Here is a 115343-nt window from a genome sequence, read left to right on the forward strand (position 1 = left end):
ATTATTAAATGCGAACTGACGAAAAGTCATGCCTTTTCCCTCCTAACAAAGAAAGGACATCCATAATCTTTTGATAAAAAGTTTGCCTACTTTCACCACAATAAATTTCGTTATATAGTTGACCATCTTTAATAAAAATTACTCGGCTGCAAAAGCTCGCTGCATACGGATCATGTGTAACTAACATCATCGTTGCTTTTTCTTCTTTATTTAGAGTATCCAGCATCTCCATTACATCATTTGAAGATTTAGAGTCCAAGTTCCCTGTTGGTTCATCTGCAAGTAATAATTGCGGCTTATGAACGATCGCACGAGCGATTGCTGTTCTTTGAGCTTGTCCCCCTGATATTTCAAATGTTCTTTTATTCAAGATATCTGTAATATTTAACTTCTCTGCAATCTCTTCCAATCGCTTGTTCATTTCTTGCACGGAAACACCATCTAAAGTCATCGGCAATACGATGTTTTCTTTTACAGTAAGTGTGCTAAGAAGATTAAATGATTGAAAAACAAATCCTAATTGTTTTCTGCGGAATAACGCTAAATCTTCTGATGATAATTGGAAAGGATTTGTGCCATTTATTAAAATTTCTCCCGATGATGGAGAATCAATAGTAGATACCATATTTAATAACGTTGTTTTTCCACTACCAGATGGCCCCATAATCCCTACAAATTCACCTTCTTGAATTGATAAATCAATATCAACTAATGCTTTATAAGGTACTTTCCCTTTATATACTTTACTAATACTTTTTGCATGTAAAATTCCCATGTATATTCTCCCTTCATTTGCACGTCTCATAACAGAGTGTAAATGAATTGTCTTACAGCTCATATTGATTCGTCTTTCATTTATCTTACACGCTTGTAAGATTTCTAAAAAAACTGATAATAAAACTATTTTCAAACTGAAATTAACGCATAACTATCTTATAATAATTGTATAGTAGCAGGAAATACAAAGTATATGAAACCTTTATTATATAAATGAGAAAAGACCGATTGCTTTATCGGTCTTTTACTACCCAACGTTATATTTTTATCCACTCAGATCTTCTCAATATATAATGATTACATATTTGATTTTCTATCCTCTGTTGGCTCTTATAAATAAACCCACATTTTTCAATAACTTTATTTGATGCTACATTGTTAATTAAAGCAATTGCGTTAAGGTGATCTACATTCGTTTTTCCAAACAAATAGTTAATCATTCCTTTAGTTGCTTTCGTTGCATAACCATTATTATGATATTCACTTGAAACTGCATACATAATTTCTCTATTTGGTAAAGGAAGTTCATCTTTAATACCCGTACAGCACCATCCAATAAATTCATTTGTGGTTTTCTTAAATATTCCTAGTTTTAATATGTGATCATCTATGTTAGTCGTAGTTCTCACTGCATGAAGAAACGCTTTATTTTCTGGTATTTCATAATTTACAACCCAATTAACCCTTTGTTCTTTTGCTGATTTCCAGTCTGGTAAAAACTTTTCTATTTCTGATTGATTGGATATGTTATAAATACTCTCTGCATCTTTGACCGTAAACTCTTGTAGGTATATATCTCCACAATCTATTTTAAATAACTTAGTGAATCTCTCTTCATCCATGTTAATCCCCCTTACTTACATTAAAGCTCCTTAATCTGCTTCGTAAGTTCCATAAACCGTTCATCCAGTGCTTTATATTCTTTGTCGTTAGAAGTTAAAAAGCTTAATTTCCCTAGTACTTCTTGTCTCTCTGTTTCTAACGTTAAACGTAGCTCTTCAATATCATCTCTTGTTTTCGTAGGTTCTTCTAGCTGCTTTTGTATCGTATTGTTTGAAAACACGAGTTTTGTGTTAGTTGTTTTCTCCAAAAAATATCGATCGTGAGATACAATTACTAATGTTCCGTTATACTCAGCTAATGTATTTTCAAGTTGTTCACGTGAAGGTAGATCCAAGTGATTCGTCGGTTCGTCTAAAATGAGTACATCTTTTTCATCTAAAATATAAGCCATTAGCTTACATTTTACTCTTTCTCCCATACTCATATGCTCAATCGACTCTTTCCATTGAGAAGCTTGGAACCCTAAATGTTTCATTAAATTTTGGACTTTTCCTCTTTCTTCAAACGTCTCTTTAAAAAATAAATTTTCTGGTGTTTTATCAAGCGGTAAATCAAAAACTTCTTGTGTTAAATAGCCGATGTTCGCAGATGGTGAAATCCATATTTCTCCTTCAGCAGTTTCCGTTCCCATAATCATCTTCAGTAATGTTGTTTTCCCACTACCGTTTGGTCCAACAATCGCAACTTTCTCACCGTGCTGAATTGTAAAATTAACGTTTTCAAATAATACTTTCCCATGAAAGTCTTTTTTTAATTGCTTCACTTCTAAAAAACGTTTTCCTACTTTTTTGTTCGCTTGAATAGAAAACTCAACTGAATACTCTTCTTTCACACGTTCTACTTTCGCTTTCTCCAGCTCTTTTTCAAGTCGTTTTCGTTTTGACTTCACTTGTGCATCCATTCGCTTCGCTTTTACACGATAGAATTCTTTCACACCTTCTTGTTTTGTAGACTGCGCGTGTGCCTTTTGTGACCATGAACTCAATTCTTTTATATGTGTTTCTACTTGTTCTATCTTTTTTTGTTGCTTTTCATATTCACGCTGCTGCGACTTTCTTTTTTGCTCACGTGCTTTCATGTAGCTCGTATAATTACCACTATGCTCAATTAATTTTTTGTCCTCAATTGACCATATTTTTGTTGCGACAACATCTAAAAAATATCGATCATGCGATACAACGATAACTGTACCTTTCATGTTTTTTATTTGTTTAATGAGAAATCCCGTACTGATCTCATCTAAATGATTTGTCGGTTCGTCTAATATTAAGACATTAGGATTTTCAGCAAATCCTTTTGCTAATCGAATTTTCAGCTTTTCACCACCACTTAAAGTATGAAAATCGTTCGTTGGCACGCCCCATTTTGCAAGAAGTTCTGCTTCTTTTGCAATTACATCATTACTAATAAAAGATTCTATTTCTTGCTCAACATATGCTGTTGTCATATTCATTTGCATCCATTCAACAGTACCTTTTGAAGGTTCAATCTTCCCATTTATTAATTGAAGTAACGTTGATTTACCAGCACCATTTTTACCGATTAATCCGATAACATCCCCTTGTTTTACTGTCACATTCATTTTCTCTAACAACATATTTTCTTTTATTTCAACATAAACATCATTTAATTTTAATAGTTCTTTCATAAATACCGATCCCTTTCATTAAGGGAGAATAAAAAATCCTCCCAAATAAATTTGGCAGGATTAGTCATTACATTATTTATACCCAAATAAGCTATTGCGCAATATAAATAGCAATACCGTTGTATGGAAATTGGGCAGACTAATCCTATTTTTTAGAAATTGAAATTTATTGAATTTCAACATTTAAAAATAAGATTAGTTAATCATCGTCCACCCATCATTCCTTTCCGTCGTTAATAACCATATTGTACCATACTAGTACTGTATGAGTAAATGCAATTATATGTGCTGTTAAAAAGATTGCTTTCTTTTAGGTTTATTTATCATTCCTTAACTTCATGTTGAATAAGCACAAGTTACATTGATTGTAATACGTCCTTTAGATTTCCCCAGTAGTAAACTTCTAAGCACTCTCTATTATATAAAGTGAAACTTTAATCAGTGGGGGTTTTCTTCATCCCCACTGATTATTAGTTGAACCAATCGGACTTTAATGGGCAGCCCGACCCCCACCTAATTTCTTTGCTTTCGCTGAATTTTGAGGTGGGGGTCTTACTGCCCATTAAAGCGGGATAAATTTTGTATAAAAACAAAATGTTATTCACTATCCAATAATCACTTATTGTTTTTCGATAAATTTTTATTGATTATTCCCTTGTAATAAGCTATTATATCTTTACAGAAAATATTAATGTAAGGATTGAATTTATGGACAGGACATTAAAAATCACAAAGTTAAATATGTTTTTAAGGATTTTTCTCGTCCCGATTATAGTAGGGATAATTGTTGGTATACTAACTAAATTGGGGCAAGGTATACTTCCTGGACATTGGAATTCATTAGCTAATCTAGGAAGCGTTTGGTTAGTTCCATCCTTTTTTGTGGCTAGCTTTAGTTATTCTAAGCGTACAGCTATACTTTCTGGTATCCTTGCACTACTCGGTATGGTATTAGGCTACTATGGTTATGCAATAGTTATTAAAAATGTAGCTCACTCTATTTATTTTATATCCGTATGGATTGTATGTGCATGTATAGGAGGAACTATCTTTGGAGTTGCAGGTTTTCTATGGAAAGATACTACGGATCCACTTCATAAATTCGGAAGCGCGCTTATTAGTGGCGTTTTTGTAACGGATGGACTTCACATTCTTTTAAATTTTGAAGACTATAGTCACATGTTACCTGTTGGATATACCGAAGTCATAGTCGGGATTATCTTGATTCTTGTATTAGAACGCTCTAATGCTAATCGAATTTCTTCTTTCTTAATGATGGTTCCTATCACTATTTTAGGATTAATTGGATATAAATTATTAAGTTTGTTTACTTAATTAAAATTCATGAAGCTAGCTCTTTCAAAGGGCGAGCTTTTTTCTTACAAAAAACTATTTAAATATTAATAAATTATTAAAAACCTCTCATTTAACAGCCTTATTTATTATTGTGTCATTACACATACTTACACGACCTTTTATTAGGATCATACCAGTCTTTTATATCATTTTATTTAATCCATATAAAGTAAGGCTAAAAAACTTATTTCAAAAGCTCTTTAGCCTGAGTCATTTTTACACATTTAAAATTTAATACGTACAACGGTACCTTTACCAACTTCTGAATGGATTTCTACACTATGTCCTAATTGCTTCGTAATTTCATGTACGAGATATAGCCCCATTCCAGTTGATTCTTTAAAATCTCTACCATTTTCTCCTGTAAAGAAAGGTTTAAACACTCTTGGTAAATCTTGCTTCGGTATTCCTACACCATTATCAGCAATTTCAAGTATAACATTATTACCTTCCTTACAAGCTTTCACTTTAATCTTCTCTCTACTACCAGATGAATATTTAATCGCATTCGATAGTATTTGTCCAATTAAAAATTGTAACCATTTCGCATCACTTTCTACTGTAATGTCCTTATCAATTTCAAGCTCTGGATATACAAAATTCCGGATAAAGAACCGTTTATGCTCATGTACCGAATCATTCACTATTTTATATAGTTGTACTCTTTCTACATAAAAATCTTGTGTAAATGCTTCTAAACGTGCGACATACAGAGCCATTTCTAATCCCTTTTTTAATCGATCAGTTTCCTCATTTATACTTTCAAAACGTGAATCTACTTCATCCTGTGTAATTAATTCTATTACAGATAAAGGTGTTTTCATTTGATGAATCCACTGATTCATAAAGGTTAGATGGTCATTATTTTTTCTCTCTTGCATTTGCAGCTGATTTTGATAATGTCGATATTGCACCTCAAGTAGTTCTTGAAGAGCAGCCGATACAGCTGCAAAATCAGATTTTTGAACAGATTCATCCAAAGATTGCATCGGGTTTGCTAAGCGTTCATAAAAAGAACGATGTGTAAAATAACGAAACATTAAATAACTTCCCATAAAGAAAACACCTAGAAACATTGCATATAACGCCGTTGTAATATGATTATGCCCATCAAACCAATATACGAGAAATATAGCTAGTAGTTGAATTATAGTAAAGCAAATAAGTGGTATATGATCACGTATAAACAACCTTATCATTTTTCTATACCAGTATCCCAAGTAATATGCAATCTATATCCAACACTACGAATCGTTTCAATCGCACCTTCTATATGTAACGTTTGTAACTTTTTACGCACACGTGTTGTATTTACACTTAATGTATTATCATCAACATAAGATTCGCTATCCCATAATTTATTTAACAACACTTCCCTACTCACAACACGCGGATAATTTTTCATTAATGTCTCTAATAAAATAGCTTCGTTTCTCGTTATATCAATCTCTTCGTTTCTAAGTTTCAATACAAGTCTTTCAGGATATAAACAAAGGCCTTGTTGCTCAATCATTCGCTCTTCTAGTTTCGGTGCATAATCTCCATATGCACGTCTTAAATGACTACGAATTTTCGCCACTACAACTTCATAATGAAAAGGCTTCGGAATAAAATCATCGCCACCGTTTTCTAACGCCATAACTTGATCCATCGTACCTTCACGAGCCGAAATGAATAGTATCGGACATGTAGAAACACCACGAATTTGACGACACCAAAAGTAACCATCAAAACTCGGTAAATTAATATCTAATAAAACTAACTCTGGTTGTTCATCTAAAAAAATGTCTAATACATTTTGAAAGTCCGATACAATAACTCCTTGATAACCATATTTCGCAACATATGTTGATAATAGTTCTGCAATTTTCATATCGTCTTCTACAATCATAATTTTGACCATTATTGAACTCCTTTTTAATCCACAATCTCAAATATACTTATATAAAATAAATACTACCTCTTTTCACAAAATCCGTAAATTAAAAAAGGATGCTTTTATACAAAAGTATCCTTTTTCGTCCCTTATCTATTTAATATGAAATTTACTAAAAGTAAATCCTAGTTTCTCCACATAATCCATCCCTAATTCCATACGCGCCGTTTTCAACGGATCCACAACTTGGCAAACTTTTAAATCACTGGCAGCTGATGTGTGCCACATGAAATGCTCTCTTCTTTCGGTGCAGTACCAATTACACCAATTATTTGATTAATCAGAATTTGCAGTTCGTTTGAAAACAAAACATGTTCATTATGTATTAAGACGATTTTTATTGTATTTTCATGTAGATATTCACCCATTACGCCAAGGTTCACCCCTGTAGTTAAAACACCTTGCTCTGCAATTTTTATCTTTTCAATCGTTACAGCTAATATGTCACCAGGTTCTGCACCACTGATATATACAGGTCCAGTCGTCGGATTAATTCGGTTTCAACCAAATTCCTGAAACGCAACATCTTCAGAGTCAATTTGATTCTCAAAGCAATCATATGTTCCAAATATAAGACGACTCCCAATTTCTACTTCCATATGTTGCTTTGAAATAAACTTTGATTAAACATACCTCACAGACTCGTAATTTATGGTAAACAAGAAGAATTCATTTTGAAAAAAGATTGATCAAAATGAATTCTTATCTAACAAATTTAAGTTTCTATACTATAAAAAGTTTGGTCATTTTCTATCTTTATTCTTCAACAAACGCGCCCTTTTCTTAAACAACATGCATCGTATTATAATTTAGACATAAAGACAAAACCCTAAATTACGAAGTGTCTTATAACTCTTTGGTGTGCTCATACACTACCGATTGATACGTTTCCGGATTAATTCTCAAGAATGTCGTGTAACCTCTCAGCAAACTCTTTATGATGCACTGTGTTATAGCCCACATGGTTTCCTGGAAACTCTGCGAATTCTGTTCCGAGGTGTTCTGCCAAGTTGAATGCGCAATGGTAAGGAAAAAATTCTCGTGAAATACTTCCACCGGCTGGACGTACCTGTATCGATGCAGGTTTTAATGAGTGCTTTAATGCATCGATGTTTAAAGTATAGCTGAGAATTCCCGGGATTTCATACTCAGTGAAATAAATCGAATTGCCGAGTAGTCGCTTTGTTAGCATATCCTTCGATAGTCCGGAATTGCTATCATCGATATTTGACAATAACTTCATGACCTCACTTTTATGATTCCCTTTAAGGTCTTCCATGAAATTTATAGCCTGCTTCAACTCATTTTCAGGTAAAAGTTGTAATAAAACCGGTTCGTGTGGGATTAGTAACTGTACCTGCCCAGGATGGCGTATACACAAATCAAGTCCGATGACAGCACCAGAACTACTTCCGAATATATAAGCCGGTTCATTGGTCAAATTGGCTAGCAGCCGGTGAGCGTCTTCACTATGTGTTTGCACATGGTAATCCTCAGTTTTATTGACGAGATTGCTACGGGAATGACCACGACGATCGTAAGTAACAACGGTATACCATTTAGCAAGATGGTCGGCAATATTATGGAACTTGTCGGCATCACCACCCCCACCATGAATCAAAAGAAGAATTGGACCCGAGCCACGCACCTCATAATAGATGCTTGCTCCAATTACTTGCAATGTTCCGTTTTTTACTATACTCATTTGTACATCTTTCCTTTCTTTTGTCATCTCCCTTAACATTACATGATTGGTGAATGATATAAAATGCAGGAAATAACTAAGAAACAAATTCACCATAAGAAAAAGCAATGTGTGGCTTTAAAATAAAGTTTGATTAAAAATATTGTGTTAAACCGTATTCTATGTTAAATAAAAAGAAACCATTTTGAAAAAAGTTTAATCCAAATGGTTTCTTATCCAGCAGGTTTCTGTTTTATAAAAAAGTTTGATCATATATTTACAATTCTTTGATTAAAGAGATACAGCATCGCAACTTTATTTCAAAACTACACCATACATGGTTTATTCTCTGATGACATCGCGTAAATAATATGGTCTTTATGAATTCGATACATAATACCTCTCCCTTTTATATTTATCTACTATTACTAATTAGCTTTTTTTATACAAGCTCCTCTTAAAATTAAATGTTATTTTTAAGTAAAAAAGCACGCAGATTGTTTTATAACATACACTCTTTACTATAACAGAAAGGTGGTATCACTATGCCCCTTATTCCATACAACGAAAGTGATGTTGATTTACTAGCTCGATTAATTCGTGCTGAAGCTGAAGGCGAAGGTCGCCAAGGTGAGGAGTTAGTTGGATGCGTTGTAGTAAACCGTGTATTTTGTGATTGCTTAGATTTTAAACAACTCCGTACCGTACGAGACGCTGTATATCAAAGCCCCGGCGGATTTGAAGCAGTACAATATGGATATTTTTATCAACGCGCTCGTGAATCAGAAAAAGAAATCGCACGAAAAGTTTTACAAGGTCAATGGCGCTGGCCTGCACGATGGGCTCTTTGGTATTTCCGTCCAGTTGGAGCTTGTCCACCTGAATGGTATAATCAGCCATTTGTAGGACAGTTTAAAAGCCATTGTTTTTATGAACCAAGTGGTGATGAATGTCCGAAAATGTATTCACGATAGTAAAATTTGCAACGCAAGTACTTAGAAATTTTGGTACTTACGTTGCTTTTAAATGTGTTTTAGAAATCTAATAGTGTGATGAATTTTTCTATGCCTACTACATGTATTAATAATGGTATACGAGGACCATTTGATTGATTCATAATGAGCTTATATATAATAGTGAATAATTGTTTTTGATTTTCTTTCATTATTTTTTTATTTTCATGATGACAAATCGTATATAATTGCTCCATTAAGTTAGAGTAATCTTTAATAGAACGAAGTATTTTACAAACTTCTACTAGCCATTCTTTCTGCCTTTCATCTAATGTGTAGTAAAACTCAGCATTTTTCTCCTGATTTACCGCGATTAATTTTTCAGATTGAAAGTTTCTTATCCAATACTCTGCGCGATTACTTATCACTCTCATTTCATCTAATGCATAACTCCTATCTATTTTCTTTAATATCCCCTGTAAAATAGTTGAATCAAAATTTAATAATGGTAACGTTCCTGCTACTTGATTAAATCTCGGATATTCTTTAAACTCGCTATCAACTATAGATAGTTTAATTGCATCAAATAAATCTTCATTTTTGAGCATTTTATTTTCATAACTATCTTTCAATCGTTCATATTCTGTATAATTGCGAATCACATCTTCATCCAACCCAATATGAAAAGCAGCGCCTGGTTTGTATTTTGCAAACATAAAGAGAATTACTTCTGGTATATACACTTTCAATAAATCGCTTGGTGTAATACTATTCCCTGAAGAGCTAGACATTTTTTCATGATTTCCTTTAATACCAATGAAATCGTAAGCAACGTAATGAGGCGCTTCACGATTGAATATTTTCCTTGCAATTTCTTTTGATACATTATAACTACCCGTTTCTGATGAATGATCTCTTCCACCCGGTTCAAAAATAACATCCTCTATCATCCATCTCATCGGCCAATCGATTTTCCAGTTTAGTTTCATTTTATTTGTATTTAATACGGATAATTCTTTTTCATTTCCGCATTCACATTCATACCGGACTGTTTTTAATACTTCATCAAAATATGTAATAGTTGTTGTATCTTTTCCACACCTCTCACAATATAATGCAGCTGGATAAAAATTGTTTCGCTCTTCTTCACTACACTCTCCAGTTTTAAAGTCCATTAAAATATCATATATTTCTTTTCGTTTATACAAAGCCTCTAAAATATTTTTGTTATACCTTCCGCTTCTATATTCATCATGTTGATAAATAAATTCTACTTCAATTCCAAATGCTTGAAGCGATTTTTCAAACTCTTTTTCAAAATGCTCCGCATACGAGTTATAACATCCATACGGATCTGGAATATCACAGTATGGCATACCAATATACTTCGCAAAAGAAGGATCAATATTTTGGGGAACTTTTCTAAACCTATCATAATCATCCCACGAAAATATAAAACGAGTCTTTTTCCCTAAATCTTGAAGTGCTCTTACTACGAAATAAGTCGTTACGATTTCACGAAAATTCCCAATATGAACAGAACCTGACGGACTAATTCCTGATGCACAAACAAACGTTTCTTTATTTGGATGTTTCCTAATTAATTCATGTGCTACTTCATACGCCCAATGCATATATTACTCACCTCGATTATTTTTTTGTTTTCGCATTTTCAGTTTTATGCAATAAAAAAACTCCCACCCCCAAGATTATTCATCTTGAGGACGAGAGTTGTTAGCTTCGCGGTACCACCTCAGTTTGTTAATATGTCACCATATTAACCTCTTCAGGTACGGCAAAATATGCTTATACCCTATCTCTATAACGGGAGAATCCGTCACACCATCCCTAAATAAATTAGTTCCTTGCGCAGCTCCAAGTCTTTTTTCGTTAAGATGTATACCGCTCTTTCTCAGCTACCAGAGCTCTCTGTACGTATTCTTTCTTAACTACTCTTCTCTTCCATGCCATTTTAAATATTAGTTTTTTAATATGATAATTTATAACACTTTTATTGTCAAACTTTTCCGAATTAAAAACATATAATTACCTAAAAAAATTCTTTATCGCTTCTAATTGAATTTTATGACTACACTCATCACAACAATATACCCCGTTTGGTTTCTCTTTAAATCGCTTATATTTTTCACTGCCTTCGTAAACACGAAATATATTCTTACAAGAAAAGCAAACAATCTCATAAAACATCATATGCATTTTCCTCTCCTTGTTTATACACTTTTTTAATCACTTGTGAGAAGGTCATTTTTCTACAGTATAAATTTTAATATCCTTTGACTAAAAGGTTTACCTCTATTCTTATCGAATTATATTAATATCTTATAACGCGAGGTGAACATCTTGTTCAGTAATATAGAATTAGTTTTAGATGCTAAAGCAAGTTTAGCTGAAGGACCATGTTGGAATGGAAAAAAGCAACTTTTATATTGGGTTGATATTATGGAGAGAAAATTATGCATATACAATCCTACCGCTAATACGAACCGAGTAATTGCTCTCAATCAACAAATTGGCTGTGTTGTTCCATATTTAGAGGATGTACTACTCTTAGCTATGGAAAAAGGCTTTTATTCTATTAATGTAAATACCGAAAAACTGACACATATTTTTGACCCTGAACCACATTTAATAGAAAATCGTTTCAATGATGGAAAATGTGATCCAGCTGGTCGTTTCTGGGCAGGTTCTACAGATACATACGGTATGAATGCTGCAGGTTCCTTGTATTGTTTACATCATAATTTAAGTGTAGAGAAAAAAGTTTCACATGTAAATACATCAAATGGAATTGCTTGGTCACCTGATCATACATACTTTTACTTTATAGATACACCTACTAAAAAAGTGGTTCGCTATCAATATAATATACGTACTGGAGACATTCATAATCCAAGTGATGTAATCATTTTCTCTGAAAATGATGGTCTACCTGATGGTATGACAATTGACGAAGAAGGTTGTTTATGGATTGCACATTGGGGAGGTTCAAAAATAACTAGATGGAATCCATCTACTGGAGAACAAATATTAAATATTCCAATTCCAGCTTTATATGTAACATCATGTACATTTGGAGGACCTAATTTAACAGATTTATATGTTACAACAGCCAGAACAAGAATGACGGATGACGAATTAAAAGAGTATCCACATGCTGGTGGTATTTTTCGAATTCAAACAAATATAAAAGGTTGTCCTACATATGAATTTTGCAATAAAAATATTGGAGTTGAAACAATGTGAACCGTATCGATTACATAAGACAAGAAGAAAAGAAATATCACGACCTTTGCTATGAACAATATAAACTATTTGAAATTGGCTCTTGGCTGTACAAACCGGTTAAAATAGTTATGGACTTGATGGATCACTTTGAAGGACAAAACAACTTGCAAGTACTTGATCTTGGCTCTGGCGTCGCTAGAAATAGCATTCCAATTGCACAAAAGTTAAGAAATACTAGCGGCACTGTTACATGTGTTGATTTACTTAATTCCGCTTTAACAAAGCTACAAACTTATAGCAAAGAACATGCTGTATTCGAGGTTATAAAAACAGAACAAGCAGCAATTGAAAACTATCATATTGACTCTAACGCTTATGATTATATCGTTGCAGTATCAAGTTTAGAACATGTCAAATCAGAAGAAGATTTTAAAAACGTACTTCATTCTATGAAAAAAGGGACAAAAAACGGCGGTATTAATTGTTTGATTATTAACTCTAACATACAAGAAATTGATTTAAAAACGAATGAAGAATTAGAAGCTTTAATTGAAATTAATCTTTCAACCGAAGAAATGATAAGTACTTTAAAAAGCATTTATAAAGAATGGAAAGAACTAAAAGTTGAAATAAAAGAATTAGCTTATGATATTATTCGAAATGAAAGACACATTCAATTAAAAACAAATGCTATAACGTTTGTAGTTCAAAAATAATCGTATAATAAAGATATGATTATTTCTCTCAGATTTATTTTTATTGCACGAAATTTGCAACTATAAATATTTATGAAACAAAAAATAAAAGAGCACTTGTTTCCGCAAGTGCTCTTTTTGGGGATTTTGAGATATCCTATTAAAGAAAGTTAAGGTTACTTAAAGTTAATAGGTACTTCTATTATATGCTTGTCCTTTTTATTTGTGCATAATCAATATATAAACATCTTTAATCATTCTTAATAACTTTTAATTATAGTTCTCTCTTACATTTTATCGTAAAAAAATTGATTGAAGGTTTATTTACCACGTTCTTATTTGGTTCATCAATTTCCGAAACTTGTACTAATCCATATTGATTAAAATCTCGTTTTATAGATTCAGAATCATAGAAGAACATTTTTACGCCTTCCATTATTTCATAATAGTCTTGCTCCAGCTGTTTTCCTTTTCCGTACATTGGGGCTTTTTGAGAAACAGTTGTAAAAACCATATATCCGCCTGGTTTTAACTGATTATAACAATCTTCAATAAATTTCTCTCTTTCCTGTTCATTCAACAAATGAAGAAGTGCATGACTAAATATCCCATCATACAGTTTGTTATTAAAAGGCATCTCATTTACCGAACCGTGATAGATACTAATATCTTCTAGTCCATTTTGCTTTGCTAAATCAATGGCTGTTTTTGAAATTTCAATACCTGTTACATTTATACCATTATCGATAAAAACCTTTGCATTTCTTCCATATCCAATACCTGGAATTAATATATCTTTAACGTTCTTTTCAAGAAAAAAATCTTTTGTCAAAATTGCAGATTCTGTAGATTCAAATCCCCACATCGTTTGTTTTTCGATAAAACTTGATTCCCAAAATTCCATTATGTATCTATCTCCTTATTTTCAATCCATTTTTAGTACCACATTAAAAACTTATAAATTTTAACGCTGCGTCTACCTATGCCAAATTAATTTTTTACCACATTCACTATAAGTCCATTGAATATAGCACAATTATAAGCCTATATCTATTATAATGATTGGTTTAAAATCCACCCTATTTTATTAATCCTTACATTTGTAGAAAAATAAAAAAGCCAATACTTCCGTTATAGTATTGGCTTTTTCTCACGAGAAATTATCTTTTTATATTGTACCGATCTAATACTTTTTCTAACATTTCTAAAGTTATTGGTTGTGCTTCTTTTATTAATTGATAACCAATACGACCATTCGGTTCCGCTGTAACTTGCTGTAAACTCTTTACATCATGGATTCCTTTTTCTCTTAATTGCATATATAGTTGTTGCTCCGACATTTTTGCCTGCATCAAATTCTCTTTTACAATCTCTCCGTTTTCAACAATTATAATGTTACTTCCATTTAGAAATTGTTCCACCTTCCTTGATTTCAATTCAAAGAAATGAATGATAAGTAGTATGCTTGCAAATATGATAGCCGCAAATATAGATGGGACTACTTTTCTACTTAATACAGGTTCCACAATAATACGGCCGATTGATACAACTATAATGATTTCAGCTCTTGTCATTTGGCTGACAGATGCACTACCTGTCATTTTCAAAACAATTATTCCAGTAAAAGTTAATATAATGCTTTCCAAAATTATATTCATAATAACCCAATCCTTTAATGGTGTATTTTACTATCATTCCCATTAAAGTTGTGTTTTACTTACCTATTAAGTTGTTAAACCCTTCAGACCATGATGGAAATAAAGGTATCCAACCATACTCTTTACGCGCCTTATTATTGGAAGCTCCTCTTTCCCAACTATCTTTCCCATCTTGAACTTTAGGCTTAGGTGCCCCTATCGCTGCTGCATATATTGGTAACCATTCTTTACTAGTTGCTGGATAATTATCTACAATATTTACGATTCCTGAAGGCCAATTAAGGGCTAGCATAGTAGCTCTTGCAGCATCTTCGACATGTATAAACGAGATTATCCCATCTGATGCAATAATCTCATGATTACGAACTTGATTTGCTATTAATCCGTTTTCCGCATACCATGTTCCTGGTCCATATAATGTGCCATAACGAAGTATTACCGATTCAGGTAACTCAGTAACAGCTTCTTCTAATTTCAATATGCCATTAACAGTGACTTGTCGAGGCATGGAAGCAGTAATATGTAGTGAATCTTTTTCAGTCGCAAATGTATCCCCTGGTTCATACGCCCATGAAATACTTTGAGCGATTATTTTCTGTACCCCTACATTTTTAGCTGCATCGACAAGGTTACGAGTGCCTTTTGTTCTAATTTTTGCATTATCCTCAAAATCCCATGAAGATAATGACGTTAATTGATGAATAACTACATCGGGATTTGTTTCTTCTAATACAGAAAATACAGCCTTTCTATTAAATACATCAGCTATTACTGGTATGGCACCAACCTTTTTCATTGCTTCTACTTGCGAAGTATTACGGATCATCGCAAAAACTGTATGCCCATTTTTTATTAACATTGGCAATAAAGAACGTCCTATTACACCCGTTGCACCTGCTACAAATATTTTCATATATGTTCCTCCTCATTTAGTAATCATAAATGTGACGAAACATTTGTAAGGTATGTGACAAATATTTTCTCATTTTTTTCGTTATTCATATGAAACATATACTTTTAATGGTTTAATTATCCCTAAACTCAATTCATCAAAGCATTGTATGAGTGAAGTATAATGTATTTCATGTTGAAAGATCTCTTCTATAAATGATGTTTTTCCTATTTCTTCAAAAAAACAATCTGCATGCTTTTGATAATCGTATCCATCACTTGATCCAATGATTTGCAATTCTTTCTGATAAAAGTTAGCAGTTAATGTTAGTTCTTCTATATTACCATCAGATAGTATACATATTTTACCATTAGTTTTAAGAGCTTTTTGCAAAGTATGGAACCCACTATTTGTAGCAGAACATTCGAAACCATAATTATATGTTTCTATTATTTTCTCTTCTGAATCATATATGTTTTTCGGACCAAACTTCTTTGCAAAATCTCTTCTATTTTTATTAGGCTCAACAACATCCACGTGCTCAATGCCTACATAGTATTTTAAGAAATAACAAGCGAGTAAACCAATAACTCCCATTCCAGTTATAAGTACTTTTTCATCCTGTCGCGGGTTTAGTTTCAATACTCCTTTAGCGGCATCACACGAAAGAATAGATAATAAAGCAACTTTAGGTTGTATAGAACAAGGCACTCGGATTACTTTATGCCCCTTAACTATCCCTATCGTTTCATGTCCATAAAAAGAAACTACTTTATCACCTACGTTTACATGTGTTACTTTATTACCAACTTGAATCACTTCACCATAACTTTCATATCCAGTTTTTCTTGGATAAAAAGGATTCGTTTCCGTAACATCGGATCCATTATACTGTGGTAACTCGGCCCCAATGCTTATCGCTCCTGCGATTGTTTTAACGATAATTTCATCGTCCTGTATGTCCTTAATTTCATTTATTTCCCACTTGAGTTGTTTAGGCCCTTTTACAATTAACTTATATTGTTCCATTTATATCCTCTCTTTTTATAAAGATGTTATAAGTAATATTGTTATCCATCTAGATTTCGACTAAATTTATTTACCTAATAGATGATAAATTACCCTTGCCCACGTTTATACCGTTAATGCTCCTGCACCTTTCTGTTCAGCGTCTAATACTTTAAGATTACTATTCTGATAACATTTTAAGAAAAGTCGTTGCCGCCCAAATGAAATACGCAAGTTGCGTAACGATATACATCGTAATTTCAAAACCTGTAAGCTTTCTTTCCTTTTTTATTTTCTTTAAATATCTATAAAAACAAAATGAACATAAAATCAGTAAAACAATAGACATTTGATATAGATTTTCCACTAAAAGAACTGCCATTTATTTCATCACCTTTCCAATAAAGTGAAACTTTAATCAGTGGGGGGTTGTTCATCCTCCACTGATTATCAGCCCTCACCAGTCGGCATTTAACGGGATAAAAAATATATAGTTCAAGCATATCATTTTAACGGAACTAATTAACGCAATTTTCAAATTAAATGAACTTCCTAAGTAAAAAAAGTAACTTTTTGGAAATGTTTCAATACAATATTATGTAATTCAATACGCTCTATATAATATTAGATTAGGTTTTCTTTTACTGTACATGCTTAGGAGGAAGTTTTACATGCAATTGATTCATAACATACAAAAAACGTTTAATAACCTATGTAACTACGATACGGTCAATTTAATACACGCTATTCAATCATTAAATATTTCACTTCATAAAATATCTCCTTTTATTACTTCACCAGTTAATCTTGAATACGGACGGAACGTTATCTATCAGTCTGAATTTGTAGAGATTTTAGTATTAAATTTCCCCAGCAAAGCAAAGACTTTTGTGCACGATCACGGAATATCTGTAGGATGTATACTAATAGTCAATGGTACGCTACAAAATATAACGTACGAAAATAATAGCGAGCGGATTGAAGAGTTTACAGAGGGAAATATTTTCACAGTAAAAAAAGATACTGTGCATAAAATGTATAATGCTACAGATTCGGCAGTAATAACTTTCCACGTATATTCCCCACCATTAAAAGATGTCCAAATATATGAATAGTCTTTAGAAGGAGGAAATATGCAAAATTTGAAAGATTACTATATAAAGAGCTTACAAGATGGTCGTAACGTTTGGCTCTATGGACAAAAAGTAGATGTAACTACAGACAAACATTTTGCAGGAACATTAAGTACCATTTCTAATTTATTTTCATTGTTTGATGATCCAATACGAAGAGATTCTGTGGGATATGTTAGCCCAAAAACGAAAGAATTTGTCCATACAGCCTTTTTAATTCCGAATTCCTATAACGAATTATTAATGAGGAGAACCGCTTTTGAAACGTGGAGTTATGCTACAGACGGTGTAATGAGTAGACTATCTGATTACGCAAGATCGAGACTTACCGGCTGGTACGTATCAAAATATTTTTATAAAAAATTCGATGTACCGTTTCCAGATAAAATTACATCTTATTATGAAGAAGCGAGAGATAATCACTTGTTCTTAAGCGTAGTTCAACGTGATCCACAAATAAATCGATCTACAGAATCAATGTTGAATACAAATGACTTAGGATTACTAAGAGTTACGAAGAAAACTTCTGACGGAATTTATTTAAGTGGTGCTAAAATGATCGGTACTGCTTCTCCTTATTCAAATGATTTATTAATCTATCCATTAGCAAAACTGACTGATACTCAAAAAGATTTAGCTCACTTTCTCATTGTGGCAGCCAATTCCCCTGGATTACATATGGTTTGTAGAGAACCATTTGCGAATACACATTCAATTACAGTTGATTCCCCTCTTAGCTCACAGTACGATGAAATGGATGCACTATTAATCTTTGATAATGTATTTGTACCATGGGAACGAGTCTTACTATATAACAACCCTGAAGCGTTATGGGCAATAAAGTCAGATGTAGCTTCTAGTAGTTTAGCTTATCACCAAGCAATTGTACGATTAATAGTAAAGCTAGAATTTATAACTGCAATTGCTTGTGAAATTGCTGAAGCGATCGGTGCTACTACTTATTTGCATGTTCAAGAGAAGCTTGGGGAATTAATTATGCAAATCGAAACAATTCGCGCACTTTTAATTGCTGCAGAAGTTGAAGGTACTACAAATGAAACGAAAACTTATTTGCCGAATTTTAAATATATCGAAACTGCAAGGAATCTTGGTTCCAAATATTATCCCCGTGCAATAGAAATTTTACAATTAATTGGAGCAGGTGGGTTCATTCAACTTCCTTCGAGCTCGAATGACTTCCAAAGTCCGATAGCTGATTTATTGAAAAAGTACTTTAAAGGAACGAATATAGATGCCGAACAACGCACAAAATTATTTAAGTTGACCTGGGATATCATTGGAAGTCCATTAGGATCTAGACACGAATTGTATGAAAGATTTTATGCCGGAGATCCAATACGAAATACAGCTACACAATATGTAAATTATGATAAAAATCATTTTAAAAAGATGCTAAGTAAATATTTACATTAATGAAAAAGAGCACTCTTTTCTAAGAGCGCTCTTAAAAAACATATAGTTATTCAGTTACATATATAGTTGCTCCGTCCACAACTGCTACTTTTCTCTGTAATGGTTTCATTTTATTCACCTTTAGTTTTCTTCTTATACATGATCCTTATCATATTTTCTCGTATAGACTTCCCCATTCTGAGTAACTAATTTTAATGCAATTTCACCACAAACTCCATGTGGTATTTCAAATTCACCTTGTGCATTTGAAATACTACGCATCTTACTTTCAATTGAATCTTCATAAATTTTCACATTAGTTATAGGTTCGTTATTTTGATCTACAATAATACCTCTTGAATACTTTGCAACTGCTATGCATTGATCTCTTTTTTTATATTTAGCCACAACCATTACACCAACTACTATAGCGCTACATACAAACAAGAGAATGATTTTTCGCCTCAAAACCAAACAAACCTCCTAATTCAAATTATTCTTTTCTAAACTGAAAATTAAACTGTCTTAATTGCTTGATTTCCCCAATTACTTTACGAATACCTTCTTCAATCTTATCTTCTTTTACATTCGAAACATTTAATTTTAATAGTTTTTCTTTAGGGAAATTCCTCATATAATTCTTATCAATAGTATCGACACTTATTTGCATGTCACCTAATTTTTGTATAAGTGTTTCTGTAACTATGTTTTTCTGCATTTCTAAACAGGTGTGTATTCCAAGTGTGTTTTGTCTATTATATGTAAATAATGATGAATTTTCATTTTGCACTTTTTCTAATGTTTCTGCTAGTTTTATTGATCTATTGTAGTAGGAAGAATTAATTTTACTTTTATGACGTTCAAACATACCGCTCTTTATATAAATTTCTAAAGCCGCTTGAGAAATCATCGGACTATCAATATCTAGTATTTTTTTGTATGTATAGAACGCATTTGCAATGGATGGTGGAATGACCGCAACTCCAACCCGTAAACCTGGAAAAATAATCTTCGAATAACTTTTCAAATATATGACATGACTACAATTATCCAAGCTATATAATGGATCTGCTTTTGAATCAGTTTCTAAATCTGCTAAATAATCATCTTCCACTATAAATACATTGTATTTCTTAGCCAATAGTGTGATTTTTTCTTTCTCATCTTTAGAATAAGACGTTCCAAGCGGATGATGATATCTCGGTATCGTATAGAAGAATTTTATTTTTCCGGTTTGAAATATTTGCTCCAATTCATTCAAATCGATACCTTCATTCGTACGTTTAATACCGATTACAGGAACTTTATTTATTTCTAGATAATCAATATATAGATGATATGTTGGTTGTTCAATTAATACCGTTTCATTTCCATTCGGAAATGGTATAGAAGTTAATATAGCAAGTGCCTGCTGAACACCTGATGTTATAAAAATATTTTCTTCTTTTGTAAAGACTTGATAATTTGCTAGTTGTTTTTGAATAACTGGTATTAAAGATGGTAAGCCTTTCGGCGTTCCATATACAAACAAATCATTTTTATACGTATCAATAGCCTTATTAATACAATGTTGAAAATCTAAATACGGAAAAACATCTGGATCTGGTGCTGAGGAGGCAAAATCAATTATCTCGTTATTTTCTATAGTACTCTCTGATTTTTTAACAACGTAGTATCCACTTTGAGGGACAGAATATATAATGTGACGCTTTTCTAATTCATGAAGAGCACGTATAACTGTTGCCTTATTACATTCATATTGCGTAACGAGTGACCGTATAGATGGTAATTTCTTTCCTTCTCTTATTTCTCCATTTTGAATCATATTTTCTATGTCGTTTAAAATATGTAAATACTTATACATCTTACACCTCCTTCAGCAATTTTATATTTAATTATATCGATTTTTCATTCATATAGCATTCATTCCTCAATTAGTTAATTTTCCGATCATCTATATCGTAAATCCCAATAGCATATGAATCATTTTCAATCCATTTCTTTACTGCTTCTGTTTTAAGTACCCCTTCAACTTCTTTTTCTATTTTCTGTCCAAGTTCTCTCGCCCCTACTTCATCATCGCTAATCTTAGTTTTTATATCAATGGTAACAGGTTGATTCTTTTTATAATTTATTTGCTGAATACCAACCCCTTCATATCCATTTTTTCTGAATACGCCATCAAATATCTGTCCAAAAACTAACTCCCATCTATGTTCTGCATTTACAATCTCCTTGTTTCTTTGAGATACATTTACTTTATAGGACATAACGCCTTGAATTTGCAATCTTTTATTAATTTCTTTTTTTATTTCGTTAGCATTTTCGCTATCAGCAATCTCTAAATCTACTATTCTTGCTTTTTCATCCCATATAGCAGCACTAAAAAAAGATTCCTGCTTTACCGCGGCTGTAGCAATATCCATCACTATAGACTCTTCACTTTTAGCATCTTCAATGTCATTCTCACAGGCACATAATAAAGCAAGTGGAAATAAAAATACAAGTAACTTCTTTCCCTTTCTCATGCAGCACCCCTCCATATATTTTCATTTACGATAAACTTTTTACTTTGACATATAAATACCTTCTTTAATTATTAAATTTAACATTATTTCACATTTACCCCACTTAACAAGGGAATTACAATTAATAAATAGAATATCTCTATGAATACATAAAAAGTGAGGGATATATAATGCAACATGTAAATACGATTGATATTAGTAATGTACTACAATTAGAAAAAACTCTTTCGTCTTTATTAAACAAAATGATTTCTTCAAAACTAGACCTTGAAAATTGGTTAAAAGAGCAGTCAAAAATGATTTGGGAAATCGAAGAACAATTAAGATCACATTATATCGCCTTTCAATGTAATACGGATGATGAAGAAATAAAAGATACTTTTGAACATGATCAACAATTTGTAAAGCCACTTTTAAAGCGGTACCAAAATTTATTGGATAATAAATATTTAGAGTCACCTTTTCGAATGGAATTAGATTCTAATCTATATGGTTTATTAGATGCAAAAATAAAAAATGCTCAAAAGTTATTTTGTGAGGACAATATCGAATTAGAAATAAAGGAAGACAAATTAGTCACAGAGTACTTTGAAATCACTGGAGGATTAAGTGCTATTTGGGCCGGAGAAGAAAAAACGATAACAGAATTACAATCGTATTTACAAGATTCGAATCGTGACATCCGTAAAAAGGCAAAAACCATTATTTCTGAACAATTTTTATCTGTTGAAAAAGAACTCCAAAACATATTAAATCAATTAATTGAAATTCGCCATCAAAAAGCAAAAAATATTCAACTAGAGAATTATCGCGATTATATGTTCAAAAAATACGAGCGTTTTGATTATTCAGCGATAGATTGCTATGAACTAGCTGAATCCATACGTAAGTATGTTGTGCCTCTTAAAGATAAAATATTACTAGAGAAAAAAGAGAAACTGCAAGTGGATACGCTTCGCCCGTGGGATGTATCAGCTGTAACTCCAGATCAAAAAGTACTTAAACCAATTGCAAATGAAAATGATTTAATTGAAAAGAGCACTCATATCTTTAATAAACTAGATGTTGAATTTTCAGCACTTTTAAACCGAATGTATAAACACAATTGTCTTGATTTAACAAGCCGCAAAGGAAAAGCAGCTGGTGGCTTTTGTGAGTACTTACCAGCTTCACAATTATCTTATATTTTTATGAACTTAAATTATACACAAGATGATATTGTCACTTTTATACATGAAATGGGGCATAGCATTCATAACGAACTCATAAAACCATTAAAATTACGACAGTATATAGAAATTCCAGCTGAAACAGCTGAGCTAGCCAGTATGACAATGGAGTTATTCTCGCTTAATTATTGGGATACCTTCTATACAGACAAAAAAGATTTAAAACAAGCAAAAATTAACTTCTTTAAAGATGTTATTTCATATTTACCTATTATGCTTATTGTCGATCAATTTCAACACTGGCTGTATGAAAATCCAAGTCATACTTCTGAAGAAAGAAATGAAAAATACTTACAACTTCAAAAACATTATCAGTCTAGCGTCATACATATTGATGGCTACGAAAACTGGATAGCAACGAGTTGGTTACCTGTACTCCATATTTTTGAAGTACCATTTTATTATATTGAATATGCGATCGCCCAACTTGGTGCATTACAAATGTATAAACAATATAAAGAGGATCCTAAGCAAGCACTAGAAAATTATAAAAAGGCATTATCACTAGGAAGCTCGCAATCTATAAAAGAAGTGTATGATGCAGCCGGTATTCGTTTTGATTTTTCTGGTGAAACAATTAAAGAATTAATGCTATTTGTAGAAAAAGAATTAGAATTACTTGAGCAATTATAAGAAGAAAGCTGCACCTATATTTTTGGTGTAGTTTTCTTCTTTATTTTATTAATCAGTTCTATGTACTGAGAATCTCCATATCCGATTGTAGGAAAAAGATGAAACAACTTCGTTAATAATTCTTGAGTTGATAAATCTTTATTTTTAGAAATGAATTTCATTACTGCATTATCTTCAGTTAACATTTCTAAAAATAAGTCTATAGCCTGATACATTACAGGTGGTACCTTATGAGAGGTCTTTTTATGGTTTACTAATACTTCATTGTATATAGAAGAATAATTCCCCAATTCAAGTTCAATTTGATTTACTTTAAATTCATCCTCTCTAAAGCTATTTAAGTATACCTTCCCTTCATAAGCAGACTGTTCAAGGTGAGAAAGTATGGTAAGTAAATTCATTTGGCAAAACATATCTTCACCAAACCATAGAACAATACATTTATACTTTTTCGTAAAAAGGTTTTCTAACGGATCTATAACCTTTTTTATATAACTTTCTACTGAACTGTTATGTCCTTTCGCTCTTGTTTTAATAAACTCTTCATTAAAAACTTGAGTAGTAGCCGAGTTCACACACATTGCCTCATTAAATGGTGCATAATCAGAATCACCCATTAGCTTTTCGTTTTTAAATTCTTCATACATAACTTGACCATTTAATATGTTAAGTACCTCTTTATCAAATAGCTCACTCTTCCTGTCTCGTAACTGTTCAACCTCTATTTTTCTAGAAATATTCATTTTAAACGCCCCTTCTTTATTTAAATTTAGTTTAACAAATGATTGAATAGGCATTTTGTTAAGTTGGTATTCTCTTGGATTCATTCCAAAAACATTTTTAAAACTTCTACTATAAGCCTCTTGGGAAGAGTAATCGTAATCCAATGCGACCTCAATTATCTTCCTACCATTCTTTAAATCTTCCGTAGATAAATACAACCTTCTAAGAAGAATATAACGTCTAATACTGAAACCCGTTACTTGATGAAATTTAAAAGAGCAATAATAAGGAGAATACCCCATGTAACGAGATAATTCATCTAATGAAAATCTCTTTTTTAAATTGCTCTCAATCCAATTAATCATCTGCTGTATATGTTCATTCATTTCCTTCACTCCTTATTTAAAAGTATAGGAGAAGTGCGTTTCTTTCTTTTGATATTTCTTGTGTTTTATAACATGAGCCTTTCTCTAAAGTCTTTATAATCTATATATAAGTATTAATTTTATATTTTTTCATCTATCTTATTTTGTCATACCTTCTATTCATTTTTCAATTTAGCGTTAATGAGTATGTTGGCAACACCTTACTAATTATTAAAGGTCAATTTACATCATATTTCATTTTAAAGGATTTCAAAAATTAAACACGAATTTTATAAAATAAAATTCTATTAATTCCCAAGTTAAAAAATTAAGGTTTGGAAAGGACGTTTCAATGAACAAGCTAGAAAAAGAAATACTTCAATTCATAAATGAACAGTATCCGTTGAATTTTATTAACATTAAGCCAATAACAAATGAGATGTATGAATGTCTTACAGAACAAGGTACATACTTCAGTAGAATTACAAACTACAAAACATATGAAGAACAGATAGAGGAAGTTTTATATACGAATTTTTTATATCAAAATGGTTTAGGTGTTCCACCAATAATCCCTTCATTACAAGGAAATTTTGTAGAAAAATTCCCATTAGAAAAGGAGATTTTTGCTGTATTATATAAAGCTGCTCCTGGTATACATTTACCAAGGTCTGAATGGAATTCTAATATATTTAAAAAACTTGGTAAACAAATCGGAAAATTACATCGTATATCTAAAAGCTTTGAAAAGATTAAACCAGTAAAACATATAAACGATTGGTATGAAAATGAAGAATATAATTTTCTTAAATACATCCCTAAAGAAGAAAATACAATAAGAGAAATTGCATCTGACGTTTTAACTTCCATAAAAGAGCTACCAAAATCCCCTTCAAATTACGGCTTAATACACGGAGATTTATGGTTAGAAAACATTTTAGTCGAAAATAATTCAAACTTAACAATGATAGATTTTCAAGACTGCGAAAAACATTTTTACATATTCGATTTAGCCGTTCCTATTTATAGTGCGATAGAATATTCATTCGCTGGAAATGGGAATATCGTTGACTATGAGTATTCTATTACAAAAGCACTATTTGAAGGCTACCAAGAGGAAAATGAGCTACCAAAAGAGATGATAGACAAGTTTCCATTATTTATTAAATTAAAGGAGATTTTTGAGTATAGCTTAATGCATATGTATTGGGATAAAGAAGACTTAACGGAGGAACACGTACGGATTATGAACCTTTATAGGATGAAGATCGAAAATGAGAATACCTATATCAATATTTAAGAATGCTGTTGTTTAACTGCAAGGAAACTTTGGTTAAACAACAGCATTTATTAATTAGCTGACAGCCTTTTTTATGACTTATAAATACTGATTCAATAATCTTTTCAAATACACTTCATTTTGCGGTGATACTTTTTCAGAAAATCTAGCTGCAATAATTATAGGAGCCCATTGAAAAACTTCATCTCTTGATAAGCCGGTACGACTGCAATATATATGTAAATACATCTCAGCTAATTCTACCGAAGATTGTGAGTACAACAAGTATGTTCGAAATACATCTGCGCGAATATCACCTGAACTAGCATCTACCCAATCTATAACTTTCACTTTCTCTTCCTTACTCAAAATCAAATTTTTTTGCTCATTAACACAAAGACCGATATAACGCTCTGCCTCATTTAAATTATTAAGCAGAAGATCACCAATGTTGTCCCCTTTTACATGTTCCATAATAATTGCCTGTCTATTTTGTATCTTTATTACTTCAAATACGTTTGGAACTGGCAGCCCGCATGAATACGCATATTTTTGTTTTTTTGCTTCCTTTATAGACTCTGTATCTGGGAGGTAATCTTTAAATAATTTTACAACCTTATCATCAGTTAAATAAATTTCTGCAGTATTCCCTTTTGCAATTGGATTACCTAAAACCACTTCATTTCTCCCCTTAACATAAATTAAAATAACACCTTATACTTCTCTTTAAATTCACTGTAACCCTAGCTAAAACCTTCTTCACGAATATACAAAAAACTTACCGCTTTTCATCCTTAAATAGAAAGCGGTAAGTTTAATTGTTTAGGAATATCAGAATGAAACTCTGATGTATGCACAATTGAAAATGTATATCCTTGCTCAATAAATGATACTTCATTACGTTTACATTCAAATGATACACTATTTTTCTTAAAGTTATTTTGGATTCGCTGTAAAAATGCGACGTCTGGTGTTCCAAAAGAAACGTGTACTTTCGGTGATAGAGCTTTCATCGCGATTGGAATCCAAGGTCGCTGCCACCAAGTTGCGACGACATAAGCAGTGCCACCAACTACAAAATTAAAAATATCCCCGTCTTCCATCGTTTTCATATTTAGATTTGATTTTAGCCATTCCGTAAAAACAGGTACACTTTTAACAGGAAGACCAATTTCCCTTACATATAAAATGTTTAAAGGTGACTGCGGTACTAATACATCTTCTTTAACATAACTATGCGCGATAATTTCGAGTAGATTTCCATCTCCGTCTTTAAAGTATAAATTGAATCGACCATCCTCTTCATCAATTATATGACCATCTTTCCATTTCACAATGAGTAATCCAGACTCCTCAAGCCATCTTGCTGTTTCATGAAATTTTGAATATGGGATTTCAAAAGCAAAATGTGCAGGTACAATTGGTTCATACACTTCTTGAAAACTAATTGTTGTATAAGGTGTTACTTCAAATTGAATGAAGGATGCTGTTTCTTTTTTTATTGGAAAAGATAATATGTCCTTATAAACTTGTTTTACCCCTTCTATGGAAACCGTTTGTAGTTTTATATCTGATATATGTGTAATCACTTTACATTCCCCCTCATTTCTTATTATCTATTCGTATTGTATTACACTTATAAACAGATAAAATCAAACGGAAGGATGGATTTTTCATATAGAAACTACAACTTTAGTATGAATATGTTAGCCCCAATTATTTTTTATTTCCGCTATAACAATTTCTTGTTTATCCCAGTGCAACATGTGTGTAGTATCAGGAATTACTTTTACTATACTGTCCGTTTTCTCTTTAAAAACATGTACTGTCTTATCTCTATAATCCGCCCAAACTTGTGGGACTGTAGCTCGAAGTAATACAATATTAGCCGGTAGCTTCTCATATATATCTATTGTTTCATCTTTATGCATACCTCTTATTATATTATTAGCTGTATTCCCCCTGGCATGCCACCATACTTTATTATCCATTTCGATCCCTAGATCCTTTACAGCAACTTCTAACAATGAAGACCACCTAGTATAAGCTTCTTTTTCACTTTTGAAAAATTCGTCCCAATTATTAAAAACGTATTCATCAAAGTCTTTTTCATAATAAGCAATTTCTTCTTCCAACGCTTCTTCTTGAAGCCTTTTTGTTTGATATCCACCATCAATAAGAATACTTCCTTGTACTTTTTCTGGATGATTTAACAAATAAAATAACGCTACAAAACTTCCCCATGAATGTGATAGAAAATAGAAGTGTTCGATTCTCAATTCATTTATTATTTCATTTAACCAATTTGCTAAATTTTGCATCTCATAATCTTCTGTTCTTTCAAATGGCGGGGTTTTACCGTGTCCAGGTGCATCAACGGAGATAAATCTATACTCTTCTTTTAATTCTTCAGCAATTTCTATAAAACTTAAACTCGTACTACCTAATCCATGTAAACAAAAGATAACGGGCTTGTCATTATTCCCCCATTCAGTAATATGTACATTTATTTTTTCATTGCTAATATAGTAACGTTTCAAAACATTTATCCTCCATATTTTGATTTTTTAATTTATACTTTATTTATTTCTATTATTTTCAAGTATTTCCTGTATTCTTTTCCACACAAAAAGCTGCTTTTCATTTAAAGAAAAGCAGCTTTTACACTAAAATATATTATAATTTAACAGCGATAATCATAAATCTTTTTGAATTCGTACGAATCCCTTTTTCAGAACTATTCGTTTCAATGAACTTTTGTAAAATAGTAAAATCTTCTTCCTCTTCTCCAAATCTAGGAATAATAGGCGTATGTTTTAATAAGAAAATGAGATCTTCAGACGTACTGTAATAATCAGTAACATCATATTCACGTACTTGCACGAGATCAAATCCTGCACTAATAAGTTCATCCATATACTTTTCTTTTAAAGTGCCATCTCGTTCATCTAAGCATTGTCCTCTGCCAAATGCTTCTTTCAGGTTTAATTTATCATTCTCACTTACTTGTTGCGTTAAGAAAAAAGCACCTCGTTTCATTACTTTCGCTAACTCAGATGCTATAAACGGTGCGTGACAACTTGAAGCGATATCAAAATGGGCATTCTGAAACGTTAACGCTTCAGAACCCATTTGAAGAAACTCAACATTTTGTACACCTGATTTTTTCAAGTTGGAATGTGCCGTTTCAATCATGCCGTTAGAATTATCAATTCCAATCAACAATTTAGCTGATGATGCTATGTTAAGTACATTTTCTCCTCCGCCTGTACCAACATCAAGTAAAATATGTGATGGTTTACACCTTTCTTTTACCTCACTATAAAAGTTCCATGTATCTCCTACAGTTTCACATTTTATTTTACTAAAATCCCATCCATTTAATCTTCCTACTTTATCATAGAAGCTTTTATACTCTAATTCGTTCATCTTATTATTTCCCCTTTGTAAAAATAAATTAAATATGTATAATAACCTACGACACTCCTTAATTATATATTATAAAATACAAATTATTAAAACAACATTTCCCTTCAAACTACAATAAGTTTACATAATATTTTTATGGTTTATCTTTATCTATATGTTCTAAATGCCCTCTTCCCCAACTACACATACTATCCAAAACAATACTGACTGTTTTTCCATGTTCAGTTAAGCTATATTCTACTTTAGGTGGTATTTCTTGATAAATTTCGCGTTTTATTAGTTGATCTTGCTCTAATTCACGTAATTGCTTTGCTAACGTCCCTTGAGATATATCTGGTATTAATCTCTTTAATTCACCAAAACGTTTCGTTCCATCTGTTAGCAAAATAAATAAAATGAGCGGCTTCCATTTCCCACCGATTATTTGTAATGTTGCTATTACCCCTTTTAACTTCGGTTCTTGTAAATCCATTTTTCTCACCTCTCCTCAGATATCATAAAGTGAAACTTTAATCAGTGGGGGTTTTGTTCATCCCACACTGATTATTAGTTGAACCAATCGGGCTTTTACGGGCAGTTGATCTCTTACCTAACTTCCTTGCATTTTCCTAACTTTGAGGTGAGAGTTTTACTGCCCGTTAATGCGGGATAAACAATATGTAGAAATTTTTCGTATTACTTATCCGCATAAATAGCAATTAGTACGAAATTTGCGACTATGTACATATAAAGTGCGTACTTTTCACTTGCTCCCTTTTAGCGAATAATAAAAGCATAGCACAGTTATATTCTAAAGTTTTTTATTAAAGGAGTGGCTAAAATATGTCTATTACTACATTAGAAAATAGCCGTATTGTTATCATTGGCGGGAGTTCTGGTATTGGATTAGCAACAGCAACTCAAGCAATTAAACAAGGCGCACATGTTATTATTGCCGGACGCTCGGAAGAAAAATTAAAAGTTGCTCGAGAAGTAATAAATAACAATCATCTTCAAACTTATATATTGGATAATCAAAATAAAGAGCAATTACAAAATTTTTTCAAGACAGTTGGGAACTTTGATCATTTATTCACACCGGGAGCCTCTTATACACTTGGACCAATTACCTCTACAGAGGAAATTGCTGAAAGTAGCTTCATCGGAAAGTTTTGGCCTCAATATTATGCCGTAAAATATGCAATTCCTTTTCTTTCAAACTCTGGATCGATCGTGTTAATGTCCGGTGCCTTTAGTCAAAGACCACTTAAAGGTGCGCCTGCTTATGGAGCTTGCAATGGTGCTATTGAAAGTTTAGGGAAGGCCTTAGCTGTGGAATTAGCTCCTATTAGAGTTAATGTGGTTTCTCCTGGAACAATACAAAGAGAAAATGAACAAAATGAAAATAGACTAGTTGCTTACGAAGCTTATAAATCTCTTTCACTTGTACAACGAGCTGGATATAATGATGAAATTGCACATACTGTCCTATATTTAATGCAAAATAGTTTTACTACGGGTAATGTATTATTTCCTGATGGAGGGTACACATATCATTAAATTATTTAAGACAAAAGCCCCTTATTACGGTGGCTTTTGTTGCTAATGTAAACATTGCTGAAATTTCCAAAAAGATGGTTGCATTTCTTTATTACCAACAGGTTGTTTTTTAGAAGATTCATTAAAGGAATCCATTATAATTCGCTCATTTTTTACATTTGCAAATAAAATTATGCTAGTAGTTGACGAATCAAATCAAGAAGTAATTTATCTTGATATTTATGGATAAGTTTATAAAGAAAAAAGGCATATAAATAATGCCTTTTTTCTTTATCTTCATTTAACTGGATAACAAACTTCTGTAACCCACTTATTAGGATCGGATTCCATCGCTGGGCTCACATGATAAATATTAAACATCGGGCCTGCTAATTTGTAACCCTCTGTCTCAATCCATTTTGCCGCAGCCTCATTTACAGCTGTCATCTGTTCATAACTTCCATTAACTGTTATAGAAGCTACATTAGTCGATTCCATATTTTTAAATGTAACGTCTTTTGTATTTTCGTGCTTACCTAGAATACTTAGCTGTATTTCTATATCTACATCATTTTCTTTGTATTCACGATCATGGAAAACCGCAATACTATAACTCGGTTGGGCAATACTAATATTTTTCATTTGAATTTCTTGCATTAATACACTCCATAAATCACCTTCGCAATTATACGATGGAATAATCTTTCTAACACTAGCTACAGTTCTTTCTGGAATTTCTTTTATTGAAACATGATAATTCATCTCAACAACATCCTCTCTCATCGTTTTCGTTGAGTCTTCGAGGAGACGTAATTGTTTTTGGAGGTTATTCATGTCTTCTTTAATTTGAGCACTACGATTTAAAAATTGCTCTTTTATGGTATCTATATTATCGCATTCTATTATTTCTTTGATGGTAGCAATATTAAACCCCATAGCTTTTAACGTTTGAATTTGATTTACTTTTTTTAATTGGTCTGCTGAATAAAATCGATATCCACTCTGCTCATCGACTTTTACTGGTTGTAGTAATTCCACTTTATCGTAGTGTCTCAACATTCGTATACTAATGGAAGATAGTTTTGAAAAATCCCCTATTTTAAACATGATTTCCTCCTATAAGTTACATCTACTTTGAAGCTCAACTTTATCTTAAACAATGACATTGTGTGAGGGTCAACTGTTTATAACGTTTGAATTATATTTCTTTAATTATTTACCCTTATACACTCTTCTGTCTTATACCTATAAAGATTGATAATAATCCGTTCACAGCTAATAAAATTACTATAATACTTGTAAGTAAACCTACATCTGCCGCAAATATTTTTATCGTACGCCATGGTGAGCTTGTACAATAAGTAAGAAGTGGGATGAAAATAATAGATAATAGTAGGAATAGAGTCCCTACGAATAACCAAGTTAATTTTTTTACAGTTTTCTTATGTTTATATTTTTTAATTAACATAATTGATGAAATGAAAAGCGCGAGTATAACTGTAGACATAACAATTTGTGTAAATGGTATGCTTTTATGGGGATCAACCGGTTCTTCTTCATTCAAAATATTAATAATCCCCTTTTTTAATACTGAAAGTGCTGGTTCTTCTAATACATGATTTTTATTTGTTAAAATCACACCACCCCAGCCACTTTTATTTAAAGTAAATATTTCTGTACGAGCATCGGGCGTTGATCCTGAATGCCAAATCATCGTTTCGCTTTCATTTATACTTGTTGTTCTTAATCCAAAACCATAGCTTTTTTCTGAATTTATGTTATAAAGTGGTGTAAGATAAAGGTCGATGTTTTCTTTCTTTAAAAATTGAGTATCTTCTTGTCGATTCAAAAACATAATAAATTGAATCATATCTTCCAAATTTGCGGTAATATAACCATACGGTGCCCCGGCATTATCATAGGACACTACACTTTTTCTTGGTATGCCAAACCATGACTGATAACCTGTTAAATAGCCTTTTTCATATGCAGTTTCTTTACTTGCTGCCGCACCATTCATATTTAATAGCTGAAAAACATGTTTTTCCATATATGAGGAATATGTATCATTTGTAATTTCCTCAATAAGTGCACCTAAAACAATATAATTCGCATTACTATATTGATATTTTTCTCCTGGTAGAGCAGTTAATTTTACATTTGAAAGTCTCATTACATTCTCTTTTAATGCTGTAGAACTTTTGGATTGCTTATCTGATATTAATAAGCCTTCATATGTGTTTATTCCGCTTGTATGAGTTAAAAGGTGTTGGATTGTTATAGATGAGGATATTTGAGAATCTTTTAGTTTAAACCAAGGAAGATGTTGTTGAACTGAATCCTCTAATTTTATCTTTTTGTCTTCTATTAATTTCACTATAGCTAAAGCTGTTAAAGATTTGCTTATTGATCCGATTGCAAATGGTGTTTTACTAGTTATTTTTTTTTCAGATTCCCCAGTAATCCCCCACGTTTTAGTGAAGAATACATCTTTATTATGTACAATTGCAACAGCAGCCCCTGGAATATTCTGTTCTTTTATAAATTTTTCAATATACTTATCTAAAGTAGCTTTAATATCTTGCTGAGCATATGATTTTGGATGAATGATACATAATACTATTACATTACAAAGAATATAGATTTGAAATAGTTTATAGATAGTTTTCTTCATTATACTTTAGATAGCTTTCTTTTTTTATAACTTACTAAGCTAATAAACACTACTACAGAGAGCATAAAGCTAATCATTATTAATAAAACGTTCCACCATTGATTCTCTGATATGCGATATAAAATATTATAATTAAATGTATTTTTGCTATTAGTTGAATTAAATGATTCAGTTAAAAATATTGAAAATGTAGTTTGCGAGATGAGGTAAGTAATAAATGCGATGAATATGCCACGTAAGATAAATGTGTTGAATTTTCCTTTTTCATTTTGAAGTTGTTTCATTTTAACTTGTAAATCAATTTCATTTATTTCTATAAAATCTTTAACAAATAATTGAGGGGTACCTAAATCATCTATACTGTCTTCACCATGTTCACGACACTCTTGAATATGTTCTAATATTTGTCGCTTAATATTTTCCCTTTCTTCTAAACTAATATCGTATTGCTTTAATTCCTTAAGTACGTCTCTTAAAAATTGCTTTTCTTTACCTATCAATTTATTCCTCATTTCAGAAGGTCTCCTTTCAAACCGCTTTTTAATAATGTTTGAATGTCCAATTGCAATTCTAACCACTCATTAATTTTCTTCTCAAGACGTATTTTCCCATTTTCATTAATTTCATAATAAATCCTTACTTTACCACTGTCTGTTACCTCTTGATAAGTATTAACCCACTCTTGATTTTTCAACTTAGTTAAAATAGGATAAATACTTCCTACTCCTTTCAATTTTAAATTGTTTATTTCAAGTTCTTTCATAATCTCATAACCATAACTTTTCTTTTTCGACAAAATAGATAATACACACATTTCTAAATGACCTTTAATTAAACTTGTTCTATCCATAGGATAAATTTAACAGAAATATATACTTCATTCAAGTATATATTTCTGTTAAATTTAAAAAATCAGACAATGCAAAATAGATTAACAAACAAAATATATCACTTACGAACCGTTTTCAACCTTAATTTTAGCTTTTATAATATAATAATTACATAATATATTATATCGTTTATCACTATTAGTTTTTTATCTCTCCTTCCATATTGCTTCTTTTCTTATCGAAAAATATTGTATGGAGGCATAAAAATACTAAAAGATCCAATTTCTTAATTTTGATATTAAGAAATTGGATCTTCTTTCATTACCTTCATTACCTTCATTACCTTTATTACCTTCATTACCTTGTATTAATTATACTGCGCTAATATATACATTATAAAGAATATATGTTTTATTAATTTATATTAATAAAATTTACTGATTACTCTCAAGACATTCATAAACCGCCATCATATCTCGTTTATCCAACTCACGTATGCGATTAAAAATTGGTATTTGTCCAACAGCTTCTGTTAATAAGCTTTCATTCACAACATCACTTGCTTTTCCAGTTAACCACGTTTGTACATCCACGCCCTCGACAACTTCTTTTAACCCTTCGTCATTAATACCACTTGCATTACAAGTTACACATGGAATTGTTAGTTTAAAGACACCATCATGTAGATTATCTTCGGTTATCACTTTCTTACCTTTACAAAATGGACATGGATTACTTTTTTTAATTTTATTAATTTGGGTAACTAATTTTTTGTATCCAAATGCTTCGTATACATACGTAAGTTTTTTATATTTACCATTTGTGAAATACTTATCTATAATGGTTTCTCTCGTTTCATAAACATTAGGGAAATCACAAACAGTTACTTGATTATTAACACTAATGGATTCGATATTTCCTTTTATTTCGCCCCAGAATGGTAAGACATTTTGTAACACCATTTCATAGTTTGAAAAGCTTGCTTGTTCTAATTCAAACATCTTCAGTGCAACTTGTGCTTTTCTTGGCAATAAAGAAATATCTTCCGTCAATACCATATCGCCACCAACAATAGACTTCAATTTAACAAGTGCCGGTAAATCACCAACTGTTTTCAATACTTTATTAATAGGCTGATTGATTATTTCACGAATATCTACGTTACCAAATTTAAGTGGTTTATGATGATTTAAAACCGTCCCCTCACAAATTGGACATTTCATCATTTTTTTTGAACTCTTAATTTCTTCTTTAATAGGTGCTTTTGAAATAACAATATATCCACCAATAATTGTATTAAACCCTACCCATGTTCTACGTGTCTTTCCTTTTTTATCATAAAATGATTTTTCAAAATATCCATACCAAAACGTATGCTTTTCTTCTTCTGACATATCATTATAGCTCTTTGACAAATCGTGACCAAGCTCATTTTTTATTTCTTCGAATAGAAATTCTATTTTTTCATGCTGATAAAATTTTAATACCTTCATGATTTCTGGATCGAATAGCCCATCCCAAAATGGAACACTTTTATCTTGAATGGCAATATCTTTATCAAAAACTTCAATTTGAAGACGTCCAGAACAAGATGGACAATGATTGTCCTGTGAATAGAAATCAAAACTTCTCGTATCTTTATTAATTGGATGAGCAGCTACAATATGATTAATTAATCCACCAAGCTCATATAAGAAACTATATTGACTATATAAATGTTTTTCAAGATCAATAGCAATAACAGGTGCGATTGTATCAGATTCATATTCACCATAAATTAACCTAGCCATTGATGATAAACTTTTTAAAATACCGCCCTTATAAACATTTTCGGCATTTTTAAAATAGTTAATATGATTTTCTTCTAAATAGTGAACTCCTTTTTTCTGCTTAAGCATTGAAGAGATATTTATTTTCTCTGTGCTATTCACATTACTTTTTTGACGATAGTAATCCTCATGATTAACAACATCCAAATGCTCTACAGATTCATTCTGCCTTTTTCCAAAATCAACTATATAATCAGAGCTTTCTAACATGTAACGATTATGCTCAATCATAATGATAGAAACTGATTCATCTTGCAGAATACCTCTAATACTATCGATAAATTGATTTAAAATATTTTGTGATAAACCTTTTGAAGGCTCATCAAAAATGAATAATGTATGTGGATTTCTAGTGTTTGCAAATAATTCCGAAACTAAATGAACACATTGAAACTCACCTGTCGATAATGTTTGTGTTTTTCTCTCTAATGTTAAATAGCCAAGTCCTAATTTAATTAGTAGGCTCAAACGTTTATAAGCGATATCTTCATTTGGAAGTTCATCAATAATATCCTCAATCGAGCGCTCAAAAATATCATCAATGTCTTCACTATACTTTGTTAGTTTCTTTTTAATATCTAGGAAAGTTGCTACAGTTGATCGACTTGTAATTGATTGATTTCGGTCTTGTCCCACCATAACTAATTTATCTTTTGGATATCTTTTCAAGAAATCTGTAGCTAGACATTCATTGACAAGTGTAGATTTCCCACATCCTGATTCTCCTGTAACCGTTACAAGCCTGTTTTTAGGAATTCGAAACTCCTCCATTTGGATATTACGGCAATATAAATCATAGAATGTATAATATTCTGTTGGTATTTCTTTATTTCGATCCCACAGTATTGACTTTGGTCTTGGTGATTCTTTCACAATTTTCCCGCCATATTTTCCGCTACCAGGTCCAAAGAACAATTGCTCATCAGTTGTATCTAGTACCGTATCTGAATGATCAATAAGCCAAATTTGATTTTTACGCCCTAATCGTTTAATCTCTTCCAAAATTTCCAATAATGTTTCATGATCAAGTCCAACTGAAATCTCATCAATAATAATTACAGCATTTTCACTTACTGCCATGAATTCAGCCAAATAAAGTCGTGTTAACTCTCCACCTGACAACGTACCCATAATTCGATTTAATGTTAAATAACCAATGTTCATATTAATAATATTTTGCAGTATATGCTGTTTTTCTTCACTAATATTTAATTCTTTTGCTAGTGAAAGAATAGATTCAACACTTAAATCATTAATATTTGAAATTGAATGTGGCTTGGCCAACAAATCAATTTCATGTTTTTCAATTTCTTCACTATAACGTTTTCCCTTACATTTTTTACACTCAACATTTTTTGTAGTACCACGTCCTTTACAACCAGTACACCAGCCTAATTGATTATTAAATGAAAAGACCTCTGGAGAAAGATTAAATACTTCAGCAAGTTTTTCCCGAACCTCTGTAAAAACACCAGTATGAGTACCAATCGTTGAACGCGGATTAGACGAAATCGATGATTTTCCTAGAAAAAGTACTAATGGCATTTCTTCCATCTTAATAGCACTAAAATTTGTTTCCATAATGTTAGGAAATAAATATTGATATTCAGCCTTTGGTAATAAAGAAACTAATCGTTTTTTTGACTCTTCACCAATTGTTTGGCAAAAAGTTGTTTTACCCGATCCAGATAACCCAGCAATTCCAAACGATTTATTAAACGGTATAGTTGCATCTAATTTATTTATGTTATTAGCAATTAATTGATTTACTTTCATATTAACCTCTATTCTTATTTATCCATAAAAGCATTTTTATAATATAATAATTACATAATGAATATTACCTATTATGTAATTATCCTCTCACTTCATGAATCTTACCCTTATATATTTCAAACCATTGTTGCCATTCATCTTTAGAAAATTCTTTCTCTTCTCCTTCTAAAACGCAAGAAAAAAGATTTAAACAAATATGCCAACCAGCTACATCTCTCGGTGTATGATCTGTTAATTCATGAATGTACTCTTTAAGAAGTAAAAGAGTACCATTTTCCTCTTTATGTATTTCAAATCGGACACGGTCTTTATCCCAAGTAAATTCAAGTACTGAGTTTAGTTGACACTCTAAAATATCAATATTTATGAATGAACCGTCCATCATGTCGAACTTTATTATTCCACCAGTTTTAAGGCTTTCAATCTGTAAATTGGACATCCATTTTTTCAGCTTACTGTTTTCTGTTAATACAGACCAAACTTCCTCTACCGTATATGGAAATTCACGTTCAAATTTTACAATATATCCATCAGTTAGTTTCCCAATTTCAGCTATCATTTTGATTGCCTCCTTATATAGAATATATGTTCTTATTTCATTTTACACGAATATAAATATAAAATAAATATTTATGTCAACGAAGTGTTAATTTAAAGCGAATGACGCTGAGAAAAACTTAAATATTTTCTAAATCGAGTTATATAGTATTGAAAATTAAATATAGATTTACGTACAAATAAAAAAGCCGCATTTGCGACTTATGAAATCATAGGATTAACTCCTTTTTTTGTTGAATGATTAGCGCTTAATCGCATCGACAATTAGCGATGGAAAACCAAGTTTATCGCCTTTATTTCTAGAATCATACCTTTTCAAACGGAAAATAACACCGTCGTTTGCATCCCATTCGTTGTAATAAAACCGACCATTTTCATCACAATATTCAAGTAAAACTACCTCGAATCCAGCAGTTTCAAACATTTTCGTTAATATTTTATAATTATGAACGATTTTATGACTTGCTGCTGGATGATCTTTCGGACCGGGGCCCCCTATTTGAACTATATTTTGATATGCCTCATCCTGAAAGAATGCATCAGGGACTCCGCACCGAATATGACCAGATGGTTTTAAAAATTCATAACAAATTTCAGCTGCTCTTACACCTTCTTCAAAAGTAAGGTGTTCCCATACATGCTCAGCTAAAATAGCTGAAATAGAGTTGTATTCAAATCTTTCTTCCCACGTAGCTTTATCTAGTAAATTAAGTTCATCTTCTTGCGTTTGAATCCAACCTGGATTATTATTAAACACTCCAGCTCCGACAACTACTTTAATTTCGTCTTGTTTTATTACCACCATTTTCACCTCTTGAATATTTTAATTCATTAATATATTCTATGTTTACTATTATGCTTCCTCCTTCAACAAATTTAGTAACATGAGTCCAGTACAATACCGAACTCATGCCCTAAAAACTCTCTAACGCAACAATCTGGCTAACTCTATAAAATTAGTTCATAATATACGATTTTTCTTACAGAAATATAGCACACCAAACATTAGCATAATACCAATTACGTAAAAAATTGTTGTTCCCCTCCCACCAGTATTAGGAATTACCCAGTTATTCTTCGCATTTTTCACTGTTATTTTTTGTGTCTTTACTGCTTCTGTAATTTCTATTTCTATTGAATCTCTAAGTAACATGTATCCGTTCGGTGCTTTTATTTCTTTAATCGTATACTTTCCAATTGCTAATTGGTTGGAAATCACCTTTCCTTTTTCATCCGTTATTAATCTACTAACTTCTTTCCCTTCTTTATCTAACACTTGAAATACAGCGCCTTTTAGCTTTAATTCACTATCCATATCATCAACTTTTTCAATTTCAAATTGCCCAGTCGGATCTGGCAATTTCTTATTTCCTATTTTAATTTCTACTACTGTATCTTTTTCTATTTTTACAGCTATTTTATCTTTTAATAATTCATAACCTTTAGGCGCCTCTATTTCCACTACGGTATAGTTTCCTATTGGTAAGTTTTTTGATATTACTTCTCCTTCTTCATTTGTTACTAGTTCTCCAACTACTTTTTTATTTGAATCTTCTATATGAAACTTTGCCCTTGCTAGTTTTTTATTTTTATCACTTATGTCTACTTTCACAAGCTTCATTTTCCCCATTGGATCTGGCAATTTCTTATTTCCTATTTTAATTTCTACTACTGCATCTTTTTCTATTTTTACAGTTATGTTATCTTTTAATAATTCGTAACCTTTAGGTGCTTCTACTTCCACTACGGTATAGTTTCCTATTGGTAAGTCTTTTGATATCGCTTCTCCTTCTTCATTTGTTACTAGTTCTCCAACTATTTTTCCTTTTGAATCTTCAATTTTAAACTTTGCTCCCTCCAATTTTTTATTATCATTATTACTATCAACCTTTTTTATTTTTACTTTTCCTGTACTAGGCTTGTTCCAATGTTTCCAGTTAAATTTGAAATTGTGAAACTCAAATCCACCAGTTTGTTGTACCGCACCGACAAATGCTTGTCCATTAATCGAACCGCCTTTTGTTTCTAATACAGCATTGGGAGCAAACACACTCCCAACAACACCATATCCTTCTGTTGTGATCTTTTTCGCATTAGGAAAAACCCAAATCATTTTACTGTATAGCTCAGTAAATGGTGAATTAGGAGAATAGGGTTGTGATGTGGGAATTATATCCGTAGCCCTTCCAATATTGTTCTTGTCATATAGAATAGCCCCATTTTTAAATGTAACCTCTATCGCATCCGAATACATTACAATAAAATCTTTGTCCTTAGCATTTGGTAAAAATACATCTCTTATATCTAAATTAATTTTTCCTGTCAATTCTGATGAAACATAAATATTAGGATTGTTTATATCTTTTCCGATTCCATGACTCATATTTGGAATTGGGGTATTCGTTTTATATTGACCTGCATTTTTACTGACTTGGTTCACTATATTGCGAAATTCATTAAATTTCGCGTCAATTTCTAGTTTTTCTTTATAAACGATACGATCATAAGAGGATTGTATGATGCGATCTGGATCACTCTCTTTTGTCATTACGACTATTCCGTTTTGAATGATAAAAGATTCTTCTCTTGATTTCTTAAATTTTCCAGACAATAACAAGGACGGATATCCCTCATCACCCCATTTTTCACCTACTATATTAGATGTTCCCGCTGCAGCACCTACAATTGTATACCCCGATGCATCCATATCACCTTGAACTGCAATTGCTCCTTCAATGTCGCCACCTATTGCTTTATGGTTACCAAAGACAACTGCATTATAACGCGATATATCACCTAGACCTTCTAAGTTTGTCGTGGATCCATATGCTTCTTGTGGTACATATACGACAAAACTTACACTTAACATTAACAAAACAATAAAATGAATACTTACCAGCTTTAATCGTAGCCTCAATTCCTTTGTTCCCACCTTTACCGTATTTTTTCTATAGTCGAATAAAATGACATGTTTATCAATGAGGATTTACTTCATTCCCTATATACCTTCTTTACTTATCTCTGAATTTCCAGTCCCAATGTCCATTAATGCAGGATAAATAAATACATTCTATCGAGTTAACCTTTTCTTATAAATTACGACTAGAAACACACATAACAATAGGATTGGAACTATTACAGTCCACTTATTAAATATAAATATCTCTGTAGTCATTTTTTGTTTTTCTTTCTCGTTTAACTCCATACGCACACCTCGAACTAGCAATCTATTGGTGTTTACTCCATAAGGCGTACACGTAATTAAAGTTGTATAATCTTTATTTTGTACAATTTGTAGATCATCCGTTTCGTGTGGTAACACTACTTTAATTTGATCTACTTTATAAGCAAGAACTTTGTCTAAAGAATGAATATAAAAAAGATCTCCTTTGCTCAACTTATCTAAATCTGTAAATAATTTTGCTGATGGTAAACCACGATGCCCTGTTAAAATAGTGTGCGTATTTTCTCCACCTACCGGGAGCGAAGAAAAATCTAAATGACCTATCCCGCGACTCAATACTTCCTCAGAGGTCCCTTGATAGATTGGCAGTTTTATATTAATTTTCGATATTTCAATATACCCCATTACATCTCCTAAATTTAACGCATCAGCATACGCTTGATAATTACTTTTTTTTTCAGAAAATGGATCTGTAAATGTTTTCGCAGAAGTTTGAACTTGTTTATTATATTCGGCTGCTTCTTTTTCCCTACGTTCGACTTCTTTCTTTTGTAATGCTTTAATCTTCTTATCGTAAGAGCTAATCTCAGAATAATGTGCACGGGTCGCCAACCAATTACTAATAGTAGGATATAAAAAAATACCTAATCCAAATAAAAAAATACCTCCCAAAACAAGATTTCGTTTCATATTTCCACCTCTGTATATGCTTAAATATCGAAAAGAGGGAAGCATTTTGCTTCTCCTCTTTTCATATGGTTACATGTTCCTAAAATCTTAATTTCTAACAAACTTTTTTCTAAAGAAAACAAATGCCGCTGTAAGCATTAAAGTAAGGCCTATTACAGTAAAAAGAGTCGTTCCTATACCACCCGTTACCGGAAGAATCCATCCACTTTTATTATTTTCTATCGTTAATTTAACCGTTTGATTATTTTCGCTAATCTTTACATCAATGGGGTCTTTTAATAATTGATAAGAAGCTTTTGTACCATCTTCTTTTGTATATGTTGGTGCTTTCGTTTCAAAAATTTGATAGTCTCCATATGGAATGTTAGACCATTTAATAACACCATTTTCATCTGATACACCTGTTACTTCTTTTCCTGCTACGACAACTATTTTTCCATTATTATCTTTAAGTACAAACTCTGCACCTTTTAATTTATTCTTATTAGCACTATCAATTTTTGTTAACTCAATTATTCCAGTTGTCGGAATAACAACTACAGGTTTAGATTCCTTTTCTCCAATTACATCATTTTTATTTGTAAAATGTATTTTTGCTGTATTTAAAATTTCCGAACCAGATGGTACTCCTTCTTTTACTTGGGATTTAATTTGCAAATGAAATTCGTTTTTACCATCTAATTTTGTGAAATCTTTTACTGTAGCTGTTACTTTTTGACCTTCTATAGCTACCTCAACAACGTTTGCATTTACTTCTGCTCCATCAATTTTCACGATTGGCTTTCCTTGAATCACTAAACGATTATCCAAAGTATCTGTTACCACATATTTTTTGTATTCCTTAATGTCTTCTGGAATTAATGTTTTAATATCATAATTATAATTAGTTAACGGATTTATTGGTAACGCTTCCAATTTTCCGTTAATTTTTTTATCAATTGTTGGTTCTTCATTGTTTTTCACTTCTATTTTAACTACTGTACCAGAAGTAATAGTTCCATCTTCATTAATTGTTCCGGAGTTCTTAACAAAAAACTCACGTTTAGTTGGATCTATTACATAGCCTTTCGGAGCTTTTGTTTCTTGGAAATAGTATTCTCCATACTCCAATCCTTGCACTCGGATATGGCCATTAGCATCTGTTGCTAACTCTTTTTTCACTTCTGTACCGTCTTTTTTAAATAAAGAGAATACTGCACCTGCTAATGCTTTTTCATTTACACCAGTTTTTATTAAATCCACTGCACCACGTTTAATCTCATTTTTGGGATACATGTGAACATCATAGTTTAGCACCTTACCCTCTTTATTCGTTAATGGGATATCCACTGTATACGTATTGGGATTTAGATTCACATGTGGAGGTCCTGCCACTTCTTTCACCTCATAACGTCCTAGCGGAAGATCTTTTAATACAGCTTGTCCGTTATCATCTGTTACTACTTGATTTGGAGTGGCTCCCATTACAGGTTTCACGTCTTCTTTTACGATTTTCCCATCGTTTGAAATTTTTTCAAAAGAAGCAACCCTTTTCACTTCAAACGTTACACCTTTTAATGGTTTCACATCTTTTGGCACCTCTTGATTTGCAGAACCGTCACCTTCTAGTCCCTGCGCTCCATCTTTTTCTTGTTCATACTTATGAATCGTTAAAGTACCTTTAGATGGTGAATCTGCCTTTACTAATACACTAGACCATGTAGAAAATGTTAAGAATAACACTAAAAGCACACTAAATATTTTTTTCATTTCTCTTATCCCCTTTACTACTTCTATCATTTTAAAAATTTCTTTATTACTATTACCTTCTTAAAAGCAATAGTGTGCCAAGTATCAGATTTAAACGAATAACATAAAACATAGTCGTCCAACAATCCATTGTTTACAATCACTTATTCACTTTTCTTATCTTCTATTATTACGTTGTCTCTCCACATGATATATGTAATTTTCTCCCCTAAATTACACGTATATCCCTATTTCAAGAATCATTACATTTGTTACATAATAGCTTTCACTACTAATTTCGACTAGTCACTTACTGTCAATCTATTCATTTCTCACTTCCTATCCCTATTTAAAATCCAATCTTAATCATTTTTTAATACATATAAGTAATAACCAACAAATAAGTGTGACGATTCATATTTTACGTTACTGTCCAAAACTATTACCTGTATATTCAAATAATATGTGCTATCCATGTTAAATTATGGTATTATTCTTAGAAGTTTATAACTTTTATTTATATTTTTTATTGATAAAGGTTTTCTGTATCTACTTATGAAAAAGGAATATATGTTTATTTAACTATTACGCATAACTGTAAGGAGGAAGAATATGACTAAAAAACTCAGTCTAGTTGAGATAGAGTACATTTGCAATATGTTTTTTCAATCTTTCGAAATTCCAGTTTGTTTTTTAGATTGTAACAAAAATATTCTTTTAGAATTTAAATCAAAAAATGATTCACATTCGTTATATACATCAAAAATAGAACAGTTACATATGCTTTTTCAGAGAAATGATACATATAATTCCCCCATCTTCAGAACTCACGAATATCTAGGGCACTTTATTTTAATTCACATAAAGAGCGATTATATGGTGAACGGTACTGTTATTATTGGGCCCTTGACACATGTAAATTTTTCTACAAGTAAAGCGGATAGTAACCTTAATTTTATTCCAAATTATAAAAGAACAAGAGACCATTATTTTTCATTGTCAGTCAAAGATCAAAATTTCTTTGTAAATATAGCGATATTGTTCTATAACATTCTCTATCAAAAAAATTCAGATGTAAGCACCTTTTCAAATAACAGTGACTCACTTCATATAAGTCATAGCAGCATCTTAAACGAAGATGTATATATTTCAATGCAAAAAGACGAATCCATTTATCATAATTTATATATAGAGCAGCAACTACTTAGTTCTATAGAAAACGGGGATAAAGAAACCGTACTCAAATATTATTACGAATTCCAACAAGAGACTCTTTCATCTTTATCTTCATTCCATCAATTAAGACGTCATAAAAACATTTGTATTTCATCCATCACGCTCGCTACTAGATATGCGATAAAAGGGGGACTTCCATCTGGGATTGCTTACAAAATTTATGATTTACATATTCAAAGAACAGAAGATTTAAAAGACAAAGAATCTGTTTGGGATTTATTAAAAAATGCTTTTTGTACCTTTGCAGACCGTGTAAAGGCACAAAAAACACAGCAACATTCACAGACTATTGCTATTTGCAAAAACTACATTTTTAAAAATATTTACAATCCAATATCTGTTAAACAACTTGCTAAATTTGCAAATGTGAATTCAGATTATTTATCTATATTATTTAAAAAAGAAGTCGGTATTTCATTAATTGAGTACATTCAACGTGAACGAATCGAAGAAGCAAAGAAATTATTAACTTTCACCACCTATCCTTTATCAGACATATGCGCTTCGCTTAATTTTAGCGATCAAAGTTATTTCACTAAAATTTTTAAAAAATTCACCAATGAAACACCTGGTAAATATCGAAAATCTCATGTTGTCATTTAGAGTGACACTTCCATTAAAACAAAGTGTTTTCAGTAACTTATCAATGGCAAATTAGAAGTACTCCTATATTCATGAGCTATAGGATTTATACTATTTTCAAATTAAAAAACACGTTACTATTCTTTTATTTTAATGAGAATAGTAACGTGTTTTATATGTAATATAGTTCTGTAGACAGAATAGTATCCAACTGCAAATTTTTATAAAAGCCAAATGTACCGCTTAACTATTAAAATCTTAATAAGTAAAAAATCCATATTTCGTTTTATTTACTTTCTACTTTATTTCTTTTGAATACTGAACTCTTTTCTTCAAACGAATGATCCCTACTATTATTTTTGTATCTTTCTAAATTTGCGAATCAAAGTGAGTACTGTACCTGCAATAATCATCAATATGCCGATTGCTGCACTGTTAGTTGTACTTACACCCGTCTTTGGCAGCTCCTTATATGTATATTCTTTTTTATCGGTATTACTGTTATTTGAGATATTATTGTTATTTTTCTTATTAGCAAGACCATTAGGTTTGCTAGTTTCTTTATCTTTCACTAATACTTTTTGTATCGTATTTACCTCATTACCCACGGAATCTCTTACACTATATATTATTTCATAAATACCGGCTTTATTTGTATCTATAGTTCCTTCATACGCTACTTTAGAAGTAAGGTCACCGTCCTCTTTATCAGTAGCTGATACCCCTACCAACGGATCAAATTGATCACCCTCAGTAATTGAAGTTGTAGCAGGTACTTTTAGTATTGGTTTATCATTTTTAACTTCTTCTCTAACTTTGACCGTTACAGTTTGCTTCGCCGTTACTTCATGATCTTTAGAATCTGTAACCGTGTACGTTAATACGTAAGTACCGGCTTTAGTTGTATCTACTTCACCATCAACTTTGATTTTAGAAGTGAGATCACCGTCTTCTTTATCGATAGCTAATACTTCTGCCATTGGAACAAATGAATCTCCTACATGAATTGTCGCTCCAACAGGCACTGTTAATTTAGGTTCTAAATCTGATGTTTCTCCATTTCCCTCTACAATTACAGTCTGTCTAGCCGTTGTATTTCTCCCTTGGGAATCAACGACCAAGTATTCCACAATGTATGTACCTGGTTTTGAAGTATCTACATCGCCTTTATGCTTTACTTTATTTGTTAAATCACCATCTTCTTTATCAACAGCTTTTACATTTCTCATTGGATCAAACGTATCACCTACACGTAGTGTAATTGTAAACGGCACAGTTAACTCTGGAGCTTGGTTTTCTGCTGTTTTTTCGTTTTCTTTCACCGTTCCTGTAATTTTTGCCGCATCAAAAGCATTTTGGACTGCTTGAACTTCAATTGAGTTCGCTCCATATTTATTGGTTGCCACTTTAAGGCATGCCAATCTCAATTCAGAGAAATTAGAAGTCATATTTAATTCATCATTATTTGCATAATAGAAAATATCAAACATTTTATCTTCACCAATACCATTTACATTTACACCGTTATGAGTACCACCTTGTGCCATTAAATACGCAACTTTATTAATAATACTTGAGTTAAAATGAACGCCTCCATAATCCTCTCCATTTAAATCATTATATTTACTATAATCATCAGGATACGGTAGTCCTTCTGAAAAATTAATTGCAGTTGGATTTTTCATATTACGAAAAGTCGATCCAGTTTGTTCTCCTATTGTCCAGTTAAATTCCCCATTATTTATGTATTTCTCTATAGCCGTTCCCATAATATCCGATAATGCCTCGTTAATTGCCCCAGATTCTCCTGAAAATTCAAGGTTAGATTCACTTGATGTAACTGCATGTGTAAATTCATGACCCGCTATATCGAATGCTTTTACCATAGGATCTCCATATAAAAGCATACTAATGTTATTAATATTAGTACTAAATGCATTCTCCCAATTTTCAGGATCATTTGTTCCTCCAGAATCCCATGCATGTACAACTGAAACTACTTTTTTTCCTTTATTATCAAAACTATTACGCTTATATTTTTCTTTATAAAAATCGTATACCTTTGTTGCTAAGAAATGAGCGCTTACCGCCTTTGGATCATTAAATGTTGTTGAAACACTAGTTGCTAGTATACCAGGATAATAACTTTCTTCATTTGTAATATCTCTATAATTTACATCATATGTCTCAATTCCTTGTCCTCTTGTGTAATCAGCAAGTGCATAATTCCCACTGGTTTGTTTAGAAATACCAAATGTACGAGTTACGCCTAAATCATCTTTTCCTGTTCCAGTTAATGATGTGAAATTGCTAGTTTTATTTTCCTTAACGGATTCAACATACTCTTCATTTATTTTCAAACTTGATTCTTGTACCATATCTTTTAACATTTCACCATTATGAGCATTCACTAAATAAGTTCCAGATACATAATTTGGTGTTGTAGCAGCAAATGTAACTTGATATGCATTGCTAGCCTGCCCATGATTTTCATCAACAAAAATAACTGCCTTAACTTCTGGCTCAGAAATAAATTTAGTATCGTTTCCGTACTTTTTATAAATATATTGTTTTGCTTCTTCTTTTGATAAATTAATAGGTTTCTTTAAATCTTCTTGTGTTAAATTTTGTGCGCTAGCTCCTGAAATGCTTTTAATAATACCTTTTTTATCTACGTGAGCAGTCAACTGGTGGCCATATACTTCTTTTCCTTCATATATTTGTTGCATGCGCAAAAGTGTAGTTCCATCATAAGAACCACGTTTTTGAAGAACTTTGTAATCTACTCCTGTTTCTGCACTAACTTGTTTTGGAGACAAAGCATGCTCCGTATTTTCCTTAAGTGCATCTTTCACTACATTCTCTGGCGCCTTTTTTGATGGTTGTGTAAGATCACCTGTACGGAACGAATCCTCTTGAATTTCAACTTGCATTTGACCAGGTTCCTCTGCATGACCTACTCCATATGGTGTTACACTTGTTAAGACGAATCCTGTTGTTAATGCAACTATAGCTATTTCTTTTTTATTTCCCATGATATTTACCTCGTATAAATTTCTATTATTTATATGAAACTGCTAAAATGTATACAATCTATTCCTAACATAAAAAGATGACTTTTGTAATCTACAAAAGCCACCTCTTCAATATGTAATATCCCTAAAATGTTTTTAATACATAATTTCTATACAAAAAGAAAAAAGCATTCATTAACGAGCATTTTGCAATACTTTTATTAGGTCATTTATATTTTCAACTTTCTGCTGAAACTGATCAAATCTGCTATGTAACAATGAAGGATTTTTATCTTCAGTTGAAATAACTTGTTTTAATTCGTTTTCTAATTTATCATACATATCAAAGAAATTATCAAATTCTACACTTACAAGCTCTTCATTTTCGCGATAGAATCTTTTTGCTTCTATATAAGTCATATATGATTTATTTAAAAATCCTAATGAAATTAAATATTTAGAAGTGTTTTCTTGATAAATAGCAATATCACACGCTATTTTAATATCAGAATAAGTCTTTTGAACGAGACAATGCAATTCAAAAATCTTAAACTTTAATCCATTATTCATTTCATCCCCTCCCATCGTATCTATTCTACATAAAATTAGAATATTATACAAAGAAAATTATTAGCATGAAATTGACAATTTAAAAAATAACTTAAGGATAAACAAAATCCCTCTCATTATAAATTATAGTTGCGGAGCATTTACCAACATAACAGCAAAATAAAAAGCGAAAAGAATAAATCTTTCCGCTCTTAGAGTAATAAATACATTTCATATTGCGCTAAAGAATTCTTTTCAAATCCACATTTCTTAAGAAAACCTTCCAGTAAATTATTGTTAGGAAACCCAATTGATAAACTTGATAAATGTAATTCTTCTCTTGCTACTTGTAATAATTTCATCCCAACACCAATATTTCTATAATCTTTGTCTACGAAAATAAAACTAATTTTACCTTGTTTATTTACACATAGAGAGCCTTTTAAGTCATTATCGACATATACACCATAAAATACATTATTTGTTTTTTTGATATAATCAATATCATTTTGCCAATTTATATGGAAGTTTAACCATTTCTGAATTTCATCTTTAAAAGTTGGAAATTCTAATTGTTTTACTTCACTATCCTTACAATCTTTATTCATTATTTTAGTCAAATCATTTAAATTATAATAAGAAAGATCGTACACTTTTTCATAGCCCAACTTATTATAAAAATGAATCGCTCGGTCATTTCCTACAATGACTTCGAGAAAAAGTTGCTTACATCCATGTTGAATTGCCTCTTCTTTATGCAGTTCAAATAATTTTTGACTCACACCAATACCGCGGTAATTAGGATGAACCGCTAATGTTCCGCAGCGCATAGTCTTTATACTTTCATAATCCTTTATACCACCTAATATTACGCCAACTGATTTGTCACCGTCTAAAGCAAGAAAAGAATGTTCTAGCAAATTACCTTCTGGTCCCAAAAAACGGTGTATAAAATCACCTTTTGAAACTTCCATTTTAATAATGTAATCTGAAAATCCAACTTTAAAAGCTTCATATACTAAATCAATATTTACATCACTACACCTTTTATATTGAATCATATAAAATTGCCCTCCAACTGCTTATATTAAACTCAACGTGTACCCATATAATATATTCCATCTATTATAAATTTCAGCTCTTAATTTGAAATGAGCGGACATTTCCCTACATATAACTCACTATTGATTTGTTTTATAACAAACTATCTATTATTTACTACATTAACCTCATAAACACGTAAAAAAGCAATTAAATGCTCACATGCTCTTTCACATGCTAGCATTTTAAAGATTTTTTGTTCTTCTTTCGTTTTATCATTTGCTTGATCTGAAGCAGCTTTTAAACAGAGAAATGGTTTTTTATTTATTTGACACACATAGGCGAAAGCTGCTACTTCTTGATCAACTGCCAATGCTCCATATACGGTATGGAGTAAATATCTCATTTCTGAACTACGAATACGTTGATCTCCGGATAAAAATGTACCGAAATGTATTGGATCATATGATCGTATTTTTTTTATTCTTCTTACAAGTGATTTTGTTGTTTCAATAGGTGCTGTTCTACCGTTATATAAATTAAAAACATCTTCCCCTGAGCCAGCTGCAGTAACATCGTGTTGTATTGCGTTTAGTGCCACTACAATATGACCGTTTTTCACCTTGTTTGATAAACTTCCGCATATTCCTGTCATAAACAACTCATCTGGCTGAAACTCACTAATTAACAATTGTACACAACTAGCGCAGCTTACTTTACCGACACCAGTAACAACTGATATAATTTCCAGCTCATTAATAGTATGAAAATGAAATTCCCAAGCTGCTCTTTTTTCAACACGTTCACTCGGATAATGTTGATGCAAATACGTCAGTTCTGGTTCCCATGCAGATACTATTGCAATACGTTTCATTACACGCTTCACTTCCCCTATTGTCATTTAAATAAGTTATCTATACTCTCTCGTTCATAATCTGGAATCCATTCTTTGTATTTCTTATATAAATCTCGTATTATTTCTTTATTCTTCGCAATTACTTCACATCCTCTATCATCATACATAAACATGACAATATCTTTCGTTGCATTAATGAGAAATACATCTGGATAAAAAATTTCTTTTTTTCGTCCAAATCGAGGATACAGAGCAGAGAAATTCTCATGATTAGCAGCTTGTATAAGCAATTTATACTTAATATCTTCTACGAGACATTTTAAAGAAAATTGATATGTACAATATAAATCTGCTTCTTCATCTTCAAATAGAAACGGTAACGTTTCTTGTCTTATATGAAATCTTAAATCTCTTTTCTTAATATATTTATTGTATACATTTATTTTCTGTGGAGTTTTTATGTTTTCCTTTTTAAATCTATAAACATTTGTCACTACAAACACTACATCTTCTTTTGAAAATATGTCTTCAAATAAGAATTTATTATATGTATATAGTTGAGAAAAGTATTCCATATTTAAATCGTCGGTTCCTTCTACAATTTGATATTTATCTTTTCCGAAATCAAAATGTAAATGATTTCCCCACTGAGAATATAAGTAGGGTCCTAATGTAACTCCTGGAAATGTTTGAGTCATATATTCTTTTAATTGCATTTCCTTGTCCTTTCTACTGTACAATTCCTTTTAAATCCCAGTATGCTTCTTCTAGCCACGGATGTATAACTTTAAATGTATCTTTCCTTTCCCACAAATATGAAATATATACAAAAGCTACTTTTTCTTTATCTACGTGAAACTTTTCTGCAATCTTTTTTGCCTCATTTGCTACACGAATTGAATGTTTATATGTAAACTCTTTATTATATTTTAGTAGAAAAGCTTTAATATCATTTTCTATTTTTCCAGTTTGAGTAAATGAATATTTATCATTACATAACATAGAAAATCCCCCTTATAACTACCTTTCATTATAATGTAGAATCTAAATATCTTTGTTATTTTATATTCGATATTAATCTTTTTACTCCTTTTTAATACGTTACATGAAATTTTATACAGAATCATCGCTACAAGTACATAAATGTTTGATATTATAGTAATGTTGATGATTTGTAAGGAAAGGAACTACACAATGAATAAAAACATATTAATTATTGATGATGATAAAGAAATTGTTGAATTACTTGCTGTTTATTTGCGAAATGAAGGCTATAACATTTATAAAGCTTATGATGGCGATGAAGCATTGCAAAAGGTTTCTACATATGAAGTTGACCTTATGATTTTGGATATTATGATGCCAAAACGAAACGGATTAGAAGTTTGTCAGGAAGTGCGTGAAAATAATACTGTACCAATTCTAATGCTTAGTGCAAAAGCAGAAGATATGGATAAAATATTAGGCCTTATGACAGGTGCCGATGATTATATGATCAAACCATTCAATCCATTAGAATTAGTAGCTAGAGTGAAAGCTTTATTACGAAGATCCTCTTTCCAAAATGCTACTTCGCAAAAGAATGAAGATGGTATTATTCGTATTCGCTCTGTTGAAATACATAAACATAATCATACAGTTAAAGTAAATGGAGAGTACATTAAACTAACCTCTATTGAATTCGATATTTTATATTTACTTGCGAGTAATACAGGAAGAGTATTTAGTTCAGAAGAAATTTTCGAACGCGTTTGGAATGAAGATGGTTATGGTTCAAATAAGACGGTAATGGTCCATATTAGCAACTTACGAGATAAACTTGAAACAGTAATAAATGGAGAAAAATTTATTCATACTGTTTGGGGAGTTGGCTATAAAATTGAGAAATGAAGCATTTGATATATTAAAAGATATTCCTAAATGGAAACTTATTTTTTGGCTTTTATTAGCTATCACACTCACTCCTATTACTGAATTAATTATTTATCGCCTCGTTACGAGTGTAATTGAAAGTTCACTTACTCTAACCGAACTCGGTAAAGAATTCATTCGAATTTTTGGTTATGAAAAGTATAAAGGGATTAAAGAGTCTTTATGGATGATGATTGTATCTTATTTGTTTTTATTTTCTATTTTTTCATCCTATCTTTACATTTTTTATCGTCACGAGAAAAAACTTTATTATGAAACTTGTATAAAAAAAATGATAGAAGAAATTCGTTATATTGCAAATGGAAACTTCAATCATAAAGTTTCTATTGTAAATCATAATTATCTAGAAGAATTAGCAATCGGGGTCAATGAAATTGTTGAACAATTAAAAGTCTCCATTGATGAAGAAAGACAAGCTGAACAAGCAAAAAGTGAACTTATTACAAATGTATCACATGACTTACGCACTCCCCTTACTTCTATAGTTGGATACGTAAATTTAATCCATCATGATAATTATAGAGATGAAGTGGAATTGCGATACTATATTCAAGTCATTTACGATAAGGTAACTCGTCTTAATGCATTAATGAATGACTTGTTCGAATATACACGTGTTCAAAATAAAGAATTAAGCTTGTATTCTGTTCCTATTGATATTGTAGAGTTACTTGGACAATTAACTGTTCAATTCCGTATACAATTTCAAGAAGCTAATATAGAATGTCGGCCTTCTTTCCCGTCTCAAAAGCTCATGGTATTAGCTGATGGTGACAAATTAGTGCGTGTGTTTGAAAATCTTATTATAAACGCTATCGCTTATGGAAGCGAAGGTCGCTATATTGACCTTACTGCTTATGAAAGCAATAATATGATTACAATTGATATAACAAATTACGGACAACCTATTCCTAGTACGGATTTACCTCATATTTTTGAACGTTTTTATCGCGTTGAGAAATCTCGCTCTACAAACACTGGTGGATCTGGACTTGGATTAGCAATTGCAAAGAGTATAGTCGAATTGCATAAAGGAACAATTGAAGTATATAGTGATGACGAAAAAACAACATTCACTGTAAAACTACTCCCATACAAATGTTAATATTACAAATAAAAAGTTCAATTTCTTACCATATAAGAAATTGAACTTTTTCCATAATTACCCTAAATTTAATAATCCTTTATAATTCTTTAGAAATTCTTTACCTTTTCTTTCTTCCTAATTAAGCATTCCTTTTTACAATACTATTATTGATGTCATAATAGGAGGATCGCTTATGCAATTCTTAAAGAAATTCGCTATTTTATTATTATCTTTTTTTATTACTGCACTTATCGTTTTATATTTTTATCTTTATGTAAATGGTCCGATTATTCAAGCTAAATCAGCTATTTTAATAAATGCTAATTCAGGTGAAATTGTTTATAAAAAAAATGAAGAAACTCCAGTACAATCAGCTGCTTTATCTAAATTAATGACAGAATATATCGTATTGGAGCAACTAAATGATAGAAAAATACAGTTAGATGACTTCGTACAAATAAGTAACGAAGTTTTCCGAGTAGAAACAAGCCCTATACAAGTAACATCGAATGATAAAACAACGGTTCGTGATTTACTTCATGCATTGCTACTGGCAGGGAATAATCGTTCTGCACTCGCCCTAGCAGAACACATTGCTGGAAATGAAGATAACTTTACAGTATTAATGAATAAAAAAGCAAAAGAACTAAAGTTATTACAACCATCTCCATTTCTAAACTCTACTGGAATTAATAATAATACAAATAAACAATCAACTACAACAGCGATAGACGCAGCTAAACTAGCAGCACGATTAGTAAAAGATTTTCCAGATGTATTGAATATTACGAAACTAACCTCTTACCAATTTACCTTCAAAGATTCCCAGGTTTTCAATACGAATAAAATGATATATTCCCTTAATGAAAACATTAAACTTCAAGGTGTTGATGGCTTACAAACTAGTTTTTCAACTAACGGTAATTATAGTTTTGTCAGTACAGTAAAACTTGGAGATACTAGACTAATTTCAGTAATATTAGATGCAGATGAAGAAAACATTTCATTTATTGAAACAAAAAAGTTGCTCCAGTATGGTTTTGATCCTTCCTCGTACTCTGCACTCCAAGCTTTTAAAGACGCCCTTACATCTTGGACAATATTGCTTCAGTTTAAAAATTTAATTATACAAACTATAATGATTTTTTTAATCATTACCACCTTAATGTTTTTACATATACGTCAGAAAAAATCCGAGGATTTCAATTAAGAAATCTTCTTATATATATAAAACCGACTTGCGCTTGAGATGCAAGTCGGTTTTTAATTCTATCATCCTCTTCCAAGCAAATTTGCTGAAACTGGTTGCAAGTTTAACTCTCTCGCCCATATAGATAGCTGACCAATATGATAAATTTCATATCCCATTACATGTCTTAAAACTTATGTTTTTTGAGGCATACATCCATCTCTGTTTCCTTTCGTTGTGTTCGTTTGTTTAGTTTAAATGGGTTAATCTATTAATTCTATTAAATCCAACAATTGAACTATTACACTTTAAAGTTCTACTCATATACTATAGTAGATTACTAGAAAGGAGGCTTAACTATGGATAGTTGTGTTGTATTTGTAAACGGACAACCTTTTTTAGTTCTTTCAGTAGCTGGTATTGAAATTGCTAGATTAGAGATTTCCCTTCAAGTAGCATTAGCTCTAAGAGTGCTTGGGATACCAATCTGTGATTAATTACCAAATTAAAAGAAAAAGCGGGCATTAGCCCTCTTTTTCTATTTTTTTCTCATCTTTTTTTAACAACTAACAAAATTTTAATTTTTATATTGTAATGAAAATCCGAAAAATCAATCCATTTTATTCAATAAAAAAGATCAACACCCATACCTCATTATCCGTTTCTAAAAAATTAGAATTCGATTAATTACAAGAAAATTTAAATATACGAACGTTACATAAAATACTTGTTAGAATAGCTGTCCTTCACACTATTTATTTCGCCGACGTTATATAATCAAAGCACCAATGATTAACTTTTTATACGGCTTATTTTAAGTGTGCTAGCATTCTAGGCTAGATGATCATGACTGCAAAAAAACTTCAAGTTCTCGTTTATATAAATCAGATAACGCTTTCACTTTTTGAATCGATTGATAATCTTTAAATTGCGGTTCTCTATCTTCTTCTTGAAAAGCACTAATCCAACTATACTCTACATCTACAATATGAAATAATGTTTCTAAAATACCCCCAGTTTGCAAAGTAAATCTTCCTCTGAAAGTTGTTCACACCACTTAAACCAATCATCTCTTACTTGCCAATTATATTGAAATAAAGTGTACACATTTATCTCTCTTACTTCAATTATCCACCTAACAGCATCTGTTATACATTTAACCATTGACAATCACTTCTCTTCGGCCAAGTTCCTCTACAGCGTGATTAATTATTTCACTTACAGATAAAGAACCATCCAATATGATATCTGAATTCGGCTTAACAGTATGAATTGCCTCTAAATAAGCTTTTCTCGCATATGTCATGTAATGTTCCAAATCATTATGTATTTCATCTATTGTACCTTCCTTAAAATCTCGCAAAATCCTTCTAGCCATCGCAATATCTAAAGGCGTATCAATAAATATAGTTACATCAATGAATTTTCGCATCTCACTATTTAAGTATGCAAAAGGATAATCTACAATAATATAGTCTAAGGTATTATTTTGTATAAGTTGCTCAATATCATGAATTAATGGTGTTAATACCCACTCGTCGTAATTCGCCCCATCATCAATCCATTTACAAATATCAGCAGGATAGTTATCAAATGTATAACTATCAAAATATAGAGCTTTTGAGTTTTTAAACTTATGCTTTAATCTTTCTGTAATTGTAGTTTTACCTCCCCCCGAAACAGCTGCAATTGAAATTATTTTTGTTTTATTATCCACTATACCCACCAAGCCCCTTTGTTAACATAATATAATTATAAATTACTATTGTTGCTACTTCTTCCATTCATATTCTAACATACTCATTTCCCATAAATTCCAATACGTTTCTCCTACTCTTTTTGACTCTCTTAATAAGCCTTCTTTTACAAACCCTATTTTTTCGTAACATGAAATGGCCGATGTATTAAAATCATACACACCAAGAGTTACTCTATGTAGTTTTAATTCGTCAAAAGCAATATGAAGTACTGCTTTCATCATATGTTTTCCTATAGAACGTCCTCTCATCTTCGTATTACCAACTAATACTTTTCCAATTCTAGCGGACTTATTAATATTATCTATTTGCCCAAGCGAAATATGACCAATAACGTCTGAAGTCTCTTCATCTACCACTTTGAAAGCGAGTGTATTTGCACTTTCTATATACTTCTCTAATTGCTGTTCGTCTAAAGGGAATGTGAATGCATTTCCTGACCATTGTATTAGAAATTCTTCGGAATTAATCCAATTTATTAATTGTTTAAAATCAGATTTCTTAAAACTTTCTAGTTTAATCACTTCCTTGCTCCTTTCGTACATCATGCTTTATAACCTCAAACTTATTTCTATATAAAGAATATATTCTCCTTTTATATGAAATTAAAATAAAGCCATTCATGTGAATGGCTTTACAAAAAAGCAGCATAATTATGCTTTGTTTGCTACATCAATACCATTAAAATCAAAGTCAGCAGTAACCGTTGTAACAGGTGGGAAAATTGCTTCAATTTTACAAATGGAAATAATTACTCCAACCGATCCAGGAATAGCCGCAAGCCTAACTACATCACAACTTACAGACGAAACAGTACCTACATAAGTACGTCCCTCTGTATTAATTTGAACTGTTCGATTAATTAATTTCTTAAGTTCATCTCTAATTCCTTGTACACAAGAATTATCACATTTCTCATGCTGTTCTTTTTTACACTCTTCGAATACTTCCCAACAATCATCTTGTTTACATGTACACTTCTTTTTACAATTATTAAATCGAGAACCCAATACCTCACCCCCTAATCCTTTCTATTAGTAAAGTATGTCCACTAGCTTAAAAGGGTACGAGGCAAACACATAAAAAGAAAAAAACAAACAATTGTACCAAACTTTCTTTTCATTATTCATTATAAAAACAGACTTCTCCTAATTAAAAGCTTTTTAATGAGCGGCCGTGAATTTAGTCCTACTCCATTTAATGTTTAGACACCACTTTCTAAAACAAACCTTTTTTCTTTTAAATAAGACGCCCCTTAAAAACACACTAGATTTCCCCATTAACTCACATATACATAGACTTTATTTGTGGATTTCCCATTTTTCATTGTGAAATATACATTTAAAAAGCGTACACGAAAATAAGATATTATTTGTAATCAGAACATTTTCTTCAACAAGTGTTTATTGAAAAATACCATAACTAGTAGTAGTTCTCTCCACTTTCTCTTAAAAATTAGCATAGTTTGTATGAATTCTATATCGAGTAGAAGACTCTCTATCATATAAAGATAAAATAGTAGGTTAATAAACAAGCCATTTTTTTATTAAAACATAGAATAATATGAACACTATTGAAAGGAGGTAGAAATAAATGTCCTGGAAAAATGATTGCTGGAGTTCTCAGAAAAAGCATTGCTGTGATGATTGGTGGAAATCTAAAGAAAAGCATCATTGTGATGATGATTGGAGTTCTCAGAAAAAGCATTGTAATGATGATTGGTGGAAATCTAAAGAAAAGTGTCATTGTGATGACGATTGGAGTTCTCAGGAAAAACATTGTAATGATGATTGGTGGAAATCTAAAGAAAAGTGTCATCGTGATGATAATTGGAGTTCTAAACGAAATAAGTGTCGTTGTAAATGTTTCTTTATTTGTTGCCATTGTAAAAGAAAAAATTGGTAATATTTTTAATGTCAACGTAAAGGAAAGAATATGTCTTTTGGAACCCATCGGGCTTTTCCGGAAAGTTGATCCCTCACCTACTTCCTTGCTTTTGCTGAATTTTTAGATGGGGGCATTACTGCCCGGCAAATACTAGAATGTAATATATAAAAAGCTGACTGCTTATAGTCAGCTTTTTATATATTAACACGTAAAGGTTTAAACAGACATATAAGCAGTCACGCTTTGTCATCACCTTGTTGTTGTAAATTAGTATTTCTCCATTGAATAGACATTCCATAATATCGTATTTTGATTAAAACTAAAAAACATACTTAACACTAATAGTAGAATTTTTCTTCTTCATCAACTTCACTTCTTCTCTTTTTATAAACATAAAAAAGGAGCTCTATTTATATAGAGCTCCTTTCTAATTTTATAATTTACTAGACTGTAACCCCTGAATAAACGGAACTACTTCAGGATTTACAAGCGATGATAAATCACCTAATTCTTTTCCTAAGTAAGCTGCTTTAATAACACGGCGCATTACTTTAGAATTACGTGTTTTCGGTAAATCTTCTACAACGTGGATGTCTTTAGGACACAACGCTTTTCCAATATGAGAGTTTACTAAACTCATTAATTCTTTCTTTAATTCTCCTGTGAATGTTACATGGTCTCTTAACACTACAAAACAATGACAAACTTCACCTTTTACTTCGTCAGGTACACCAATTGCAGCAGCTTCGATTACATCGTTATGTTTCACAAGAATAGATTCATATTCAGCAGGTCCAATACGTTTACCTGCAATATTTAACGTATCGTCTGAACGCCCTGTGATGATATATTGTTCACCATCGTAAATGACCCAGTCACCGTGGACCCATTTATTTTCAAAACGCGACCAATATGTGTTTACGTAACGTTCATCATCTTCCCAGAAGCTTTTCGTCATACCTACCCAAGGTTTCTCTAAGCATAATTCTCCGACTTCATCTCGAATTGGTTTACCTTGATCATCCAGTACGACAGCTGCCATTCCTGGTAAAGATGAGTTAAAACTAATCGGTGCTATTGGCTTAATAAGAACATTACCGAAAATCCCACCAGAGATTTCAGTTCCACCTGAGTAGTTACAGATTGGGACATTTCCTTTTCCAACTGTTTCAAACAGCCACATCCATGGATCAGGATTCCAAGGTTCTCCTGTTGATGCGAATACTTCCAAACTCTTTAAAGAATGTTTATTGACATACTCATCACCTTTTGCCATCAATGCTCGGATTAACGTTGGCGAAATACCTAGATGAGTAATCTCATATTTATCAACTGTCTCCCATAACCGGTCTGCTTCTGGGAAGTCTGGAACACCTTCGTACATAACCATCGTTGCTCCATTAATGAGTGAACCGAATAATAGAAACGGCCCCATCATCCAGCCCATATCAGTTACCCATAATACACGATCACCTTGTTTAATATTCATTCCAAATCCTGCATCAAAAGCTGCTTTCAAAGGAAATCCTGCATGCGTGTGTACTGTTCCTTTCGGCTTACCAGTCGTTCCTGATGTATAAATGAGCATTAATGGATCATCACTTTGCATTTCCTCGGCATGTATGAATGGTTTTTCCTTTTCTAGCGTACTCCACGAAAAATCATAGTTATGTGGTGTAAAATCATTTCCTGCATGACGAACGATAACAACTTTTTCAACAGTTGGGCAATGTTCACAAGCTTTATCTACTTCATCTTTTAAAGAAACAATTTTACCGCGGCGTGAAAATCCATCTGCGGTAATAATCATTTTTGAACCTGCCGCTTGCACACGTGTCATGACTGCATCAGATGCAAAGCCTGAGAATATTGGTGAAATAATTGCTCCGATTTTCATTACAGCTAGCATCGCAACAACTGTTTCTGGAATCATCGGCATATAAATTGTTACACGATCACCTTTCTCAATACCCGCGTGTTTCAAACCATTTGCAACACGACTTACCCAGTTGTCAAGCTCTTCATATGTAAATGATTTTGAAGTTCCATTTTCCCCTTCGTACTGAAGTGCTGGCTGTATTCTCGTCTCTTCATCCGCAAGCCAGCGGGATAAAGCTGATTCTACAACGTTACATGTTCCGCCATTATACCACTGTGCAAACGGTGTACCATTTTCTAAATCTAACACGTCTGTATAAGGTTTCATCCATTGATAGCCTACTGCCTTTTCTGCCTCTCCCCAAAACCAAGCTGTTTCCTCGATAGATTTATTATAAAAAGTTTCATAATCTTCATATCCCAATGATTTCATCCAACCATATAAACGTGTTTTTTCCTTGTACTCTTCTGTTGGAAACCAAACTGCTTGTTTCAATGTTTTCCCCTCCTTAACTTTTTGAGCAAGAAAGCCCTAAATAGGGCTTTTAAACTGGATATACAGGATGTTTACGATCCGTGAATACTTGATATTTACTCATATACATTTCGAAACGTCCTTTTAATTCTTCACGTAAATTGTTTGGATGAACAATACCATCAATCACCATCTCTGATGCTAAATGATAAATATCAATATCTTTCTTATACTCTTCACGTTTTTCAGCAATGAAGCTAGCACGCTCTTCTTCTGGTAAAGCTGCAATTTTATTTGCATATACAGCATTAACCGCAGCTTCTGGACCCATTACCGCAATAGAGGCTGTCGGTAATGCCAGGCAACAATCTGGTTCAAATGCTGGACCTGCCATCGCATATAAACCAGCACCATATGCTTTACGAACAACGATAGAAATCTTCGGTACAGTTGCTTCACTCATTGCAGAAATCATTTTTGCACCATGGCGAATAATACCAGCACGCTCTACTTTTGTTCCAATCATAAATCCTGGTACATCCGCAAGGAATAATAATGGAATATGATATGCATCACATAAATTAATAAACTTAGCAGCTTTATCAGCTGAATCATGGAATAATACGCCGCCCTTCATACGCGGCTGATTTGCAATAATACCAACAGGCTTACCATCAATACGTGCTAAGCCTGTAATTAGCTCTTGAGCAAATAATTTTTTCACTTCATAGAAGGAACCTTCATCAATAACTCTATTAATGAGATCTTTCATATTGAAAGGAGCATTTTGATTTTCTGGAATGATTTGTTCTAACGTTTTATCGAATTGTTTCGGTTCTTGAGGTGTAACCAATGGAGTCTTTTCTAAGTAGTTATTTGGAAAATATGAAATGTATTGTCTTGCTTGTGTAATCGCATCTTCTTCTGTCTTGCATAAAACATCTCCGCATCCTGATACAGAGCAATGCATACGAGCTCCGCCCATCTCTTCTAAAGTTACCTTCTCACCGATAACCATCTCAGCCATACGAGGAGATCCTAAATACATAGATGCATTTCCTTCTACCATCATTACAACGTCGCAAAAGGCTGGAATATAGGCACCACCAGCTGCAGAAGGTCCAAATAATAAGCATACTTGAGGAACTTTACCTGATAATTTCACTTGATTATAGAAGATTCTTCCTGCACCACGGCGCCCTGGGAACATTTCTACTTGATCTGTAATGCGCGCTCCAGCAGAGTCGACTAAATAAAATAACGGAACACGTAGTTTTTCAGCTGTTTCTTGAATACGTAAAATCTTTTCAACTGTGCGTGATCCCCATGATCCAGCTTTTACAGTAGAATCATTGGCCATTACACATGCAGTACGACCATGTATTTTACCCGTTGCCGTTACAACGCCGTCCGCAGGTAAGCCTGTTTGTTCACAGTTAGCAAATAATGCATCTTCTACATATTCGCCATTATCAAATAGAAGCGCTAAACGATCTCGAACAAATAATTTTCCTTTTGCTTTATTTTGTTCATGATACTTTGGTGCGCCGCCTTGTTTAATCGTTTCAACTCGTTCTTCAAATGAATTAGATTGTTGTTTTTGATCTAACATATTTACTCCCCCTTATACGTTGGTGTGCGTTTTTCCTTGAATGCTTGTAATCCTTCTAATCTATCTTTCGTATGGATTACACCTTCATACGCTTGTTTTTCCATTTGTAATCCGGTATGTAAATCAACTTGAATACCATTTGAAATTGCCTCTTTTGCTAATCGAACAGCAATAGGTCCATTACTAGCAATTTTCTCTGCTATTTCAATCGCTTTCTCTTCAAGTAAATTAGCTGGTACAACAAATTCTACTAAACCATATTCTTTTGCTTCTTGCGCTGAAATACGTCTACCTGTATAAATTAATTCTTTCGCTCTACCAACACCAATTAATCTCGGTAAGCGCTGTGTACCACCCGCTCCTGGTATAATTGCAAGTGTCGTTTCAGTAAGACCAAGACTTGCAGATTCAGCAGCAATTCTAAAATCACAAGCTAAACTTAATTCCGTACCACCACCAAGTGCGATTCCATTTATAGCAGCAATAACTGGCTGTGGTAATTGTTCAACCATCTCCATAGTCGTGCGAATCATACTAACAGCATGGCGAACTTGTTCCTCATTCATACCAGCACGTTCTTTTAAATCAGCACCAGCACAAAATGCTTTTTCACCAGCACCTGTTAGAATAACTACACGCGTATTGGACTCTTCACTTATTTGAGTTAATATGTTTTGTAACTCTTCTAATAACGCTAAAGATAATGAGTTTGCTTGTCTTTCACGATATAACGAAATCTTTACAACGTGAGGTGTTACATAATCAACTGAAATGTTTTGTAATTGTAGCATCTTCTCACCTACTTATCGTTTTATGTTGAAGCGCTCTATACACATGACTCGGTAATTGGATATTTAGCTTACTTTGAATAAATTGACTAGCTCGCAATAACTTTTCTTCGTCTATATTCGTTTGAACTCCTAATTTATGGAGCATATGTACTAGGTCATCAGTAGCAACATTACCTGATGCTCCTGGTGCATAAGGGCAGCCCCCGAGTCCACCACAAGAACTATCAAATGTTGTAATACCGTATTCTAATGATTTAACTACATTTGCTAGAGCCATTCCATACGTATTATGAAAATGCATGGCAAACTGCGAAGCATCATACTTCTTTAATAGATGTTCTAATACTTGTTCTACTTGTAATGGATTCGCTACACCGATTGTATCCCCAAGAGAAACTTCATAAATGCCGTATGAAAATAGTTGATTACATAATTCGTCAACTGCTGTGACACTTATATCCCCTTCATAAGGACATCCAAATACAGTAGAAACATAGCCTCTTACCTTTTTCCCTTCGAATAATGCCTGTTTTGTTATATCTTCGATTACAACTAACGCTTCTTTAATCGATTTATTAATATTACTTTTATTATGAGATTCACTTGCTGATAAAAAAACATTCACCTCATCTACATTTTGCAAAAAAGCTCGTTCCAAACCATTTTGGTTCGGAACAAGCGCAGCATATGTAACATTTGGATCTCTTTTCAGCTCAGAAAACACATCATTTGCATCCGCTAATGCTGGGACCCATTTTGGGTGAACGAATGAGGAAACTTCAACATACGACAATCCTGCTTCTGTAAGTAGTTGAATCCATTTTACTTTATCTTTTGTGCCAACAATCTTTTTTTCATTTTGTAAACCATCACGTGGTCCTACTTCTTTAATGACAGCAAAATTAGGTAGTTTCAATTCGCTTCCCCCTATATCTCCCTATTCAATTTCTAATAATACATCTCCTTCATTTACAAAATCGCCTTCTTGCACATTAATTTTCATAACTGTGCCGGCTTCTTCTGAAATGATTGGAATTTCCATTTTCATAGATTCTAAAATGACGACATCCTGCTCTTCCTCTACTGTATCTCCTACTCCTACAACAATCTTCCAAACGTTTCCTGCCATCGATGCGTATACTTTCGTCATCATTTTTTCCCCCTTAATATTGTTAGATCTTATTTTTTAACGAGTTGTTTCGTTACAAAACCCGTTGTATAAATACCCGCTTTGAACACTTCGTCTTCCAAAACTTGCATTAGCATTGGCGTGTTCGTTTTAATACCTTCTACTTTTAATTCTTCTAGAGCATCATGTAATTTCGAAATTGCTTCTTCACGAGTCTCGCCATGTGCAATGACTTTCGCAATCATTGGATCATAGAAAGGTGTAATCGTTACATGATTTTCTAAGAAGTGATCAATTCGTACATTTGACGGTAATGTTAAATCTGTAATTTTCCCAGGTGACGGGAAGAATGTTTTCGGATCCTCTGCATAAATACGAGCTTCAATGGCATGACCACTACGTTTTACATCATCCTGAGTAAATGATAGTTTCTCTCCACTTGCGATAAGGAGTTGCTGTTCTACAAGGTCTAATCCCGTAATTTCTTCTGTCACTGGATGCTCTACTTGTAATCTCGTATTCATTTCTAAGAAATAGAAATTTTTCTGATTATCTACAAGAAACTCAACTGTACCTGCATTTGTATAGCCAAGTGCTTTGGCAGCTTGTACAGCAACTTCTCCCATCGCCTTTCGTGTACCTTCATCTAAAAATGGTGAAGGTGCTTCTTCGATTACTTTTTGATTTCGGCGCTGTACCGAACATTCACGCTCCCATAAATACACTGTGTTACCATGTGTATCTGCTAAAAGCTGAATTTCAATATGATGCGCATCTGCTATATATCGCTCTAAATACATTTCCCCGTTACCGAAGAAGTTTTGCGCTCTTGTTTTATTACTTTCAAACGCTTTGGTGAGCGTTTGCTCAGTTTCCATCAACTGCATACCAATGCCTCCGCCGCCTGCGGATGCCTTAAGCATTAATGGATAACCAATTTGTTTTGCAATTTCAATTGCTTCTTCAGCAGTTTCAATATTTGTAGTAATACCTGGGACTACTGGGACATCTGCTGCTTGCATTGCGATACGTGATTCAATTTTACTTCCCATCTTCGTAATGATTTCTTCTGAAGGACCGATAAATACGATTCCTTCTTCTTTGCAGCGAACCGGAAAAGACGGATTCTCTGATAATAAACCATAACCCGGATGAATGGCTTCTGCATTTGTCTTCTTAGCTATTTCAATAATTTTTTCAAGGTTTAAATAGCTTTCTTGAACACGCGGTCCACCTACTAAGTAAGCTTCATTTGCCATTTTCACATGAAGGGCATTTTCATCTGCTTCAGAATAAATAGCAACAGTGCGAATGCCAAGTTTTTGACAAGTTTTCATAATACGAACAGCGATTTCCCCGCGATTCGCAATTAATATTTTTTGAAACATAGTGATTCCTCCCTTTTATCTACATCCTAAATGTCTAGCAATTACGAGACGTTGAATTTCAGAAGTTCCTTCACCAATTTCTAATAGTTTCGCATCACGAATATGTCGTTCAACTTCATATTCACGCATATAACCATATCCACCATGAATCTGTACTGCTTGATTCGCAATACGGCTTGCTGCCTCCGATGCAAATAGTTTTGCCATTGCCGCTTCTTTGCCGAAAGGTTTATCGTTATCTTTTAACCAAGCTGCTTTATGTACTAAATTGCGTGCTAGCTCTACTTCAGTCGCCATATCAGCTAATTTAAATTGAATCGCTTGGAAATTAGAGATTGACTTTCCAAATTGTTGACGTTCTTTCGCATATTGTAATGCACGTTCAAAGGCTGATTGCGCAATACCAACTGCCAATGCTGCGATTGAAATACGCCCTCCATCAAGTGTATATAAAAATTGTTTAAAGCCTTTATTTACATCACCAAGAATATTTTCTTTCGGTACACGAACGCCATCAAGTACGATTTCACAAGTATTAGAAGCGCGAACACCCATCTTATCGTAAGGACTTGAAATCGTTAATCCTTCACTCGTAGTAGGCACGATAAATGCAGAAATACGTTTTCTACCATTCTCTTCAATACCGTTGACAGCGGTTACAATAATTGTATTTGCATACTCTGCGTTTGTAATCCAACACTTCTCACCACTGATTACATACTCATCACCATCTAATACCGCTTTCGTTTGAGTACCACCTGCATCTGATCCAGCATTCGGCTCCGTTAATCCGAAGGCACCTAATGTTTTACCTGACGCCATCGGAACTAAATACTTTTGTTTTTGTTCTTCTGTACCGAAATAATAAATTGGAGAAGCACCTAATGAAATTGTTGCAGCATAGCTTAAACCGGTGCCACCACAAGCGCGACCAATTTCTTCAACTGCTAACGCATACGATACCGTATCGCCACCTGAACCTCCATACTCTTCTGGGAATGGGATGCCTAATAATCCTAGTTCGCCCATTTTTTGAAATGTTTCATATGGAAACTCTGCAGTTTTGTCATAATATACAGCTTTCGGTGCGATTTCCTTTTCAGCAAAGTCACGTACCATTTCTTTAATCATTTGTTTTTCGCGAGTTAGAGTAAATTCCATTCCGCTACACACCCCTTATCGAATATTGAGTTTCGACAGCGTGCGAGTTTCTACTACAAACATAACAACTTAAAAGACAAGAATATTAGTTAGACAATTGCTACAATTCTGTCATAACTTAATTTTAAAACAGATTCTGTACTAATGCACAAAAAAATTCCTACATTGTTCTACAACAACATAGGAGATTTTGTGTCGAATTATGTAATTTATTGTTTAATAATCTCTACCTTTTCCCGAATCAGAAATTTCTACTAATGCTTCAGGGTATGGTTCGAAATACGTTTGTCTTAATAAATACTTTTCATCAAATCGAATAGCCCATGATTTTAATATTGTAAGTAAACTACTAAGTGGTATTTTCTTTTCTGCATACTTTTGTAACAGTTCTATAAAATGATCTTTTTCTTGTTTTTTTAACTTTGTTTTAAAATATCCAAAAATGTGCTCGCATACATTTACATTCGATGTATAACGGGGCGCACGCATAAATAATTCATATAAAGTCTTCTCATAGTTTTCAAATACCACTTCAATCTTTTCATTTTTTTGATTTGCAATTATACGACCTAATTCCTTTTGTTTCACCTGATTATATGCCATAAATAAATATTTATTGTCCGACTGAAACGATACAAGTTCTTTCATATTTTTATTGTGTTTAATCATTTTGTAATATGCGATTGTAAATAACCTTGTAAAGAAATGCTCTCTAATAATAAAATTCGACAATCTACCTTCCTCTTCAATAGGAAGATGCGAAAAATTTTTTACTACTGCTCCGCCGAATAAGCCAGCTCCTTTTCCCTTTGCTGGCGCTTTTTCAAAACCAGAATAAATTTTCACATCACGCGTACCACAACTTGGTGAACGATTCTTTAAAATAAAACCATCCACATCCGGTATCGTTTGTAAAAAGTCATTTGAAAACTGCTCCATTTTTTCAGTTACATCTTCTCGTGTCGACGGTTGCACAAGTCTATTCTCACCATTTTCTTCTACAATTCGTATCGTTTCACGAGGAGTCCCCAATCCAATCTCCACTTCTGGACAAACAGGTATAAATGTAACAAATGGCTGCAAATTTCGTATTGTTACATCTGGAATCATCTCTCCATTATAACGACAAGCATCAAATTCTAAACACTTACTTACGACGATTGTAGGTTTTGCAAATTGTCGCATCTTATTACCTCCTTATTGCTAGCCCGTATAATATAAATTGTACTAAGATTAACATTTTAAGCAAAGTTTGATTCAGTTATTTTTATGAGAAATATATATCCAATGATATATTAACAATCATTCAACTCTATTTTCTATAAATGTGCGCCCTATTAATGAGGGTTTAGATATTGTGAAATGAATAATACACACATGCTTCGGAGAAATTAATGATTAAGAAAGGAGGGATTGTTATGAAAAAGAAATTATCATCTATCTTAAGTGTTTTAGCACTATCTATTATGTTTTTAGGTACATCTACGCAAGCTGAATACGATGGAAATAATATGAATAGAGTTAATAACACTGATATTTCAACTCGAGTAAATGACAATAACTTAGACAGAGTTAATAATGATGTAAGAACTCGAAATGTAAATACAACAAATGATTTAAATGATAATCGTGATAAAAATAATAATTGGGCTTGGCTTGGTTTATTAGGACTAGCAGGATTATTAGGTCTTAGAAGAAGAGACAAAGAAACACGCTGATTTAGAATGTTTTTAGTAAACAAGTACTTATTTATCAAAAATATATAATGAAAATAAATCGCCTTTTTAAAGGCGATTTATTTTTACTTAAAAGTAATGTATGTAATTCACACTTCAACGATTAAAATCGTGGAGTTAATCCATACAATATAAATTGAATCGTATTTTCAATTTCCGCTTCATCATTCCATTTTTCTTCAGGCAATAATAAAAATCGTGTTAATAATAAACCTAATACAGCTGATAAAGTAAGACGTAGTACGGAAGATGGTGGTATCTCAATAATTTCCCCTTCTTCTTGAAATTTCACAATCAACTTTTTGAAATGTGAAAACAGTTCTGTTTCTACTAATTGCTGTATTTCATTTTTCAGTTCTGGTTGGAATGGCACCTCTTGAATTAATATTTTTATCATAGGAAAGTGTTTTTGAGCAAATTTAAACCTATTATGAATTACAACCCTTAAAAGTCCTTCGTATGATTCATAATCCGATTTAAATATTTCTTTTGCAAAGGTTTGTACGAAAAATGGTGCAGCGAACTTAGTTAAAGTTGGCATTACGACCGCTAGTAATAAATCTTTTTTTGTTTTATAGTAGCGGAAGATGGTTCCTTCCGCTACACCAGCACGCTTTGCAATTTCACTTGTTGAAGTTGAAGCGTATCCTTTTTCTCCAAACATATCAACAGCCGCCTCTAATATTCGCATTTGACGTTCATTTCGTTTATCCGTATTAGTTGCAGCTATTAATTCCTCCAGCCAATCCTTCTGCATTTATAAAGCTCCTTTTTGTCATTATTATATTTTGCGATGTTTCTTTAAAGCAAATACATTTCCTACTGCAAATAATAGTGAAAAAAGTAATAATACAGTAAGATCTAATACAATCTCTGTAAACCCTTGATTCCGAATCATCACTTGTCTCATTGCGTCAGCGCCGTATGTGAGTGGAAATACTTTCCCTAACATTTGTAGCCACTTATTCATAGATTCCATTGGAAACAATCCAGAAAAGAAGATTTGTGGCACAATAACAAGCGGTATAAATTGAATCATTTGAAACTCATTATTTGCGTATGCCGATAAAAACGTACCTAATGTTAGTGCAGTCAAAGAGAGCATACATGTAATAAGTAACGTTAGCCATATGGAGCCAGCTACGTATAAATCTAAAATATAAACGGAAAAACTTACGATAATAATGGATTGTATAAAGGCAAAGATTCCAAAACCAATAATATAACCTGCGACTATTTCCCATCTTCTTACTGGGGTGGATAATAACCTTTCTAGCGTACCACTTAAACGTTCTCTTACGAAAGATACACCTGATAATATAAATACAAAGAAAAATGTAAAGAAACCAATTAATACAGGACCAAGCCCATCAAACATCGTAAAGTCTTTAGAGCCATGTAAATAATTTACTTCAGGTTTCATAATCGATACATCATTCTTCTCTGTGCTTTTTTGCAATACTTGAAGTACAGCACGATTTTTTGACGAATCACTACCTTCCAACAGAAGTTTCATTTTTCCATTCTCTATTCGAAGTATTGCATCTACCTTTTGTTTTTCCAACTCAGAAATCGCGTTTTCTTTACTGTATTCATAAATTGACGCTTCTTGATTTTTCATCACTTTTACTATTTGAGCGGGCATATCAACAACAGCAATTTGCGGTATATAGTCTTTTTGTGTAAACACTAGCGATAATAGCCAAAGTAATAACATTGGTGCCCCAAACATCATCGCTAACGAACGCTTATCTCGAAAAAATTGGCGAATAATACGAATGATTACACCAGTAACTCTCATGATGACACCACCTCTTCCAACAAAAAGACATCTTCAATCCGTCCAGATGACACGCGTTTTTTCAATTCTTCAGTTGTTCCAACCGCAACTAGTTTCCCTTCTCTAATTAATCCTAGACGCTCACAAAATTCAGCTTCATCCATAATGTGCGTCGTTACAATAATCGTTGTGCCTTTCTTTTTAAGATCATAAAATTTTTCCCAAATCGTTTTTCTAAGAAGTGGATCTATCCCCACTGTAGGCTCGTCTAAAATTAATATTTCTGGTTCGTGAAGGAGTGCTATTGCTAATGATAAGCGTTTTTTCATTCCACCTGAAAATTGTTGTACTTGCTTTTTCATATACTGTGACAATTGTACAAGTTCAAAAACCTCTGCAATTCTTGTCTTTTTACGTTTTCCCTTTAGTCCATACATCGTTGCTATAAAATCTGCATTTTCATATGCTGACAATTCTTCATATAATGCATCCGCCTGGGCCATATAACCAATTCGTTTCATTTCATTTAAATTAGGCATATTAGTATTATTAACAAGCACTTCACCTTTCGTTGCCTCATTAATACCTGCAATCATTTTAATGAGCGTTGTTTTCCCCGATCCAGAAGGTCCAACAAAACCAAAAATCTCTGCTTTTTCAACTTGCAATGAAAGATTGTGTAACACTTCTTTTTTTCCAAAACTTTTTGATACAGTCCGTAAAATAATTGAAGGTTGTTGCACGTTTCATCCTCCTTTTCTAATAAAAATGAGTGAGTACTCACTTTTATTTTACTCTTGCTTAATTATATGTCAAACTTCGTTGATTAGTATGTATGTTCAATCACCGATATTAAACAATGAAACAGAGTCGACATTAGAATTTCATTTCCTAAAGTCGACTCTGTTTCATTTAAACTATAAATTTCACTTTACGTTTTTAAATTCATATACTTCCGAATTCTAGCAACGTCTAAAGAATATTCGATAACTAATTGCTGTAACGGTAAAATAACTGTGTCAGGATATAAATGTGCATATTGTAATGTTTCTGCATATTTTTCTAACCTTTTTTCTAAATACTTTATTATTTGATCAGGATGACTTACTAATAAACATTTACAATAATAATGGATTTGTTCCTCAATCGCCGTGTATTCTTCAATTTCATATTCTTTATGCATGTGTACACCCCTTTAAGTTTTTTATATGAATTACTTATCACAATTTTCACTCGACAAATTTTAAGTTTTTTGATTATTTACACTATAACAAACACTGAGGGTCAAATTTTGTTACTTTATGTAACGTAGAAAATTTTTAACAAAATTGTAATGTTTACTCCTACAAAATACAGAAAGCCCCTTTACTCATTTTTGTATAAAAAAATCGTACAGCTTAATTTAGCTGCACGACTACAATTTCTGGCCTATTCAAAATCCTTTGCGGAATGATACTATTTCCTAATCCTCTACTCACTACCATTGATGTATTTTGTTCTACATATAAACCCGCTGTATATTTAGGTAAAACACCTTGATTTGGCGCAACTAATCCTCCGATAAATGGCAATCTAACTTGCCCTCCATGAGCATGTCCCGATAAAACCAAATCCAACCGCTCATTCGTATATTCCTTTATAAATTCAGGCCTATGGGATAATAATACATTATATTTATCTGGCTGCATTTCAATTTTCGCTTTTTTAATTTCATCTATTATAATATTTCCTTCATCACGGTTTCCAGTAACAAACTCTGGATCATCAATACCTAGCAAGTTTATTTCTTGCTCACCCTTTCGAATGCCTACATGTTCATTCCTTAAAACATTGACATCATATTTCTTCAACTCTTTTTCTAAATTGTTATACTTTCCAGACCATTGTTCATGGTTTCCTGTCACAAAATATACAGGATATTTCTTTACAATTTCTCGTATTAATTGCATACTAACTTCTGCATCGTATGATTTACTGTCAATTAAATCACCCGTAATCGCAATAATATCTGGGTCTATACTTTTCATTTTTTGAATTAACACATCTTGATTATCGCCAAATTTTTTATTGTGTAAGTCTGAAATTTGTAGAATTTTATACCCTTTAAAAGAGGATGGTATTTTACTAGAGGTTATTTTAACCTCAGTTATACTTATTAAATTGTTCTGTAAATATAAAAAGATTGTAAAACCTACTAATATACAAATAATCATTACAATTCTATTAATCTTCTTTTTCATATTTTCTCCTTTACATTCTCATCAAACACTTCTATATGCTAACTGAATTATATTATACTTTCTTGAAATTTATTTAAATTAATAAAATAATACAGTACATGAAATTTCATATGAGATATGTCATATATATTCGTTATATTTTTACTTTTACCTTTTTAATAATAAGAATACAAAAACGACTCTTATCACACGAAAAGAGTCGTTTTCTAACTTTATACTTTTAATACTTTCATGTTAAAAATGCGAAAACTAAAATACTATTACCTAAGAGCCTTAACTATAACTTTAGTTGCCTCTGCAATGAGTTGATTATCATAAGTTGCCTCTTTCTCATCTTTACTAGATAAAATTGCGATGATAATTGGTGCTCTATTTGGAGGCCAAACGATAGCAATATCATTTCTTGTCCCGTAACTGCCAGCACCTGATTTATCTCCAACTACCCAGTCAGTTGGTACGCCTGCACGAATAAGTTTGTCTCCTGTAGCATTTCCTTTCATCCACTCTGTAAGAATTTTACGTTTTTCAGCAGGAAGTGCATTTCCGACCGTAAAAGCTTTAAGATTCGTAGCAATAGCTTTCGCTGTACTAGTGTCACGAATGTCTCCTGGAATAGCTTCGTTTAATTCTGTTTCAAAGCGATCAGACATAGTAATCCGATCCCCCATATGCCTAAGCGCTTTTTCATATCCTTTAGGTCCTCCTATTTTATTAAATAAAATGTTCCCTGCAGTATTATCACTTGAACGAACAGCTGCCTCAGCAATTTCTCCTAGTTTCATTCCAGTATCTACATGTTTCTCTGTAACAGGTGAATAATCCACTAAGTCTTCTTTCGTATAGGTGATTACTTCATTTAATGAATCAATTGAGTTTTGCTGTAGTAATACTCCTGCTGCTAAAGCCTTGTAGGTTGATGCGAAGGCAAATCTTTCGTTAGATCGATAAGAGATTGTTTGATTTGTACCAGTATCAATCGCATATACACCTAATCGAGCATCAAATTTTTTCTCAATTTGAGAGAACTCTTTATGCGTCGCCTGATTTTTATGTTTCACTTGTCCAGTCTTTTCTTTCGCTTCAACTTGCAGTGCCCCTCCTGTAAAAGCTTCTAGGCTTGTAATACTTAAACCTAATATACCAACGCATATTCCTATTTTTAGCATCCTCTTATTTTTCAAAATCATCATTCCTTCCAAATTTTTAGTACCTTTTTATACGTACACATAATAGACAATCACCGAACCAAATTTGTTCCATAAACTGAAAAAAATTTTATAGCTAGTATGAGAGTTATTAACAAAATAAGAGATAGTAGCTATGATCGCCGCTATCTCTTATTTCACATTTCATTTTTTCTTATAAATGGCTTTATACAAACAGGTTCTCTTCCCTGAGAAAAGTATCTTAATTTTGCTTAGAACTACCTGTACTAGTAGATTCACCATGTATACGTTGCTGTTTCAAATCAAAGTATACATCTAAAACTTCCTTTCCAATTATAGAATTAATTCCATTTTTATCATCATGAAGCCATGGAACTACTACAGAAAATGCTACTTCTGGATTATCATATGGAGCATATCCAATTAACGTTAAGTTGTAACATTCCATACGTTCTCCTTTTGCATTTCTGCCAATCGGGTCATCTCCACCATATACAGTTTGGGCTGTCCCTGTCTTTCCTGCTGGTTTATATGGCGCGTTTTTGAAATACTTCACGCCAGTTCCATCACCTTCTTGGAATACCCATCTAAACCCTTCTTTTATCCGATCAATATGTTCTTTCTTCATATCAATTCGATTTAATACGACAGGCTCTATGGACCGTATAACTTTGCCAACCTCTTCTTTTATTGATTGTTCTCGTATTTCTTGTACAATTTGAGGTTGCATTCTATAACCACCATTCGCAATCGTTGAAATATATTGTGCTAATTGCAACGGCGTATACGTATCATACTGACCGATAGAAAAATCTAGTAAAAAACCAGGTTGACTATCTACTTTTCTCGTTTGTCCAATTATTTCATTCGGTAAATCAATACCTGTTGGGACACCTAAACCAAATTGCTTGAAATAATAGCGCATCGTATCAAATGCTCCTTGTTTAATATCCAATGAGCCATTTGGTACGTAATTAACTCCCGCAATTTTTAAAGCTGTCTGGAACATGTATACATTCGAAGATACTTGTAAAGCTCGTAAATCATTAATATTACCAAATCCGGATACATTCCACGATTTTTTAGCTTGTGTACCTTTAAATTTCATCGGCGCGTCATAAAATTGATCTCCTGGATGTATTGCCCCTGTCTCATATCCAGTTAATAAAGTAGCACCTTTTACAGCTGACCCTAGCTCATACGAAGTTGTCATGTTACCTAACGCCAAATCCTCAACCTCTATTTTCCCTTCTTTTTCTACAATCTTTTTGCCTGCCATAGATAAAATTTGTCCGTTATTTGGATTCGTCATGACAACAAAAGCTCGATCGAGCAGTGGCTCTGAACTCTTAAAAGCTCTCAAGTTTTTCTCTATACTTTCTTCCACTTTCTTTTGTAATTCCATATCAATCGTTAATGTTAAACTATTACCACTTTTTCCTTTAGAGATTATTTCTGTGCTAACAATGTTTCCTGATTTATCAGTAATATTTTTCACTTCTTCTTTTGTGCCGTGTAATACATCTTCATATCGTTGTTCAATATAACTTTTTCCAACACGATCATTACGGTTATATCCACGTACTAAATAAGAATCTAAATTTTCTTTCGGTAATCCTTCTTCACTACTCGTAATATTTCCTAATATAGAACGAAATAAATTACCATTTACATAATTACGTTCCCAATCAACAGTGGCATCTACTCCTGGAAAATCTCCAAGATTTTCGCTTATCCGCGCATACTCTTCATCTGTTACATCTTTTTTTATAATTTGTGGTGTTAGTTGATAACCTGAACTCATTTTACTTTTAATAGCTAACACCTTTAAATCTTGTGCTGTTAATTCTGCTAATTCTACCTCTGTAACGCGACCTCGTCTTAAGTCTTCTATTTTTTTATCTAACTCTTTCCCCTCTATACCCTTTTCTTTAAACTTTTCTATATCTTTCTTAGTAATCTTTGTCTCCGCACGTTTCGAATTCAACTGCATCCAAAAATCTTTTTTATCGATATCTGTTAATTTATTTATATCTTGTTCAGGCATTTCAAGTACTTTCGCCAAGTCATTTGCTGTTTTTAAAATATCTTCATTCGTAATCCCCTTTCCCCTTGTATACGTAATTGTGCGAAGAGATTTATTATTAACGACTGTTTTCCCTTCTCGATCTAAAATTTGTCCACGCGGAACTGGAATACTAGTTAGTGCATTTTGACTACTTTCCACTTGGTTCTTATAAGCCTCTCCCTCAACGATTTGTACTTTTCCTAGCTGCATAATAATAGCTGAGAATAGTACAAATATACAAAGGAACATTATATTTAATCGAATAGATATATATGTCTTCTGCTTCTTGCCTTTTTGTTCTTTCATAAATCCTCCATTTAATCCTTTCAGGAATTGCTATAAATACTAAAAACATTCCTTCTATATTAGATACCGATAATCGGTTATAAATATCGCCTCAATTTTTAGCTTAATCCTTGTAAGCATCCATTCCTTTTCGTTTAGCTACGGAATTAATAACTCTCCCTTCCTGTTTTCTCTCTATTTTTTTGCTGCTTGCATTAGAAGCGCTAAACTGTATAATGACTCTTATTAAACTTACATATAGACGTGCTAGTAATTTTTCATGCTAATTATTCCTTTCTTCATGCTGTAATACTTAATAGACAACCTAAACAATACAGTTGTTCCACATTTACAAAAAAAATAATTAAATATAAGATGAAGTAAGCTACATAAGGGAGGGTTATATGTTACATACAAAAAGATGGAGATTATTTGCGGTTCTTTCTATTGTAGGTTTGATTTTACTAATTTTATTAAAAATCAACTTCATTTCAATTACTATCGCAACTTCTTCAGCTGAAAGAGGAAAGATTTTTGATCGAAATGGTGCAATACTAGCTACAAATAAGAAAGCTAAGTCTCTATATTGCACTTCTAATGATGAAAAGCTATCGAAACAAGATACATCAAGCACATTAGCTTTTTTTAATCAATTTTCAAGCGAGTTTCAACATGATATTTCTACAGAGAACATAAAATCTCAATTACAACAATCTTGTAAAAAGCAGACTATGAATGATATACCGTTATACTCTGATATAACTGAGAATGAACTTGCATTCATAAACAAAAACAAACCCAATAATGTAATAATTAAAGATGAATGGATTCGGTATTATCCTAAACACGAAATTGGTTCACAAGTAATTGGGTATGTAGAAAATGACCTTAATTCAAAGCATATGGCTGTTGGAAAAAGCGGGATTGAGCTGCAATATGAAAATGATTTAAAAGGAAAACCAGGTAAAACTCTTATTTTTAAATTGAATAATAAAAAGTTCTTATGGAACATTCAAAAAGTACAAAAAGGAAAAGATGTACGGCTAGCTTTAGACTCTGAGTTGCAGCAAAAGGCAGAAGAAGCATTAAGATCGCAAATTAAGAAAACACCTGATGCTAAAGCTGGTTATGCTGTAGTGAGCGATGCAAAAACTGGCGCGATTTTAACTATGGTCAACTCGACAGTTTTTGATCCAAATATATTAAATACACATGTATCTTCTAGAAAAGAAAATATTAAATCTCTTTCGCAAAATAAAGTGATTCAAAAATTAAAGTATGGTGAATCTTATGTAAATATGGCTTCTACTATAAAACCACTTACTATTTTAATTGGATTAAACGAAAAACTTTTTCAACCCGAAGATACTTATTTAGATAAAGGTACTTTTCAGTATGATAATCAAAATAACATTACGAATGCACCTGGAACACCAACAGGTGAGATTACACCGAGGCAGGCTATCATTAATTCATCTAACACATTTATGACAGCAAAAGTAGCTCTACCATTATTTAACCAAAATAATGGAAATGTAGAAAAAGTGGCACATATATGGACAGATTATTTAATGCAATTCGGCCTACGTTCTAAAACCGGGATTGATTTACCCTTTGAAGAAGACGGTCAGTATGAATTCCATCCTTCTAATAAGTTTGAAAATGGAATCTCCGCTTTATTAAATGCCTCGTGGGGCGGAAATGAAGTGCATACTCCTCTTCAACTCGCTCAATATGCAGCAACATTGGCAAGTAAAGGTGATAAATATAAACCTCAAATCGTAAGTGCGATTATTGGTCAAGATGGTAAGGAAACCAAAAAGTTTAAAACCATTTTAGAAAGTTCAAATCGTTACCCGATGAACTTTTGGAGTGTCGTGCAAGGTGGAATGAGTCAAAATATAGAGGAAATTAAAAAGTTGCCCTTTGACGTCGCAGGTAAAACAGGTATTACAGGTTTTCCAAATGAGCAAGAAAGAATGATAAATCATTCTCTTTTCATTGCATATGCTCCTACTGAAGATCCACAAATTGCCGTTTCTGTCGTTATTCCTGGCAGTAATTCCGAAAAAAACATTGCCGCTCTCGTTACATCAGAAATTTTAGAGTACTGGAATACTCTTCAAAAAGAGAATAAAAACAAAGAGGAAGGTTCATTAAAGTGAACCTTCCTCTTTTACCATATAGAATCTATATTTATTATTTTCCATATACCTTCATTATTCTTTTCGAACATAAATGAATATTTAATATCAGTTAAAATGTACTCTTTCTGTACATATCCAGTATTACCGTTAATTGTCGATATTTTTATATATCCATCATTCTGCACTTTTTCTGGAATCCAAGCTTTTACCATTTCATTAGATACTTCATATAAAACTTGTGATTCTCGCTTTGGTTCTGCTAAAATTTTTGTTTTATTTCCAGTAACAGTTGCATATATAAAATGTGCTTGCTTTGGTTGGTTACTTTCCGTCAATCCACTTGGTACTTTATATACTTGCTTTGTATCATTTCCAAACTCTCCCCCCATTGTAAGGGCGACTTGCAACTCATGAAAAATATCTTCATCAAACTTCAGTTCATCCTTCTTATAACTCTTCCCTTTAAATAGAACTTCATCATTTAACGCTTTGTACAGGTCATTTTCATTTTTTGAGTTCGTACTTTGATATAGTTCATTCATAAATTGTTTTAATGATGGATCTTGAGCAGACTCATCTTTTGTTTTAGGCTTAATTTGAGTACTACTTTGTACTGGTGATTTATTATCATCAAGCCAAGGTTGTTGAACAATAAAAAATAACATTGTACAAACTAAAACAACTACAATAGGTAATGCTTTTTTACGAAATGGTCTTTTATGTTTTACAAAATCCACTTCATTATTTTCGTATATAGACTGCTTTATTTTAGAAATAAATTCTTCTTCATCTTTACGATTCTCCATTGGGCCTTTTTTTATTTTTCTATACCAGTCAGGATTTTGCTTATTGTTCATCACTACTACCCTCCCCTATTAATTTTGAAACCTTACTTCTCGCTCTACTTAATCTCGATTTTACAGTTCCAATGGATACTCCTAATGTTTCAGCCATTTCTTCATATGATAATTCATATTTTGCGTCCAATATAATTATTTCACGGTGCTTTTTAGGTAGTTTTAATACAACCTTCCACACCTCATTCATCTCTTCTTGGTTAAAAAATTCTTGTTCTGCTGACAGGGATTGCTTATCGTCACTAAAAAATCCTATTAAAGATATCCTTTTAAAATAGGAGGATTTCAAATAGTTTATTGCCGTATTTCTTGTGATTTTTAAAATCCACGTTTTAATAGATGACTCCTTTCGAAATGAATTCCAATTTTTAAACACCTTTATAAATACATCTTGCGTGATATCATCTGATAAGTGTGGATCTTTCGTAATAATAAATGAATAATTCCATACATCTTGCCAATAGTCTTTTATAACATAGTCCAGCTCATCATGATTACACTTTTCAATAAACGTCTGTTCCATTTCCACACCTCAAACTTATTTGAATAAACATAAAAACTGCCCTCACTTTTATTATGGTTTCAATATATAGACAAGATACAAGTTTCATTTGTTCCATTGTTTATCTTTTTTCAAGCAGAATAATACTACTAAAAAACAAGTAAAGCATACAATGATAAAATTCTACTCATGAAAATCTGTTTTTTGAATTTAACGTAACACTCCACTTGTCCATTTCAACTTGCTATACTCTTCTATTTACCATTAGCAATGCCAACTTTTCAGAAATGAAAATTAAGATAAGGTATTAACTTTCTAGAGTCGCAGCAAAAAAGCATTCTCGATTAGAAAGAATGCTTTTTTGAAATTTCATTGCTCTATATTTTCACCAATTTATATCTTTGAGTTAAGCAAACATGTAATAAATGTAGTCAAAAAATTCACCTTATAATTAAGTATTATTTCTGAAATACATGTTTTACTTTTTCACCTGGAACGTTACTTCCCCCTCTTCCTTTTACATCTTCAATCATCATTGTAACAATCATGTCTGGCGCATTTGCATCGAAAGCTGCGAACCATCCCAGTTCTTTTCCGTCTGCTTCTTTCGACTCTTTCAGTTCTGCTGTACCAGTTTTACCAGCAAGCGTTACACCATCAACCTTTGCAATTCTCCCTGCACCATCAGGGTCATTAATGACTTTGATTAATGCACTCTTTAATATTTCTTGATTCTTTTTAGAAACCACATTTTCTTTCCAATTCCCTGCTACTTTTGCTTCTTTTAAAAGATGTGGCGACGGAATATTCCCTTCATTCACAATCGGTGCATATGTTAATGCTAAATGAAGTGGCGTCATTAATACTTGTCCTTGTCCATAGCCCGTGTCTGCTAGTTGAATATCGTTTTTTATCCCATCTTTTGCAATGATTGAAATAGGAAATTCGTATTCGATTGGTAATTTTTCATAAAATCCGTACTTTTTAAATTCCTTTACATACTGATCTTTTCCCATTTTCAAAGCTTGTTGAGCAAAATAAATATTATCAGAGTACTTCATTGCCTTATCAAAATCAATTGGACTTGCATCCTTTACACGCGTTACATAGTAATTTCCCCAAGATGAATCTTTTGTCCACTTCAATCCTTGAATTTTAAATTCTTCCTTCGGATTTATTGTGTTTGTTTCCAAACCAATTGCACCTGTGATCGTTTTAAATACGGAACCTGGTACAAATGCTTGTGTAAAGCGATTCGTCATTGGTAGTTTCGAGTCGTTACTCCATGCTTCTCGTTGGGCTTTCGATGCTCCTCTAACTATTATATTTGGATTATAAGCAGGGCTACTTACAAGTGCGATTGTTTCACCTGTTTTAGGATTGACCGCTGCACTAGACCCTGCTTCAGTTTTCATCTCATTAAAGATTTTTTCTTGAATTGCAGCATCAATTGTTAACGTAACATTTTCTCCTTCTTTTGCTTCTTTTTTTGCTACGTTTTTAATCTCTTTCCCATTCTCATCTTCTATAAATACACGTCCACCCTTTTCACCACGCAATTTATTTTCTAACACTTTCTCTAAACCAGTCTTACCTACTAAATCATCTGCTTGATAACCTTGTTTTTGAAGTGATTTTAACTCCTCCGCATTCACCTTTCCTATATATCCAGTTAAGTGTGCCGCTGCTTCACCTAATGGATACGTACGAATATTTACTGGGTGAGATGAAACTCCTTCTAATTCAATATAATCATTCTGTCTGGTTCCCTCTTTTAAAATGCCAATTGGTACAAAGGAGTCTGGTTTTATCCATTTCGCTGTGAGCTTTTGTTCGACCTCTTCTATAGACATATCAAGTAATTGTGCTACTATTTCTTTCGTTTGCGCTGCTGTTTCGCCTAGTTTCTCTGGAATAATTCCAACCTCAGTCGCTTTACCATTCGTTGCAAGCCCTTTTCCATTTCGATCATATATTTCTCCGCGTTTTCCTTGCTCTATTTGCATACGTACTTTGTAATCTTTTTTCATACCTGGGAAGATGAAGTCTGGTGTCCAATCTATTTCCCAAGACTCTTTATCTTTCACAAGTTTTGCTTCATGGATGAATGAAACTGGTCCTACATCCGTATCCATCTTAACTTCAAAAAGAAAAAGCTCTTTATCTTTCGTATTCTCTCCTTTCATTTTAACTTTTAAATTATTAGCTCCAATCCCCTCATAGATTTTTTGATATTTTTCTGTGAATTCTTTTTTAGAAATCGATTTTTTGGCATGGTCTGATAAATGATCATACATATTTGCAAATTTTCTATCATTCCATAAATTGATATATTCTTCAAATGCTTGTTTTGGTGGTTCGTTTTTATTACATCCTACCAACAAAACTGCGAAACAAACGAAAAGCAGCATCCATAATTTTTTCAATTCAATCTTCTCCCTTAGTTAAAAATGATGATTCCTTTCGTAATTTATTTAATAAAAAATGTTTTAACGCTTAATAGACAGTGAAAGTAAGGATATTGTTCCATATTTACAAAAAACTAAAAAAGAGTGATAAGAATTCCGTAAATTTGGAATCCTCATCACTCTCATTTGATATTGTGCAAATCATGAATATGAAATAATAATTTCTAATTTCAAAAAATAATTTCAATTTTCCAACTAACGAGATAAAAATCATGTATTTGTTCTATTTTTAATAATTCATAAATTCGTTGAAATGTTCGCATCAAATTCATCTGATGTTTTGGTATCTATTTTTCTCCCATCAATTGTCATCTTTATTTTTTGTTTTTGGTTTGCTGTTACCACCCAAGCATTAGGTAAATAACGATCTTCATGTGATAATGTAGAAGGTGAATTTATAACCTTTCCTCCTAAATATAGAGTAGCAGAAGAACCACCATCCATAGCCATTGCATTTATAGCACCTTTTTCATATAGAATATCTTGACACTCTTTTAACGTAGCCCCTATACTATGCGTCTGTCTACCGTCAATGACTAGAAACATAATTGTACCATCTTCTTTTTGGGCCATAATACTTCGCGGAGCAGAACCCCAACCACCGTCTCCTTCTGTAATCATTTTTTCTCCATTTACAATTAACTGTGGCATAAATCCTGCTGCTGAAACGACTTGTTTATCCAAAAGTTGTTGTGTAGAATAATTTCCTGTTATCATTTGTCCAAACTTTGTTAAGCCTGTAATAATTGTAGGGGTATTTCTATCCATATTCGTATCAATAACTTTCCCATTTTCTATTACAATTCCAGTAGCAACATTTCCTCCACCCCTTCCTGTTTCATCTGCAAATCCACTTGCATTCACAGCAACAAGTGCATGATTACGCTTTGCCATTACGCTAATTTTTTCTCCTCTGTTAGCGCCCTGTGTTCCTTGATGGCTAACAAGTTTAACATTGAAGGGATTGCTAATAGTAACTAAATTTCCTTCAAAAAGAAAGCGACTATCTTTGTGACTTTTAATCGTTTCTACATCAATTTCTAATGGCTGATTTTTAAATTCTTCTAATCTTTTTCCTGCTATTTTTTTATAAATATGCTCATCACTATTTGACCATTTCGGATGATTAATTCTATCTTGCAATTTATCTAGTTCCTTTTGGGATAGGAATGTATATTTCGCATATTGCGGATGCTGAGAAGTTAGTATACTCCCAGCCATTGTTATGCGAAGCTCTCGGCCATAGCTAGTACCAAATAATATGCCTATACCAATAAGCATGAAAATAGACAATAGAAGCAAAATTCGTTTGAAGATTTTTCTGAGATGTTTCATAGTTTTATCCTCCAGCATTCATTACATTCAATAAATCCATTAAAATATTATTTATCTAAATACAAAAGTGTTTGATTTCCTCATGTCTGAATTCCCCAATATACTTTAGCAATTCAGGCAAAATACTTATTCCGATTTTCGTTTTTTTAGTGTATATTTATAAATTTAATAACGTTTTTGCAACCATGAAATAAATTACTAATCCTGTTCCATCAACAAATGTTGTAATAAATGGACCTGAAACAACTGCAGGATCTAATTTTAATTTTCTTAGAATTAAAGGTAAAACAGCTGCTACAAGAGAGGCCCAAATAACAATAAATAATAAAGTAATTGCTACAACTTGTGCAACTTCTGTTCCAACTCCTAACATATAAGCACGAGTGAGGCCAGCTATTCCAAGTGCAAGTCCGAGAAGCATCCCTATTGCAAATTCCTTTTTCATTACACGGAAAATATCTTTAAATTTGACCTCTCCAATACCGATTGCACGAGTAATTGTTGCTACAACCTGTGTTCCTGTATTCCCACCAGTACCTACTAATAACGGAACAAAGAAAGCAAGGGCAACTACAGTTTCAATTTCATCTTCAAAATACTTTAATACTGTACCTGTATATGCCTCAGCAACAAAAAGAAGTAATAACCATGGTAGACGTTTTAAGAAAATACTCCAAATGCTAGCTTCAAAGTAAGATTGATTCAATGGTTCACTTCCGCCTAACTTTTGAATATCTTCTGTAGCTTCTGCTTCCATAACATTCATTACGTCATCAAATGTTATAATACCAATCATTTTATTATTTGCTGTTGTGACAGGTATTGCTGCTAAATTATAATTCAGTAGCTTTTTTACAACTTCTTGCTGGTCAACTTCAGCGTGTACTGAAATTACCTCTTGAATCATGATAGTAGATAATATCTCTTCATCTGCTGCTAGTAATAACTCATGTATGGAAACGATTCCCTCAAGATAACCATGACTATCAAGAACATAACTATAAGATATTGATTCTACATTTTTAGAATGTTCCCTAATGTACTTCAATGTCATTTTTACTGACCAATTTCCTCTAACTGCAACAAAATCACTTGTTACAAGACTTCCTGCCGTTTCAAGTTTGAAGGTCATCAATTTTTTCACGTTATGTTTTGTGATTTTATCTAGATACGCCATTAATTTAGCCTGTTTTTCCGGATGAACCGCTAGCAGTAAATCTACTAATTCATCAATCGGTTGTAAATTTAGTAACTTTTTAGCTTTGTTTTCAGATAAGTGAATTAAGATATTATATTTTTCTTCTGCACCCATATATTGAAGAATTTTAGAGCTTTTTAATACAGGAATCGTATTTAGCAATATGACTTGATTTTCAATTGAAAACTGTTTTACTTCTTGTGCAATATCATACGATGGATGACGTAAAACTTTCTCTGCATCCAAGTTATTTTTGGTTACAAGTAATTCCTTTAATAATTTCTTCATGTTAACTCCTCCTCATATTGCTAAGGGAGACTCTAGAGTTTCATGAGTGGTTTTGTTTTATTTTATCTGCCTTAAATTTTTTATTAGAGCAATAATAGTTACATTGCAATAAATTCATTAGTTAGAATTACCTCCTTTTTGAATATAGACCAGATAAAAATAAATAAAATTAAACAGAAAAACCTTTACTCAAAAAGGAGTAAAGGTTTTTTCACAATACAAATAAATGATTATTAAGACCGCCCTACCAAAATCACAGAGGTGCCTTTCTATCAAATCGTATACCACTCCCTCGTTGAGTTTTAGCACTGTATAGCATAGGTTTTTATAACCAGCTACATTAAAAAGGGCCTTAATCCGACCGTTCCTGTTGACCCATTGGCGTCTCTCGACATTTTTGGGCAGCAGCGTTTCTCTATACAGGAGCCTCACCTAACAAAGTTTATTGAATTACTTCAAAATTTAAACCAGAATTTAATATTTGTCAACTGACTTTCAATTCCATTCATAAAAAAATCTTTTATAGAAAATGAAATTATATTTTATTTTAAATTTAAAATTCTCCTTAAAAAACATAGAATTCAAATAGATTTAATTCAAAGAAACGTAATAAAACATATGAAATTTATTGTTTTTAATCAAATTCCAATTTTATAACAAAAGATGAATAATTAGTCATTCTGTATATCAAAAGAACATTCATAAAAAAATCTTCTTTTATGATTAAAATCTTCTTTACTGTTTATCAAATTTATATGGTTAAACTACTTAATCAAACGATACACTACAAGTCAAAAATATGTACTTATACGGAATGATTACATACATTTTTTCAAATCATTTCTCAAAGGACTATAAAGCAATAAAACAGATAAAATTAGCAATATGGTTGCTTGACAAGCAAAAAAAATATATTTATGCTTGCTACACGAAACAAACACATAAAATTTATATTGCTTAACCTGTTAGGTGAGGCTCCTATGCAAACACAGGCTATTGCCCAAAAATGTCGAAAGACGCCAATGGGTAGAACAGGAATTGTCGGATTAAGGCTCTTCTTAAGATAGCTAAGTAATGAATTTTCATTACTTTACGTTGTATAGTGCCAAAGCTCTACTAGGGGGAAAAAAGCCTTATTTAGTCATGCCATTTTGAATCCCTCTAGTTACATACTAGGGGGATTTTTGCGTAAAAAAACAGGGAGTAAGCGATAGAATCTTCCTAAACAAAAGTCATATTTAGTAATTGACGAGAACAAGATTCTATTCATAAGCAAATGTAATATTATGTTTTGTTTTAAATCAGGAGGATATTAAAATGAAAAAAATATTAAAACTCGATTATCTATTGCTCCTTCCTCTATTCATAACATGTACTTTAGGTATTATCATGATGTATAGTGCAAGCTCCATTGTCGCTGTCCAACATTACGGTTATAACAGTAGACATTTTGTTGATTCTCAATTAACAAAGCTACTTTTAGGAACAATTGGGTTAATAGTTTGTGCTTTACTCCCATATGAAATATGGAAAAAACGAATAGTCTCAATCTGTATTATGGTTGGAGGGATTTTTTTATTGATTATGGTTTTATGGAAAGGAAAAGTGGTAAATAATGCCCAATCATGGATCTTTGGAATACAGCCAGCTGAATTTCTTAAATTAGGAACAATACTTGTAACAGCCCGCTTTTTTGCATTAAGACAAAAACAAGCTAAAAATAACTGGAGAGGTATCGGAAAACTTTTATTCTTTTTAGCTACAATTTTTTTTCTTATCTTTAAACAACCAAATTTAGGATCTGCACTTTTAATATTAGGTATAGGTTTTAGCATATTTCTTTGCTCAGGAATAAATATAAATCTACTAATCAAAAGAATTATCATCAGTTCTATTTTGTGGTTACCTATTTTATATTTCTTGATTCAAAATAGTTTGTCAGAAGTTCAAAAGACACGTATTACTACGATTTTCAATCCCTTTCTTGATGCGCAAGGAAATGGATACCAGCTTGTAAATTCTTTTATTTCCATTGGCTCTGGAGGAATCACTGGTCGTGGATTTGGAAATAGCATACAAAAAACAGGTTATCTTCCGGAACCACATACAGATTTTATAATGGCAATAGTTTCTGAAGAACTAGGATTTATTGGTGTATTTATTATATTGGCTGGAGTTTTGACTATAGTACTTCGCTCCTTAAAAATTGCACAATTATGTGTAGATCCATTTGGCAGTTTTATAGCAATTGGTATAGGATGTATGATTGGTATGCAATCTGTTGTAAATTTAGGTGGTATTACAGGACTATTTCCTCTTACAGGTACCCCATTTCCATTTGTAAGTTTTGGTGGAAGTTCTTTAATGGTCAATTTAATAGCAATAGGAATATTAATTAACATTTCAATTTTTAATAAAATTGAGTTTGATAATCATAATATATAATTTTTATATTTCAATTTAAAAATTTTAAAATTCGACCTCATTAATTAATCTATATTTAAAAAATTTCTAATTATTTTTTTAACTGTATAAATATTAATATTTATCTTCGTTTTAATACGAAAAAAGGCAGGCATAAATATATGCTTGCCTTCCGTTCTCAAAATCAATTACACCTAAAACAACGTGAGGTTAACCAAATCTAGATACTGTCTTCTACGCCCTATTTTTTACTTTTCTAAAACAATTTCTGCTATTTCATTAGCACATTTTTTAGAGTCAAATCCATCATAGTTACTTAGTACTACAACAGTCAAATATTCTTTTGGAAACCGCATGAAGTGTGAACGATAACCTGCCCAGCTACCTGAATGTTCCAAGTATCGACAGTTAAAACCTTCTGCAAGCCTTAGCCCAAAAGCATAATCTTCATTGTCAATAATCGTCTCCCCAGTTGGAGAAATTTTCGGACCTATTTCGCTCATTCTTTTAACAAGTTCTTTTCCACCAACAGTGCCTGTAGTTAAATTTTCTCCCCATCTTACAAGATCTTCAACATTTGTATGAACTGCCCCATCACCTGTATGTTCCCAAGGGCTTTCATAGATTTTATATTTTCCTTGCTCATTCTTCGAATACCCACTAATAATTGGTATAGTTGTTGGGTAGCAATCTACAATTGTTGTGTCTCTCATATGTAAAGGATCAAAAATACGCTCCTTTGTAAATTGACGTAGAGACTTGCCACTTACCTTCTCTACCACTTGTGATAATAAAAAATATCCTGTATTGCTATACTCAAATTTTGTGCCAGCTGGGAACCTTGCAATTTGATGATTTTTAAGGTGCTCTAACGATTCTTCCACAGTTAATGTATCTGTAAATTTAATATTTGCTGATACAGCCAATTCCATATAATCAACTAGTCCACCAGTGTGATGAATTAGGTGTCTCAATGTTACAGGTTCAGCATATGCTCCTATAGAAGGAACGAACCTTACAATTGAATCATCTAAACTCAATTTTCCCTCTTGTTCTAAGAGTAATATAGAAAACGCAGTAAATTGTTTAGAAACCGAGGCAATATTAAAAATATTTTTAGTAGTTATAGGTATATTTCCCTCTATAGTAGCTAAGGCAACCGCACCTTTATAAGTTACTCCGCTATCAAAACTAGCAATATATGCAAAGCCAGGAGCTTTTGGTGAAAACTTTTTTAATAATTGTTTAATCGATGTATGCGTCTTTTCATTATATGCATTATTCACCTCAATCACATCCCCTTCCCATTAAATGATTAGTATATTATCCTGTTATCTTTTTCAGTTACAAATTAGAAAAAAATCTTGTTCTGAGGGTACTATAAAATTTTAGCTTGATGACGATGGGGTACCGCCAGCATTTCGAAAAAAACCCACGCTAAGCTAAAAACACAATAAGCTGTCCATATGGACAACTTATTTACATAATTTTCGAAAGCTGAAGTTAAAAGTTTTTAATTTCTTGCTCACTTAAAGCACCCGTTAGTTTAAGTGTATTTCTTCACAATCTTATTTTTAAAATTAGAAAAAATTTTTACTCTTTTTTTAAAAATAAAGCCAGTAGTTAATCAACGGGGGTTCAACCTTAATATTTTCTTGATTTAATGATAATAGAAGATGGTCTCCGTTTTTCATTTATTAATTCTGGCATTTTTTCTAATCCTGTTGGAGTTGACTCTGGCTCAATAATTTTCTCTATTACAAGATCGTTGTCTATTAGAGTATTAATTAATGTTGAAATTGTTCTATGATATTTAACAACACCATCTATCCACCAATGTTCCTCCCTTTTTCCTTCTTCTTGGTAATTATCTAATGCCCAATGTAATCTATTTCCATTATTATCCTTAAACCAATTATTCATTTCCTTTCGAGCTGTTACTATTGGATGTTCTGTTGAAAAGATAAATTCACCATCATTTTTTAACAGACCACTTATTTTCTTAATTAGATGTGAGTAATCTTCTATGTAATGTATAACTAAAGAACTTGTTATTAAGTCGAATTTTTGATTTGGCAAATTAAGTTCTTCTATTGGTACACACATATAATCTATTTTTTCATTTTTGTTATACATTTCAGCTTGTTCAATCATATTTCTTGAGATGTCCACTCCCATAACTTTCGAGGCACCATTTTCTACACAGTACATAGAAAAGTGACCAGTTCCACATCCCAAATCTAATACAGACTTATCTGTAAGATTAGCAATTATAGATTTAATTGCTGGCTGTTCAACAAAATCATTAAAGGTAAATCCAGCTTCACGTAATGACTTATACTTTTTAAAGAAAAACGGATTATCATAAATGTTTTGTTTCATTATATACCCCCTATAATACAATCTATATTTTTTATATTCTAGAGGGCATCCGAAAATTCCCATATTGACCAAAATACAATTCAACTAACCTGCCATTTAGTTGAATAAGGAACAGTGTATATCCTATACATGTTAGGTTGATATAACGTCTCATTATAAGTAGCAAGGAAAAAGAGGAACCCTACTCTCTCAAGGAAACCTCCTTTTTTCGTTCTATGGACCTATGCATTTTTTCATACATTTCTATTCTAGCGCGGTTTTAGGTTTATCGTTTGTTTTTGGATTAACAAAAAAACTGTATTAAATCTTGTTTGATCCTAGGGGTCACTATATATGAACACTACGTATTTGACTTTCTCAATGACTAACATTACTTAACGTGGTAAAATAATATTCGGATGGGAATCCAATGTTATTAAAATTAAAGTGGTTATCAAGTCGGAGGAAGGCACTTTAGGGTGTCTTTTCTTTTTAAAATATATAAGCGCACCATCCCTTTTCTAATAGAGGCCCCCTCATGCCTCCTTACAGGGAGAATGATAAGGCATTTTTTATTTACCCAATTACCGAGCACTCATATGTTTTAAATAGTTACAATACTTGTATTGCTTCAATAACATATGATCATTCTTAAGAATGTCATTGAAATGTATCAATAGATTCTAGTGTAGCAAAATAAATTGTGCTATGATGTGAGCAAATATAAAGCTATCTAACGGAGGGATTCACATGCCGCATGTTGTGTTTCGTGGAATTACTACTGAACAATTAAAACACTTAAGTAAGCCATTAGTAGAAGAGCTCGCAGAAATTTGTGAGTGTGGTACGGATAATTTTACGTTGGAACTACCAAGTTCTACGTTTATATTCAATGGAGAAGAAATAGAAGCGTTTCCTCTTATTGAAGTGAAATGGTTCGAGCGTGGACAGGAAATTCGTGATCGATTTGCCAAGGCCATTACTACATATATAATGGATTTGGGACTTCCAGAAGTAGAGGTTGTATTTACGGTTTTCACAGAATCAGCGTATTATATTAACGGGAAGCATTGTGCAAGTTAGAGCTATTTGAAAGATTTTTGTAACATTTATAAGGGGTAGAACCACATCGCTATCAAGCTAACTAGACAAAATACCCCCTAAAAAGAAAAAGGCAGTATTCTTTCTGAGAAATCATAGGAAAGGATAACGCCTTTATATCAATATGGGGTATAACCGAGATACGTGTAAAAACAGGTCATATACTTACATTTTTTTACAATTATATTTGAAATCAGCTATTATATTTTCATAAAATTACAGCTTAAATGATATTTAGCTAATTGTCTAAAGAAAATGTATGCATAGCTTTGCTGTCTGTTTTATCAATGTAGTTTTTGGATAATATTTGGTCAAGTTGATACTAATACCCTCAATAAACAAAAGAAAATTAAGATTGTTCCGAGAAAAAGTAATTAAAAAACGCTCTTAATTTATTTAATTGCGTTATCATTCCATAAAAAATCTGATTATTTGTATAAATGGCATTTCATTAAAACGCTCATTTACAGAAGAACATTATTTAAGTGAAGCCCTCTATAAATCAATTACAACACCTTGAAAGTTTATGATACTATCCTGATCACACTTTTTATATTTAATGTTTTAAGGAAAAAAGCTATACTATAAGCGAAACTAAAAATCAGAAGGGAAATACCAGAAAATGGAAAATTATTTGCTATTTATCCTAACAGCACTCCTTATTATAATGATGCCTGGTCCCGGTTTTGCTTTAGTTACAAAAAACACTATCTCTCATGGTAGAAATGGTGGGAGAAAGACCGTCTTAGGAACGGTATCTGGAATGATGATTCATACAATAATGGCTACACTAGGACTCTCTGCTATCTTAATGAAATTTGCTATGCTATTTACATTAATAAAATATGCTGGGGCATTTTATTTAATTTATTTAGCTGTAAAGTCAATTAAAAGTGCCTTTTCTAAAAAAGAAGATATGTCAGGTTCAGTGGAAGTAAACTCTAAGGATATTGGAACGGTTAAAAGTTTTAGACAAGGATTTACCACGGCAATCTTAAACCCAAAAACGGCTGTATTTTTCCTTAGTTTTCTACCCCAATTTATTGTGAGTAATCAAAGTCATTTCTTCCAATTTCTTTTGTTGGGATTCACATTTACGACTTTGACAGCAATATGGTATTTATTTTATATCTCTCTAATACGTCAATTAAGAACTTTTTTAAGAAAAGAAAAGGTGAACCGTACAATAGAGGGTATTACTGGCACAGTATTATTAGTATTTGGAGTTAGGCTATTTTTCCAAAAATAAATATGTAATAGAGAGAGTTTAAAACTTTCGGTTTTTCCAATAAATGAATCAATATAAAGAGTATGGCTTTCAAACAGTAAAAAATGAACAAACGGGTATGTTTGTGGAATAAGCTTCAATAAAATAAAAGTTTACATTGGAGTTTTGAATCATTTGTAACTAATTTTGTAATAAATTTCTCAATATAAATATACTTGTTAATTACAGCTCTAATATTCAAAATTAACAAAAAAACAAATTATACTAACAATATGATGGTTATCCTTTTGTTTACTCCTTGTGCTAAAGATAAGATCGTATTTCCGAATCTTATCTTTTTATTTTTGGATTTTAGATACAAGAAAAGGAATCCTTAATAGCTTAAGGATTCTGTAACAGGAAAGAACAAACATATAATAATAAAAAGAATTACTTATATTATAATTTAAAAATAAGACAAAGATGTTGAGAAAACTTGGAATGGATTGAATATTTACATGTACTTATTTATAATTGATTAAGAGTTGGAGTAGTAATCTGTCATCTGTTCCTTTTTTAAAGAAGATTGATCTCAATCTTCTATTTTTTTGTGTTTTTTCCTCTTCTCTCGAAAAAAGGAAAAAGAATTACTTAAGAATTGTGGAAATTACTTGCTTATAGGCTAGTTGTTGCTTACCATGAACCATCATTAGGACGGCAGATTTATCTGTTGCAAGGATCTGCCCACGTACTGGAACGCCATTCTTTAAAAACACAGTAACTTCCCCTTTTTTCTCTTTCAATTGTTCATACATATCTTCTTGTAAGTTATACATGAAATACGCCCCCTAATTGTATCTACTTTTCTTTTAATACTTGCTGCTGCTCATTGTTGTCTATTTGTATTTCCCATCCATCTTCTATTTTTCTAAACCATTTTCCTATTTTGCTTACATAGTATTTTTTCACTTCACCATACGGAATCCAAATTTCACGTTCCTGTATTTGATTCATCACTTCATGAAGAATCTCATCATGCTCGTATTTTCTAGGGTTTCGATGTTGCGTTCTGACAAACTGTATGTATTCCCTACGTAACCAATTAGAAATAGGATCTTTTTGTTGTTGCTGGAGATGTGACCACTTTTTATTAGTCTGAAGAAGTTTTCTGTTTACCATTGTATGGTTTTTCATCAACACTCATCCCCCTTTTACCATCTAAATGCATATATACAATTATCGTATCACACTTAAATTAAAATACGATCTAGATACATATTTCGCAAGAAATCTATTCGAAATAAAAATAATATCTCCATTTCACATAAAATAGTATCCAAAATAGACGAGACCGAATCCATTAAACAAATTAATTAGAGAGTCTCACCAATAAAACGCGAATTTCGTAGGCTAAGGATTTATTTCTTTAAAGAACTTGTTTTTTTCATACGTTAAGAAGGTTCCTTAAACGGTCATTTTTAGAATTTGATAATCGAGTATATTTTATTGGAAAATTAGAGTTGACCATAAAACCAATATCCGATATATTGGTTTTATGAAAAAAGATATTATTAAACCCATTAAACGTATGTCATTTAGAGATGAAGTATATCTAACTTTGAAAAAAGCAATCGTTACATTAGAGCTGCAACCGGAGCAACGCTTAAATGACAAAGAATTAGCAGAAGAATTTGGAATTAGCCGTACTCCAGTTAGAGAAGCGTTGAAGCGTCTTGAGGATGAAGGACTTGTTGAATCTATTCCTGGTTCAGTTACTCGTGTTGCACCATTAAATATTGAGGAGGCAAAACACGCATTTACTGTGGTAGCAGTTTTACACTCGTTAGCTGCTCGTTTAGCAGTACCATTATTAAAAGAGTCGGATATTCAAGAATTAGAGTTCAGTAATAAGGCTTTACTATTATCTATTGAGAAAAAAGATATTATAAAAGCAATTGAAGCTGACGAGTTATTCCACAATGTTTTTTTAGATGTGGCAGGAAATCCTGAAATCATTCGTGCGTTAGAACGAAGTATATCTAAGATTCAACGTCTCGAAATTTCTCAGTTCACTTCTATAAATGGTCTAAAGTCAGTAGAACAACATCAGCAAATTATAGAGGCGTGCAAAAATAAAGATAAAGAAGTAACAGCGCACCTTGTAGAACAAAACTGGTTAAGTCTTGAGAAATTAATGACTTATGAGGCAGATTGAGGTGAGAAATTTGCGCCCTATTTTTTTAGGTATATGTGCTGCTTTCTTTTTTGCTTTCACATTTATATTAAATCGAGCAATGGAATTATCAGGTGGTAGCTGGATATGGAGTGCTTCATTAAGGTTTATTTTCATGCTTCCATTTCTTGTACTTCTTGTTATGAATCAAAAAAAATTAAAAGTATTATTACAAGTTATGAGAGAGGATTTAAGTGCGTGGTTTTTATGGAGTTTTGTAGGTTTTGGTCTATTTTATGCTCCATTATGTTTTGCCGCTGCACATGCACCAGGATGGATTATTGCGGGGACATGGCAAGTTACTATTATATCAGGATCTTTGTTAGCTCCTCTTTTTATCCAAACTTATCAAACACCAGATGGAATTATTAAGAAAAGAGGAAAAATTCCAATGAAGGGTATGTGTATGTCATTAATTATTCTTCTTGGTATTTTCCTTATGCAAATGGAACAAGCAAAATCGCTTGCTGTAAAAGATATTATGTTAGGTATTATCCCTGTTATTGTAGCTTCTTTTGCTTACCCACTCGGCAATCGTAAGATGATGGAGGTTTGTGGAGATCGTCTAGATGCTTATCAACGTGTCCTTGGAATGACATTAGCTAGCTTACCATTTTGGTTTTTATTATCCTTGTACGGTCTTTTTACAGCAGGAATACCTAGTAAGGAGCAAACTATGCAATCAATTTTAGTTGCTATTTGCTCTGGTGTAATTGCAACTATCTTATTTTTTAAAGCTACTGATATGGTTAAAGGAGATATGCAGAAACTTGCAACTGTTGAAGCAACACAATCTATGGAGGTGCTTTTTGCTGTTATTGGAGAACTAATCTTATTACATTCTTCATTCCCCTCTATTTTATCTTGGTGTGGCATGTTTGTAATAATGCTAGGAATGATAGCACACAGCTATGTTTCCCATAAAGGTGAAACAGTGCATAACCAAAATATTAGTGCTTAATTGATATTTTAAAATGTACAGTATCAACCCTTTTCTAGCTAGTAAAAGTAATTTTATTATTATAAGTTTTATGTCAGAAATTAATTAAGCAAAAGAATATGAACAAAAGCCGATACCCTTATATATAGGGAAATCGGCTTTTTCTTTATAAAAATTTTTCTTAGCTTCCTTTACATTAAAGGATTAGTTTGTATATTCGAGGAGATGTGCGAGACAGATGTATATTTAGGATAATCTAATATCTCCCATTCGAATATGATAGAATAGAAGTATACCCCAAATGGAGGAACAGCAAATGAACTCAAACACAAAACAGTTTATTTATGATATCCAGCAAAGAAAAAACAATTATATAGAAAATGCTTTAATAGCAATACAACACCCTAAAAAAGAGCAATCTGAACAGGTCATTCAAAATATAGTAGAGAAGATGGATATGATGATCAGTTTAGTTACTACTTACATGACTATTGAATCAGAATCTATAAAAGAATTAAAAGAGCTTCAGGAAGAAATTATTCATGCCCAAGCATATATTCAAAAACGAAAATTTGAAGAAACACAGAGATAAAACCCTGTGTTTTTATTTGGTGGTCTATTACGCTAATCTGTTATAAATCAAATTACATGTAATTTGATTATTGTTTTGGCATAATCCATACAATTTGTTGAATCCGTACAATATATGGCATTGTATCTTCAATGAGCAAGTGATCTGGTTTCACATCCTTTAACTTTCCTCTTACATTACCTCTTACAGTTTCAATAACCACATGTTTACCAATTACTGATTGTAATGTCTGATATACGTAGGGATTAGGCACACTTACCATATTTTGTTCACTAAAGTCATTTCCCTCCAAATAACTCATTCTATAAGACTCCCTTCTAACTTTCATTCTTTCTCCTAATATATGATATAAATCTTATATATATGCTAGAAGGATAATTCATTATAGGAACGGAAATAACATTTTAATAAGGTACGGTTTCTATTCCTAGATTGCTAAAAAACTATTTATATAAAGTTACTTTTACTAGTTAATAGATGATAATATAGGGGTATTTTGAATCTACATCTAGTTTGTTCCTTTCAAGATATGTATCATTTTAAATACGCCCTTTATTAGAATAGTGCTCATGCTTTTTTGAGATTCTTTATTAATACGTGCGTTAAATAAAATTAATAGGAGAAACGAAATAAATACGGTTATAGTTCTTTGGCATCTTCTCTTATTTTATGCCTTCTTTCCTTGCATCCATTTAAATTCCTCCTTTAAATTATCTATTTCACTTTAAATAATGCCTTAAAATCCCCTTTTTTTACGCTCTATTCCTAACATGTGGTATCATCCTTCCTTTTTAGTAATACTTTAGTAAACTAGACAACAGAAATGATATAGTCTAACATCTGTACACTGTTTACAGGGTTCCGATTAGTTTTCATAAAAAATCTGTTGTTTACGCTGAAATGGATAAGTTTTAATTTCATCTGTATCTAAATTTTCATGAAATAGATGTATGGCTATAATTTGTCTACAATCATAGGTATGATAATAATATATACCCGACTCCATACACATTGCGCTTGTATAAATGGTATTATCTAATGTACCTTCTTCCGTTATCACTCCACCTTTTGGAAGCTCACAATTCGATAAGATATGAAAAATGGCCGATACCCCTTCCTCTTCATTATGTATATCTTGGATATTTTGTTTGCCATATGCTGCCCGAACAAATCTTGATGGTGGGGTAAAATCACCCGGAAGCCCTATTGAACCTGAACCTTGTCCAAAAGCACTTAATGATAAATCCCCCCATTGTGTAGACTCATAGGGCTGCGATCTAAGACCAATATATTGTCTTAAATTTTGTAGATGCCAGTTAAACTCTGGACTATTGGTCATTACCCCTAACGGATTGTCATACACTTTTAGCCCCTCAGTTGTCGGCTCTAGTACAATACATTCTCCCCATTTATCCGCTATAATCCAATGTAGCGGCGGAGTAAGTCCTAAAATAGGTAATGGTACATCCAAAAAAGAAATACTATCAACAGACTTTCTTAACTCTTTAATAGAATTGAACTGCGTGAGACTCCAAGCCACAAAATCAAATGGAGCCAGATTCGTTTTATTGTCATCTATACTTTCATTATAAGTCGCGAAGCCTGGGAAATAGAGCGTTGCACAAGTCATACCTGCTTCATGGACTCCATCTGCCAGAATGACCCTTTCTTGATAGTTAATCCCCATCCCGATAACTGCTTGTTTCGTTTCGATGATTTCACCAGTTATATTGTTCCATCGATAACTTCGAGGAACTATTATTACTTCTTGATTGAAATCTAATGTAAAATCCATCGTTCTTGCAAAAGATGTTGGCCGTTTTTTGTCTGTAATGTCAAACTAGTACACATAAAGAACACCCCTTTGTTTAGTTTATTTAAACAAAAACCCATTTAATTTCTATCCTTAAGTTGATAGGCACGAATCTTTTTTCTTACTCATATTTATTGATACTCCTTTCAAAATTTGAATTTTCTAGTACAATAAATCTATTACTATAAGGAACATAAAAATGATCGAAGAGATTACTAATCTCCTTTATGATTCCCCCTAACAAGTTAAAAAGCTATTATAAACAAACTTCAATAAAAGATACCTTCTCCCTCCTTTTTTATTACTGGATTTTTAAGTGGTTGGATGTTATATAAAACAGAATTATTTATTGCAGATGCTTCTTTCTAATTAATTCAACCTCCTAGTGAATAGAAATAAATGTGTGATGTGAATGTGTTAGATTTGTTAAATGGAATACAAGCAGTACTTCCTTCTATTATCGAGCGCTAAACAAATAATTAATAAAAAATTAGAAGTTATCTGGAATATGTTTAGAATCACTTATTTTGCATTTTTCTTAGTCTCCTATTTAAACGGTATTTACTATGTAATTGTGCATATTAACTAAATACTTAATAAAATCAATGTTACATGTGGTAAAATAATTGAGAAAGGCACTTTCTATAAAGTAGGTTCTTAGACCAGAAGGCGTAACGCATCTTATATTCATGATGTAGCGCTACTGTTATCACCCATACATATGTAAACTATTTTTCAAATAAAGTCTATTGGTGTCTAGGGTCCTGTTTTATGGGAAGTGTTTTTATGGGATGGGGAATATATATATGAACATGGTTCAAGTCAAAGAAAAGGCACTCCTAGGAGTGCCTTTTCTTTGACTATTTAAATGTGCGAACGCTTTCAAAACTATTGGATATAAATTGATGTACGCATTGTATTAAATGGTGCATTTATAGATGTCTTTTGGTACTCAAATGTTCCTTGTTGGTGTCCAGAAGCATCCCATTTATAATACCAGCCAACGATCGGTCTTCCACCAATTATAGTGGATCCAATACTTTTTACATTAGATCCATTCATTTTAGCAAATGGGTTTTGGCCATATCCCATTTCTTTCGTGGTAATATATAAGTATTTTCCTCCGTGATTACGTGATGTGCTAAAGCTGTTCTGGTTAATCGTTTCTACTCCGCCCAGTTCAGATTCTACTTGTACGACGTTTAATGAAGTAAGTGGTGCTGCTGGTCCAGCAGAAGCCTCTGTTGCCATTCCTAATCCGACGAACGCTGTGATTGCTAACGATGAAATCCCTAGTGCTGCTTTTTTAAACATAAAAAACATCCCCTTCCATCTATTGTTTTCACTTACATTGCCAATATAATCCTTATAACCTTATATGTAAATAGATCCCAACTGTAGAAATAACAGAAAGAATATTCTGATTCATCAACATTAGAAATTTACTTTCAACAACTTGAATAAAGCATAAAACAATAATTCGAAGAGCTGCACGAGCAACCTCTGGTCATTTACCGCTGATTCTACCAGATGATCCACGAGACTTGTCAGAAAGACAATCTCGGCATCGGAATCATCCCGAAATCCGCATTTGAGCTGGCGAACCACAGTAGTCTGGAAATGGACAGTCCTTCCCTCCAGACCAGGATCGCGGCAATCTGAATCAAGGAACGTTACATGTCCTCATTAACCAGAAAATGCTTGAAAAGTTTCAGTAGGGAATAATAAAAGTAAGGAATAAATCAGCTGTTCACTCCTTTGAATTATAACCACAGGCTTCCGTGTAGCGTTGAAATAAAGATTGATAGAAAAGTGCTTGAAGCCTTATGTCCCCTTGGTTTAACAAATGATTTTTTGTAAATAATATGTTTGTTAAAAACTTAATTAAGGGGGGCTTTTATGCCACAGGATCGAAAAGCAGAAGTTCAAAACGATACATACGAAAGAAAAGTTATTATGCCAGATAATTCACAATCTCTACCACTTCACATGCAAAAAGAGCTGCCTCACGAATTTTCTGTAAATCCTTTGTTTGCCCGCGAAGGAGAATCCGTCGTTCCACGCTTTCATATGTCTGATGAAGGCATGTTACCAGAAACAGCATATCAAATCGTCCATGATGAAATTACTCTTGATGGCAACGCCCGCCTGAATCTTGCAACTTTTGTTAGTACATGGATGGAGCCTACCGCAGAGCAATTATATGCAAAATCATTCGACAAGAACATGATTGACAAGGACGAATATCCACAGACAGCTGAAATTGAGGAGCGGTGTGTCCGTATCTTAGCCAACCTCTGGCATTCGCCCAGCCCCCTTACGACTATGGGCGTTTCAACAACTGGATCGTCAGAAGCATGTATGCTCGGTGGGCTTGCCTTAAAGCGACGATGGCAAAATGCACGTAAAAGCGAAGGGAAGCCGGTGGATCGTCCCAATATTGTGTTTAGTTCTGCTGTTCAGGTCGTTTGGGAAAAATTCGCGAATTATTGGGAGGTTGAACCACGTTATGTGAAGGTTAGCCCTGAACATCCTCAATTGGATCCTCAGGGGGTCCTCGCAGCCGTGGATGAAAATACGATTGGTGTAGTACCGATTCTCGGTGAAACTTATACCGGTCTTTACGAACCGGTTGCCGCAATTGCGAAAGCGTTGGATGATTTACAGGCGAAGACTGGTCTTGACATTCCCATGCATGTGGATGCAGCTTCGGGAGGATTTATAGCACCATTTCTCCAACCAGATTTAGTCTGGGATTTTGAATTACCAAGGGTGAAGTCCATCAATGTATCCGGACATAAATATGGATTAGTCTATCCTGGATTGGGTTGGATAATTTGGCGGGAAGCTGAAGATCTCCCTGAAAATCTAATCTTCCATGTCTCCTATTTGGGCGGAGACATGCCGACCTTTGCTCTGAATTTTTCTCGTCCTGGCGCACAAGTGCTCCTGCAATATTATAATTATTTACGTTTAGGGAAAAAGGGGTACTATGATGTTCAAAAGGCTTCACAGAAAGTCGCTCTTTTTCTAAGCAAGGCCATTCAGAAGATGGAACCGTTCGAACTTTTGTCTGATGGGTCGGACATTCCGGTTTTCGCTTGGCGACTGAAAGATGGCTACACATCAAACTGGAACCTTTATGATTTATCTCGACAATTGCGTGTATTCGGTTGGCAAGTACCCGCCTATCCATTGCCTCCAGATATGGAAACGGTGACGATTATGCGAGTTGTGGTTCGAAATGGATTTTCCATGGATCTTGCGCATTTATTTTTGAGAAACCTCAAACAGACTGTTGCCTTTCTGGATTCCCTGGATGGGCCTATGCCACATGATACGAAATGTGATAATGGATTTCATCACTAAATAAAAAAGCCTAATTTCTTCACATTAAATTGAGAAGTTAGGCTTTTTTAATATTGGGATTTCCTTAACGTTGTAAATCCACATTTTTATGAAGCTAACCCATATTGGAGCAACTGTATTGATATGCACCCATTTCCAAATAGGCCACTTTGCTTTTGTTGTGGCCCATTTTCTTTGATCTGATTGGAGTGCTAGTGGTCATCATTCACTTGTAATGTTTCTTTCGCCAGCTGCTCATATTCTTCTAAGCCTGAGATAATCGCAAACTCAGCTATCGCAACAGGATATGCCGCATTAAGTTCGATAACGTGTTCTTTCATGGCAGGCCAGTAAATCCCCCCCATTGAAGATTCAACCATTGTGATATTTTTGGAGATTCAAATGCTCCAATAACAGATGTAAATCATTAGCCAGCGTATCATAGTCATAACCATCCTATGTCTGTGAAGATTTATTGAATCCCCGACGATCATAAGTTATGACTCTGTATCCAGCCTCAACAAGAGCTGGAACTTGACATTCCCAAGATCGATCACTTCACGGCCAAACATGAATTAATACAACTGGCTTCCCTATATCGTAATCTTCATAATATAACCTAATCGATGCTTAATTTTCGATTTATTATCATACCCCCAAAAGTAATTATTGGTAGCCTACCTGTTCTAGATTTAGGAGCTGAAGGTGATAATTTTTGAATTTTATCTGTCCCATAGACAAACTTTCCACTTACTACTATCAATGCAGACTCGATATGCTTGTTTTTTACCTCCAAGACTAGGGGGTTAATAGCAGAAAGTATGGATAAATGTGCATATTGTCTCTTTTTGATGTTACCTTGTGTTTCTTTTTCTGTAAAGAACCGTGTATTTCGTGCTGTATATAGGAAGACCTTGTTCTCAATTCAATCGGTTAAACATAAGATTTAAACGATTTTCACGATAAAACCTCATCATTACCAATATTTTAAAAAATATCCCAAATTCAAGATTATTTGCATGAAAGACGAAATATTAAGTCAATAATGTATTTAAGTTTTAACAAACTAACAATATATTATTTCTCAACATAGGGAGCATAGAATTATAAGAAACAAATTGTTAATATATAGATATCTCAATTGCGTTATTTCTTTTTAAAGAGAGTTTGTGTTTTTACACAAGCTCTTTTTTATTGCATTTCAGATATATTCAACAAGGTGAGTCTTTTCCACTTACAGCAATAGAAAATAAAAATTTGCTTCTAATACAAAAACTCCATACAATTCACAAATAACCTTTGAAACTCAGATATAACAATAAATAGGCATTCCCTATCCTGACTGGTGAAAATAAATTATAGAACTATTTCTCTGTAGCAAAATAAAGTAGAGCTATAGTCGGAAAAGCGATTCCTATCCATAATGTTAGATTCCATCCACCTAAGGCATATGCCCATCCTCCAATAAAGGATCCCACAGCACCTCCCAAAAAGAAAATAGCCATAAATAGCCCGTTTAATCGACTACGGATTTCTGGACTCAACGAGAAAATTAAACGTTGGCTAAGCACAAGGTTTGCAGATACTCCCATGTCCAACAGAATTGCAGCAATTACTAAAACAGCTATTCCAAAGGGCGAGCTACTTTGAATAAAAAGTGGAAGTAATAAAGAAATAATAACTACGGTGAGAGCTATCCCAGTGGCGGATCGTGTCCAGCCAAGATCGGCTAGTCGACCACCTATTGGAGCAGCTATCGCGCCTGTAATTCCCACAAGTGCATACAATGCTATGGCAGTTTGAGAAAAATGAAAAGCCGGACTAGATAATAATAATGGAACAGTGGTCCAGAATAAGCTGAAAGCCCCAAATACACAAGCATGATAAATGGCGCGACGACGTAAAATGGGAGTAGTTCGTAGCAGTTGCCACATTGAATTAAGTAAGACGATATAATTTGTTTTTGCTGTTGGTTTTCTTGTAGGGAGTACTTTCGATAAAACAAACGCCAGGACAATAATTACAGTAGCAGATAAAGCAAATATTGCACTCCATCCCCAAATATCGGCTACTAGACTAGATATCGGTCGCGCAAGCATAATGCCTAGTAACAGACCACTCATGACATTGCCAACTACGCGACCGCGTGCATTTTCCGATGAAAGATATGATACAAGAGGTACGAGCACTTGCGCTGCGACCGACCCCAGTCCGATAAAGAATGAAGCAATTAACAACAAAGTTGCGCTTTTTACAAAAACCATGGAAATGAGTGCAAATGCACTTAAAAATAACAAAATAAGTATCAATTTTTTATTCTCAACAATATCTCCCAAAGGTACAAGAAATAGTAAGCCAACAACATATCCAATTTGAGTTAGCGTTACAATTAATCCAGCGCTACTATTAGAAAGCCCAATTACATTACTAATTACCCCAATTAAAGGCTGTGCATAATAAAGATTAGCCACAATAATACCACATGAAGTTGCTAATAGAATGATTAAACCTGATGAAATATCCTTATCAATTGCTTTATTTTTAAAATTAGACATAACTACTTCCTCCCATACTTTTATTTCAAAATTACTAAATCGCCTTGGCAAGAACTACTGCGATACCATTTTTTATTGTAATAAATTAAGTTTGAACTACATTCTGCTTTTAAAAAATCCAATTTCACCTCTTGTTTATCCCCCTTTTCTAAATGTTTTTTAGCAATTTAATTTTTGAATTTTGGAACCTAAATGTAGCCATACCATTACAAGATGTTAGTTAGTTAATTAATAAACTGTACGTTCAGTTTATTAATTAACTAAAAATATATACTAAACGTTCAGTTTTGTAAATAGGCTATTTTGTTTTTTATTCATATTAAGTATACTAAACGTATAGTTTATGTTTTTGAAAGGAATGATTAATGTGCAAGGTAAAAGAGGTCGACCACGTAATATCGAAACCCAAAAGGCCATCCTTTCTGCGTCCTATGAGTTATTATTGGAAAGTGGCTTTAAAGCAGTCACAGTCGATAAAATTGCAGACCGAGCTAAAGTCAGCAAAGCTACGATTTATAAATGGTGGCCAAATAAGGCTGCTGTGGTAATGGATGGTTTTCTTTCTGCTGCTGCTGCCAGATTGCCTGTACCTGACACAGGTTCAGCGTTGAATGATATTTTAATTCATGCTACAAGTTTAGCCAGTTTTTTGATAAGTCGAGAAGGAACTATTATCAATGAGTTAGTTGGCGAAGGGCAATTTGATTCGAAACTAGCAGAAGAATATCGTGCTCGATATTTCCAGCCACGTCGACTGCAAGCAAAGCAACTTCTGGAGAAGGGAATTAACAGAGGCGAATTAAAAGAAAACCTCGATGTTGAATTAAGCATCGATCTCATTTACGGACCAATTTTTTATCGCTTGCTAGTAACCGATGAAAAGTTGGATGAATCCTATGTACATGACTTGGTTATAAACGCATTCGAAGGGATACGTTTGAAGTAATGAACATATAAACAAAGATTTAGATTTCCACTGTTTCCTATACTGATGTAACTCGCATTAACTTGATAAATAAAGTATCTAATTTTTTAAAACTGATGTTTATGGGATTGTCCCCCGTATACATCAGTTTTAAAACAGACTTAATCTACAAGCTAATCACGCTTCCTTTTTGATTTTTGGAAGGTTGTAATATTTATGAGTTATTGATTTTTCATTTAAAAACAGATTAAAACCACATAAGAACCCTGAATTTGTATTTTATACAGTTTACCTATTCTAATTAGTTTGCATCAAATAAATCAATGGTTTTAATTTGTCTACAATCGTAGGTATGATAATAATATGCGCCAGACTCCATGCACATAGTTCTTGTATAGATGGTATTGTCTAATATACCTTCTTCCGTGATTACTCCACCCTTAGGAACTTCGCCATTTGATAAGCTATGAAAAACAGCTGATATTCCCTCTTCTTTTAAATCGTGACATATTTAAGATATTGATGTCATTGGATCAAAGTAATAATTACTTAAAAAATTAATAAATAAAAACCCTCCACAACAAGGAGGGCTTAGTATTCTATATAAGTAAATCTTTAAATGGTAAACTTAATATTTTATTGTATTGGTCCTAATAATCCCATAATTTCTTCAGCTTTTTGGTTTTCGATGCTATAGTAAATTTCTAACCCCTGACGATTTCCTCTTAGAACCTTCCCTCTCATTTTAGATAAGTGTTGGGAAACTGTTGATTGTGGAATGTTTAAAATTTCGGTCATTTGGGTTACATTTAGTGTTTTATGTTTAGAAAGCTCATTGATCATTTTTAAACGCATTGGGTGTGCCATAAGTTTTAAAAGCTCTACATCCTCTTCTAAAATCGTGTTCTCTACATGCTGATTCGCAAATCTTGTCATAGTATACGCTCTCCCTTATTTGTTTTCTTCTAATGTAGTGTAACTTCCATATTACATAATATTAGTATGTTCGAATGTTTATTGTTGAAAAATGATACTTAAAGTATACAACTGTAGTTTGTGCTAGTAGTGGAGTTAATGTGTGGTTTGTATGAAGTTTTCATTTACTATTAATCTAGTCTGTTTAAGCTAGTATAAAAGTTATGCATATAATTAAAAAGACAAACTCTCCAAGATGAGGAGTTTGTCCAAAACCATGATCTCTTTAGTTCAACAATATAGAGTTCAGTTCCGATAAGAATTTTTATTTTTTTCATATCCCATGTTTTTTGCATCAGTACTAACAACAGTGGATTAGAATAATGACTGAATACTTGCTAAGACAGTAAGGATACCTATAATAATGACAAAAACATTGCTCGCTTTCCCTTTGTATTTAGCAAGTACTGGTACTTTATGGATCGCATACATTGGTAATATACATAAGATAGCAGCGACTAGCGGACCGCTAAGGGCATCAATGATTCCAAGAATACTTGGATTTGTATAAGCAACATACCAGCATGTTAATACGACAAAAGTAAGAATCATTGTCTTAACTGTTTTTTCTCCTATATCTTTCCCACGTTTTTTACTGGACTTGATAATCATGTCACGCATTACCTCATACGCTCCTATATAATGACCAAGGAAAGACTTTGTAATAGCCACAAATGCAATGATAGGAGCTGCAATAGTGATTACTGGCGAATTAAGCTCATTAGCAAGATATGATAGGATTGACAAGTTCTGTTCTTTTGCCACCTTAAGATCATTTGGAGTCAAACTTAAGGTACTGCTCCAAACAAAGAACATAACAACTGCGAATGTCATAATATAACAAACTTTTTGTATTTGAGCACATTTAGCATCAGTAGCATCTATTCCATACGTAGCTCTCTGTTTCATAACAAATGACGAAATCATAGGCGAATGATTAAACGAGAATACTATGATTGGAAGTATCATCCATATCGTTCCTAAATATCCTGTTCCTGTTGAAGCAGTAGAAACACTTGAAAAACTAAGCATTGACGTATTCCACTGTGGAATCAAAGATATTGCGATAAAAAGTAGAGAAGCTATAAAAGGATACACTAGCATGCTCATGATCTTTACAGTTATATCTTGACCAAAATTTAGTATAGCGATAAGACCGAGTACTAAAACAAGCGATAAAATGGACCTTGGAGGCTCCGACATGTGCAATTGATGCACGATAAAGCTACTAGCGGTATTTGTAAGTGCGACCGAGTACATCAGCACGATCGTATAAATGGAGACAAAATATACAATATTAAAAATGATACTTGCCTTATTTCCAAAATACTCTCTTATTGTACCTGTAATCCCCTCATCGGCAGAGTTCGAAGCGTAAATCATTTTAGCAAGCGCCCTATGTGAATAATACATAACAGGATATGCAAGTAATGTAATTAGTAGTAAAGATAATAAACCACCTGAACCTGCATTAATCGGTAAAAAGAGTACTCCTGCTCCAATTGCTGTTCCAAAAAGGCTCAATGCCCAGGTAGTATCCTGTTTATGCCACTTTTTAGGGTCTAGATATTTCTCATTTTTTACTGCAGTGTTATCAACTTGAAATTCTATGTTTTTTGCAGTATTCCAATCCATATAATAATTCCTCCTTGTGTCCTATTCTTAATTCTCTTTTTAAGATATAGGAATATAGACCGTTCTTGAAAAATGAATAGCTTATATAGTGCCCCACAACGAATATCCCCCTTCTAGGTTAATAAAAATCAAAAAATTAGCGAAGCATCAACCTGAAGGGTTTGTTACCACTTATAAAATATTTTAATTATATAGTAGTATATTTTATTGATAACTCCCCCAATATACAGACATCCTTAGGCGAACAATAGAGTAAAGATTGTTAAAAATTTCACAATATATTCGATAACTTATTGATTTGATTGTTTCTCCCCAAAGATTTTATTTTTAATGGCAATTCCTGTAGGTGTAGCTGCAATACCACCTAAACCTGTCTCTCTTAATTCGCGAGGCATCTGTCTTCCAACTCTATACATGGCTTCAATCACTTCGTCAGCATTGATGAGATTGTTTACGCCGGCTAATGCGATGTCCGCTGCTGCTAAAGCATTTGCCGTTCCAATGGCGTTTCTCTTTACACAAGGAATTTCTACCAAACCAGCGACCGGATCACAAACTAAACCGAGTAAATTTTGTAATGCAATCGAAAAAGCTTCAGAAGATTGCTGTGGCGTTCCACCCGCAGCTTCTACCGCAGCTGCAGCCGCCATCGCTGAGGCACTTCCTACTTCAGCTTGACATCCTCCATACGCTCCTGAAATACAAGCATTGTTTGCGACTATCGTTCCAAATAACGCTGAAGTGAATAGAAAATGAATCATATCTTCATGACTTAACTGCAACGTATCTTTAATACTAAATAGGACTCCCGGAATCGTCCCACTCGCACCTGCTGTTGGAGTTGCACAAATAGCTCCTAATGCAGCATTTACTTCATTAACACCGATAGCACTTTGAATCCCTAACACCATTAAATCTCCAGAAAGAGTTTTCCTATTTTCTCGATAGTTTTTAATTTTTACAGCATCCCCTCCGGTCAAACCTGTTGGAGAAAATACACCGTCGCCCTCGATACTTTTATTTATTGCATGTTGCATAGTCGCTAAATTTCGTTCCATTTTACTCCATACTTCTTCATAAGAAGTTTTAGTTTGTTTGATTTCCTGTTCGATTGCTAATTCATAAATTTGCTTTTGGCTTTTATTAGCTGCATCCACAATTTCTTTTATGGCCATATACATATTTTTCACTCCTTAATGTGACTAAAGAATAATAAGATTAGCTATATTGCTTAAATCTCCTAATTCCTTCTGAGCATTACCTGGCAATATCGAATCCAAAGCGAATGCATATAAATATTTTGTTTTATCTTCCAAACTATGAAAGTTGTTAATTTCCACATCATATTGTTTAAAGATCCTGCGTAAAACAAATTCAAAGTCAGCTCTTTCTGAAATCGCAATAACAACTGGCAATGGCCCCTGCAGATTTAAGCTAAATCCATCAATTTCAACATTTTTGACTTCAATCAACCCACCACCGACCGAAATACCCATTACTCTAATACTTCGACTTTCATCCTCTGCATATACATCTGCCGTATTTGGATGACCAGCAGGACTATTACCCAATTGTTCAATAAAGGTAATGTCAATTCCCTTAGACTCTGCTATTTTAATAGCATCTGGCACTTTGCTGTCATCAGCAGCTAAGCCTAATATACCAGCAATAATTGCAAAATCAGTTCCGTGACCTTTATGGGTTTCAGCAAATGATTCATAATACTTTACCACAACTTTTTTGGGAAGACCTTGAAATAATTTATTAGCAACTGTTCCAATAGCCAAAGCACCTGCAGTATGTGAACTTGAAGGGCCTATCATTATGGGCCCAATCACATCAAAACAACTTTTGTATTTAACAATCTTTTTTTCTTTAATAGATGCTACATTCATGTTCATATAAGCACCCCCATAATTTATTATTTTTAGCTGTAGTTGAATCTAAGTTATTAGAATGATCGATTCAAAACAAGTTTTGTTTGATAACGCTTTCTTTATTGAGTTGAATAAACTTCCCTTCTAATCCGCTATCCTCCGTATAGTAATCATATCAGTATGTCCAATTTTAAAAAATTACTGGCAAGTTCTTTAGAATTTTTAATCCAAAACGAGGTTTGATATTTTCTCTAGAGGTAATAAATTGTGTCTCGACGCCCTCATTATAACTTGTATATTTATAAGTTTAATCTTTTTTTATTTTTAGAAAGATTGAATAGACAGAATTTTGAATAGGTAATAAATTACACTTAGTATGTAGCAATTGTGTCCTTTGTTTGAAGCTGTATTAGTTAGTAAAAAAGCAAAAATAACACAGAGTTCCTTTCATAAACACATTGATTATATTGAAAAATCATTATAAAGATACTTATATTGTCTTTTGTTTGAACATCTTATTTTGAACGGGAAACCTGTTGCAATAAATAATTCATTCATATGAAAAGGAATACATTAATAAAATTTAAAAACGTTTTAGTATATTAATTATACATTTTTTATAAATATTAATTATCAAAAAAAACTAACTTCTTATTAGGATCTTAACATAAAGGATACATTCCAAATAACAATGGAGATTCTGCTTTATCAATTTCTTTATACGTTATATTTCCCTCTTTACCTGCAACAGCAACTTGTACTTTTTCATTTGTTTTCACATCTTCTGCACCTATTGCACCACCCGCCAATAATCCTGTACTTAACAGACTATCGTGAACAAAAGTTAGAGAGTTATGGAACAAAATATAATGTGTATGTACATACATTTCTTTTAAAAGAAGTTTTGTAGTATGCAACTGAATTAAAAAAATATAGATTTTTATGACTCTTTTTAGGGGATATAGCAAAGTGGGATCTTTTATATGCACATTGCTATACCGAACTAGATTTCAGCATAGTATTTTTTTGCAACTCATTGATTTTTACCAAACACGTATAAAAACCAACAATATGAAAATAAACGACTGGCTAAAATTTTACTTTCAATAAAATAAAAAAAGAACCTGCAAATTTGCAGATTCTCCTGATAATGATTTATATAAGTAAAACTCAAAAATATAATACAATGATTCAAAAATAAGTTCAAGTAAATCCAAAGAACCCGCTGGAGTTCGGGTTCTTTCAGAAGTGATGATGTTTTCTCGGATTTGCAAAGTGAGAAAATACAAGAATATAATACATCGAGATTTAGAGAATTTCAATACTTAAATTAGAGGTTATTTTAATATGATGTAACATCAGCATTTTGAAGGAATAGCAACGAATACCTTATACATTTCCAGTCTACATAACGCTTTATTATCAGTAGAAAGAAAAAGTAAATCCCTACTTTCACAAGAAATCCGCCTTTTTACTCTATTCATTTTTTGATACATTCCCATCCACGGTTTTAGGGTTCTCTTTTGTACTGTGTTAGCCGAAAAATTTTATAAATCATAATTCGTTTTTCCTCCACCTGTTTCACCCTTTCTACACCCTAGTTTTACAAAATAAGAGGTCATCAAAACTTATATTTATTACTTTCTGTTATCTCCTCTCTCTTGTTCTATGTATAGTCTATTTGAATTTTTATTAGCTACTAAAAAATTTACAGGACGATTAAAAAAAGCCAAGTGCATTGCACTCGGCTTTATGGTCGATTAAACATTTTTACTTCAGACGTATTAAACTGATGTAGATAGTCTTTAGTAGAAGTATAGCCTGAATTCATGAGTGTTTTCTTTTCTTCTTCTGTGATATCGAAATTAAATGACGGCGTAAAGAATGTATTGATAAATACAGTGCGGGCAGCATCTTCTTTGGTTGTTTTTCCACTCTCATGACCTTTGATCATGGTTTGAGACAAATTCCATGCAAAATGAATAAGAGAATGGCCAATATGATGTTCTGTTGAAGTTGCGATATGTTTTAACATGGCAACCTCGGCCTGAGATTCTAAACGGAAACCTAGTGTTTCTTTGTTGTAGACAATTTCATCTGTAGGATCAAAGAAAGATGCATTGTATTTCGTGTGTAAGCTTCTTAGTGTAGAATGATCCTCTATATTGCTTATCAGTTTATTAACCTCGTCAATCGTATCTGTGGTCGTGAAGTGTTCTTCCTTATTCACAAAACTTTTCCGATCAAATAAACGAATTGGGTAGTTATCGAGTACACCTCCGTCTACATAATAATCTTTATCCCATTCCACAGATTTAAAAAAGAATGGGATGGACATCGAAATCCGCACAGCAACTACTAACGGGACATCAGGTGTCGTTTCGCGAGAGAACGTACGAAGCTCGTGTGTAGAAACGTTCGTTCCTTGGAAAAACACGTCTTTTCCTGTTTTGTCATACAACTGCTGAAAAGTTGTGTCCTTACTCCCTGTCCACTTTTCAACAATCTTTCCTACCCACTCAGTGAAGAAATCCCCTTTATAGATACCAAAACCATCAAAAAATAAACGAATGTTATCTTGTACAATCGAAAAATCATCATCTTTAAACGCTTTGAAATTCATGTCTTTGTGGATTTTTACAAGATCTGCGAATGGAATAGAAAGACCTAAAAGTAATGCAGTAATCGCTCCTGCTGAAGTACCCCCAAATCGTTGTATTTCTGGTAAAATCCCTTCTTCATTTAGTGCACGGATGGCACCTATATAAGCGCTTCCCTTTACCCCGCCACCTTCAAATACTAAGTTACGAAATGGATATGCCATTATATACCTCCAATAGAGAAATTTTCGATTTGTTATAGTATCGGAATTATATTGAAATATATTCCAAATCTTATTAAAAAGGTTTCATGCCCTCCGATACGTATGGCCAAATTATCTTTATTTAATGGATAAATTGTTTGAAAGAGAAGGAATTTGCTTGGAATGGTAATTTAGTAGGATAGGAAACAGGAAGCGGAGCGCATCTTTGGATACACTGACTAATATCCCCTTTTGAAATTGTATATAACGTAACTTCTTTTCCAATGCATCCTCCTAGTAAAATCACGAGTAAGAAATCAAGGAACAACCTACATTTCATAAAGTCCTCACTCTCTTTAACATGCAATCCAGTAAAATAATTTTTTTCAAATACGTAGAAATATGGTTTAACCAGTAATCAATGATCAGATCTTCTTAACTTAAGTAAACCTAAATCTATTTGTCTCCATACAGAAAGAGATAAATAGTTTTGTTCCTATTCATGAAATAGTACAATATATGTAAAATTACATATCTAATTAATTGCTTTTAATGTTATATTTTAATAGCGATGAATGCTATTATTTCATAAGTTGTCAACAAGCGTTATGTATGTATGAGAAAAAGGAAGGAGCCAAATAGGCCCCTTCCTTTTTCTACTAATTAACTAAATTACTCTCTGGTAAAAATTTAAATAGTAATGCTCATTTACAGGCGTCTCATTATGCATTAAACATGCTAACTTAGCTTGCTGTCGGAAAAAATAAAAACGATAGCATTAAGTTATTAAGAGACAAAAATTCATCAACACGAAGACAGATTTGTCTTGGCTAGATAAATTTGGTGATAAATACAGGAAGTAACTCTTACGATTCAATGATTCTTTTTCCTGCCTTCTACCCTTGCCACTTCTGTTTCATGACTTGTAAATAGAGATCTTCAAACTCGTTAAAATGGACGCGAAAAACACCTAATGTATCGATATAAGCAGAAATCACATCTTTTTCATTAAAATGGATACCTTCCTGTGCTAAGTCATAGCTATCATTAAGGCTGTATAAATCAAAATATTCTTCTTCCCAATACAGGCCTCTATTTACTACTAATCGAGTAGAGCAAGTAATAGCTTGTTTAATATTCCATTTCTGAGCTACTAACTTTTCATTTAAGACTGAAAGAAGGATGTTTACCGAGGGGTTTTCATCAACTATGCGGCTATATGACAGTAAAGCCGATTCTATATATATCAGCTTTGCTTTAGACATTAAAGATATCTCCATAATTTCATATGGCGGGTGATCATTTGCTTCAATCAACCTATCGCACCATGAAATAACCTCCTCTCTATTCCAAAGTCCGCAGCCTAGTCCTAATGCATACAAGTGGGCTAAAGTTTGATAAGATTTCAATATGGTTCACCTTCAATTTAACTGTATAGTGGTATTGCATTCATTTTGGAAATAATCACGCTTAGTAATAAATATAATAAGCTGCCCAAACGGACAGCTTATTTGCATTAAAAACGCTACACATGAACTTTTTCTTTTTTTCGACGCACAAGCCACCAAACTAAAGATAACAGTACTAGGGGAAACGGAAATATCTGAATAAACAAAAATACTTCCCAAAAATCGTGCATCGTACTACCAGGGGAATCTGTTGCCATCCCGCCAATAAAAAAAGACAATGGAATGACAAGTATATTTATACCTAAGCTAATCATTAGGAATGATAGATTTTTCTTCCAGATTACTGGTAATGCAGCCACGATTAATAAAACCAATGCAGTACCCAGTATAAGAAACAGTGCTCCAAATAAAAATACAAAGTATAAAATAGCATTGATTAAAGGTTCCACAATAGCCCTCCTAAGGATTCATTCTATAGAAACACTCATGTTATTTAGAAAGTCAGGATGCTATACCTCTTAGTTGTCTTTCAATTTCTTCATCGCTATAGTCTTCATTTATCTGCTTAGAATACTTAATCTACTTGCTTATATTCTGGACTGCGTTAGGACATATGTTTCTATTGTACAACCAGCTAGCAAGAAACCCACACTTATCCCTGCTAATACGGTACCTTTAAAGGCTCTGTTCATATTCATTTGCCCCTTTTATCTTTTTGTATTTTTTCTCCATCCATAGACAGTCCATTATGAACGTTTTCATTATAAGTATTGTCTGCTCCTTACTATCTGTTTCGGCCCTGATTCTTCTCGTTTACCGTTTCAGTATTACGCTTCAATTCGCATTATCATCACATAAAAAGGACATACCTATTCATATATATACCTTTATTATTTTATATTGAAATAAATAATGGTTCAAAGTTATTTTGTGAAAATTATACAAAAATTAATAATTCATCAATTACCCAACAATAGATAATATGGATAAAGAAAAAATACTAGAGAATATCACATTGTAGTAGTCTCTAGTATCTTTTCATAGTATTTTAGCGGCTATGCAATACGGAGGGATAAAAAAGGACCTCTTACGGAAAGATAAGAGGTCATCAAAAAGATAAAAATGTTGTATTTGAAACACGCGAGTTTCTAATTCACATCATAACACAATATATTTGTATATTCAATATATACATTAAAGATAAGGAATATTACATCATTGAAGATTACGGTGAACCAGGAGATAGTGTTGAAAATGAACCTACTTTGCGCAACATTTTCCCGAAAAAGTATGCGG

102 protein-coding genes, 9 pseudogenes, 2 riboswitches and 1 other annotated feature (3 of these 114 only partly in view) are annotated in these 115343 nt (G+C 32.7%); of the genes and pseudogenes, 26 read left to right on the forward strand and 85 right to left on the reverse strand.

Annotated elements, in window-relative coordinates; translation table 11 throughout:
• The 4 genes from M1D66_RS14375 to abc-f form a co-directional block, all read right to left on the reverse strand.
• Positions 1 to 30, reverse strand: the beginning of a protein-coding gene (locus M1D66_RS14375; RefSeq protein WP_212125767.1) for an ABC transporter permease. It extends 1905 nt beyond the left edge of the window; only the first 30 of its 1935 coding nucleotides appear in the window; its start codon is at positions 28 to 30; its stop codon lies beyond the left edge, outside the window.
• Complete coding sequence (locus tag M1D66_RS14380; RefSeq protein WP_173602374.1) at positions 5 to 775, reverse strand: ABC transporter ATP-binding protein; 771 nt, start codon at positions 773 to 775, stop codon at positions 5 to 7. The genes M1D66_RS14375 and M1D66_RS14380 overlap by 26 nt, the downstream gene beginning before the upstream one ends.
• A 259-nt stretch (positions 776 to 1034) precedes the next feature.
• Positions 1035 to 1619 carry a GNAT family N-acetyltransferase gene (locus M1D66_RS14385; protein ID WP_212125768.1) on the reverse strand — a complete coding sequence of 195 codons (585 nt, stop codon included), beginning with the start codon at positions 1617 to 1619 and terminating at the stop codon, positions 1035 to 1037.
• Positions 1620 to 1639: 20 nt separating this feature from the next.
• Positions 1640 to 3268, reverse strand: a complete 1629-nt coding sequence (gene abc-f / locus M1D66_RS14390) for a ribosomal protection-like ABC-F family protein (RefSeq protein WP_212125769.1) — start codon at positions 3266 to 3268, stop codon at positions 1640 to 1642.
• A gap of 708 nt (positions 3269 to 3976) precedes the next feature.
• Between abc-f and M1D66_RS14395 the strand changes: the two genes are divergently transcribed.
• Positions 3977 to 4603 (forward strand): DUF6518 family protein, encoded by a 627-nt coding sequence (locus M1D66_RS14395; protein WP_000376271.1) that lies wholly within the window; start codon positions 3977 to 3979, stop codon positions 4601 to 4603.
• 245 nt (positions 4604 to 4848) lie between these two features.
• Here the strand turns inward: M1D66_RS14395 and M1D66_RS14400 are convergent, their stop codons facing one another.
• The 4 genes and pseudogenes from M1D66_RS14400 to M1D66_RS14415 form a co-directional block, all read right to left on the reverse strand.
• Positions 4849 to 5823 carry a sensor histidine kinase gene (locus M1D66_RS14400; RefSeq protein ID WP_212125770.1) on the reverse strand — a complete coding sequence of 325 codons (975 nt, stop codon included), beginning with the start codon at positions 5821 to 5823 and terminating at the stop codon, positions 4849 to 4851.
• Entirely contained in the window at positions 5820 to 6527 is a 708-nt protein-coding gene (locus M1D66_RS14405) for a response regulator transcription factor (RefSeq protein WP_000239007.1), read from the reverse strand. The genes M1D66_RS14400 and M1D66_RS14405 overlap by 4 nt, the downstream gene beginning before the upstream one ends.
• Before the next feature lie 126 nt (positions 6528 to 6653).
• Positions 6654 to 7159, reverse strand: a pseudogene (locus tag M1D66_RS14410) (acetamidase/formamidase family protein).
• A 296-nt stretch (positions 7160 to 7455) separates the two neighbouring features.
• Entirely contained in the window at positions 7456 to 8265 is an 810-nt protein-coding gene (locus tag M1D66_RS14415; protein ID WP_000029415.1) for an alpha/beta fold hydrolase, read from the reverse strand.
• A 524-nt stretch (positions 8266 to 8789) separates the two neighbouring features.
• Between M1D66_RS14415 and M1D66_RS14420 the strand changes: the two genes are divergently transcribed.
• A complete protein-coding gene (locus M1D66_RS14420) occupies positions 8790 to 9218 on the forward strand; it encodes a cell wall hydrolase (protein WP_001128402.1) in 429 nt (142 codons plus the stop codon).
• 59 nt (positions 9219 to 9277) lie between these two features.
• On the opposite strand, the gene lysS is transcribed toward M1D66_RS14420, so the two are convergent.
• Complete coding sequence (lysS, locus tag M1D66_RS14425; RefSeq protein ID WP_086412437.1) at positions 9278 to 10831, reverse strand: lysine--tRNA ligase; 1554 nt, start codon at positions 10829 to 10831, stop codon at positions 9278 to 9280.
• An 83-nt stretch (positions 10832 to 10914) separates the two neighbouring features.
• Positions 10915 to 11171 (reverse strand) — a binding site (T-box leader).
• Between the two features lie 72 nt (positions 11172 to 11243).
• Positions 11244 to 11414: a DUF2197 domain-containing protein gene (locus M1D66_RS14430; protein ID WP_000551048.1), complete on the reverse strand. Its 171-nt coding sequence runs from the start codon at positions 11412 to 11414 to the stop codon at positions 11244 to 11246.
• A gap of 144 nt (positions 11415 to 11558) precedes the next feature.
• Here M1D66_RS14430 and M1D66_RS14435 point away from each other — a divergent pair, with 144 nt between their 5' ends.
• The gene (locus M1D66_RS14435) at positions 11559 to 12461 is read left to right on the forward strand and encodes an SMP-30/gluconolactonase/LRE family protein (RefSeq protein ID WP_098528814.1); all 903 of its coding nucleotides are present in this window, start codon (positions 11559 to 11561) and stop codon (positions 12459 to 12461) included.
• The gene (locus tag M1D66_RS14440; protein ID WP_242554544.1) at positions 12458 to 13159 is read left to right on the forward strand and encodes a class I SAM-dependent methyltransferase; all 702 of its coding nucleotides are present in this window, start codon (positions 12458 to 12460) and stop codon (positions 13157 to 13159) included. Before M1D66_RS14435 ends, M1D66_RS14440 begins: the two co-directional genes overlap by 4 nt.
• 253 nt (positions 13160 to 13412) lie before the next feature.
• Here M1D66_RS14440 and M1D66_RS14445 read toward each other — a convergent pair whose 3' ends face one another.
• From M1D66_RS14445 to M1D66_RS14465, 5 genes are all read right to left on the reverse strand, one after another.
• The gene (locus M1D66_RS14445) at positions 13413 to 14042 is read right to left on the reverse strand and encodes a class I SAM-dependent methyltransferase (RefSeq protein ID WP_000397627.1); all 630 of its coding nucleotides are present in this window, start codon (positions 14040 to 14042) and stop codon (positions 13413 to 13415) included.
• Between the two features lie 256 nt (positions 14043 to 14298).
• Complete coding sequence (locus tag M1D66_RS14450; protein WP_001021410.1) at positions 14299 to 14796, reverse strand: DUF421 domain-containing protein; 498 nt, start codon at positions 14794 to 14796, stop codon at positions 14299 to 14301.
• Between the two features lie 55 nt (positions 14797 to 14851).
• On the reverse strand, positions 14852 to 15709 hold the full coding sequence (locus tag M1D66_RS14455) for an NAD-dependent epimerase/dehydratase family protein (protein WP_000689432.1): 858 nt from the start codon (positions 15707 to 15709) through the stop codon (positions 14852 to 14854).
• 81 nt (positions 15710 to 15790) lie between these two features.
• Positions 15791 to 16717: a zinc-dependent alcohol dehydrogenase gene (locus tag M1D66_RS14460; protein ID WP_242554545.1), complete on the reverse strand. Its 927-nt coding sequence runs from the start codon at positions 16715 to 16717 to the stop codon at positions 15791 to 15793.
• A 160-nt stretch (positions 16718 to 16877) separates the two neighbouring features.
• Entirely contained in the window at positions 16878 to 17078 is a 201-nt protein-coding gene (locus M1D66_RS14465; protein WP_000279694.1) for a hypothetical protein, read from the reverse strand.
• Between the two features lie 289 nt (positions 17079 to 17367).
• On the opposite strand from M1D66_RS14465, the gene M1D66_RS14470 reads away from it, so the two are divergent.
• Together M1D66_RS14470 and M1D66_RS14475 are read left to right on the forward strand one after the other, a co-directional pair.
• Positions 17368 to 17811 carry a cysteine dioxygenase gene (locus M1D66_RS14470; RefSeq protein ID WP_001176004.1) on the forward strand — a complete coding sequence of 148 codons (444 nt, stop codon included), beginning with the start codon at positions 17368 to 17370 and terminating at the stop codon, positions 17809 to 17811.
• An 18-nt stretch (positions 17812 to 17829) separates the two neighbouring features.
• A complete protein-coding gene (locus M1D66_RS14475; protein WP_242554546.1) occupies positions 17830 to 19263 on the forward strand; it encodes a 4-hydroxyphenylacetate 3-hydroxylase family protein in 1434 nt (477 codons plus the stop codon).
• A 132-nt stretch (positions 19264 to 19395) separates the two neighbouring features.
• On the opposite strand, the gene M1D66_RS14480 is transcribed toward M1D66_RS14475, so the two are convergent.
• The 3 genes from M1D66_RS14480 to M1D66_RS14490 form a co-directional block, all read right to left on the reverse strand.
• Positions 19396 to 19710, reverse strand: coding sequence for a hypothetical protein (locus M1D66_RS14480; protein WP_048535495.1), 315 nt, complete (start codon positions 19708 to 19710; stop codon positions 19396 to 19398).
• A gap of 25 nt (positions 19711 to 19735) precedes the next feature.
• Positions 19736 to 21106, reverse strand: a complete 1371-nt coding sequence (locus M1D66_RS14485; RefSeq protein WP_048535372.1) for an aminotransferase-like domain-containing protein — start codon at positions 21104 to 21106, stop codon at positions 19736 to 19738.
• Between the two features lie 70 nt (positions 21107 to 21176).
• Positions 21177 to 21770 carry a DUF4030 domain-containing protein gene (locus M1D66_RS14490; RefSeq protein WP_048535369.1) on the reverse strand — a complete coding sequence of 198 codons (594 nt, stop codon included), beginning with the start codon at positions 21768 to 21770 and terminating at the stop codon, positions 21177 to 21179.
• 170 nt (positions 21771 to 21940) lie between these two features.
• Here M1D66_RS14490 and M1D66_RS14495 point away from each other — a divergent pair, with 170 nt between their 5' ends.
• Positions 21941 to 23632 (forward strand): M3 family oligoendopeptidase, encoded by a 1692-nt coding sequence (locus tag M1D66_RS14495; protein WP_242283962.1) that lies wholly within the window; start codon positions 21941 to 21943, stop codon positions 23630 to 23632.
• A gap of 14 nt (positions 23633 to 23646) precedes the next feature.
• Here M1D66_RS14495 and M1D66_RS14500 read toward each other — a convergent pair whose 3' ends face one another.
• Complete coding sequence (locus M1D66_RS14500) at positions 23647 to 24741, reverse strand: helix-turn-helix domain-containing protein (RefSeq protein WP_242554547.1); 1095 nt, start codon at positions 24739 to 24741, stop codon at positions 23647 to 23649.
• 331 nt (positions 24742 to 25072) lie between these two features.
• Here M1D66_RS14500 and M1D66_RS14505 point away from each other — a divergent pair, with 331 nt between their 5' ends.
• Positions 25073 to 26020: a phosphotransferase enzyme family protein gene (locus M1D66_RS14505; protein ID WP_242554548.1), complete on the forward strand. Its 948-nt coding sequence runs from the start codon at positions 25073 to 25075 to the stop codon at positions 26018 to 26020.
• A gap of 78 nt (positions 26021 to 26098) precedes the next feature.
• Here the strand turns inward: M1D66_RS14505 and M1D66_RS14510 are convergent, their stop codons facing one another.
• The 5 genes from M1D66_RS14510 to M1D66_RS14530 all read right to left on the reverse strand — a co-directional run bounded on the left by M1D66_RS14510 (position 26099) and on the right by M1D66_RS14530 (position 29900).
• Positions 26099 to 26677 carry an aminoglycoside phosphotransferase family protein gene (locus M1D66_RS14510; RefSeq protein ID WP_212125776.1) on the reverse strand — a complete coding sequence of 193 codons (579 nt, stop codon included), beginning with the start codon at positions 26675 to 26677 and terminating at the stop codon, positions 26099 to 26101.
• A 116-nt stretch (positions 26678 to 26793) separates the two neighbouring features.
• On the reverse strand, positions 26794 to 27588 hold the full coding sequence (locus tag M1D66_RS14515) for a VOC family protein (protein ID WP_242554549.1): 795 nt from the start codon (positions 27586 to 27588) through the stop codon (positions 26794 to 26796).
• Positions 27589 to 27705: 117 nt separating this feature from the next.
• Entirely contained in the window at positions 27706 to 28539 is an 834-nt protein-coding gene (locus tag M1D66_RS14520; protein WP_242554550.1) for an alpha/beta hydrolase, read from the reverse strand.
• Between the two features lie 136 nt (positions 28540 to 28675).
• Entirely contained in the window at positions 28676 to 29428 is a 753-nt protein-coding gene (locus M1D66_RS14525; RefSeq protein ID WP_212125777.1) for a class I SAM-dependent methyltransferase, read from the reverse strand.
• 133 nt (positions 29429 to 29561) lie between these two features.
• Entirely contained in the window at positions 29562 to 29900 is a 339-nt protein-coding gene (locus M1D66_RS14530) for a winged helix-turn-helix transcriptional regulator (RefSeq protein WP_212125778.1), read from the reverse strand.
• 350 nt (positions 29901 to 30250) lie between these two features.
• Between M1D66_RS14530 and M1D66_RS14535 the strand changes: the two genes are divergently transcribed.
• Positions 30251 to 30967 carry an SDR family oxidoreductase gene (locus tag M1D66_RS14535; protein ID WP_048535362.1) on the forward strand — a complete coding sequence of 239 codons (717 nt, stop codon included), beginning with the start codon at positions 30251 to 30253 and terminating at the stop codon, positions 30965 to 30967.
• A gap of 276 nt (positions 30968 to 31243) precedes the next feature.
• Here the strand turns inward: M1D66_RS14535 and M1D66_RS14540 are convergent, their stop codons facing one another.
• The 10 genes from M1D66_RS14540 to M1D66_RS14585 all read right to left on the reverse strand — a co-directional run bounded on the left by M1D66_RS14540 (position 31244) and on the right by M1D66_RS14585 (position 44236).
• Positions 31244 to 32053: a MerR family transcriptional regulator gene (locus M1D66_RS14540; protein WP_048535360.1), complete on the reverse strand. Its 810-nt coding sequence runs from the start codon at positions 32051 to 32053 to the stop codon at positions 31244 to 31246.
• 115 nt (positions 32054 to 32168) lie between these two features.
• Positions 32169 to 33620, reverse strand: coding sequence for a serine hydrolase domain-containing protein (locus M1D66_RS14545; RefSeq protein ID WP_000751427.1), 1452 nt, complete (start codon positions 33618 to 33620; stop codon positions 32169 to 32171).
• Positions 33620 to 34132 (reverse strand): DUF1700 domain-containing protein, encoded by a 513-nt coding sequence (locus M1D66_RS14550; RefSeq protein ID WP_001244707.1) that lies wholly within the window; start codon positions 34130 to 34132, stop codon positions 33620 to 33622. Before M1D66_RS14550 ends, M1D66_RS14545 begins: the two co-directional genes overlap by 1 nt.
• A complete protein-coding gene (locus tag M1D66_RS14555; RefSeq protein ID WP_000376286.1) occupies positions 34129 to 34470 on the reverse strand; it encodes a PadR family transcriptional regulator in 342 nt (113 codons plus the stop codon). The genes M1D66_RS14550 and M1D66_RS14555 overlap by 4 nt, the downstream gene beginning before the upstream one ends.
• 414 nt (positions 34471 to 34884) lie before the next feature.
• Positions 34885 to 38055: an ATP-binding cassette domain-containing protein gene (locus tag M1D66_RS14560; protein WP_242554551.1), complete on the reverse strand. Its 3171-nt coding sequence runs from the start codon at positions 38053 to 38055 to the stop codon at positions 34885 to 34887.
• 79 nt (positions 38056 to 38134) lie between these two features.
• The gene (locus M1D66_RS14565) at positions 38135 to 38614 is read right to left on the reverse strand and encodes an SRPBCC family protein (RefSeq protein WP_000559843.1); all 480 of its coding nucleotides are present in this window, start codon (positions 38612 to 38614) and stop codon (positions 38135 to 38137) included.
• A gap of 240 nt (positions 38615 to 38854) precedes the next feature.
• Positions 38855 to 39415, reverse strand: coding sequence for a class I SAM-dependent methyltransferase (locus M1D66_RS14570; RefSeq protein WP_242555031.1), 561 nt, complete (start codon positions 39413 to 39415; stop codon positions 38855 to 38857).
• A gap of 159 nt (positions 39416 to 39574) precedes the next feature.
• The gene (locus M1D66_RS14575; RefSeq protein WP_242554552.1) at positions 39575 to 41530 is read right to left on the reverse strand and encodes a SpaA isopeptide-forming pilin-related protein; all 1956 of its coding nucleotides are present in this window, start codon (positions 41528 to 41530) and stop codon (positions 39575 to 39577) included.
• A gap of 153 nt (positions 41531 to 41683) precedes the next feature.
• Entirely contained in the window at positions 41684 to 42487 is an 804-nt protein-coding gene (locus M1D66_RS14580) for a class C sortase (RefSeq protein WP_086385289.1), read from the reverse strand.
• 87 nt (positions 42488 to 42574) lie between these two features.
• Positions 42575 to 44236: a SpaA isopeptide-forming pilin-related protein gene (locus M1D66_RS14585; protein WP_242554553.1), complete on the reverse strand. Its 1662-nt coding sequence runs from the start codon at positions 44234 to 44236 to the stop codon at positions 42575 to 42577.
• A gap of 591 nt (positions 44237 to 44827) precedes the next feature.
• Here M1D66_RS14585 and M1D66_RS14590 point away from each other — a divergent pair.
• Positions 44828 to 46054 carry an AraC family transcriptional regulator gene (locus M1D66_RS14590; protein WP_048535348.1) on the forward strand — a complete coding sequence of 409 codons (1227 nt, stop codon included), beginning with the start codon at positions 44828 to 44830 and terminating at the stop codon, positions 46052 to 46054.
• A 332-nt stretch (positions 46055 to 46386) separates the two neighbouring features.
• Here M1D66_RS14590 and M1D66_RS14595 read toward each other — a convergent pair whose 3' ends face one another.
• The 6 genes from M1D66_RS14595 to M1D66_RS14620 all read right to left on the reverse strand — a co-directional run bounded on the left by M1D66_RS14595 (position 46387) and on the right by M1D66_RS14620 (position 52495).
• Positions 46387 to 49068, reverse strand: coding sequence for a M4 family metallopeptidase (locus M1D66_RS14595; protein WP_086385287.1), 2682 nt, complete (start codon positions 49066 to 49068; stop codon positions 46387 to 46389).
• 174 nt (positions 49069 to 49242) lie between these two features.
• Positions 49243 to 49617 (reverse strand): hypothetical protein, encoded by a 375-nt coding sequence (locus tag M1D66_RS14600; RefSeq protein ID WP_242554554.1) that lies wholly within the window; start codon positions 49615 to 49617, stop codon positions 49243 to 49245.
• A gap of 191 nt (positions 49618 to 49808) precedes the next feature.
• Positions 49809 to 50657, reverse strand: a complete 849-nt coding sequence (locus M1D66_RS14605) for a GNAT family N-acetyltransferase (RefSeq protein WP_069604094.1) — start codon at positions 50655 to 50657, stop codon at positions 49809 to 49811.
• A 143-nt stretch (positions 50658 to 50800) separates the two neighbouring features.
• Complete coding sequence (gene mtnN, locus M1D66_RS14610; RefSeq protein ID WP_001987381.1) at positions 50801 to 51538, reverse strand: 5'-methylthioadenosine/S-adenosylhomocysteine nucleosidase; 738 nt, start codon at positions 51536 to 51538, stop codon at positions 50801 to 50803.
• Complete coding sequence (locus M1D66_RS14615) at positions 51535 to 52209, reverse strand: DUF3885 domain-containing protein (RefSeq protein ID WP_140335689.1); 675 nt, start codon at positions 52207 to 52209, stop codon at positions 51535 to 51537. Before M1D66_RS14615 ends, mtnN begins: the two co-directional genes overlap by 4 nt.
• 13 nt (positions 52210 to 52222) lie before the next feature.
• A complete protein-coding gene (locus M1D66_RS14620; protein WP_097862524.1) occupies positions 52223 to 52495 on the reverse strand; it encodes a hypothetical protein in 273 nt (90 codons plus the stop codon).
• Positions 52496 to 52687: 192 nt separating this feature from the next.
• Here M1D66_RS14620 and M1D66_RS14625 point away from each other — a divergent pair, with 192 nt between their 5' ends.
• The 3 genes from M1D66_RS14625 to M1D66_RS14635 all read left to right on the forward strand — a co-directional run bounded on the left by M1D66_RS14625 (position 52688) and on the right by M1D66_RS14635 (position 55722).
• Positions 52688 to 53383: a response regulator transcription factor gene (locus M1D66_RS14625; RefSeq protein ID WP_001038807.1), complete on the forward strand. Its 696-nt coding sequence runs from the start codon at positions 52688 to 52690 to the stop codon at positions 53381 to 53383.
• On the forward strand, positions 53373 to 54530 hold the full coding sequence (locus M1D66_RS14630; RefSeq protein ID WP_001243307.1) for a sensor histidine kinase: 1158 nt from the start codon (positions 53373 to 53375) through the stop codon (positions 54528 to 54530). Before M1D66_RS14625 ends, M1D66_RS14630 begins: the two co-directional genes overlap by 11 nt.
• A gap of 175 nt (positions 54531 to 54705) precedes the next feature.
• Positions 54706 to 55722 carry a D-alanyl-D-alanine carboxypeptidase family protein gene (locus M1D66_RS14635; protein ID WP_046392706.1) on the forward strand — a complete coding sequence of 339 codons (1017 nt, stop codon included), beginning with the start codon at positions 54706 to 54708 and terminating at the stop codon, positions 55720 to 55722.
• Positions 55723 to 55784: 62 nt separating this feature from the next.
• Here M1D66_RS14635 and M1D66_RS14640 read toward each other — a convergent pair.
• Positions 55785 to 55895, reverse strand: a pseudogene (locus tag M1D66_RS14640) (DinB family protein); the annotation flags it as partial.
• Between the two features lie 165 nt (positions 55896 to 56060).
• On the opposite strand from M1D66_RS14640, the gene M1D66_RS14645 reads away from it, so the two are divergent.
• Positions 56061 to 56198 carry a DUF3956 domain-containing protein gene (locus M1D66_RS14645; protein WP_000376554.1) on the forward strand — a complete coding sequence of 46 codons (138 nt, stop codon included), beginning with the start codon at positions 56061 to 56063 and terminating at the stop codon, positions 56196 to 56198.
• A 353-nt stretch (positions 56199 to 56551) separates the two neighbouring features.
• On the opposite strand, the pseudogene M1D66_RS14650 reads toward M1D66_RS14645, so the two are convergent.
• The 4 genes and pseudogenes from M1D66_RS14650 to M1D66_RS14665 all read right to left on the reverse strand — a co-directional run.
• Positions 56552 to 56808 (reverse strand): annotated as a pseudogene (locus tag M1D66_RS14650) (DinB family protein); the annotation flags it as partial.
• A gap of 49 nt (positions 56809 to 56857) precedes the next feature.
• Complete coding sequence (locus tag M1D66_RS14655; RefSeq protein WP_000513270.1) at positions 56858 to 57427, reverse strand: nucleoside/nucleotide kinase family protein; 570 nt, start codon at positions 57425 to 57427, stop codon at positions 56858 to 56860.
• 45 nt (positions 57428 to 57472) lie between these two features.
• Positions 57473 to 58006, reverse strand: coding sequence for a GNAT family N-acetyltransferase (locus M1D66_RS14660; protein WP_000990082.1), 534 nt, complete (start codon positions 58004 to 58006; stop codon positions 57473 to 57475).
• A 105-nt stretch (positions 58007 to 58111) separates the two neighbouring features.
• Complete coding sequence (locus M1D66_RS14665) at positions 58112 to 58468, reverse strand: hypothetical protein (RefSeq protein WP_000535577.1); 357 nt, start codon at positions 58466 to 58468, stop codon at positions 58112 to 58114.
• 563 nt (positions 58469 to 59031) lie between these two features.
• Between M1D66_RS14665 and M1D66_RS14670 the strand changes: the two genes are divergently transcribed.
• Positions 59032 to 59469 carry a hypothetical protein gene (locus M1D66_RS14670; RefSeq protein ID WP_172459103.1) on the forward strand — a complete coding sequence of 146 codons (438 nt, stop codon included), beginning with the start codon at positions 59032 to 59034 and terminating at the stop codon, positions 59467 to 59469.
• 309 nt (positions 59470 to 59778) lie between these two features.
• On the opposite strand, the gene M1D66_RS14675 is transcribed toward M1D66_RS14670, so the two are convergent.
• The 8 genes from M1D66_RS14675 to M1D66_RS14710 all read right to left on the reverse strand — a co-directional run bounded on the left by M1D66_RS14675 (position 59779) and on the right by M1D66_RS14710 (position 68964).
• A complete protein-coding gene (locus M1D66_RS14675) occupies positions 59779 to 61719 on the reverse strand; it encodes an AMP-binding protein (protein WP_242554555.1) in 1941 nt (646 codons plus the stop codon).
• A gap of 49 nt (positions 61720 to 61768) precedes the next feature.
• Positions 61769 to 63310, reverse strand: coding sequence for an acyl-CoA carboxylase subunit beta (locus tag M1D66_RS14680; RefSeq protein WP_000886744.1), 1542 nt, complete (start codon positions 63308 to 63310; stop codon positions 61769 to 61771).
• 2 nt (positions 63311 to 63312) lie between these two features.
• A complete protein-coding gene (locus M1D66_RS14685) occupies positions 63313 to 64101 on the reverse strand; it encodes an enoyl-CoA hydratase (RefSeq protein WP_000939818.1) in 789 nt (262 codons plus the stop codon).
• 4 nt (positions 64102 to 64105) lie between these two features.
• Positions 64106 to 65017 carry a hydroxymethylglutaryl-CoA lyase gene (mvaB, locus tag M1D66_RS14690; RefSeq protein ID WP_000775436.1) on the reverse strand — a complete coding sequence of 304 codons (912 nt, stop codon included), beginning with the start codon at positions 65015 to 65017 and terminating at the stop codon, positions 64106 to 64108.
• A gap of 21 nt (positions 65018 to 65038) precedes the next feature.
• Positions 65039 to 65254: an acetyl-CoA carboxylase biotin carboxyl carrier protein subunit gene (locus M1D66_RS14695; RefSeq protein WP_001987345.1), complete on the reverse strand. Its 216-nt coding sequence runs from the start codon at positions 65252 to 65254 to the stop codon at positions 65039 to 65041.
• A 26-nt stretch (positions 65255 to 65280) separates the two neighbouring features.
• Positions 65281 to 66618 (reverse strand): acetyl-CoA carboxylase biotin carboxylase subunit, encoded by a 1338-nt coding sequence (locus M1D66_RS14700; protein ID WP_000486750.1) that lies wholly within the window; start codon positions 66616 to 66618, stop codon positions 65281 to 65283.
• Positions 66619 to 66633: 15 nt separating this feature from the next.
• Positions 66634 to 67779, reverse strand: coding sequence for an acyl-CoA dehydrogenase (locus tag M1D66_RS14705; protein ID WP_000397279.1), 1146 nt, complete (start codon positions 67777 to 67779; stop codon positions 66634 to 66636).
• A 216-nt stretch (positions 67780 to 67995) separates the two neighbouring features.
• On the reverse strand, positions 67996 to 68964 hold the full coding sequence (locus tag M1D66_RS14710) for a YbgA family protein (protein WP_001248640.1): 969 nt from the start codon (positions 68962 to 68964) through the stop codon (positions 67996 to 67998).
• A gap of 233 nt (positions 68965 to 69197) precedes the next feature.
• Between M1D66_RS14710 and M1D66_RS14715 the strand changes: the two genes are divergently transcribed.
• On the forward strand, positions 69198 to 69497 hold the full coding sequence (locus M1D66_RS14715) for a WGxxGxxG family protein (RefSeq protein ID WP_000728157.1): 300 nt from the start codon (positions 69198 to 69200) through the stop codon (positions 69495 to 69497).
• Between the two features lie 121 nt (positions 69498 to 69618).
• Here the strand turns inward: M1D66_RS14715 and M1D66_RS14720 are convergent, their stop codons facing one another.
• The 7 genes from M1D66_RS14720 to M1D66_RS14750 all read right to left on the reverse strand — a co-directional run bounded on the left by M1D66_RS14720 (position 69619) and on the right by M1D66_RS14750 (position 77075).
• Positions 69619 to 70272, reverse strand: coding sequence for a TetR/AcrR family transcriptional regulator (locus M1D66_RS14720; protein ID WP_001168184.1), 654 nt, complete (start codon positions 70270 to 70272; stop codon positions 69619 to 69621).
• A gap of 24 nt (positions 70273 to 70296) precedes the next feature.
• Positions 70297 to 71316: an ABC transporter permease gene (locus M1D66_RS14725; protein WP_212125790.1), complete on the reverse strand. Its 1020-nt coding sequence runs from the start codon at positions 71314 to 71316 to the stop codon at positions 70297 to 70299.
• The gene (locus M1D66_RS14730; protein WP_016081571.1) at positions 71313 to 72038 is read right to left on the reverse strand and encodes an ABC transporter ATP-binding protein; all 726 of its coding nucleotides are present in this window, start codon (positions 72036 to 72038) and stop codon (positions 71313 to 71315) included. The genes M1D66_RS14725 and M1D66_RS14730 overlap by 4 nt, the downstream gene beginning before the upstream one ends.
• Positions 72039 to 72226: 188 nt before the next feature.
• Positions 72227 to 72478: a hypothetical protein gene (locus tag M1D66_RS14735; RefSeq protein ID WP_000548621.1), complete on the reverse strand. Its 252-nt coding sequence runs from the start codon at positions 72476 to 72478 to the stop codon at positions 72227 to 72229.
• A gap of 214 nt (positions 72479 to 72692) precedes the next feature.
• On the reverse strand, positions 72693 to 73535 hold the full coding sequence (locus tag M1D66_RS14740) for a metallophosphoesterase (RefSeq protein WP_212125791.1): 843 nt from the start codon (positions 73533 to 73535) through the stop codon (positions 72693 to 72695).
• A 260-nt stretch (positions 73536 to 73795) separates the two neighbouring features.
• Positions 73796 to 74722 carry a class A beta-lactamase Bla1 gene (gene bla, locus M1D66_RS14745; RefSeq protein ID WP_140159375.1) on the reverse strand — a complete coding sequence of 309 codons (927 nt, stop codon included), beginning with the start codon at positions 74720 to 74722 and terminating at the stop codon, positions 73796 to 73798.
• A gap of 220 nt (positions 74723 to 74942) precedes the next feature.
• Entirely contained in the window at positions 74943 to 77075 is a 2133-nt protein-coding gene (locus M1D66_RS14750; protein ID WP_242554556.1) for a peptidoglycan D,D-transpeptidase FtsI family protein, read from the reverse strand.
• A gap of 383 nt (positions 77076 to 77458) precedes the next feature.
• Between M1D66_RS14750 and M1D66_RS14755 the strand changes: the two genes are divergently transcribed.
• Positions 77459 to 79219: a peptidoglycan D,D-transpeptidase FtsI family protein gene (locus M1D66_RS14755; protein ID WP_242554557.1), complete on the forward strand. Its 1761-nt coding sequence runs from the start codon at positions 77459 to 77461 to the stop codon at positions 79217 to 79219.
• Between the two features lie 11 nt (positions 79220 to 79230).
• On the opposite strand, the gene M1D66_RS14760 is transcribed toward M1D66_RS14755, so the two are convergent.
• The 5 genes from M1D66_RS14760 to mgtE form a co-directional block, all read right to left on the reverse strand.
• Positions 79231 to 80058, reverse strand: coding sequence for an SH3 domain-containing protein (locus tag M1D66_RS14760; protein WP_001060762.1), 828 nt, complete (start codon positions 80056 to 80058; stop codon positions 79231 to 79233).
• A complete protein-coding gene (locus tag M1D66_RS14765) occupies positions 80048 to 80581 on the reverse strand; it encodes an RNA polymerase sigma factor (protein ID WP_000438330.1) in 534 nt (177 codons plus the stop codon). Before M1D66_RS14765 ends, M1D66_RS14760 begins: the two co-directional genes overlap by 11 nt.
• 437 nt (positions 80582 to 81018) lie before the next feature.
• Entirely contained in the window at positions 81019 to 82986 is a 1968-nt protein-coding gene (locus tag M1D66_RS14770) for a penicillin-binding transpeptidase domain-containing protein (RefSeq protein WP_242554558.1), read from the reverse strand.
• Between the two features lie 279 nt (positions 82987 to 83265).
• Positions 83266 to 84363, reverse strand: a complete 1098-nt coding sequence (locus M1D66_RS14775; RefSeq protein ID WP_089171040.1) for a phosphodiester glycosidase family protein — start codon at positions 84361 to 84363, stop codon at positions 83266 to 83268.
• Positions 84364 to 84520: 157 nt separating this feature from the next.
• Positions 84521 to 85849: a magnesium transporter gene (gene mgtE / locus M1D66_RS14780; protein ID WP_242554559.1), complete on the reverse strand. Its 1329-nt coding sequence runs from the start codon at positions 85847 to 85849 to the stop codon at positions 84521 to 84523.
• A gap of 281 nt (positions 85850 to 86130) precedes the next feature.
• Positions 86131 to 86296: riboswitch (M-box (ykoK) riboswitch) on the reverse strand.
• 507 nt (positions 86297 to 86803) lie between these two features.
• Positions 86804 to 86980, forward strand: a riboswitch (M-box (ykoK) riboswitch).
• Positions 86981 to 87166: 186 nt separating this feature from the next.
• Between mgtE and M1D66_RS14785 the strand changes: the two genes are divergently transcribed.
• A complete protein-coding gene (locus M1D66_RS14785; protein WP_242554560.1) occupies positions 87167 to 88294 on the forward strand; it encodes an FtsW/RodA/SpoVE family cell cycle protein in 1128 nt (375 codons plus the stop codon).
• 227 nt (positions 88295 to 88521) lie between these two features.
• On the opposite strand, the gene M1D66_RS14790 is transcribed toward M1D66_RS14785, so the two are convergent.
• A complete protein-coding gene (locus M1D66_RS14790) occupies positions 88522 to 89559 on the reverse strand; it encodes a serine hydrolase domain-containing protein (RefSeq protein ID WP_074553484.1) in 1038 nt (345 codons plus the stop codon).
• Between the two features lie 358 nt (positions 89560 to 89917).
• Positions 89918 to 90655 (reverse strand): class I SAM-dependent methyltransferase, encoded by a 738-nt coding sequence (locus tag M1D66_RS14795; RefSeq protein WP_074553486.1) that lies wholly within the window; start codon positions 90653 to 90655, stop codon positions 89918 to 89920.
• 729 nt (positions 90656 to 91384) lie between these two features.
• On the opposite strand from M1D66_RS14795, the gene M1D66_RS14800 reads away from it, so the two are divergent.
• Both M1D66_RS14800 and M1D66_RS14805 read left to right on the forward strand, forming a co-directional pair.
• Entirely contained in the window at positions 91385 to 91717 is a 333-nt protein-coding gene (locus M1D66_RS14800) for a DUF1904 family protein (RefSeq protein ID WP_001120963.1), read from the forward strand.
• Positions 91718 to 92357: 640 nt separating this feature from the next.
• The gene (locus M1D66_RS14805; RefSeq protein ID WP_242554561.1) at positions 92358 to 92984 is read left to right on the forward strand and encodes a LysE family translocator; all 627 of its coding nucleotides are present in this window, start codon (positions 92358 to 92360) and stop codon (positions 92982 to 92984) included.
• A 605-nt stretch (positions 92985 to 93589) separates the two neighbouring features.
• Here the strand turns inward: M1D66_RS14805 and hfq are convergent.
• Both hfq and M1D66_RS14815 read right to left on the reverse strand, forming a co-directional pair.
• Positions 93590 to 93778: an RNA chaperone Hfq gene (gene hfq / locus M1D66_RS14810; protein ID WP_078187432.1), complete on the reverse strand. Its 189-nt coding sequence runs from the start codon at positions 93776 to 93778 to the stop codon at positions 93590 to 93592.
• 22 nt (positions 93779 to 93800) lie between these two features.
• On the reverse strand, positions 93801 to 94136 hold the full coding sequence (locus M1D66_RS14815; RefSeq protein WP_000788720.1) for a hypothetical protein: 336 nt from the start codon (positions 94134 to 94136) through the stop codon (positions 93801 to 93803).
• Between the two features lie 361 nt (positions 94137 to 94497).
• Here M1D66_RS14815 and M1D66_RS14820 point away from each other — a divergent pair, with 361 nt between their 5' ends.
• From M1D66_RS14820 to M1D66_RS14830, 3 genes are all read left to right on the forward strand, one after another.
• Positions 94498 to 95157: a GntR family transcriptional regulator gene (locus M1D66_RS14820; protein WP_044585276.1), complete on the forward strand. Its 660-nt coding sequence runs from the start codon at positions 94498 to 94500 to the stop codon at positions 95155 to 95157.
• Positions 95144 to 96136, forward strand: a complete 993-nt coding sequence (locus M1D66_RS14825; RefSeq protein WP_242554562.1) for a DMT family transporter — start codon at positions 95144 to 95146, stop codon at positions 96134 to 96136. The genes M1D66_RS14820 and M1D66_RS14825 overlap by 14 nt, the downstream gene beginning before the upstream one ends.
• Positions 96137 to 96431: 295 nt before the next feature.
• Positions 96432 to 96707 carry a hypothetical protein gene (locus tag M1D66_RS14830; RefSeq protein WP_001087714.1) on the forward strand — a complete coding sequence of 92 codons (276 nt, stop codon included), beginning with the start codon at positions 96432 to 96434 and terminating at the stop codon, positions 96705 to 96707.
• A 67-nt stretch (positions 96708 to 96774) separates the two neighbouring features.
• On the opposite strand, the gene M1D66_RS14835 is transcribed toward M1D66_RS14830, so the two are convergent.
• From M1D66_RS14835 to M1D66_RS14845, 3 genes and pseudogenes are all read right to left on the reverse strand, one after another.
• A complete protein-coding gene (locus tag M1D66_RS14835) occupies positions 96775 to 97008 on the reverse strand; it encodes a YuzF family protein (RefSeq protein WP_000120813.1) in 234 nt (77 codons plus the stop codon).
• A 564-nt stretch (positions 97009 to 97572) separates the two neighbouring features.
• A pseudogene (locus M1D66_RS14840) lies at positions 97573 to 98558 on the reverse strand (choloylglycine hydrolase family protein).
• 850 nt (positions 98559 to 99408) lie between these two features.
• Entirely contained in the window at positions 99409 to 99834 is a 426-nt protein-coding gene (locus tag M1D66_RS14845; RefSeq protein WP_000472918.1) for a DUF4879 domain-containing protein, read from the reverse strand.
• 585 nt (positions 99835 to 100419) lie between these two features.
• On the opposite strand from M1D66_RS14845, the gene gad reads away from it, so the two are divergent.
• Positions 100420 to 101889: a glutamate decarboxylase gene (gene gad / locus M1D66_RS14850; RefSeq protein ID WP_078404520.1), complete on the forward strand. Its 1470-nt coding sequence runs from the start codon at positions 100420 to 100422 to the stop codon at positions 101887 to 101889.
• Between the two features lie 191 nt (positions 101890 to 102080).
• Here the strand turns inward: gad and M1D66_RS14855 are convergent.
• From M1D66_RS14855 to M1D66_RS14865, 3 genes and pseudogenes are all read right to left on the reverse strand, one after another.
• Positions 102081 to 102230: pseudogene (locus tag M1D66_RS14855) on the reverse strand (macrolide 2'-phosphotransferase); the annotation flags it as partial.
• Positions 102225 to 102492, reverse strand: a pseudogene (locus tag M1D66_RS14860) (alpha/beta fold hydrolase); the annotation flags it as partial. The pseudogenes M1D66_RS14855 and M1D66_RS14860, both read right to left, overlap by 6 nt.
• A 740-nt stretch (positions 102493 to 103232) precedes the next feature.
• Positions 103233 to 104423, reverse strand: coding sequence for an MFS transporter (locus M1D66_RS14865; protein WP_074553494.1), 1191 nt, complete (start codon positions 104421 to 104423; stop codon positions 103233 to 103235).
• Positions 104424 to 104781: 358 nt separating this feature from the next.
• Between M1D66_RS14865 and M1D66_RS14870 the strand changes: the two genes are divergently transcribed.
• On the forward strand, positions 104782 to 105369 hold the full coding sequence (locus M1D66_RS14870; protein ID WP_242554563.1) for a TetR/AcrR family transcriptional regulator: 588 nt from the start codon (positions 104782 to 104784) through the stop codon (positions 105367 to 105369).
• A 283-nt stretch (positions 105370 to 105652) separates the two neighbouring features.
• On the opposite strand, the pseudogene M1D66_RS14875 reads toward M1D66_RS14870, so the two are convergent.
• The 9 genes and pseudogenes from M1D66_RS14875 to M1D66_RS14915 all read right to left on the reverse strand — a co-directional run.
• Positions 105653 to 105850: pseudogene (locus M1D66_RS14875) on the reverse strand (linear amide C-N hydrolase); the annotation flags it as partial.
• Positions 105851 to 105984: 134 nt separating this feature from the next.
• Positions 105985 to 106284 (reverse strand): transcriptional repressor PagR, encoded by a 300-nt coding sequence (gene pagR / locus M1D66_RS14880; RefSeq protein ID WP_074553496.1) that lies wholly within the window; start codon positions 106282 to 106284, stop codon positions 105985 to 105987.
• Positions 106285 to 106638: 354 nt separating this feature from the next.
• Entirely contained in the window at positions 106639 to 107958 is a 1320-nt protein-coding gene (locus M1D66_RS14885) for an aromatic amino acid transport family protein (protein ID WP_242554564.1), read from the reverse strand.
• Between the two features lie 290 nt (positions 107959 to 108248).
• On the reverse strand, positions 108249 to 109139 hold the full coding sequence (sdaAA, locus tag M1D66_RS14890; protein ID WP_000281777.1) for an L-serine ammonia-lyase, iron-sulfur-dependent, subunit alpha: 891 nt from the start codon (positions 109137 to 109139) through the stop codon (positions 108249 to 108251).
• Positions 109140 to 109160: 21 nt separating this feature from the next.
• Positions 109161 to 109859 (reverse strand): serine dehydratase beta chain, encoded by a 699-nt coding sequence (locus M1D66_RS14895; RefSeq protein WP_001056999.1) that lies wholly within the window; start codon positions 109857 to 109859, stop codon positions 109161 to 109163.
• A 638-nt stretch (positions 109860 to 110497) separates the two neighbouring features.
• Positions 110498 to 110752 carry a hypothetical protein gene (locus tag M1D66_RS14900; RefSeq protein WP_000557537.1) on the reverse strand — a complete coding sequence of 85 codons (255 nt, stop codon included), beginning with the start codon at positions 110750 to 110752 and terminating at the stop codon, positions 110498 to 110500.
• 833 nt (positions 110753 to 111585) lie between these two features.
• Positions 111586 to 112659, reverse strand: a complete 1074-nt coding sequence (locus tag M1D66_RS14905; protein ID WP_016124577.1) for a patatin-like phospholipase family protein — start codon at positions 112657 to 112659, stop codon at positions 111586 to 111588.
• A gap of 875 nt (positions 112660 to 113534) precedes the next feature.
• Complete coding sequence (locus M1D66_RS14910) at positions 113535 to 114047, reverse strand: protein kinase (RefSeq protein ID WP_242554565.1); 513 nt, start codon at positions 114045 to 114047, stop codon at positions 113535 to 113537.
• Between the two features lie 116 nt (positions 114048 to 114163).
• A complete protein-coding gene (locus M1D66_RS14915; protein ID WP_000433525.1) occupies positions 114164 to 114496 on the reverse strand; it encodes a hypothetical protein in 333 nt (110 codons plus the stop codon).
• A gap of 747 nt (positions 114497 to 115243) precedes the next feature.
• On the opposite strand from M1D66_RS14915, the pseudogene M1D66_RS14920 reads away from it, so the two are divergent.
• A pseudogene (locus M1D66_RS14920) lies at positions 115244 to 115343 on the forward strand (peptidase M56) (its annotated part continues 8 nt past the right edge of the window); the annotation flags it as partial.
• Positions 115339 to 115343: pseudogene (locus tag M1D66_RS14925) on the reverse strand (polysaccharide deacetylase) (its annotated part continues 109 nt past the right edge of the window); the annotation flags it as partial. The pseudogenes M1D66_RS14920 and M1D66_RS14925 sit on opposite strands and share 13 nt — an antisense overlap.

This window comes from Bacillus sp. PK6-16 (assembly GCF_056530295.1).

Bases quoted from the DNA above. Each gene is read 5' to 3' on its own strand.
- M1D66_RS14785 (WP_242554560.1), top strand. From the start codon at position 87,167: ATGAAAAAAATATTAAAACTCGATTATCTATTGCTCCTTCCTCTATTC.
- M1D66_RS14835 (WP_000120813.1), bottom strand. From the start codon at position 97,008: ATGAGTTATTTGGAGGGAAATGACTTTAGTGAACAAAATATGGTAAGT.
- M1D66_RS14595 (WP_086385287.1), bottom strand. From the start codon at position 49,068: ATGGGAAATAAAAAAGAAATAGCTATAGTTGCATTAACAACAGGATTC.
- M1D66_RS14460 (WP_242554545.1), bottom strand. From the start codon at position 16,717: ATGGAACAATATAAGTTAATTGTAAAAGGGCCTAAACAACTCAAGTGG.
- M1D66_RS14405 (WP_000239007.1), bottom strand. From the start codon at position 6,527: ATGGTCAAAATTATGATTGTAGAAGACGATATGAAAATTGCAGAACTA.
- M1D66_RS14400 (WP_212125770.1), bottom strand. From the start codon at position 5,823: ATGATAAGGTTGTTTATACGTGATCATATACCACTTATTTGCTTTACT.
- M1D66_RS14485 (WP_048535372.1), bottom strand. From the start codon at position 21,106: ATGTATAAGTATTTACATATTTTAAACGACATAGAAAATATGATTCAA.
- M1D66_RS14765 (WP_000438330.1), bottom strand. From the start codon at position 80,581: ATGGAACAGACGTTTATTGAAAAGTGTAATCATGATGAGCTGGACTAT.
- hfq (WP_078187432.1), bottom strand. From the start codon at position 93,778: ATGTATAACTTACAAGAAGATATGTATGAACAATTGAAAGAGAAAAAA.
- M1D66_RS14560 (WP_242554551.1), bottom strand. From the start codon at position 38,055: ATGAAAGTAAATCAATTAATTGCTAATAACATAAATAAATTAGATGCA.
- M1D66_RS14885 (WP_242554564.1), bottom strand. From the start codon at position 107,958: ATGGATTGGAATACTGCAAAAAACATAGAATTTCAAGTTGATAACACT.
- pagR (WP_074553496.1), bottom strand. From the start codon at position 106,284: ATGACAAGATTTGCGAATCAGCATGTAGAGAACACGATTTTAGAAGAG.
- M1D66_RS14735 (WP_000548621.1), bottom strand. From the start codon at position 72,478: ATGCATAAAGAATATGAAATTGAAGAATACACGGCGATTGAGGAACAA.
- M1D66_RS14530 (WP_212125778.1), bottom strand. From the start codon at position 29,900: ATGGATTTACAAGAACCGAAGTTAAAAGGGGTAATAGCAACATTACAA.
- M1D66_RS14620 (WP_097862524.1), bottom strand. From the start codon at position 52,495: ATGTTATGTAATGATAAATATTCATTTACTCAAACTGGAAAAATAGAA.
- M1D66_RS14660 (WP_000990082.1), bottom strand. From the start codon at position 58,006: ATGATGTACGAAAGGAGCAAGGAAGTGATTAAACTAGAAAGTTTTAAG.
- M1D66_RS14795 (WP_074553486.1), bottom strand. From the start codon at position 90,655: ATGAAACAAAACATTTATGATAATCCGTTTTTCTTTAAAAAGTATAAG.
- sdaAA (WP_000281777.1), bottom strand. From the start codon at position 109,139: ATGTATATGGCCATAAAAGAAATTGTGGATGCAGCTAATAAAAGCCAA.
- M1D66_RS14450 (WP_001021410.1), bottom strand. From the start codon at position 14,796: ATGAATATAATTTTGGAAAGCATTATATTAACTTTTACTGGAATAATT.
- M1D66_RS14505 (WP_242554548.1), top strand. From the start codon at position 25,073: ATGAACAAGCTAGAAAAAGAAATACTTCAATTCATAAATGAACAGTAT.
- M1D66_RS14600 (WP_242554554.1), bottom strand. From the start codon at position 49,617: ATGAATAATGGATTAAAGTTTAAGATTTTTGAATTGCATTGTCTCGTT.
- M1D66_RS14580 (WP_086385289.1), bottom strand. From the start codon at position 42,487: ATGAAACGAAATCTTGTTTTGGGAGGTATTTTTTTATTTGGATTAGGT.
- M1D66_RS14820 (WP_044585276.1), top strand. From the start codon at position 94,498: ATGAAAAAAGATATTATTAAACCCATTAAACGTATGTCATTTAGAGAT.
- M1D66_RS14905 (WP_016124577.1), bottom strand. From the start codon at position 112,659: ATGGCATATCCATTTCGTAACTTAGTATTTGAAGGTGGCGGGGTAAAG.
- M1D66_RS14395 (WP_000376271.1), top strand. From the start codon at position 3,977: ATGGACAGGACATTAAAAATCACAAAGTTAAATATGTTTTTAAGGATT.
- M1D66_RS14645 (WP_000376554.1), top strand. From the start codon at position 56,061: ATGGATAGTTGTGTTGTATTTGTAAACGGACAACCTTTTTTAGTTCTT.
- M1D66_RS14830 (WP_001087714.1), top strand. From the start codon at position 96,432: ATGAACTCAAACACAAAACAGTTTATTTATGATATCCAGCAAAGAAAA.
- M1D66_RS14590 (WP_048535348.1), top strand. From the start codon at position 44,828: ATGACTAAAAAACTCAGTCTAGTTGAGATAGAGTACATTTGCAATATG.
- abc-f (WP_212125769.1), bottom strand. From the start codon at position 3,268: ATGAAAGAACTATTAAAATTAAATGATGTTTATGTTGAAATAAAAGAA.
- lysS (WP_086412437.1), bottom strand. From the start codon at position 10,831: ATGCATTGGGCGTATGAAGTAGCACATGAATTAATTAGGAAACATCCA.
- M1D66_RS14760 (WP_001060762.1), bottom strand. From the start codon at position 80,058: ATGAACAATAAGCAAAATCCTGACTGGTATAGAAAAATAAAAAAAGGC.
- M1D66_RS14585 (WP_242554553.1), bottom strand. From the start codon at position 44,236: ATGAAAAAAATATTTAGTGTGCTTTTAGTGTTATTCTTAACATTTTCT.
- M1D66_RS14895 (WP_001056999.1), bottom strand. From the start codon at position 109,859: ATGAACATGAATGTAGCATCTATTAAAGAAAAAAAGATTGTTAAATAC.
- M1D66_RS14445 (WP_000397627.1), bottom strand. From the start codon at position 14,042: ATGGAATTTTGGGAATCAAGTTTTATCGAAAAACAAACGATGTGGGGA.
- M1D66_RS14775 (WP_089171040.1), bottom strand. From the start codon at position 84,363: ATGAAACATCTCAGAAAAATCTTCAAACGAATTTTGCTTCTATTGTCT.
- M1D66_RS14635 (WP_046392706.1), top strand. From the start codon at position 54,706: ATGCAATTCTTAAAGAAATTCGCTATTTTATTATTATCTTTTTTTATT.
- M1D66_RS14540 (WP_048535360.1), bottom strand. From the start codon at position 32,053: ATGTTTAAAATAGGGGATTTTTCAAAACTATCTTCCATTAGTATACGA.
- M1D66_RS14495 (WP_242283962.1), top strand. From the start codon at position 21,941: ATGCAACATGTAAATACGATTGATATTAGTAATGTACTACAATTAGAA.
- M1D66_RS14490 (WP_048535369.1), bottom strand. From the start codon at position 21,770: ATGAGAAAGGGAAAGAAGTTACTTGTATTTTTATTTCCACTTGCTTTA.
- M1D66_RS14710 (WP_001248640.1), bottom strand. From the start codon at position 68,964: ATGCGACAATTTGCAAAACCTACAATCGTCGTAAGTAAGTGTTTAGAA.
- M1D66_RS14475 (WP_242554546.1), top strand. From the start codon at position 17,830: ATGCAAAATTTGAAAGATTACTATATAAAGAGCTTACAAGATGGTCGT.
- M1D66_RS14545 (WP_000751427.1), bottom strand. From the start codon at position 33,620: ATGAAGAAAACTATCTATAAACTATTTCAAATCTATATTCTTTGTAAT.
- M1D66_RS14715 (WP_000728157.1), top strand. From the start codon at position 69,198: ATGAAAAAGAAATTATCATCTATCTTAAGTGTTTTAGCACTATCTATT.
- M1D66_RS14430 (WP_000551048.1), bottom strand. From the start codon at position 11,414: ATGCATATGATGTTTTATGAGATTGTTTGCTTTTCTTGTAAGAATATA.
- M1D66_RS14385 (WP_212125768.1), bottom strand. From the start codon at position 1,619: ATGGATGAAGAGAGATTCACTAAGTTATTTAAAATAGATTGTGGAGAT.
- M1D66_RS14470 (WP_001176004.1), top strand. From the start codon at position 17,368: ATGCAATTGATTCATAACATACAAAAAACGTTTAATAACCTATGTAAC.
- M1D66_RS14550 (WP_001244707.1), bottom strand. From the start codon at position 34,132: ATGAGGAATAAATTGATAGGTAAAGAAAAGCAATTTTTAAGAGACGTA.
- M1D66_RS14815 (WP_000788720.1), bottom strand. From the start codon at position 94,136: ATGAAAAACCATACAATGGTAAACAGAAAACTTCTTCAGACTAATAAA.
- M1D66_RS14740 (WP_212125791.1), bottom strand. From the start codon at position 73,535: ATGAAAAAGAAGATTAATAGAATTGTAATGATTATTTGTATATTAGTA.
- bla (WP_140159375.1), bottom strand. From the start codon at position 74,722: ATGATTTTGAAAAATAAGAGGATGCTAAAAATAGGAATATGCGTTGGT.
- M1D66_RS14825 (WP_242554562.1), top strand. From the start codon at position 95,144: ATGAGGCAGATTGAGGTGAGAAATTTGCGCCCTATTTTTTTAGGTATA.
- M1D66_RS14750 (WP_242554556.1), bottom strand. From the start codon at position 77,075: ATGAAAGAACAAAAAGGCAAGAAGCAGAAGACATATATATCTATTCGA.
- M1D66_RS14455 (WP_000689432.1), bottom strand. From the start codon at position 15,709: ATGAAAATATTTGTAGCAGGTGCAACGGGTGTAATAGGACGTTCTTTA.
- M1D66_RS14845 (WP_000472918.1), bottom strand. From the start codon at position 99,834: ATGTTTAAAAAAGCAGCACTAGGGATTTCATCGTTAGCAATCACAGCG.
- M1D66_RS14755 (WP_242554557.1), top strand. From the start codon at position 77,459: ATGTTACATACAAAAAGATGGAGATTATTTGCGGTTCTTTCTATTGTA.
- M1D66_RS14500 (WP_242554547.1), bottom strand. From the start codon at position 24,741: ATGAATGAACATATACAGCAGATGATTAATTGGATTGAGAGCAATTTA.
- mgtE (WP_242554559.1), bottom strand. From the start codon at position 85,849: ATGAAGAAATTATTAAAGGAATTACTTGTAACCAAAAATAACTTGGAT.
- M1D66_RS14555 (WP_000376286.1), bottom strand. From the start codon at position 34,470: ATGGATAGAACAAGTTTAATTAAAGGTCATTTAGAAATGTGTGTATTA.
- mtnN (WP_001987381.1), bottom strand. From the start codon at position 51,538: ATGACAATAGGGGAAGTGAAGCGTGTAATGAAACGTATTGCAATAGTA.
- M1D66_RS14680 (WP_000886744.1), bottom strand. From the start codon at position 63,310: ATGTTAGATCAAAAACAACAATCTAATTCATTTGAAGAACGAGTTGAA.
- M1D66_RS14605 (WP_069604094.1), bottom strand. From the start codon at position 50,657: ATGATTCAATATAAAAGGTGTAGTGATGTAAATATTGATTTAGTATAT.
- M1D66_RS14615 (WP_140335689.1), bottom strand. From the start codon at position 52,209: ATGCAATTAAAAGAATATATGACTCAAACATTTCCAGGAGTTACATTA.
- M1D66_RS14700 (WP_000486750.1), bottom strand. From the start codon at position 66,618: ATGTTTCAAAAAATATTAATTGCGAATCGCGGGGAAATCGCTGTTCGT.
- M1D66_RS14800 (WP_001120963.1), top strand. From the start codon at position 91,385: ATGCCGCATGTTGTGTTTCGTGGAATTACTACTGAACAATTAAAACAC.
- gad (WP_078404520.1), top strand. From the start codon at position 100,420: ATGCCACAGGATCGAAAAGCAGAAGTTCAAAACGATACATACGAAAGA.
- M1D66_RS14865 (WP_074553494.1), bottom strand. From the start codon at position 104,423: ATGTCTAATTTTAAAAATAAAGCAATTGATAAGGATATTTCATCAGGT.
- M1D66_RS14705 (WP_000397279.1), bottom strand. From the start codon at position 67,779: ATGGAATTTACTCTAACTCGCGAAAAACAAATGATTAAAGAAATGGTA.
- M1D66_RS14525 (WP_212125777.1), bottom strand. From the start codon at position 29,428: ATGAACGAATTAGAGTATAAAAGCTTCTATGATAAAGTAGGAAGATTA.
- M1D66_RS14415 (WP_000029415.1), bottom strand. From the start codon at position 8,265: ATGAGTATAGTAAAAAACGGAACATTGCAAGTAATTGGAGCAAGCATC.
- M1D66_RS14535 (WP_048535362.1), top strand. From the start codon at position 30,251: ATGTCTATTACTACATTAGAAAATAGCCGTATTGTTATCATTGGCGGG.
- M1D66_RS14565 (WP_000559843.1), bottom strand. From the start codon at position 38,614: ATGATAGCTGAAATTGGGAAACTAACTGATGGATATATTGTAAAATTT.
- M1D66_RS14420 (WP_001128402.1), top strand. From the start codon at position 8,790: ATGCCCCTTATTCCATACAACGAAAGTGATGTTGATTTACTAGCTCGA.
- M1D66_RS14725 (WP_212125790.1), bottom strand. From the start codon at position 71,316: ATGAGAGTTACTGGTGTAATCATTCGTATTATTCGCCAATTTTTTCGA.
- M1D66_RS14625 (WP_001038807.1), top strand. From the start codon at position 52,688: ATGAATAAAAACATATTAATTATTGATGATGATAAAGAAATTGTTGAA.
- M1D66_RS14465 (WP_000279694.1), bottom strand. From the start codon at position 17,078: ATGGCAGTTCTTTTAGTGGAAAATCTATATCAAATGTCTATTGTTTTA.
- M1D66_RS14870 (WP_242554563.1), top strand. From the start codon at position 104,782: ATGATTAATGTGCAAGGTAAAAGAGGTCGACCACGTAATATCGAAACC.
- M1D66_RS14685 (WP_000939818.1), bottom strand. From the start codon at position 64,101: ATGCTACAATTACAAAACATTTCAGTTGATTATGTAACACCTCACGTT.
- M1D66_RS14720 (WP_001168184.1), bottom strand. From the start codon at position 70,272: ATGCAGAAGGATTGGCTGGAGGAATTAATAGCTGCAACTAATACGGAT.
- M1D66_RS14695 (WP_001987345.1), bottom strand. From the start codon at position 65,254: ATGATGACGAAAGTATACGCATCGATGGCAGGAAACGTTTGGAAGATT.
- M1D66_RS14380 (WP_173602374.1), bottom strand. From the start codon at position 775: ATGGGAATTTTACATGCAAAAAGTATTAGTAAAGTATATAAAGGGAAA.
- M1D66_RS14805 (WP_242554561.1), top strand. From the start codon at position 92,358: ATGGAAAATTATTTGCTATTTATCCTAACAGCACTCCTTATTATAATG.